General features: G+C 38.6%; 104 protein-coding genes and 1 tRNA gene (1 of these 105 only partly in view). 76 read left to right on the top strand and 29 right to left on the bottom strand.

Going from position 1 to position 115343, the window contains the following annotated elements:
* From AC07VK_RS20475 to pepE, 36 genes are all read left to right on the top strand, one after another.
* A protein-coding gene (locus AC07VK_RS20475) for a glycosyltransferase family 4 protein (RefSeq protein WP_492962935.1) crosses the window boundary here: on the top strand, positions 1-275 show its 3' end. The gene continues 913 nt to the left of window position 1, outside the view; the window shows 275 of its 1188 coding nt (coding positions 914-1188); the start codon falls outside the window, past its left edge; the stop codon is at positions 273-275.
* On the top strand, positions 268-1122 hold the full coding sequence (locus AC07VK_RS20470) for an ABC transporter permease (protein ID WP_492955474.1): 855 nt from the start codon (positions 268-270) through the stop codon (positions 1120-1122). The genes AC07VK_RS20475 and AC07VK_RS20470 overlap by 8 nt, the downstream gene beginning before the upstream one ends.
* 113 nt (positions 1123-1235) lie before the next feature.
* Positions 1236-1544 (top strand): four helix bundle protein, encoded by a 309-nt coding sequence (locus tag AC07VK_RS20465; protein WP_492955475.1) that lies wholly within the window; start codon positions 1236-1238, stop codon positions 1542-1544.
* Between the two features lie 102 nt (positions 1545-1646).
* A complete protein-coding gene (locus tag AC07VK_RS20460) occupies positions 1647-2888 on the top strand; it encodes an ABC transporter ATP-binding protein (RefSeq protein ID WP_492955476.1) in 1242 nt (413 codons plus the stop codon).
* Between the two features lie 8 nt (positions 2889-2896).
* Positions 2897-4657 carry a TIGR04325 family methyltransferase gene (locus tag AC07VK_RS20455; protein WP_492962937.1) on the top strand — a complete coding sequence of 587 codons (1761 nt, stop codon included), beginning with the start codon at positions 2897-2899 and terminating at the stop codon, positions 4655-4657.
* The gene (locus tag AC07VK_RS20450) at positions 4645-5472 is read left to right on the top strand and encodes a class I SAM-dependent methyltransferase (protein ID WP_492955478.1); all 828 of its coding nucleotides are present in this window, start codon (positions 4645-4647) and stop codon (positions 5470-5472) included. Before AC07VK_RS20455 ends, AC07VK_RS20450 begins: the two co-directional genes overlap by 13 nt.
* Entirely contained in the window at positions 5469-6512 is a 1044-nt protein-coding gene (locus tag AC07VK_RS20445) for a hypothetical protein (protein ID WP_492955479.1), read from the top strand. The genes AC07VK_RS20450 and AC07VK_RS20445 overlap by 4 nt, the downstream gene beginning before the upstream one ends.
* Positions 6496-6861: a sugar 3,4-ketoisomerase gene (locus tag AC07VK_RS20440; protein ID WP_492955480.1), complete on the top strand. Its 366-nt coding sequence runs from the start codon at positions 6496-6498 to the stop codon at positions 6859-6861. The genes AC07VK_RS20445 and AC07VK_RS20440 overlap by 17 nt, the downstream gene beginning before the upstream one ends.
* Positions 6858-7955, top strand: coding sequence for a DegT/DnrJ/EryC1/StrS family aminotransferase (locus AC07VK_RS20435; RefSeq protein WP_492962939.1), 1098 nt, complete (start codon positions 6858-6860; stop codon positions 7953-7955). The genes AC07VK_RS20440 and AC07VK_RS20435 overlap by 4 nt, the downstream gene beginning before the upstream one ends.
* 1 nt (position 7956) lies before the next feature.
* Positions 7957-8715, top strand: a complete 759-nt coding sequence (locus AC07VK_RS20430) for an FkbM family methyltransferase (protein WP_492962941.1) — start codon at positions 7957-7959, stop codon at positions 8713-8715.
* A gap of 31 nt (positions 8716-8746) precedes the next feature.
* Positions 8747-9625, top strand: coding sequence for an alpha-1,2-fucosyltransferase (locus tag AC07VK_RS20425; RefSeq protein WP_492962943.1), 879 nt, complete (start codon positions 8747-8749; stop codon positions 9623-9625).
* Between the two features lie 28 nt (positions 9626-9653).
* The gene (locus AC07VK_RS20420; protein ID WP_492962945.1) at positions 9654-10562 is read left to right on the top strand and encodes a hypothetical protein; all 909 of its coding nucleotides are present in this window, start codon (positions 9654-9656) and stop codon (positions 10560-10562) included.
* Between the two features lie 29 nt (positions 10563-10591).
* Entirely contained in the window at positions 10592-11581 is a 990-nt protein-coding gene (locus AC07VK_RS20415; protein ID WP_492955485.1) for a glycosyltransferase, read from the top strand.
* The gene (locus tag AC07VK_RS20410; protein ID WP_492962947.1) at positions 11574-12455 is read left to right on the top strand and encodes a glycosyltransferase family A protein; all 882 of its coding nucleotides are present in this window, start codon (positions 11574-11576) and stop codon (positions 12453-12455) included. The genes AC07VK_RS20415 and AC07VK_RS20410 overlap by 8 nt, the downstream gene beginning before the upstream one ends.
* Complete coding sequence (locus AC07VK_RS20405) at positions 12455-13132, top strand: class I SAM-dependent methyltransferase (protein WP_492962949.1); 678 nt, start codon at positions 12455-12457, stop codon at positions 13130-13132. The genes AC07VK_RS20410 and AC07VK_RS20405 overlap by 1 nt, the downstream gene beginning before the upstream one ends.
* Positions 13119-13871 carry a glycosyltransferase family 2 protein gene (locus AC07VK_RS20400; RefSeq protein ID WP_492962953.1) on the top strand — a complete coding sequence of 251 codons (753 nt, stop codon included), beginning with the start codon at positions 13119-13121 and terminating at the stop codon, positions 13869-13871. The genes AC07VK_RS20405 and AC07VK_RS20400 overlap by 14 nt, the downstream gene beginning before the upstream one ends.
* Positions 13855-14910: a glycosyltransferase family 10 domain-containing protein gene (locus AC07VK_RS20395; protein WP_492962954.1), complete on the top strand. Its 1056-nt coding sequence runs from the start codon at positions 13855-13857 to the stop codon at positions 14908-14910. The genes AC07VK_RS20400 and AC07VK_RS20395 overlap by 17 nt, the downstream gene beginning before the upstream one ends.
* Positions 14900-15868 (top strand): glycosyltransferase family 2 protein, encoded by a 969-nt coding sequence (locus tag AC07VK_RS20390; RefSeq protein ID WP_492955490.1) that lies wholly within the window; start codon positions 14900-14902, stop codon positions 15866-15868. Before AC07VK_RS20395 ends, AC07VK_RS20390 begins: the two co-directional genes overlap by 11 nt.
* Positions 15829-17034, top strand: a complete 1206-nt coding sequence (locus AC07VK_RS20385; protein ID WP_494939820.1) for a glycosyltransferase family protein — start codon at positions 15829-15831, stop codon at positions 17032-17034. Before AC07VK_RS20390 ends, AC07VK_RS20385 begins: the two co-directional genes overlap by 40 nt.
* Positions 17031-17981, top strand: coding sequence for an acyltransferase family protein (locus AC07VK_RS20380; RefSeq protein ID WP_492955492.1), 951 nt, complete (start codon positions 17031-17033; stop codon positions 17979-17981). The genes AC07VK_RS20385 and AC07VK_RS20380 overlap by 4 nt, the downstream gene beginning before the upstream one ends.
* On the top strand, positions 17982-19028 hold the full coding sequence (locus tag AC07VK_RS20375; RefSeq protein WP_492955493.1) for an acyltransferase family protein: 1047 nt from the start codon (positions 17982-17984) through the stop codon (positions 19026-19028).
* A 31-nt stretch (positions 19029-19059) separates the two neighbouring features.
* Complete coding sequence (locus AC07VK_RS20370) at positions 19060-19941, top strand: glycosyltransferase (protein ID WP_494939819.1); 882 nt, start codon at positions 19060-19062, stop codon at positions 19939-19941.
* A 5-nt stretch (positions 19942-19946) separates the two neighbouring features.
* A complete protein-coding gene (locus tag AC07VK_RS20365; RefSeq protein ID WP_492962960.1) occupies positions 19947-20804 on the top strand; it encodes an FkbM family methyltransferase in 858 nt (285 codons plus the stop codon).
* Positions 20805-20808: 4 nt separating this feature from the next.
* A complete protein-coding gene (locus tag AC07VK_RS20360) occupies positions 20809-21825 on the top strand; it encodes a glycosyltransferase (protein ID WP_492962962.1) in 1017 nt (338 codons plus the stop codon).
* On the top strand, positions 21822-22760 hold the full coding sequence (locus tag AC07VK_RS20355) for a hypothetical protein (RefSeq protein ID WP_492962964.1): 939 nt from the start codon (positions 21822-21824) through the stop codon (positions 22758-22760). The genes AC07VK_RS20360 and AC07VK_RS20355 overlap by 4 nt, the downstream gene beginning before the upstream one ends.
* 4 nt (positions 22761-22764) lie before the next feature.
* A complete protein-coding gene (locus tag AC07VK_RS20350) occupies positions 22765-23991 on the top strand; it encodes a glycosyltransferase family protein (RefSeq protein WP_492962966.1) in 1227 nt (408 codons plus the stop codon).
* 50 nt (positions 23992-24041) lie between these two features.
* Positions 24042-25265, top strand: coding sequence for a glycosyltransferase (locus AC07VK_RS20345; RefSeq protein ID WP_492962968.1), 1224 nt, complete (start codon positions 24042-24044; stop codon positions 25263-25265).
* Positions 25266-26084 (top strand): FkbM family methyltransferase, encoded by an 819-nt coding sequence (locus AC07VK_RS20340; RefSeq protein ID WP_492955500.1) that lies wholly within the window; start codon positions 25266-25268, stop codon positions 26082-26084.
* Positions 26077-27231: a glycosyltransferase family 4 protein gene (locus tag AC07VK_RS20335; RefSeq protein WP_492962970.1), complete on the top strand. Its 1155-nt coding sequence runs from the start codon at positions 26077-26079 to the stop codon at positions 27229-27231. The genes AC07VK_RS20340 and AC07VK_RS20335 overlap by 8 nt, the downstream gene beginning before the upstream one ends.
* Positions 27221-28630 (top strand): exosortase Y-associated Wzy-like protein, encoded by a 1410-nt coding sequence (locus AC07VK_RS20330; RefSeq protein WP_492955502.1) that lies wholly within the window; start codon positions 27221-27223, stop codon positions 28628-28630. Before AC07VK_RS20335 ends, AC07VK_RS20330 begins: the two co-directional genes overlap by 11 nt.
* Positions 28631-28643: 13 nt before the next feature.
* Positions 28644-29945 carry an XrtY-associated glycosyltransferase XYAG1 gene (locus AC07VK_RS20325; protein WP_492962972.1) on the top strand — a complete coding sequence of 434 codons (1302 nt, stop codon included), beginning with the start codon at positions 28644-28646 and terminating at the stop codon, positions 29943-29945.
* The gene (locus AC07VK_RS20320) at positions 29929-30783 is read left to right on the top strand and encodes a glycosyltransferase family 2 protein (protein WP_492962974.1); all 855 of its coding nucleotides are present in this window, start codon (positions 29929-29931) and stop codon (positions 30781-30783) included. Before AC07VK_RS20325 ends, AC07VK_RS20320 begins: the two co-directional genes overlap by 17 nt.
* Before the next feature lie 21 nt (positions 30784-30804).
* Positions 30805-31386 (top strand): exosortase Y, encoded by a 582-nt coding sequence (gene xrtY / locus AC07VK_RS20315; RefSeq protein ID WP_492955505.1) that lies wholly within the window; start codon positions 30805-30807, stop codon positions 31384-31386.
* Between the two features lie 25 nt (positions 31387-31411).
* A complete protein-coding gene (locus AC07VK_RS20310; protein WP_492962976.1) occupies positions 31412-31966 on the top strand; it encodes a WcaF family extracellular polysaccharide biosynthesis acetyltransferase in 555 nt (184 codons plus the stop codon).
* Between the two features lie 197 nt (positions 31967-32163).
* Positions 32164-32559 (top strand): hypothetical protein, encoded by a 396-nt coding sequence (locus AC07VK_RS20305; protein ID WP_492962978.1) that lies wholly within the window; start codon positions 32164-32166, stop codon positions 32557-32559.
* Between the two features lie 174 nt (positions 32560-32733).
* Positions 32734-33429, top strand: coding sequence for a dipeptidase PepE (gene pepE, locus AC07VK_RS20300; protein ID WP_492962980.1), 696 nt, complete (start codon positions 32734-32736; stop codon positions 33427-33429).
* 140 nt (positions 33430-33569) lie between these two features.
* Here the strand turns inward: pepE and AC07VK_RS20295 are convergent, their stop codons facing one another.
* Positions 33570-34841, bottom strand: a complete 1272-nt coding sequence (locus tag AC07VK_RS20295; protein ID WP_492955509.1) for an MFS transporter — start codon at positions 34839-34841, stop codon at positions 33570-33572.
* A 240-nt stretch (positions 34842-35081) separates the two neighbouring features.
* Between AC07VK_RS20295 and AC07VK_RS20290 the strand changes: the two genes are divergently transcribed.
* The 3 genes from AC07VK_RS20290 (at position 35082) to AC07VK_RS20280 (ending at position 39556) form a co-directional block, all read left to right on the top strand.
* Positions 35082-35831, top strand: coding sequence for a hypothetical protein (locus AC07VK_RS20290; RefSeq protein WP_492955510.1), 750 nt, complete (start codon positions 35082-35084; stop codon positions 35829-35831).
* Between the two features lie 521 nt (positions 35832-36352).
* A complete protein-coding gene (locus AC07VK_RS20285) occupies positions 36353-36952 on the top strand; it encodes a GIN domain-containing protein (RefSeq protein WP_492955511.1) in 600 nt (199 codons plus the stop codon).
* A 330-nt stretch (positions 36953-37282) separates the two neighbouring features.
* Entirely contained in the window at positions 37283-39556 is a 2274-nt protein-coding gene (locus tag AC07VK_RS20280) for a GH92 family glycosyl hydrolase (RefSeq protein ID WP_492962982.1), read from the top strand.
* An 88-nt stretch (positions 39557-39644) separates the two neighbouring features.
* On the opposite strand, the gene AC07VK_RS20275 is transcribed toward AC07VK_RS20280, so the two are convergent.
* A complete protein-coding gene (locus tag AC07VK_RS20275; RefSeq protein ID WP_492962984.1) occupies positions 39645-39935 on the bottom strand; it encodes a hypothetical protein in 291 nt (96 codons plus the stop codon).
* Between the two features lie 283 nt (positions 39936-40218).
* On the opposite strand from AC07VK_RS20275, the gene AC07VK_RS20270 reads away from it, so the two are divergent.
* Entirely contained in the window at positions 40219-40728 is a 510-nt protein-coding gene (locus tag AC07VK_RS20270; protein WP_492962985.1) for a PRC-barrel domain-containing protein, read from the top strand.
* A 239-nt stretch (positions 40729-40967) separates the two neighbouring features.
* Here the strand turns inward: AC07VK_RS20270 and AC07VK_RS20265 are convergent, their stop codons facing one another.
* Positions 40968-41636, bottom strand: coding sequence for a hypothetical protein (locus AC07VK_RS20265; RefSeq protein ID WP_492962987.1), 669 nt, complete (start codon positions 41634-41636; stop codon positions 40968-40970).
* 169 nt (positions 41637-41805) lie between these two features.
* On the opposite strand from AC07VK_RS20265, the gene AC07VK_RS20260 reads away from it, so the two are divergent.
* Entirely contained in the window at positions 41806-42258 is a 453-nt protein-coding gene (locus AC07VK_RS20260; protein ID WP_492962989.1) for a hypothetical protein, read from the top strand.
* A 95-nt stretch (positions 42259-42353) separates the two neighbouring features.
* Here AC07VK_RS20260 and AC07VK_RS20255 read toward each other — a convergent pair whose 3' ends face one another.
* Positions 42354-43133: a hypothetical protein gene (locus AC07VK_RS20255; RefSeq protein ID WP_492962991.1), complete on the bottom strand. Its 780-nt coding sequence runs from the start codon at positions 43131-43133 to the stop codon at positions 42354-42356.
* 394 nt (positions 43134-43527) lie between these two features.
* Between AC07VK_RS20255 and AC07VK_RS20250 the strand changes: the two genes are divergently transcribed.
* Both AC07VK_RS20250 and AC07VK_RS20245 read left to right on the top strand, forming a co-directional pair.
* The gene (locus AC07VK_RS20250; RefSeq protein ID WP_492962993.1) at positions 43528-45888 is read left to right on the top strand and encodes a mechanosensitive ion channel family protein; all 2361 of its coding nucleotides are present in this window, start codon (positions 43528-43530) and stop codon (positions 45886-45888) included.
* Between the two features lie 11 nt (positions 45889-45899).
* Positions 45900-46715: an MOSC domain-containing protein gene (locus tag AC07VK_RS20245; RefSeq protein WP_492962995.1), complete on the top strand. Its 816-nt coding sequence runs from the start codon at positions 45900-45902 to the stop codon at positions 46713-46715.
* Positions 46716-46812: 97 nt separating this feature from the next.
* Here the strand turns inward: AC07VK_RS20245 and AC07VK_RS20240 are convergent, their stop codons facing one another.
* The 8 genes from AC07VK_RS20240 to AC07VK_RS20205 all read right to left on the bottom strand — a co-directional run bounded on the left by AC07VK_RS20240 (position 46813) and on the right by AC07VK_RS20205 (position 59573).
* Positions 46813-47364, bottom strand: coding sequence for a GNAT family N-acetyltransferase (locus AC07VK_RS20240; protein WP_492962997.1), 552 nt, complete (start codon positions 47362-47364; stop codon positions 46813-46815).
* A gap of 631 nt (positions 47365-47995) precedes the next feature.
* Complete coding sequence (locus AC07VK_RS20235; protein ID WP_492962999.1) at positions 47996-49849, bottom strand: glycoside hydrolase family 2 protein; 1854 nt, start codon at positions 49847-49849, stop codon at positions 47996-47998.
* A gap of 337 nt (positions 49850-50186) precedes the next feature.
* Positions 50187-51266, bottom strand: coding sequence for a glycoside hydrolase 5 family protein (locus AC07VK_RS20230; protein ID WP_492963001.1), 1080 nt, complete (start codon positions 51264-51266; stop codon positions 50187-50189).
* A gap of 14 nt (positions 51267-51280) precedes the next feature.
* Positions 51281-52321: a glycoside hydrolase family 43 protein gene (locus AC07VK_RS20225; protein ID WP_492963003.1), complete on the bottom strand. Its 1041-nt coding sequence runs from the start codon at positions 52319-52321 to the stop codon at positions 51281-51283.
* A gap of 124 nt (positions 52322-52445) precedes the next feature.
* Positions 52446-53423 carry a glycoside hydrolase family 43 protein gene (locus AC07VK_RS20220; RefSeq protein WP_492963005.1) on the bottom strand — a complete coding sequence of 326 codons (978 nt, stop codon included), beginning with the start codon at positions 53421-53423 and terminating at the stop codon, positions 52446-52448.
* A gap of 308 nt (positions 53424-53731) precedes the next feature.
* Positions 53732-54433, bottom strand: coding sequence for a DUF3823 domain-containing protein (locus tag AC07VK_RS20215; RefSeq protein WP_492955525.1), 702 nt, complete (start codon positions 54431-54433; stop codon positions 53732-53734).
* Between the two features lie 12 nt (positions 54434-54445).
* Positions 54446-56350 (bottom strand): RagB/SusD family nutrient uptake outer membrane protein, encoded by a 1905-nt coding sequence (locus AC07VK_RS20210; protein ID WP_492963007.1) that lies wholly within the window; start codon positions 56348-56350, stop codon positions 54446-54448.
* A 19-nt stretch (positions 56351-56369) separates the two neighbouring features.
* On the bottom strand, positions 56370-59573 hold the full coding sequence (locus AC07VK_RS20205) for a SusC/RagA family TonB-linked outer membrane protein (RefSeq protein WP_492963009.1): 3204 nt from the start codon (positions 59571-59573) through the stop codon (positions 56370-56372).
* 715 nt (positions 59574-60288) lie between these two features.
* On the opposite strand from AC07VK_RS20205, the gene AC07VK_RS20200 reads away from it, so the two are divergent.
* The 4 genes from AC07VK_RS20200 to AC07VK_RS20185 all read left to right on the top strand — a co-directional run bounded on the left by AC07VK_RS20200 (position 60289) and on the right by AC07VK_RS20185 (position 65319).
* Positions 60289-63459 (top strand): ligand-binding sensor domain-containing protein, encoded by a 3171-nt coding sequence (locus AC07VK_RS20200; RefSeq protein ID WP_492963011.1) that lies wholly within the window; start codon positions 60289-60291, stop codon positions 63457-63459.
* Positions 63444-64268 (top strand): response regulator transcription factor, encoded by an 825-nt coding sequence (locus AC07VK_RS20195; protein WP_492963013.1) that lies wholly within the window; start codon positions 63444-63446, stop codon positions 64266-64268. The genes AC07VK_RS20200 and AC07VK_RS20195 overlap by 16 nt, the downstream gene beginning before the upstream one ends.
* A 350-nt stretch (positions 64269-64618) precedes the next feature.
* The gene (locus tag AC07VK_RS20190) at positions 64619-65059 is read left to right on the top strand and encodes a DoxX family protein (RefSeq protein ID WP_492954487.1); all 441 of its coding nucleotides are present in this window, start codon (positions 64619-64621) and stop codon (positions 65057-65059) included.
* 172 nt (positions 65060-65231) lie between these two features.
* Positions 65232-65319, top strand: a tRNA-Ser gene (locus AC07VK_RS20185).
* A 545-nt stretch (positions 65320-65864) separates the two neighbouring features.
* Here AC07VK_RS20185 and AC07VK_RS20180 read toward each other — a convergent pair.
* Positions 65865-66524: a hypothetical protein gene (locus AC07VK_RS20180; RefSeq protein WP_492963016.1), complete on the bottom strand. Its 660-nt coding sequence runs from the start codon at positions 66522-66524 to the stop codon at positions 65865-65867.
* 740 nt (positions 66525-67264) lie between these two features.
* On the opposite strand from AC07VK_RS20180, the gene AC07VK_RS20175 reads away from it, so the two are divergent.
* From AC07VK_RS20175 to AC07VK_RS20155, 5 genes are all read left to right on the top strand, one after another.
* Complete coding sequence (locus AC07VK_RS20175; protein ID WP_492963018.1) at positions 67265-67393, top strand: hypothetical protein; 129 nt, start codon at positions 67265-67267, stop codon at positions 67391-67393.
* An 875-nt stretch (positions 67394-68268) separates the two neighbouring features.
* Positions 68269-68565 carry a hypothetical protein gene (locus AC07VK_RS20170; RefSeq protein WP_492963020.1) on the top strand — a complete coding sequence of 99 codons (297 nt, stop codon included), beginning with the start codon at positions 68269-68271 and terminating at the stop codon, positions 68563-68565.
* A 150-nt stretch (positions 68566-68715) separates the two neighbouring features.
* Positions 68716-68868: a hypothetical protein gene (locus tag AC07VK_RS20165; protein ID WP_492954484.1), complete on the top strand. Its 153-nt coding sequence runs from the start codon at positions 68716-68718 to the stop codon at positions 68866-68868.
* 13 nt (positions 68869-68881) lie between these two features.
* The gene (locus AC07VK_RS20160) at positions 68882-69082 is read left to right on the top strand and encodes a hypothetical protein (RefSeq protein ID WP_492963022.1); all 201 of its coding nucleotides are present in this window, start codon (positions 68882-68884) and stop codon (positions 69080-69082) included.
* Positions 69066-70037, top strand: a complete 972-nt coding sequence (locus AC07VK_RS20155) for a sterol desaturase family protein (RefSeq protein WP_492963024.1) — start codon at positions 69066-69068, stop codon at positions 70035-70037. Before AC07VK_RS20160 ends, AC07VK_RS20155 begins: the two co-directional genes overlap by 17 nt.
* 229 nt (positions 70038-70266) lie before the next feature.
* Here AC07VK_RS20155 and AC07VK_RS20150 read toward each other — a convergent pair whose 3' ends face one another.
* On the bottom strand, positions 70267-72132 hold the full coding sequence (locus AC07VK_RS20150) for a LuxR C-terminal-related transcriptional regulator (protein ID WP_492963026.1): 1866 nt from the start codon (positions 72130-72132) through the stop codon (positions 70267-70269).
* Positions 72133-72332: 200 nt separating this feature from the next.
* Between AC07VK_RS20150 and AC07VK_RS20145 the strand changes: the two genes are divergently transcribed.
* The 4 genes from AC07VK_RS20145 to AC07VK_RS20130 all read left to right on the top strand — a co-directional run bounded on the left by AC07VK_RS20145 (position 72333) and on the right by AC07VK_RS20130 (position 74461).
* A complete protein-coding gene (locus AC07VK_RS20145; RefSeq protein WP_426327951.1) occupies positions 72333-72665 on the top strand; it encodes a magnetosome magnetite crystal formation protein family in 333 nt (110 codons plus the stop codon).
* 22 nt (positions 72666-72687) lie between these two features.
* Positions 72688-73164: a hypothetical protein gene (locus tag AC07VK_RS20140; RefSeq protein ID WP_492954481.1), complete on the top strand. Its 477-nt coding sequence runs from the start codon at positions 72688-72690 to the stop codon at positions 73162-73164.
* A gap of 88 nt (positions 73165-73252) precedes the next feature.
* Positions 73253-73912, top strand: coding sequence for a suppressor of fused domain protein (locus tag AC07VK_RS20135; RefSeq protein ID WP_492954480.1), 660 nt, complete (start codon positions 73253-73255; stop codon positions 73910-73912).
* A 24-nt stretch (positions 73913-73936) separates the two neighbouring features.
* Positions 73937-74461, top strand: a complete 525-nt coding sequence (locus tag AC07VK_RS20130) for a hypothetical protein (RefSeq protein ID WP_492954479.1) — start codon at positions 73937-73939, stop codon at positions 74459-74461.
* A gap of 41 nt (positions 74462-74502) precedes the next feature.
* Here the strand turns inward: AC07VK_RS20130 and AC07VK_RS20125 are convergent, their stop codons facing one another.
* A complete protein-coding gene (locus AC07VK_RS20125) occupies positions 74503-76347 on the bottom strand; it encodes a helix-turn-helix transcriptional regulator (RefSeq protein WP_492954478.1) in 1845 nt (614 codons plus the stop codon).
* A gap of 230 nt (positions 76348-76577) precedes the next feature.
* Between AC07VK_RS20125 and AC07VK_RS20120 the strand changes: the two genes are divergently transcribed.
* From AC07VK_RS20120 to AC07VK_RS20095, 6 genes are all read left to right on the top strand, one after another.
* Positions 76578-76907 carry a magnetosome magnetite crystal formation protein family gene (locus AC07VK_RS20120; protein WP_492954477.1) on the top strand — a complete coding sequence of 110 codons (330 nt, stop codon included), beginning with the start codon at positions 76578-76580 and terminating at the stop codon, positions 76905-76907.
* A gap of 9 nt (positions 76908-76916) precedes the next feature.
* Complete coding sequence (locus tag AC07VK_RS20115) at positions 76917-77444, top strand: hypothetical protein (RefSeq protein ID WP_492963028.1); 528 nt, start codon at positions 76917-76919, stop codon at positions 77442-77444.
* A 57-nt stretch (positions 77445-77501) separates the two neighbouring features.
* Positions 77502-78491: a hypothetical protein gene (locus AC07VK_RS20110; RefSeq protein ID WP_492963030.1), complete on the top strand. Its 990-nt coding sequence runs from the start codon at positions 77502-77504 to the stop codon at positions 78489-78491.
* 80 nt (positions 78492-78571) lie between these two features.
* Positions 78572-79369, top strand: a complete 798-nt coding sequence (locus AC07VK_RS20105; protein ID WP_492963032.1) for a hypothetical protein — start codon at positions 78572-78574, stop codon at positions 79367-79369.
* A gap of 327 nt (positions 79370-79696) precedes the next feature.
* Positions 79697-81184 carry a PhoX family protein gene (locus tag AC07VK_RS20100; protein WP_492954473.1) on the top strand — a complete coding sequence of 496 codons (1488 nt, stop codon included), beginning with the start codon at positions 79697-79699 and terminating at the stop codon, positions 81182-81184.
* 73 nt (positions 81185-81257) lie between these two features.
* Positions 81258-83051, top strand: coding sequence for a cytochrome-c peroxidase (locus tag AC07VK_RS20095; RefSeq protein ID WP_492963033.1), 1794 nt, complete (start codon positions 81258-81260; stop codon positions 83049-83051).
* A gap of 247 nt (positions 83052-83298) precedes the next feature.
* On the opposite strand, the gene AC07VK_RS20090 is transcribed toward AC07VK_RS20095, so the two are convergent.
* The gene (locus tag AC07VK_RS20090) at positions 83299-83982 is read right to left on the bottom strand and encodes an arylesterase (protein WP_492963035.1); all 684 of its coding nucleotides are present in this window, start codon (positions 83980-83982) and stop codon (positions 83299-83301) included.
* 104 nt (positions 83983-84086) lie between these two features.
* Here AC07VK_RS20090 and AC07VK_RS20085 point away from each other — a divergent pair, with 104 nt between their 5' ends.
* The 3 genes from AC07VK_RS20085 to AC07VK_RS20075 are packed head-to-tail and all read left to right on the top strand — an operon-like array spanning position 84087 to position 87887.
* Positions 84087-84776: an ABC transporter ATP-binding protein gene (locus AC07VK_RS20085; RefSeq protein WP_057934160.1), complete on the top strand. Its 690-nt coding sequence runs from the start codon at positions 84087-84089 to the stop codon at positions 84774-84776.
* Positions 84769-87303, top strand: coding sequence for an ABC transporter permease (locus AC07VK_RS20080; protein ID WP_492963037.1), 2535 nt, complete (start codon positions 84769-84771; stop codon positions 87301-87303). The genes AC07VK_RS20085 and AC07VK_RS20080 overlap by 8 nt, the downstream gene beginning before the upstream one ends.
* Before the next feature lie 47 nt (positions 87304-87350).
* The gene (locus AC07VK_RS20075; protein ID WP_492963039.1) at positions 87351-87887 is read left to right on the top strand and encodes a lipocalin family protein; all 537 of its coding nucleotides are present in this window, start codon (positions 87351-87353) and stop codon (positions 87885-87887) included.
* A 103-nt stretch (positions 87888-87990) separates the two neighbouring features.
* On the opposite strand, the gene hxlA is transcribed toward AC07VK_RS20075, so the two are convergent.
* Together hxlA and hxlB are read right to left on the bottom strand one after the other, a co-directional pair.
* On the bottom strand, positions 87991-88623 hold the full coding sequence (gene hxlA, locus AC07VK_RS20070; protein WP_492963041.1) for a 3-hexulose-6-phosphate synthase: 633 nt from the start codon (positions 88621-88623) through the stop codon (positions 87991-87993).
* A gap of 31 nt (positions 88624-88654) precedes the next feature.
* The gene (gene hxlB, locus AC07VK_RS20065; RefSeq protein WP_493053046.1) at positions 88655-89284 is read right to left on the bottom strand and encodes a 6-phospho-3-hexuloisomerase; all 630 of its coding nucleotides are present in this window, start codon (positions 89282-89284) and stop codon (positions 88655-88657) included.
* A 205-nt stretch (positions 89285-89489) separates the two neighbouring features.
* On the opposite strand from hxlB, the gene AC07VK_RS20060 reads away from it, so the two are divergent.
* The 3 genes from AC07VK_RS20060 (at position 89490) to AC07VK_RS20050 (ending at position 92068) form a co-directional block, all read left to right on the top strand.
* Entirely contained in the window at positions 89490-90353 is an 864-nt protein-coding gene (locus AC07VK_RS20060) for a helix-turn-helix domain-containing protein (protein WP_057934143.1), read from the top strand.
* Positions 90354-90447: 94 nt separating this feature from the next.
* Positions 90448-90630 (top strand): hypothetical protein, encoded by a 183-nt coding sequence (locus AC07VK_RS20055; protein ID WP_057934142.1) that lies wholly within the window; start codon positions 90448-90450, stop codon positions 90628-90630.
* A gap of 148 nt (positions 90631-90778) precedes the next feature.
* On the top strand, positions 90779-92068 hold the full coding sequence (locus tag AC07VK_RS20050; RefSeq protein ID WP_492963045.1) for a gluconate:H+ symporter: 1290 nt from the start codon (positions 90779-90781) through the stop codon (positions 92066-92068).
* 407 nt (positions 92069-92475) lie between these two features.
* Here AC07VK_RS20050 and AC07VK_RS20045 read toward each other — a convergent pair whose 3' ends face one another.
* Genes AC07VK_RS20045 through AC07VK_RS20035 form a run of 3 tightly spaced genes read right to left on the bottom strand, consistent with a single transcriptional unit; the run spans position 92476 to position 97290 of the window.
* Positions 92476-94923, bottom strand: coding sequence for an outer membrane beta-barrel protein (locus tag AC07VK_RS20045; protein WP_492963047.1), 2448 nt, complete (start codon positions 94921-94923; stop codon positions 92476-92478).
* Between the two features lie 28 nt (positions 94924-94951).
* Complete coding sequence (locus AC07VK_RS20040; protein WP_492963049.1) at positions 94952-96871, bottom strand: M56 family metallopeptidase; 1920 nt, start codon at positions 96869-96871, stop codon at positions 94952-94954.
* Positions 96872-96900: 29 nt separating this feature from the next.
* Positions 96901-97290: a BlaI/MecI/CopY family transcriptional regulator gene (locus tag AC07VK_RS20035; RefSeq protein ID WP_029275844.1), complete on the bottom strand. Its 390-nt coding sequence runs from the start codon at positions 97288-97290 to the stop codon at positions 96901-96903.
* A 343-nt stretch (positions 97291-97633) separates the two neighbouring features.
* Here AC07VK_RS20035 and AC07VK_RS20030 point away from each other — a divergent pair, with 343 nt between their 5' ends.
* The 7 genes from AC07VK_RS20030 to AC07VK_RS20000 all read left to right on the top strand — a co-directional run bounded on the left by AC07VK_RS20030 (position 97634) and on the right by AC07VK_RS20000 (position 103400).
* On the top strand, positions 97634-98308 hold the full coding sequence (locus AC07VK_RS20030; RefSeq protein WP_492963051.1) for a hypothetical protein: 675 nt from the start codon (positions 97634-97636) through the stop codon (positions 98306-98308).
* 451 nt (positions 98309-98759) lie between these two features.
* A complete protein-coding gene (locus tag AC07VK_RS20025) occupies positions 98760-99824 on the top strand; it encodes a response regulator (RefSeq protein WP_492954462.1) in 1065 nt (354 codons plus the stop codon).
* A gap of 431 nt (positions 99825-100255) precedes the next feature.
* Positions 100256-100882 carry a cyclic nucleotide-binding domain-containing protein gene (locus AC07VK_RS20020; protein WP_492963053.1) on the top strand — a complete coding sequence of 209 codons (627 nt, stop codon included), beginning with the start codon at positions 100256-100258 and terminating at the stop codon, positions 100880-100882.
* 255 nt (positions 100883-101137) lie between these two features.
* Entirely contained in the window at positions 101138-101788 is a 651-nt protein-coding gene (locus AC07VK_RS20015) for a FadR/GntR family transcriptional regulator (protein WP_492954460.1), read from the top strand.
* A gap of 10 nt (positions 101789-101798) precedes the next feature.
* Positions 101799-102632: a sulfite exporter TauE/SafE family protein gene (locus AC07VK_RS20010; protein ID WP_492963055.1), complete on the top strand. Its 834-nt coding sequence runs from the start codon at positions 101799-101801 to the stop codon at positions 102630-102632.
* Between the two features lie 11 nt (positions 102633-102643).
* Positions 102644-103045 carry a DUF1634 domain-containing protein gene (locus tag AC07VK_RS20005; protein ID WP_492963057.1) on the top strand — a complete coding sequence of 134 codons (402 nt, stop codon included), beginning with the start codon at positions 102644-102646 and terminating at the stop codon, positions 103043-103045.
* A 184-nt stretch (positions 103046-103229) separates the two neighbouring features.
* Positions 103230-103400 carry a hypothetical protein gene (locus AC07VK_RS20000; RefSeq protein WP_492963059.1) on the top strand — a complete coding sequence of 57 codons (171 nt, stop codon included), beginning with the start codon at positions 103230-103232 and terminating at the stop codon, positions 103398-103400.
* A gap of 76 nt (positions 103401-103476) precedes the next feature.
* Here the strand turns inward: AC07VK_RS20000 and AC07VK_RS19995 are convergent, their stop codons facing one another.
* Positions 103477-104406, bottom strand: a complete 930-nt coding sequence (locus tag AC07VK_RS19995; RefSeq protein WP_493053049.1) for an NAD(P)-dependent oxidoreductase — start codon at positions 104404-104406, stop codon at positions 103477-103479.
* Between the two features lie 94 nt (positions 104407-104500).
* On the opposite strand from AC07VK_RS19995, the gene AC07VK_RS19990 reads away from it, so the two are divergent.
* On the top strand, positions 104501-105604 hold the full coding sequence (locus AC07VK_RS19990; protein ID WP_492963061.1) for a DNA alkylation repair protein: 1104 nt from the start codon (positions 104501-104503) through the stop codon (positions 105602-105604).
* Here the strand turns inward: AC07VK_RS19990 and AC07VK_RS19985 are convergent.
* The 7 genes from AC07VK_RS19985 to AC07VK_RS19955 form a co-directional block, all read right to left on the bottom strand.
* Positions 105593-106051, bottom strand: a complete 459-nt coding sequence (locus AC07VK_RS19985; RefSeq protein WP_492954457.1) for an NUDIX hydrolase — start codon at positions 106049-106051, stop codon at positions 105593-105595. The genes AC07VK_RS19990 and AC07VK_RS19985 overlap by 12 nt on opposite strands.
* Positions 106052-106298: 247 nt before the next feature.
* Positions 106299-106490: a hypothetical protein gene (locus AC07VK_RS19980; RefSeq protein WP_205056786.1), complete on the bottom strand. Its 192-nt coding sequence runs from the start codon at positions 106488-106490 to the stop codon at positions 106299-106301.
* A 71-nt stretch (positions 106491-106561) separates the two neighbouring features.
* Positions 106562-108646: a glycoside hydrolase domain-containing protein gene (locus tag AC07VK_RS19975; protein WP_492963063.1), complete on the bottom strand. Its 2085-nt coding sequence runs from the start codon at positions 108644-108646 to the stop codon at positions 106562-106564.
* 649 nt (positions 108647-109295) lie between these two features.
* On the bottom strand, positions 109296-109814 hold the full coding sequence (locus AC07VK_RS19970) for a DUF2911 domain-containing protein (RefSeq protein ID WP_426327918.1): 519 nt from the start codon (positions 109812-109814) through the stop codon (positions 109296-109298).
* Between the two features lie 148 nt (positions 109815-109962).
* Positions 109963-110586, bottom strand: a complete 624-nt coding sequence (locus tag AC07VK_RS19965; RefSeq protein ID WP_492954454.1) for a class I SAM-dependent methyltransferase — start codon at positions 110584-110586, stop codon at positions 109963-109965.
* Between the two features lie 90 nt (positions 110587-110676).
* Entirely contained in the window at positions 110677-112371 is a 1695-nt protein-coding gene (locus AC07VK_RS19960; RefSeq protein WP_492963066.1) for a sodium:solute symporter family protein, read from the bottom strand.
* Positions 112372-112471: 100 nt separating this feature from the next.
* The gene (locus AC07VK_RS19955; RefSeq protein WP_492963068.1) at positions 112472-114940 is read right to left on the bottom strand and encodes a PIG-L family deacetylase; all 2469 of its coding nucleotides are present in this window, start codon (positions 114938-114940) and stop codon (positions 112472-112474) included.
* Positions 114941-115343 lie beyond the last annotated feature (403 nt).

Below are 115343 nucleotides of genomic sequence, written 5' to 3'. Positions count from 1 at the left end.
AAGATGGCAGTGTAGATGCGCTTCAAAACGGGGCGCTTGGTGTATTGGTTGATCCTGATGATCGGCAAGAAATGCTAAGCAGTATCTACAATTTATTAAGGCATGCTCAAACCGAGGGTGAGAAAAAAAATCTTCAAGAAAAATGCATGGAGGCGTTTGGATATACACACTATCTTCAGTCGGTAAAGAGCTTAATTTTAAATGGCTCAATTAATCATACAGAATCTAATAAGGATCAAAACATGCAGATAAATAAACTTAATAGCTATGGTTAAGGAAGAAGAGCAATGGACCATTGAGGCAAAATCATCCCTATTCGACCTAAAACTGCATGAAGTTTGGGCCTATCGGGATTTGTTGGTACTATTGGTTAGGAGAGATTTTGTTTCATTCTATAAACAAACCATTTTAGGGCCGCTCTGGTTTTTTATTCAACCCCTGTTTACCACCATCATCTTTACCTTTATTTTTGGCAACCTTGCAGGCATATCAACTGATGGTTTACCAAAACCCCTATTTTACATGGCTGGCATTACCGCATGGAATTATTTTGCAGATTGTTTAACCAAAACATCATCTGTGTTTAGAGATAATGCAGGGATTTTTGGCAAAGTGTATTTTCCACGGTTAATTATGCCATTAAGTATAGTGGTGAGCAATCTGGTTCGTTTTGGCGTGCAAATGCTCTTATTTCTAATTTTAATGGCCTATTATTATTTTTTAGGTGCTAATTTTAGTGTCAGTTGGGCAATTGGCTTATTCCCTTTTATTGTACTGTTAATGGCTTTATTGGGCTTGGGTACGGGAATGATTATCTCTGCCATGACTACCAAATACAGAGATTTGGCTTTCCTGATCAGCTTTGGCGTGCAGTTGCTGATGTACGCCACAACGGTAATTTATCCCTTATCCGAAGCAATTAAAAAATATCCGGAATATGCTTGGATTATTAAATACAACCCAATGACGCCAATTATCGAAACCTTCAGATACGGTTTTTTAGGCGAAGGAAGTTTTAGCTGGTTTAGTTTGGGTTATGCTGCCGTAGTTACCGCAATGCTATTGCTGGTAGGCACATTTATTTTTAATAAGGTAGAACGGAATTTTGTAGATACGGTGTAAGAAGATAGAAGTTTGGGTTTAGTATGCAACGTTTACGGATTAAAGTTGAGTTTTAACAAAACTTCTATATTCATAGCAATAATCCCTTGTTTATTTCATTTATAAAAAAGGATATGCATACTTACTCGTTTAAAAAATTAGAAGTCTGGCAACTATCCAGATCATTTAGAAAAGACATTTATCAACTAATACTAAAGTTCCCAAAGGAAGAAACCTTTGGCTTAACGAGCCAGATTAAAAGATCGGTTAGTAGTATTGGGGCATGCTTAGCCGAAGGATCAGGAAAAATCACAGTGAAAGACAAAGCGCATTATACCAATATGGCTTATACCACTACACTCGAAACACTAAATTACCTAATTGCAGCAATGGATTTTGATTATATATCCAATGAAGGTATTTATTGTGTCGATCTAAAATAGTAAACATAAAGATTAAGCTGACCGGACTTAGAAATTCGCAGATCAATGCAAAAACTTGAGAAATATAAGTTTCACCATATTAACCTCTAAACACTAACTTCCTTGTCAAATATCGCTATAAAAGTAGAAGATTTAAGTAAAGCATATCAACTGGGTCAGATTGGCACTGGTACAATTAGCCGTGATCTGGAGCGCTGGTATGCACGCATCCGCGGTAAAGAAGATCCATTTTTGCGGATCGGGGAAAGTAATGACCAAAATACCAAAAGTGAAAGCGATGTTGTATGGAGCTTAAAAGATATTAATTTCGAAATTGAACAAGGTGATGCTGTAGGTATTATTGGTAGAAATGGGGCCGGCAAAAGCACGTTGCTCAAAATATTGAGTAAAGTAACCGCTCCTACTACCGGTAAAATATCGGGCAAAGGAAGAATAGCAAGTCTGCTTGAAGTTGGAACAGGTTTCCATCCGGAACTTAGTGGTCGTGAAAATATATTTCTCAATGGCGCTATTTTAGGCATGCGTAAAAAAGAAATTCAACGTAAGCTAGAAGAGATTGTAGATTTTGCAGGTATAGAACGTTATTTAGATACACCAGTAAAAAGATACAGCTCTGGCATGTATGTTCGCTTGGCCTTTGCCGTTGCCGCACATTTAGAAAGTGAAATATTAATCGTAGATGAAGTACTTGCTGTTGGTGACGCAGAATTTCAAAAGAAGTGTTTAGGCAAAATGGGAGAAGTGAGCAAGGGTGAAGGAAGAACGGTATTGTTTGTAAGCCATAATATGCATGCTATCCTTGAATTATGTACTAAGGGAATTGTACTCGAAAAAGGTGTAATGGCCAATGTTTCTGTTATAAACAAGGCTGTAGAATATTATCAGAAAAATCAGGTCCAATATTTAAGCAGTTTATGGGTCAGGAAGGAAAAACCTTATAATCCTTCTTTTTCAAGAATAGAAATTGAACTGGAAGGTGAACAACCAAACCTAACCTTACACATTAAATTTACCATTGATAGCCAAATAGATTTCCCACCGGCATTTGTAAACTTCAGCATTAAAAATAGTCTTGGAGCCATCATTTTACATGCATACCCATCTTTAGAGCAATTTATTTTTTACGGCGGTCAACCGAAAACATACCAATGCCAGATGCAACTAAGCAACTTAATTCCCGATCAGTACGGTCTGGAGGCTTGGCTAGGCGCTGGCGAACATGAGGTATTTGATTGGGTATCTAACGAATTGGGATTTGAAATATTTGAGGCGCCAATGATCAATAGAACAATTCCGTTCTATCCCCAGCATGGATCTATTGTTGCACCATCGTTTTTAAAATAATTAACTTTATGTCGCTGGCCCCAATCATATTATTTGTTTATAACCGTGTATTAAACACCGAACGTTTGCTCGATTCTTTGATGGCAAACCAGCTTGCTAAACACTCAATTTTATATATTTATTGCGACGGTGCCAAGAAAAATGCTGATTCAACCGAGATTAAGAAGATTAACGCTGTAAGAGAATTTGTAAAAAGTAAAAATTGGTGTAAAGAAACCCATGTCGTAGAAGCTGAAACGAATCTGGGTTGCGCACCCTCAATCATTAAAGGCGTAACTGAAGTAATCAATAAACACGGTAAAATTATCGTTTTAGAAGACGACTTAATCATTTCATCATTCTTTTTAGATTTCATGAATGATGCTTTAAATCTATATGAGAATCATCCAAAAGTTTCATCAATCGGGGCATGTAATTTTTTTGCCAATGGTGCTAAATATCCAAAATCATTCTTTTTACCATATCCAGATTGTTTAGGTTGGGCTACCTGGGGTTATAGATGGAGTGCCTATGAATATAATGGGCAAAAATTATTGGATGAACTAAAAAGCAAAAAACTGATAAAAAAATTCAACAGTAACGGTGCTTTTGATATGGAGGGATTATTAATCGCACAAATAAATAATGCGGTTTCTGCATGGGATGTTCAATGGACAGCAACTTGTGTGTTAAATGATTGGTTAACGCTGTATCCAAACGAATCTATCTCCCAACACCTCTATTTAAATGATGCAACCCATTCTACCTTTAATGTATTACCTCCGCTATTGCAAAATAAAATAGACTTGATAAAACAGGAGGTAAAAATAGATCCTCAGGTTTTAAAAGCAATGAGGTTGGGGTATAGTGGTAAAGGTGATTTTTATGGCAATAAATTGCCAGTAAAAATAAATAGGGCATATTTTGTTAAGCTTTATAAGCATTACCAAAACGACTTTAAAAAATCTACCCGAAAAATACTCAAACAAGTTGTTCCTAAGCATTTAGTTAAAATGATTAGGAAACTTAAAAAAACTACCGAATTTGCATGGTTTACACCCTACCCGAGCTGGGAAGAAGCAAAAAAAGCATCAACAGGATATGATGCACAAAATATTTTAGAAAAATGCAAAAATGCGCTCTTAAAGGTCCGTAATGGCGAAGCAGTATACGAACGGGATTCTGTTATTTTTGACGAAATTCAATACAGTTGGGGGCTTTTGGCAGGTTTACAAAAAGCTGCACTTGCCAATAACAATGAGCTTTGCATCATTGATTTTGGTGGCTCTTTAGGATCAACCTATTATCAGAACAAAAAATTCCTTCAAGATGTAAAAAAGATAACCTGGTGCATTGTTGAACAACCTCATTTTGTTGAAGCGGGAAAACATTTTTTTGAAAATGAAGATTTAAAATTTTATTCAAACATAGAAGATTGCTTAAAAGAACAAAAACCCAATGTTTTAATATTAAGTAGTGTTTTACAATACCTGGAAAACCCTTACGAATGGGTTGATAAATTTATTTCTTATCAAATACCTTTCATTATTTTCGATCGCACAGCCATCGTTATAGATCACGAAGATATGATCTGTCTTCAACAGGTACCAGCAGAAATTCATGAAGCAAGCTATCCCTGCTGGTTCTTTAATAAAGAAAAATTATTGGCACACTTCGAAAAAACATATGATTTTTTGGGTGCTTTCGACAATGGTTTCATGCCACCATCAATGCTTGAAAATAAAAAATTAATTTGGGAAGGATTTATACTTAAAAAATGGCATATCTAAATCTAGGATGCGGAAATCATTTTTCGCCCGACGAAATATGGACCAATCTGGACTTTATCAGTACGGATAAACATGTGATTCCGCATAATTTACTAAAAGGAATTCCAATGCCAGATGAATCATTTGAGGTTGTTTACCATTCTCATGTCCTTGAACACTTCACCAGGCCTGATGGTTTTAAATTTCTAGCCGAATGTTACCGGGTTTTAGCGCCAAATGGTATTATCAGAATTGCGGTTCCCGATCTGGAGCAAATTGCAAGAAACTACCTTAAATTTTTGGATAGCGGGCTGCAAGATGAGCAAAATGAACAAACCAGGGCCAACTACGAATGGATGTTATTGGAGATGTACGATCAAACCGTTAGAAATTACGGTGGCGGCAACATGGCTAATTATCTCTTTCAGGATGAGATCATAAATGAAACATTTGTTTTCCAACGCATTGGCGAAGAGGGGAAAGCTTTAAGAAATTACGTTGTTAACGGTGTAACTACAGCATCACCAAAAAAAAGAAGATCACTGATCGATTTGGGAAAAGCAGTGGTACGAAGATTAAATCCATTCAAAATGAAAGCCCAGGATCAAACAGCACTACAAATTGGCCGTTTCAGATTAGGAGGCGAAATACACCAATGGATGTACGACCGCTATTCTTTAAGTCATTTACTTAAAACTTTAGGATTCTCAAATGTAACCGTAACCAACGCCTTTACCAGCAATATTCCCAATTGGGTAGGTTATGAACTGGATGGGAAAGACGGTGAAGTTCGAAAACCGGATTCTTTATTTATTGAAGCTATTAAAAAACCATGAACTTTGCCACTCTTTTCGATATCAATTACTTAAGTAGGGGCTTATGTTTAATTGATTCGTTAACCCGGGTTTTGAAGCAGGACTATCAGCTTTACATTTTAGCATTAGATGAAGAAACCGCAAGCTATTTTTACAACCAAAATAACCCTCAGCTTGTTGTTATTTCATTGCCTGAAATAGAAAAAAAATATCCCGATTTATTAATCGCTAAAAACAACAGGAATAAGGTCGAATACTATTTTACTTTAAGCCCAGTTTTACCATTTTATATATTAGAAACCTATCCAGATTGCGAAAGAATAACAACACTTGATGCTGATATTTACTTTTTTTCTAATCCATCGGTAATTTTAACCCACTTTCAAAAAGACGACATACTCATCACACCGCACGATTTTTCTTCTAACCTTCTATTTTTAGAAAACTATGGCCGGTACAATGTTAGTTTCCAGTCTTTTCCAAACACAACAGATGCCAAAATCTTGCTCCAAGATTGGATGAAAAAGTGTTTAACATGGTGTAAAGATGTTCTTGATCCTGTTACCGGTTATTTTGCCGACCAGAAATATTTGGACAGATGGAAAATAGATTTTAAAAACGTTTGCGATATTGATTTAAAAACCGCTGGAAGAGCACCCTGGAATATAAACGAAACCCCTTTACACTTAAAACAAGGAAAATTATTGGTAAATGGCCAGCCCCTAATTTATTATCATTTTCATCATTTAAGGATATATGATCATTTTATTGCGCACGGTATTAATTTATACGGGCCGGCAAAAGTTAACAGGGAAGTTAGAAAGCTTTATCGCACTTATATTTTAGACCTGAAAAAGAACAGCAAATTTATTAAAACCGTGAGCGACAATCAAGTTATCCGGTACAATTCCCCTACCCAATCCAGCTCCCTGCTTTCTACTATGTGGCAAAGAGAATTGGGTGCAATATATATCCTTCAAATGGTGATCTTTTTTAACCTAACTTATATCAAGCGGGTTTACAGATATCTTTTAAAAAAGAAAAATGGCTTATTTAATTGATTTAAAAACATTTACCGATGAGCGGGGAAACCTCACTGTAATTGAAAAAAATATACCTTTTGATATCAGGCGGATCTTTTATATTTATGGTGTTGATAAATCAATAAGGGGCGGACATCGACATTATAAAACTATACAGGCTGCTATTTGCATCCAAGGAAGTTGCCGGATTTTTAACAACAACGGTAATGTGAGTGAATACTTTACATTAGATGCGCCTGATAAATGCTTAATTATTAAAGAAGAAGATTGGCATAAAATGGATCAGTTTAGCGAAGATGCAATATTGATGGTGCTCGCTTCTGAGTATTTCGACGCATCTGATTACATTTACGAACCTTATTTATGATTGAATACGAAAACCTTGCATTGGTAAATAAACCTTATCAGGAGAAATTTGCTGCTGTTTTTAATAATTTCTTAAAAAAAGGATGGTATGTACTGGGCGAGCAGGTAAGCCTCTTCGAAGATGAATTTGCCTCCTATTGCGGCAGCAGATACTGTATCGGGCTTGCATCAGGTTTAGACGCGCTTTACCTGTCGTTAATAGCATTAAATCTTCCAAAAAACGCAGAGGTTATTGTACCTTCCAATACCTATATAGCTACGATTTTAAGCATCATTAACGCTGGTTTAAAACCTGTATTGGTAGAGCCCAGAATAGAAACTTACAATATTAACCCCGATTTACTTCCACAATATATTACCAAAAATACCAGAGCACTAATGGTAGTGCATCTGTATGGAAAATCTTGTGAAATGGAAAAGATAATGGAAATTGCCAACCACTATCAAATCCCTGTTATCGAAGATTGTGCACAGGCACACGGAGCGCACATTAACCAAAAAAAAGTGGGTACCTGGGGCAAATTTGGCGCTTTTAGCTTTTACCCAACAAAAAATCTTGGTGCATTGGGAGATGCTGGAGCAATCGTTACGGATGATGAGGAATTGGCTTTAACATTAAAAGCACTCAGGAATTACGGCTCCCACCAAAAATATTATAATGATTATGTTGGTGTTAATAGCAGATTAGATGAACTACAAGCAGCTTTTTTAAGAATTAAACTTAAAGATTTAGATCAATCAAATCAGCATAAAAAAGAACTGGCCAATGCCTACTTCAGTTCCATAAGTAATAAACAATTAACATTGCCGGTAAGGCAGGAAGGTTTTTATGATGTTCACCACATTTTTAACCTACGTCTTAAACAGAGAGACGAGCTGAAGTTATTTTTATTTAAAAATGGGATTAAAACTGAAATTCATTATCCTGTAGCACCGCACCATCAAAAAGGATATCAAAAATTTTTCAAAGGTTTATCGTTTCCTATTTCAGAGTTGATACATCAAACCACCTTAAGTTTACCGATCTCGAATTCGCTAACAAAAGAAAATGTAATTCAAATTTCTGATAAAATAAATGCCTTTAACATCTCTTAGCGTGAAACGGATAATTAAAACGTTCCTAAATAAATTAGGCTACGACTTAATTAATAAAAGGCCATTTATTGCTGGTTCTGCCAGTAAGCCACCACACAGCAGTTTTCGTTCCGTAATGGAAGATTTAATTAGTAGGGGCTTTAGGGCAGATACCATTTTCGATGTAGGTGCTAACAATGCCGAATGGAGTAAAGCCACACAACAGCTTTTTAAACATTCGAAATTTATCTTAATAGAACCGCAGCAAGAAATGGAAAAATACTTAAAAGATTTCTGTACTGAAAATGAAGGATCAAGGTATTTTTTGTGTGGTTGTGGCAGCGAGAATAAAAAGCTTACACTAACCATTTGGGCGGATATGGCAGGAAGCTCTTTCATTCCCTTGCAAGCTGAAGTCTTTGATTATGCCTCAGAAAAAAGGGAAGTTGAGGTTAAAACAATAAATTCATTAATCAATACCCATAAGCTTGATATACCAAATTTGGTAAAGTTAGATGTACAGGGCTTTGAAATTGAAGCACTTAAAGGCGCATCAAACTTGTTTGGAAAAACAGATGTATTTATACTGGAAGTAGCGCTTTTCAAATTTGAAGGTATGCCAATTTTCGACGAAGTGATTGATTTTATGAGTAAAAAAAATTATGTTATTTACGATTTCGCAGGGTTCTCGCGCAGGCCATATGATGGAGCTCTTGCGCAGTGTGATGTTGTTTTCGTTAAAAAGGATGGTTTCTTAAGGCAACATCAGCAATGGCGTTAATAATACTATCGACATATAAAAGTTCAAAAATTTGATAGGCGTTTTATTACAGGGAAGACTCGGAAATCAACTTTTTCAATACGCTTTTGCTTATAGCACGGCCAAAAAACTAAAAACTGAATACTTCATTGATCTTAGTCAAGAAAAATTCTTAATTCCCTCCTATTTCACACTTGAGCCCTCTTTAACCAACTTACTAAGCCGTTATATCTTTAGCATAACCGGTTTTAATAGCATTTTCAGTATTCACCTTAAACGATTTTTTTCAAAAGCATTGAAACCTGTTTCTTTACAGCAAGAAGTACGTTTTGGATTCGATATTTATCCATATAAAGTATTAGAAAATTTAGAAAACGATATTCAATATAATGGTTACTTTCAATCAGAAATTTACTTTCAGGAATATCAACAAGAGATCAGAAAACTGTTTACCATTAGAACAACGGTACAAAAAACATATGAACGAACTTATAAATCTATTTTTAGTGGCAAGAAAATAGCAACATTTCATATCAGGAGAACGGATTATACACAACTCGAGCAATTAAACTTAGGAAAACCAGATCTTTCACTTCCCAGAGATTATTATCATAACATCATTTCTAAACTTGAAAAAGACAACTTACTGTTTGTTTTTATCAGCGATGATCCAAAATTCGTAGCAGAAGAATTTAGTTATGTAAAAAACAAATATATCTCGCAGGCTAATGAAATTACCGATTTTCAACATATGTTAAATGCCGATATATGTGTTATTTCGAACAGTACGTTTAGTTGGTGGGCGGCTTGGTTAAACGCAAACCCCAACAAAATGGTTTATTGCCCGAAATACTTTTTAGGTTTCCACATTCAAAAAACAGTACCTCCAGAAATTTATCCATCAAACTGGACCCTAATGGATGCTGATTAAAGTTATGATAGAAAAGTAAATTTAGATAATGGCAAGCCGATCCGTAATACTAGTTGGTACAAATACTAAGAAATATTTAAACTTTGCTTTAAGTTGCGCAGCCTCCATTCAACTGCATAACCCTGAGCTGCCTATTTTTATTGCAACAAATATTATCCCGCAAAAAAAATATAGAGGCATTCATTTTATTGAGGTAGAAGAGCACATTGCCAAACTATTTATTGAGACCAAACTTTACCTTGATACTTTTTTACAAACCGACGAAACTTTATACATTGATTCGGACATGCTTTGTTTTGGAGATTTGACCCCGATTTTTGATGCTTGTAAAGAAATGGATGTGACCGTGCTCGGAAAACTTCATCCCATTGAGGATTATTGGGGAGATCAGGCTGATTTTGCTAGAAAAGAGTTTGGCATCGACCATTCTATTCTGTTTAACGGTGGTCTGTATTTTCTTAAAAAAACAGAACTAACTACTAAAATCTTTAATAAAGCCAGAAAGATTTCTGAACGTTATGATGAATATGGATTTGGTAGAATCCATAACAATTGGAAAAATGAAGAAGACATGGTTTCAATCGGAATGATTTCCAACCAGCAGCTGCCTATTGATGATGATGGGCAATTTGTAGCCGGTTTCTCTACTGAAAAACCGCCTAAAAAATTTAATGTACTTAAGGGTATTATGACTTTTAATTACAATTCTGCAGCTGCGTTGAAAACAAAAGAACATCCTATCAAACCGATACTCTTTCATTTTGGAGGAGAAAATATGTATTCGCCATTATATATTGCCCAAAATACACTACTCAAATTACACAAGTGGAATATTCCTGTTCAATTGGGAAGTTTAGTTGTAGCACTAGGTGTAAATATGCCGTTCAGCATCATGCGCTATATAAAGCAAAAGTTATCAAAACTTGCAAAAAACTAACATTTGCAATGAAATACCCGGTTAATTAAATGAAAGGAATATCAATCATCGTCTGTTGTTATAACAGTGTTGATAGGCTACAGCAAACCTTAGCACATCTTGCTGGCCAGATAACGGCAAATGTTCAGGGGATAGAGCTCATTATAGTGGATAATAATTCGACTGATAAGACCTTAATCTGTGCCCAAGAAATTTGGGGTAGGTTAAACCAACCATTTGAAGCTTTTTTTTTTCATGAGCCAAATCCCGGACTCACCCATGCAAGAAAAAAAGGTATTGAAAATGCCAAATATGATTACCTGATTTTTTGTGATGATGACAATTGGTTGGATAAAACATACAGTGAAACTGCTTATTCTTATTTTGAATCGGATCCAGAATTAGCCATATTGGGTGGTACCGGATCAGCAGTTTTTGAGCAAGAGAAACCTTACTGGTTTGATCAATTTTATCATGGCTATGCAGTGGGCAAACAAGCACCTCAAACGCAATATTTAAATAGTGTTTATGGAGCAGGCATGGCGCTTAGAAAAAGTGTGATAGTAAGCGATCGATTTACTGCTGTACCACTTATTTTAAACGATAGAAAAGGAGTTAGCTTATCCTCAGGAGGAGATGCTGAAATCTGTTTAAGGGTTAGGTTATTGGGCCATAAAATATTATTTACCGATGAATTAACATTTAAGCATTTTTTAACCCACTCAAGACTCCGTTGGGCATATCTCAAAAAATTACATGATGGTTTTACCGCGGCATATATCCCCCTGCATATTTACGAGCTTGTAATGAACGGTCAAAAAATTGGAAAGTTTTATTGGCTACAACAAAGCTTTTTAAACTTTGGCAGATGGATAAAATACAACATCGTTTATTTTAATAAGATTGTTGGAAATGATGAAGGAAATACAGAAGCAATCAGGCTAAGGGGATGGTACATTCTTGGCGTCGATTTTTTAAGAAATAATTTCAAAACTAACCGGATTTATAAAACCATCCTGTCTATTAAACAAAATGATTAATCTCTCTTATCTCATTTCTACTAAAAACAGACTGCCTTATCTTAAAATTACATTGGCGCATTTGATACAAAATTGTTTACCGGATGAAGAAATTGTAGTTGTTGATGCCCACAGCTCTGACGGTACTGGAGAATACCTTAAAGCGCTATTGAAGGAAGGAAAGATCCATCAGCTCTTAATCGAAGCGGATAAAAACCAAGCACATGGCTGGAATAAGGCAATGATGATGGCAAAGGGAATTTTACTCAAAAAAATTATTGATGATGATGTTTTTTGTTTTGAAGCCATCAGAAAATGTAAAAATCAATTGCTTGCCCATCCCGAAATCGACTTTTGTATTTCAAACGCACTTTCAGTTAATTTATCAAACCCTGCATTAATTGAACCAAGTTCGAGATTTGAACAATTTTCTGCATGGAAAAATGGATCTACAAAATCTTTCAGTTTCAGCGATGTTTACCTCATGATCAGAAAATCAGCATTAGCCTATACCGGTTTGTACAATACTCAATTTGTAATGCTTGATTGGGAGTTCGCACTGCGGATAAGTTATTTAAAATGTAATATCACTTATTATACTGGTTATATGGCAATGGGCGTAGGAACGCCATCCAACATCACATCACTTACATCTAAAGATATCCTAAAAAACGAAGGAAAGATTGGTGCATTTTTATACCAATATGAGGGCGATAGCAATGATATTAGTTTATGGAGTAAAACGAAGATATTTGCAGGTAAGCTGCTAAAAAAAGAAAGCAAAAATGCCAGCTTAAGGATTCAAACTTCTAATTTGGATTTACAGGCCATTTACAACGATTTTTATCAGGTAATTAACCAAAAGGAAATTACGGCAGATGAAACTTTTTATTAATGTACAGTAAAACTGATTATCAAGCTAAGGAAGATAGCTATTTTCAACATGCAAGAGAAGAAATGTTGCAGTTTATACCAAAAGATGCTGCAAACATCTTAGAAGTTGGCTGTGGAGATGGTTCTTTTGGGGCTTATGTTAAAAAAAATATCCCTTGTACCTATTTCGGTATTGAGCCTGACGGAAGGTTTAGTCAATCAGCAACTGAAAGACTAGATCAGTTTGACAATAGCTTGTTTACTGCTGAAAGTAAATTACCACATAACCACTTCGATTGCATTGTATTTAATGATGTGCTGGAGCATTTAGCCGAACCGCAAGCTACATTAATCAATTGTAAGGCTTTTTTAAAGGAAAACGGCGTAATTGTAAGTTCAATACCAAATATAAGGCATGCACCTTATTTATACCGCCTTTTCTATCTTGGCGAATTTCAATATGAAAATTCAGGGATCATGGATAAAACCCATCTTAGGTTTTTCACAAAAAAAAGCATAAAAAAAATGTATCAATCTTTAGGCTTTGAAGTAATACAGCATGTAGGTATTAATGAATCATTATCACCAAAGTTCAAATTTATTGTCAGTATACTGAACCTAATCACGTACAATAAATTTGAAGACACAAAGTTTCAGCAATATGCCACAGTAGCCAGAAAGGTAAATGACAAATATTGACATTATTATTTTAAGCTATGCCAAAAATGAAGCGTTGAAAAACACAACGCTCGAGGCTATAGGATCTTTGCTGGCAAGTGAAGATCCAGATCTTATCAAATTCAATATCATTGTTATCGAATCAAATAAATTACTGGCACCATTTCAATATCCAGAGAGCAAAACAATCTACCCAAACCAAGGGTTTGGTTTCCATAAATATTTAAATATAGGCATCGCATCAACTCAAAACGAATTGATCTGTTTTTGCAACAACGACCTTATTTTTCATAAAGCTTGGGCCACAGCTATTTTAGAAAGTATTAGTGTAGACCCAACAATAAAAAGTTTTGGATTATTTTGTCCAAAATTTCACTCTGAAAAAACTGAAGTAGAAAAAAAACCTATAAATTATGGCTACAAAAATGGAATAATTTTCACCGGATGGTGCTTTCTTGTAAAAAGAGAAATTTTTAAATCGACTGGTTTATTCGACGAACGATTCAAATTTTGGTTCTGCGATGACGACTTTAGGCTCACCCTTCAAAAGCATAAAATCAAAAATGCCCTTATCCGGGATGCCCGGGTAACACATCTAACAAGCGAAACCCTGGCCAACGAAAGTGATTATAAAAAAACCTACCTCAAATATATCAGTTTCGCTTTGTACAAATATAAATGGCAGCATCATAATTTGATGGTTTATCTGTTTGAACGGCTTAAATACAAGTTAAAAATTCTTTATGCAAAGTTTGGCTGAGCCGGTTTTAAAAAAAACAATAAAAGTTAGGCTACAAAATGGCTTGGATTTTGAAACTTTCAAAAAAGAGGTTTTTGACATTGAGAAACTTGATGATCATTTTGATTTTCAGCAATCGGATGAGCCACAATTTATCATTTTCGGCCCATATGGAAATGATATTCCTCAAAAAGGGAATTATACCAGGGTAGGCTATTTTTGCGAAAATATTACACCAGATTTTAGCCATTGTGAGTGGGCTTTTGGTGTTCCGGATGAAAATGAAGTAAAAAACCCTAAATACAAGCGGATTCAATGGCATGGTTTGGCACCCGAATCTTTATTAAAATCGTTAACAGATAATGACATAGATTTAATCCTCCAACAGAAAAATAAATTTTGCAATTTTTTGTATTCTAACCCGGTAGCCTATCGGGAGCAGTTTTACAAACAACTTTCTAAATATAAAAAGATAGATGCTCCGGGCAAATCAATGAACAATATGGCTTCTATTGATGCACTGTACAAAGGGAATATTTGGGAAAGAAAACGTCAATTTCTATCCGAATATAAATTTACAATCGCTTTTGAAAATTATGCTTATCCAGGATACCAAACCGAGAAGCTTTATGATGCCATGCTTTTAAATAGTTTACCTGTTTATTGCGGTGATGAAAACATTAACCAAGTATTCAATCCGAAAAGTTTTATCAATGTTGGCGACTTTATTGAACCCCAGAAAGGGAAATTGGTTTCGATGCTTGAGCGTTCTTCGCAGCAAAGTTTTGTTGATATCAGGCCGCAATTTTTTAAAAGTCCTATCCATCGCCTAACAAGGAAGGTGAAAGCAATTGGAAGAGAACTGAAAATGAAATTACAATATAACAATCTCGATTTTTCAGATCTGATTGATCGGATCATTGAAATTGATAATAACCAGGAGCTCTATATTGAATATTTAAAACAACCTTGTTTCCATAATAATACCATACCAACCAACACATTGAACCGAGACAGGTGGATTCAAATTTTTAATAGCCATCAAGCTGATGAAATCTGATTTAGTTTCGGTAATTATCCCTGTGTATAATGGTGCATCCTATCTATCAGCATGTATTGAATCGGTATTGGCTCAATCTCATCAAAACCTCGAGATTATTATTGTTGATGATGGTTCATCTGATGATTCATTAAAAGTGGCCATGAAATTTGAAAATGAACGCATACATATCATTTCGCAAAACCGGAAAGGAGCCTCCTCAGCCAGAAATTCAGGGCTCTCGATTTCTAAAGGAAATTTTATCCAGTTCTTAGATGCAGATGACCTTCTTGGTGAACATAAATTGAAAAATCAGCTCCAGGTACTACTAGAAAAACCAGGCTATATTGCCAATTGCAGCACCATACATTTTTATGATTCAGACAATATTGCTAACCTTCGACCAAGTGCTTACGAAGACAATTTTTACGAGAGCACTACTGAAAAAGATGAATTTTTAATTAAACTTTGGGGTGGCTATTCAGCATTCGGTTCGATGGTTGCTACCCATGCCTGGTTAATTCCAAAATCACTTATTGCCGTTGCAGGTGGATGGAATACAACATTGACGACTGATGATGATGGAGAGTTTTTTGCAAGAATAATATTAAACTGTAAAGGGATTATTTATTGCCCTGATATTTTTGTTTATTATCGCAAACAATATCTTCCTTCCCTATCAAGATTAGATTCTGAAGAAAAATTGCGTAGCTTATTATTATCAGCAACACTAAAAACAGATCATTTATTAAGCGTGAACTCATCTGAGGCCGCAAAATTGGCCACTTATAAAATAATTTTAGATATTGTAGTAAATAGCTATCAAAAATATCCCGATATCTATAAAACAGCTTTACAGGCCTTACCTACAGTAAAAAACAATAAATATGTGCCTAGCATAGGTGGCCCGGTTATTCAAAAAATTGCCAGGTATCTGGGGTGGAAAACCGCATTGAATTTGCAAAAGTTTTTCAGATAAAAGCAACCGTGAAGATTTTCCTTTCTTTTTTACAATCAAAACATCAGCATCCCATATCAGCGTATAGTTTTTGGGAATATTATCTCAAAAATGGTCTGACCGAGGGAGCACACGAATGGGTTGAATGTGAGGATGTAGATTGGGCCAGGGGGCTTGTACCACAGTCTGAGGAAGAATTAAGCAAGTGGAAATCCACCAGCTGGGAAAAAACACTTCATAAAATAAAACTCACTAAACCAGCTATATTCTTAAGTTATTTATATCCACAGCAAATAGATGAGCAAGCCATTTCGGAGATTAAAAAACTAGGGGTTTATTGCGTAAATTTCTTTTGCGACCATGTAAGGGAGTTTAGTGCGGTCCCCGCAATTTTTGGCATATTCGATCTTAATTGGGTACCTGAGCATGCCGCTATTGCCATGTATAAGAAAGCTGGTTTCGATTATATTTATTTACCCATGCCCATGTGGGTAGCTCCTAGCCACAGAAACATTACAACTACTGAAACGGGACAACTTTCGTTTATTGGCTCATATGATGTACAACGGTTATTACTCTTAGAGGAATTAACACAAACTAACTTTCCATTTGAAGTATATGGATCAGGCTGGTTGCCAAATGAAGAAAAGCCAGTGAATCAACCGCTTCATTATCCGGTAGCTCAAAAGCTACTCTTCCAATACAGTTTCTTAACCAGATATGGCTTAAAAGCGTATATACGAAAATTGCAGCAAAGAAATTTCAAACCTTCCAGCAGCAATAACCTTAAAAGCCATCTTAATGGCAAAATAAATTTTGAAAATTATGTCCGCATTACGCAAGATAGTATGATTACGCTGGGGATAAACCGCTACCCTAGTTTTAATTTCCCCTTACGGCACCCAAATACTTATTCGAGGTTAAGAGATATCGAGGCACCAATGCTTGGCGCATGTTACTTAACAGAATTTACCGCTGGATTGGAAGAGCTTTATGATGTTGGAAAAGACATTTTGGTTTATAAAAACACCAGCGAATTAATAGAAAAAGCAAATTGGTTAAAAGAAGATGTGAATATGCGTTTTCAACTCAGAAAAAATGCTCAACAGGTAGCCCTTAACGAGCATTCCATTCCAAATGCTATAGCCAAAATTATACAGCGTCAAAGAAAAACAATAATCCCTTGAGATTAAAAAACATCGATATACTCAGAGGGATTGCAGCCATTTCTGTTACCTATTTCCATCTTTCAGGAAGTTCCGGTTTATCAGCACAAACAGCAAACACAGGAAAATGGGGTTATTTAGGCGTAGAAATTTTTTTCGTAATCAGCGGCTTTATCCTGCCATATAGTATGCATAAGCGGAAATATCAAATTGAAAGCTTTTTTAAATTTATTTTAAAAAGGATCATCCGGATCGACCCTGCTTATTTTGTTACCATCATCGTTTCTATTTTGTTAACGATTGCGGCAAAACAACCCATTCCAAATTGGGCAACCATACTATCTCATTTGGGTTATTTAAATTACATATTGGGTTATGAAGCTGCATCCCCAGTATTTTGGACTTTAGCCATCGAATTTCAATTTTATTTATTATTAGCCTTATGTTTTAGTGTTATCGCTAATCCATCCAATGTATGGCCATTCCTATTTATCGGTATTATTTTGGCATTATCATTTGTTTCGTCGCCACATTTTTTGCCAGCATGGTTTAGCCTGTTTGCCATGGGTATACTTTTATTTAGAAAGGTGGTTTTGAATATAGATTCAACTGTATATTGGCCGGCAACAATTACTTTGTTAATTTTTACATGTTACAACAATGGTATTCTAGAGGCTCTTGTAGCATTGCTTACGGTGCTTTTTATTTTATATATTAAAATTAATACCAATACTTACAGCAGTAAGCTCATGCTTTGGTTTGGAACCATCAGTTATTCGCTTTACCTTATTCATTGGCACTTAGGGCGGGTTGGTGTAGCCATTTTTCGGCATGTTCCGGTTTTAGGCCACTCAGAGTATTTAAGGCTGGCTGCAGGAATGGTTACAGCAGTTTTTGCCGCTTGGATTTTATATTTATTAGTTGAAAAACCATCGCATAAACTGAGCAGTAAAATTAAATACAGCTAAATGTTAGTTAAAAGCCAAGAGAGAATAGCGAATATTGAGTTGTTGAGAGGTATTGCCTCAATTGGGGTATGTCTTGTTCATTTACAAATGTTTAGTGGCTATACCCAATTTCCTGTTATTGATAAACTAATAAATGGAGGCCAATTAGGGGTTTATGTTTTCTTTATAGTATCAGGCTTCGTACTTCCCTATTCACTTTACAAGAATAACTACCGGTTAAAGGACTTTTTTACCTTTTTGTTTAAAAGAAACCTACGCATAGATCCTCCATATTTTATTGTGCTGATACTAAGCATCTTTATTTTACAGTTAGAAAACTTCAGTATTAAAAACTTTATATTCAACCTGTTTTATCTTGTTCCTTTTGTAAAAGGTGCTTATTGGTATGATACACTTTTTTGGACCTTGGGCATAGAAATGCAATTTTATATTCTACTAGGGCTATTGTTTCCTTTGTTTAAACAAATCTCACCGTTAATTACCTTGGTTATATTGGTAATATTATTCCATTTTATTATCTACATCAAATTTGGTGATGGCAGAAGCTTCATAATTGAAAATTTAACTTTTTTTATTGTTGGTGCCATCATGTTTATGGTGTATAAACGCTTGGTTAATTTTACACTAGGCATCACAATTTTATTTGTATTGTGTATTGAATGGTCATTTTTGGTCGCAATACGATATACCTTAATTTCAATCCCAACAGTAGCGTCGGTTTTACTTTTTAAACCGTTTAAGCAAAAAATCGGGCTCTTTTTGGGTCAAATTTCTTACTCGCTTTATCTTACGCATATCCTTGTTGCAGGTTTAACAATTAATCCATTAATGGCACTTGGCATTTCGCCGTTTGTCTGCTTTATTATTCAAATCTCACTATCTATACTTGTTGCAAAACTATACTATCAATTTATAGAAAGATACTTCATCAGGTGTTCAAAAAAAATCCCTTACCATCGTGATAAAAAATCGAATTTTGGTTTATTTCAAAAAAGAACCTTTAAAAGATCGTTTTTTCTTTGGAGACCGTTTTTTAAAAAAGATTAGAAACTATATTCTACCTCGGAAAACGGGAAGCTTGGAATTGGTCTTTCTCAACTTGTGTAAAGGTTTTGAAAAATTAAACATTGGGTATAAAAAAAATTTACCTTTTCACAAAATTAAACCAACTGATTATATTGTAGTTTTGGGCACTGGCAAAGAAGTGTTTAAAGGTTACCAACAACCAAATAAAATAATTGCAGGTATTGGCTTAATGACACATCCTGCGCAATGGCCTACCCTTTTTAACGATTATCCGGTTGTTGCTTATTTACAGCACTCTACCTGGACTTCGAAACTCTATAATCGTTATTTTGGCAATAACAGTTGCAAAATTTGGCCTGTTGGCATCGATACCGATTTTTGGAAACCAAAACCAAACGTTACTAAAAGCCATTTGCTCATTTATGTTAAATTTCTTTGGGATAGGGAGCAGAATACAGAAAATCTGCTTCATCCAATTTTGGCATATTTAGCCGCACATCAAATAAACTATCAGGTGATTACCTATGGCAGCTATCAGCTTAAGGATTATAAAGAACTACTTGCTGAAAGCGTTGGAATGATCTTTCTGTGCGAACATGAGAGCCAAGGAATAGCATATCAAGAGGCCATGTGTATGAATGTTCCAATTTTTGCCTGGGATATGGGAAAATGGCTTGACCCCAACCGATTAGAATGGGGTGAAAAAGAGGTTGTAGAAGCCTCATCAGTACCATATTTCGATAGTTTGTGTGGCGACAAATTTCAAAACCTGAGCGAATTCGAAAATAACTTTGAATCATTTTATGCTAAGGCATTGAATAACGAATATCATCCACGAAATTACGTGATTGAAAATTTAAGTCTTGAAAAAAGTACCAGCAGAATGCTTGATATTATTCACGAAGTTTATCATTATAATTTATCCAATATTTAGCTTGAATGAGTAAAACCCTAAGAAAAATTGCGTTTAAAATTAGGCATGCCCCACTTTTGGAGAAATACAATTGGTTTTGGGATTTTCTTAGAAAGCCTTATCACCAATTTTTAAATTTACTTCACTATACAAATGGTGTTAAGTTCGAAATCAACAGGCAAATAACAATCAATTTACCGCCTGCTTACACCTCTACCCAATGGCAAGATTATGAACCCGAGCATACCACCTTTCTCATCAATTGGGTTAAATCAAATCCAAAAGCACTCATACTGGATTTAGGTTGCTCTACAGGTTATTTTTCTGCCATTTGCCTTTTTGCTTCAGAACAGGCAACCGTTATCGCATTTGATTCAGATCTGCAAAGTTTACAATCAACCAAAAATATGGCTCAATTTGCCAAAGGAAACAGATTAAACTTAATATATGGTTTCGTTTCGGCAGAATCGACAACAGGATTTGATGTCCAAACGGCTATTCACGATACAAATACTTTACTTGCTTCGGCAAAACTTAGTGGTAAACCCGGAACAACAAAATACATCAATTTAGATCACACTCACGATAAAGAAATCCCAACCAATAGCATAGATACTCTTTTTAAAGAGGAAGAAATTACACAAACCGTACTGATTAAGTGTGATGTAGAAGGCGCAGAATTTTATGTACTTACCGGGGCCAAAGAATTTATATTGAAACATCAGCCCAACTTACTTTTGAGCGTCCATCCAGATATTCTTCCCGTTTTTAATCATTCGGTTAAAATGATCAAAGATTTTTTATTTTCATTAGCTTATAGCTATGAGATAATTGCCATCGATCATGAAGAGCATTGGTTTTGTAAACCGAGACAAAAAGAATAGTGATATGAGGATATTACTGATTATGGATCCTGGAATACCTGTACCTCCCCCACTTTATGGCGGACATGAACGTTTGGTGCATATGTTTGCAGAAGAATATGCAAAAAAAGGGCATACAGTAAGCCTGCTTGCCGGACCAAACTCCAATATATCCGGAAATACATATAGCTTCGGAAAAAATGACCTGAATCGTTCTAAATGGCAAAAATTTAAAGAACTTCTTCAAGCCTGGATTTTCCTCTACCAGAAACGGAATGATTTTGATGCGATTCATAATTTCGGTCGGTTAGCCTATCTCATTCCAATAATCAACAAAAAGGTAAAAAAAATAATGACTTATGGCCGACCAGTTTCCCAAAAAGGTATCAGTGCAATAACACGGCTACCGCATCAAAATTTAACTTTTACGGCTTGTAGCAATTATTGTGTGTCAACAGGAAATATTACAGGTTACTGGAAAACCGTTTATAATGCGATAGATTTTAAAAAGTACAACTTACAAGAAAAGGTAAAAGCTTATGCTCCGCTTATGTTTTTAGGAAGAATGGATAAAGTTAAAGGCTTACATACGGCCATTAATATTTGCCTCTCTACCGGTAACCAGTTATATATAGGTGGGAATATTCCAACCACTCCTGATAATTATTTATACTACAAAGAGTTTATTGAGCCAAAATTTGATGGTAAACAGATTATTTACCTCGGTCCTTTAAACGATGATGAAAAAAACCACTACCTGGGGAAGTCAAAGGCGCTTCTTTTTCCAATTGAATGGGATGAGCCTTTTGGGATGGTTATGGTTGAAGCCATGGCCTGTGGAACCCCGGTAATTGCCTTTAACAGAGGCTCCGTTCCTGAAATTGTAGCCGATGGCATAAATGGCTTCGTGGTTAATAATAAGGAGGAAATGATAAGCGCAATAGAAAAAGTTGAGTCGATAAAGCGAAAATCCTGTAGAATTTACGCAGAAGAAAGATTTAATACGCAAATAATAGCCGAAAGATACTTGTCACTGATATGATCAAAAAGATATATAAAAAGATTGTTTACGAATTAAGGTTTGACAATCCTCAATATTACCATAGAATTTCGGAAAAAGTTTTAAAAACATATTACCAAAAGAAACTTAAAAGTTTGCTTCAGCGGTTAAACCCTATTGAGTTACAAACAAAACCAACCGAACTTACAGTTTGCATGTTATCAGGGCACCGGCATTTTTTAGAATCAGTTGCAGCCATTTATAGCTTCAGTGCCTGGGAAAGAAATTTTAACCTGCATTATCATGAGGATGGTACTTTAACAGCCAATGAAATTGAATATTTACAACAGAAATTTAAAGGCATCAAAATATTCAAAAAAATAGAACAAAATGATAAGATTGATCAATTCCTCTTGAAGAACAATCTCGTAAAATCAGCAGAACTAAGAAAAAAATATGTATTTGCATTGAGGTTATTTGATGCTGTTATTGATAACCAATCGCCATTTTTACTTCAATTCGATTCTGACGTTCTATTCTTTAAAAAACCCGAAGAAATTTTAGATATTATAGAGAAAAAAGATGTTAAAGGCTGTTTTAACAAAGATATTGTTGATGCATACTCCTTTTCACCAGAAACGCTTAACAAGTACGTTAAAAGTCCTATGCTAAAAATGTTTAACTGTGGCTTATTTCTCCATCAATTTGAAAAATTGCCTTTTTTTAATTTCATAGAAGAAATTCTTACAGCCGAGACCGAATCATTGCAATCATGGCACATTGAACAAACCTTATTTGCAATGTACGCCACTAATGAAGGTGGTTATAAACAATTGCCTATTGCTTACGATCTTGCCAAAAAGGAACGCAATAAGGGAAATTCAATTACCAGCGAGCATTACGTACATAGTACTGGATATGATTTTCATAAAGATTTTATTTACAAAATCTATCCAACAATTAAGGAGAAGTTTTAGCTAAATGATTGTCTTAATTAGTTCAGGTCAACCCACGCTAAATCCCAGATTGGTAAAAGAAGCTGATGCGCTTACAGATGCCGGTTTTGAAGTAACTGTAGTTTATCAATTTTGGAATGATTGGGGAACTGAATACGATAACCGATTGCTTCCAACCAAGAAATGGAAAAGTATAAGAGTGGGCGGCAGCCCGAAAACGCAAAAATACGATTATTGGAAAACACGGTTCATACAAAAAATTGCTATTTTTCTTGCTACCACAATGGGTTTTAAAAATGGTATTGCCGAACGCGCAATTGGACGGTGCACCTATAACCTGGCCAGAAAAGCGATGACCATCCCGGCCAACTTGTACCTTGCACACAACTTGGCCGCTCTTCCTGCGGCCTATCTTGCCGCAAAAAAAAACAAGGCTAAATGCGGTTTTGATGCCGAAGATTTTCATCGCAACGAGGTAAGCAACAATGAAAAAAGCCATGATGTGCGGTTAAAAACATTTATAGAAGATAAATACCTGCCACAACTGGATTATTTTACTACAGCCAGTCCTTTAATCGGCAAAGCTTATCATCAAATTTACCAGAGGTTAAATCCAACTACAATTCTAAACGTTTTTCCGAAACAAAATTTAGAACAAAGAAACAGCTTAACCGATAAAATTAATTTATTTTGGTTTTCACAAACAATTGGACAGAACAGAGGCCTTGAGACTGTTATTGCTGCGCTTGGTTTGTTAAAGAATGTCGATATTGAGCTCCATTTATTGGGGGCGCACGATGAAAAAATGATAACCTTATTTAAAGCGCTTGCTAGTAAAAACAATTTCACCCCTGATAAGATCATTTTTTATCCTCCAATTGCTCCTGATGATATTTATAAATTTTCAGATCAGTTTGATATCGGTTTGGCAACAGAAACTAACCAACCTAAAAACCGTGATATTTGTTTAACCAATAAAATATTCACCTACATCCAATCTAGCTTAGCTATTATTGCATCAGATACAACTGCACAAACGAAACTTTTAAAAGCATTCCCCGATATGGGTTTAGTTTATGAGAAAAATAATCCTGAATCTTTAGCGGATGTTTTAAAAACGTATGCCGAAAATAGAACACTATTAACCGAGCATCGAAAACAAGCGCGAAAATATGCTGATGAGGCGCTAAATTGGGAGATTGAAGGACAAAAATTTTTAACTACCGTTCAACAGCTATTTAAACTCAATTGAAACGCCTACTCATTATATCTCCATACTTTCCGCCTGCTAATACAGCTGATATGCATCGCATTAGAATGAGTTTATCTTATTTTAAAAAATTTGATTGGGAACCAGAAGTTGTTGTTGTTCAAGAAAGCTATCTTGATGTGGTTCAAGATCCGTTATTATTACAATCTCTTCCTGCTGAAGTTAAAATTCATAAAATAAAAGCACTTGATAAAAAATGGACAAGCAAGTTTGGTTTGGGTAGCGTAGCCTTGCGTGCTATGTGGTTTTATAAAAATGAAGTGAATAAATTATTACAAAAAAATAAGTTTGATCTGATCTATTTTTCAACTACCGAATTTCCCCTATGCATTTTAGGCCCTTACTGGAAAAAAAAGTTCGGTGTACCTTATATAATAGACATGCAAGACCCATGGCATACCGATTATTACAAGAATTTGCCCAAAATAGAGCAGCCTAAAAAATACTGGTTTTCATACCGGCTAAATAAATACTTAGAGCCCATTGCAATGAAAAAAGCCGATGGGCTAATCAGTGTATCAAGAAGTTATATTGATACACTTAAAGAACGGTATCCACAGCTAAAAGAAAAACCCAGTGCCGTTATTACCTTCGGCGCATTTGATATTGATTTTGAAATTGCCAAAAAAAACGACAAAGCACTCACTTTAGTTTTCGATACGAAAAAAAACCGTATTAATTTAATTTACATAGGAAGAGGTGGAAATGATATGAAACCTGCATTAAAAACTTTAATAGAAGCTTTTAAAAAGGGGTTAGCGGCAGAACCTCAACTGTTTTGCAATATACAGATGCATTTTATAGGCACTAGCTATGCACCAAAAGGTAAAGGTGTGCCAACAATTATTCCGGAAGCCAAAGTAGCAGATATTGATACTTACCTTACTGAATACACCGATAGAATAGGTTTCTATCAAAGCATTAAAAATCTACAAAATGCAGATGGTTTAATTATAATAGGATCAAACCAGGCAGCATATAATGCCTCAAAATTATATCCTTATATATTGGCGAAAAAGCCATTGCTTGCTGTTTTACATCAAGATAGTAATGCGGCTAAAATGATAAAAGATTGTACTGCAGGCCATTTAATTAATATTGAAGAACCAGCAGACAAGGCTTTTGAAACAATGTTATCTTACCTCCAAAGCGTTTATAAACAAATTCCGCCCACAACAAACTGGCAACAATTTGAACATTATACGGCATATTACATGACCAAAAGACAGGTAGAATTATTTAACAAGGTGGTTTAAATGATGCAGAAAGTTTATAAGTTTATATTACACAGACCACTTTTTAAAGGTCAGGACCGATTGTTCAATTATTTATTTACCCATAACAAGCTTGATAAGCGGCCCATTATTGTAAAACCTATAGAAGGCGATTTCAAGATCTGCTGTGATCCTTCTACTTGGATAGGCGCTAAAGTTATTTACACTGGTAATTACGAAGCTGCTATTAAAAAAATCTTTAAATCAGTTATTAAAAAGGGAGATCGCATTTTGGATATTGGTGCAAACATCGGTTTTCATACACTCTATTTTGCAGAATTAACCGGTACCAGTGGAAATGTAATCGCTTTTGAACCTGTACCACATAATTACAGTGCTTTAAATTTCAACATTGGCCTAAATAATTTTAAGCACATTACTGCTAAAAATATTGCATTGAGCAATAAAAACGAGCTGATTTTAATCGCTGCTGATGTAAGCAGCCCAAATCCAGGAGCTTATAATTTATTTGATAAAAATGGAGATATATCAGTTAATTGTTTTGTAGGCGACGAAATTATCAACAATGACCGTGTTGATTTTATTAAAATTGATGTAGAAGGTTATGAGAGTTTCGTAATTGATGGCCTATTACAAACCATCAAAAACAACAAACCAAAAATTATATTTGAATACGACAAACATTATCATCAAAAAACCGGCCGATCAGAAGATTATATTTTCGTTTTGTTAGCTTCATTGGGCTATCATTTTCAGTACATTTATAACGATGGCCTTCAAGCCATCAGTAATTTCCAAAAGATGGTATCGGGTAATATTCTAGCACTTCCAAATGGGTAAAAAACTGGCCATCATTACTACCCATCCGATTCAATATTATGCGCCTGTGTTTCAGCTTTTAGCAAAGCAACTACAACTTAAGGTTTTTTATACATGGGGTGAAGATTCACTTAATAAATTCGACAAAGGCTTTGGCCGGGAGATTGAATGGGATTTACCACTGTTAAAAGGATATGAATATTCATTTCTAAAAAATACAGCAAGCAATAAGGGCACGCATCGCTTTAAAGGAATTGTTAATCCAACTTTAAATAAGGAAATTAAAGATTATAACCCCGATGCCATTTTAATTTATGGTTGGGCCTGGCATAGCCATTTAAAAGCTATGCGTTTTTTTAAAGGCAAAATCCCGGTTTATTTCAGGGGCGATTCCACACTATTAAACAATCAACAAAAATTAAAAGCCTTTTTTAGGAGTGTTTTTCTTAGATGGGCCTATCGCAATATTGATGTGGCCTTTTGTGTAGGCACTGCCAACCAAGCATATTTTGAAAAGTATGGTTTAGAGAAATCACAATTGATTGTAGCCCCACATGCCATAGATAATAAAAGGTTTGCTGCAATCCAAAATGAGGAAGCAGAAAAACTAAGAATCGAACTGGGCATTAAAAATGATGAAATTTTAATCCTTTTTGCCGGCAAACTGGAGCCTGTAAAAAACCCGCTATTATTGCTTGATGCATTTAAATCAATAAAAAAAGTTAATATACATTTGTTGTTTGTTGGAAATGGGATTTTAGAAGAAAACCTAAAATCTGAATCTAAAGATTTAAAAAATGTTCACTTTATCAACTTCCAAAATCAAACCCAAATGCCTGCAATTTATCAGGCCTGCAATCTATTTTGTTTACCATCCATCAGTGAAACCTGGGGCTTAGCTGTAAATGAGGCTATGGCTGCTGCAAAAGCCATCTTGATTTCTACACAGGTTGGTTGTGCCAATGATTTAGTAAACCCATCAATTAATGGTCAAATATTTGAATCAGGTAATGTGGATGATCTTGTACGTAAGCTAACCGAACTTACAAATAGTAAAGAAAAACTGACTCAAATGGGGATAGTATCACAACAAATTATTCAAGGTTGGTCGTTCGAAAACCAGGTTAAAGTAATGGTAGATACTTTTTATAAGAACCATGCAAAATAACAACCCTACCAAACTCACCTTAACCTTATACTTCCCGGTTCTGGTATCATATTTATTAATCAATAGTCCGATTATATCGTATTTTGTGGCCTGGTTTGGCTCATTATTTATCTTTTATACCACTATATTATCTCCCGCCGCTATTATTAATCGCGATTTACCCATCCATAAACAAATTATGAGGCCAATTTTTCTTACCCAGCTCATTTTTGCAGGCTTTATGTGTACCACCTCCATATTTTATTTTATGGATCATTTGGGCTATCGCTACCTTACTGAAATCAATTACGGTGCCCAGTTTAAAGAAAACGAACAAACTGTACTTATTGCCAGCTGCCAGCGGATGAGTTTACTCGCCCATGCAGCTTTGGTTACAGGAATGCTAATTGTTCAGAAACATAAAATTAAACTTAAAAGTACCCAAGCTTTCGATGATGATTTTTTGATCTGGCTCAGTATTATAGTCTTCGGATTAGGCTCTATTTGCCAATTTTTTCCGGGACTTAACCAGATTGCCCTTCCACTTACGCTTATAGGAATATCCTGCGCAGCAGTATTATTTGTTAAAGGATTTATTAAAAAAAACTTTAATTATTTAGCCATTGGAGCCACAATCTTTACCATTAACTTTATCCATGCATCACTTTCTGGCTTTAAGGAACCCATTATTACCAATGTTATCATATTGGCCTGCGTATTTTTTCCTTATTTTAAAAAGTTGATACTCTATCTGGCCATCCCCGTTACTTACGTATTACTGTATTTCTTGCCTACCTATAACAACACTGTCAGACAAAGCTGGGGAGGAGAGGTAAGTGCTGAAGAGGCACAAAACCAAGCTTTTGAAACCTTTAACTCAGATAATGTAGAAGAAATTGAAGATACAAACTGGGGGTTTCTCACCAGAAGGCTAAGTGAGATCGAAATGTTTACCCAGTTTGCAGATTTTGTACCTAGTCATCATCCTTATTACGGTTGGGAAATTGTTGAAGATTCTTTTGAAGGCCTTGTTCCAAGGATTTTTTGGTCTGGCAAACCCAATATGGAAACTGTTTCTATGCAGCGGGTTTATGATGCAGGTGTTGCCAATAAAATGTCAACGGTTTCTGCCAAAACACGGCCAGTAGTTGATGCTTATCTGAGTTGGGGTATTGTTGGAGTATTTCTTTTCATGCTGCTTTATGGGATATTGGTGCAACATCTTTCTGATAAGTCTGAACAAATATTTGGAGGTTACGAGCTAGGCTGTGTAATTATGTTCAATAGCATCTTTCAGGGGCTTTGGCGGGGAAATAACTTCGAATTTATGTTCAACAATATATTTTGGGGATACGTAATTATGTGGGTTCTGTTTTATTTACTCAGAACCTTAAAAGTACTAAAACCAACATTTGATTAACATTATCTAACCTTTGAAAATCATTCATATTACTGCATCTTACAAACCTGCCTACATATATGGTGGGCCTATACAAAGTGTAGGTAAGTTGTGCGAAGTCCTGTCAGTTGATAAGCGGTTGGCGGTTGACGGTAATAATGCCACTGTACATGAACTGGAGGTATTGACTACTACAGCAAATGGCAAAAATGAGTTAGATGTTATAACTGGTGTACCTGTTTTAGTTGATGCCGTGCCTGTTACCTATTTTAAACGCTGGACAAAAGATCACAGTCATTTTTCGCCTGGGTTGTTGTGGATGTTGAGAAAAAAGATCCTTCGCTACACTCAGAATGACAAACTAAATATAGCCAATCAAAACCTAAAAAAACCACCCCGTCTTACAGACACCCCTCCAAAGGAGGGGAATGTTTTACACATCCATGCCTGGTGGAATTTAGTTTCGGTATTAAGCTGTTTAGTGGCCAAATGGTATAAAATACCCGTTGTTTTGTCTCCTAGAGGAATGCTCACCTCCTATACATTCGGTAACCGGAATTCTCTTTCAAAAAGGATCATCCACAAATTAATGGGTGAAACTTTATTAAAATATTGCCATATCCACGCCACCAGTGAACAGGAAAAAAGAGATATTTTAACAATAGTGCAACCTAAAAGTATTAAGGTAATCGCCAATCTGGTTAGTTTAGGTGCTGAGGTTACAAGTAGTGGGTATCAAGTAGCGGGTAGCAAGTATCAAGAACCTCTAATTTTTAACATTATTTTTCTTTCGCGTATTGAAGAGAAGAAAGGACTTGAATTGCTTTTTGAAGCTTTAACACTTGTTAATATTCCATGGCAGTTAACCATAGGTGGTACAGGGAAGGAAGATTATGTACAAAGTTTAAAAGACAAGGCCGAAAAGCTAAAATTTACCAAACGAATGAATTGGCTTGGACAGGTAAATAATGAAGAGAAGTTTAACCTAATGGCCGAGCATGATCTAACAGTCCTCACCTCTTACAACGAAAATTTCGCTAATGTGGTGGTTGAAAGTTTAAGTATGGGCACCCCTGTATTGATCAGCAAATTTGTTGGTCTTGCCGATTATGTGGCTGACAAAAACCTGGGGTGGATTACCGGGTTGAAAGTTGAACAGATAAAGGCTGGCATCGTTGCAGCTTATCAGGATATTGAAAAAAGAAAAAAAATCAGGACCACTGCTCCATTGCAAATCAATGCTGATTTTAATGATGACATTTTGGCTAAACAATACGTTGAATTTTACAAAGAAATTCTAGCTACCCATAATAACTTAAATGAATCAAAATTTTAGTTTTATCATATTAACCTTTAATGAAGAAATTCATTTGCCCAGGCTGTTAGAATCTATTAAGAAGCTTAATGCCAGCACATTTATTTTGGATAGCGGGAGTACCGATAAGACATTGGAAATTGCTAATATTTATGGTGCAACGGTAAAACAAAATCCTTTTATAAACCATCCGAAACAATGGGATTTTGCCTTAAAGCACTTTGAGGTAGAAACGCCCTGGATAATTGGCCTCGATGCCGATCAAATCGTTACACCGGAGCTGTTTGAAATGCTGTCCAACTTTAAAGATCAAGACCACCGCGATGTTAATGGCATTTACTTTAACCGTAAAAACTTCTTTCAAGGAAACTGGATCAGATTTGGCACCTACTACCCTTTTTATCTTTTAAAGATGTTCAGGACAGGGATCGGGTTTTCTGATCTCAATGAGAACATGGATCACCGGTTTATTGTGCCGGGCAAGACCAAAATCTGGAAGAAAGGCTGGATTTTGGAAGAAAACCTAAAAGAGAATGATATTGCTTTTTGGAAAGCCAAACATGAACGCTATAGTGATCTGGTGGCGCAAGAAGAGGTAGAAAGGATGTTAAAGTTGCGCGCACAAAGTTTAAAGCCTAACTTACTGGGCAGTCCTGACGAAAAGCGGGCATGGTTAAAACAATTGTGGTGGAAACTTCCACTTGGATTTCGTCCCTATCTTTACTTTGGCTACCGGATGTTTTTTAAACTAGGTATATTTGAGGGCTCCACGGGTATTAAATTCCATTACCTTCAAGGCTTCTGGTTTAGAAAACTGGTAGATAAAAAAATTAAAGTAATTCAAAAAAACAGAAGTTAAATTTATAAATGCCGACAACATATGACCTCAGAAGAAGCAAAAAAGGAAGCGAATAAAAAGGCCATCAAATTTGTGGTTGCCTTGTTTATATTATACATCCTGTTTAGCCAGGGCAATCTGTTTATGAATAGTGTGATGACACCTGGTTCCAGATTTTATAATGCCTATATTGCCGATCACTTTGATTATATTCAAGGTTTAAAAACGGCATTAATTGTACCCGCCGTATGGATTATTAAGGCTTTTGGCTTTTATGCCATTCATAATGAAATGGATGTCATGGTAGTAGCCGGGCCTTATCTGCGTGTTAATTATTCCTGCCTTGGCCTAGGTGTAATGAGTTTTTTGGCCGCTTTTGTACTGGCATTCCCCGCGTCCTGGAAATCGACTTTTAAAATGCTGGTGATCGGTTTTATTGCCATCTACGTTCTGAATGTATTGCGTATTGCGGGTTTGGGTGTATTACTTGGATTCTTTAAATCGCAGCGGAACAATTTTACCTATCACCACGAAGTTTTTAATATCATTGTATACATCTGCATTTTTGCCATGTTATACATTTGGATCAGGAAAAGCACAAAATTAGCTAAAGCTAAAGGCTAATGCCAACAACAATAAATAAGAAATTTTGCTAAAAACGCAGTTACATAAGAAATTTGATACCGGCAATTTTAAGGTTGGTGCCCCCATCCTAAAGCAGCTTTTGTGGTACTTTACGGATGTTGTCTTTTTTAAGAGCCGTTTGATGCCAGTCAGCTCGGTACTAGTTACTTTCTTACGGTTATTCGGTAGCAGGATTGGTAAAGAAGTTCGCATAAAACCAGGCATTCACATTAAATATCCATGGAAACTGGAAATTGGCGATTATAGCTGGCTCGCTGATTGTTATATAGACAATTTGGATCGGGTAAAAATTGGAAAAAACTGCTGTATTTCACAACAGGCTGTGCTCATTACCGGAAATCATAATTATAGCAGCACAAATTTTGACCTAATGACTGCCCCCATTGTGCTGGAAGATGGAGCGTGGATTGGTGCTGCAGCAACAGTTGGTCCTGGTGTAACCCTGCATAGTCATGCGGTGTTAACAATGGGAAGTGTGGCGAACAAAAACTTATTGCCTTACAGCATTTACCAGGGCAATCCAGCGGTAAAGGTTAGAGACCGTGTAATGAAGGCGTAATACAAATTCAGTCTAAAATATAAAACGGATTGCCAAACAGCAATCCGTTTTTTTTGAATAACGATTTCCCTATTTATTGACAAATATCAATGGCTTAAGATTTCTTAACAATCAAAAATTACCTTATTTCAAAAATTATCAAGACATTTGCATCGTCTGTCGTCTTAAACCTATTTAAGTTGGTAAATTTTAAATTAATGAAGAATAGGTATTCCTTATCTTCTAATCTTATTTTAATTACTTTTTTAATCGGGATAGTAAATCTGTTTTTTTACGATTATAAGAGTACACAGGAACTGGTTATTTTTATATCAATTCTGATCACGCGTTATCTGCTTTTTATCTTGATCAAACGCAGGTTCGGGTGGAGCAAGTACTTATTGGTGCTCATTATTATAAGAAGTGTATACCGCCTATGTATTGTAATGGGTGATGCAGATATTCATCCGGTGACCAAGATAAACCTCTCTTTACAGGCGGTCATTTCCATACTGGCCTTTGCAATCCTATTTCTTGTTCCAAAGCTAAAAGAGTGGACAAATGAGCGAAGAAAATATCATTCTGCAGCCAGTGTGTCTAACGCCCAGCCTTAGTTTTTATCTGAAAGGCATAAAGAAAACATGCTTAAAGGAAAAACTGACTTTCACTTCTGAAAAAACCTTCAGTTTTGCTGTTTCTCATTAACTAGAAAATGGCCGATTTTTCTACTGGCTCTGCACAACAATTATTTCAACGAAAAACGGTATAATTGCCGAAAGCAAAATAAGATGAATGTTATCCTGGCCTCTACTTCTACGCTGTTTGGCGGTAATTATCTGGAATACCTAAAAGATGAGCTCATCAAGCTCTTTGCCGGAATAGATGAAATTATATTTATCCCTTATGCAAGGCCAGGAGGCATTTCGCATGAAGAATATACTGCCAAAGCCCGCGATTTTTTCTCACAGCTAAATATCAGCGTTAAAGGCCTGCACGAATTTAACAATCCCATTGAGGCGATCCACGCAGCCCAAGGATTTTTTACCGGGGGAGGCAATACTTTTCTGCTGGTAAAAACACTTCATGAGCTCGGACTGATGAAGCATCTAAGTGATAACATCAAACTTGGCAAAGCTTATTTGGGCTGTAGTGCCGGAAGCAATATTGCTGGCATAAATATGAAAACCACCAATGATATGCCTATTGTGTATCCGCCCTCTTTTGATTGCATGGAACTGGTTCCTTTTAACCTTAATCCCCATTACCTCGACCCAAATCCGGAGTTGAAGCATAATGGAGAAACAAGGGAAACCAGGATCATGGAGTTTTTAACGCAGAATAACATAAAGGTTATAGGGCTGCGCGAGGGCAACTGGATCAGGATAATAGGCGATGAAATCACTACACAGGGAAGCGAAAACACAAGGATTTTTGAAGCAGGCAAAGCCCCATATGAGCTCCCGACAGGCAGTTCTTTGTTATGATTAATTTATTGAAGCCAATGCAGCAATCAAAAAATAAATCATAAATATCTACAAGTTATGATGGATTTAGCATCATAAACCTGTAGATATTACTCTTCTCATGTATTTGGTGAATAATGTACTAAGTGATTATCTTTTAGTTACAAAGCTACAGACCTGCTCTTTTTTCGAGAACGCAGGTAGATAACCAATCCGCCGAAAGCCACAATCAATATGATAGGGATAATCAGTGTGGCCTGCAGAATTTCAGGACCCGCCAGGTTTTTGGCATTGGCAAGCGCCTGCGCTGATGCTGAATTTTCAGGAGCTTTTAAATAAGCGCTTAACGAGGCACCAGCAGGTAAATGTTTAACAATCAGGTTATCGTAAAAGCTCCCCATAAACATCGTATAAATAGAAACAGCAAACATCCCCGCACCCCCCATCAGGTTTAGGCCTAGTGCTCCTGATTTAGGGACATTTTCGGCCACAAAACCGATCATGGTTGGCCAGAAATAACAAACACCTATGCCGAAAATGATTGCAGCGAAGAAAATAGAATTTCCGGTAAAAGTGCTCAGCATGTAAAGTCCGGCGGCAGCAAATATTGCAGATAAGAGCAGTACACCCTGAGGGGCAAGGCGGTGAACCACAGGTTCGGCAAAACCGCGGCCGATTACCATAATCCCAGTAGTAAGCGTGAGCAATAAAATGGCATTATCCGTTACGTTTTTCAACAGTAAACCTATCCATTGACCGGTAAATAACTCGGTAATGGCTGTACCGAACATACAGATGAACATAAAGATAAACAATGGAGAAAGTACGGCTTTATACATATCCGAGCTGGAGTAACCAGATGATACCCTTTCGGTAACCGGAAAATCTAACTTTGAAAACAGGTATCCGTAAATTAAAGTAGGAATAATCATCATGGCCACCTGCACCTTCCAGCCCAGTCCGAGCTGAACAAACAAGGTAACCAGCAAGGTGCCGATCACAATTCCTCCTGGAAACCATAGGTGAAAATGATTTAAGCGGGTGGTTTTATTTTCGGGGTATAAAGCGGCTACCAATGGGTTACATGCGGCCTCTACGGTACCGTTGGCAATCCCGATTAACAGGGTAGATAAAAACAGGCTCCAGTAGCCCTGAGCAAAAATGGTAAGCACAATTCCGGCCAGATGGAAGATAAAGGCCATTACCAGCAAACGTTTCATGCCGATCATATCGACTACAAACCCTCCGACCACAATAGCCAGCGGAAATCCCCAGAAAGCAGCTGCCGTAATTGTGCCCAATTGTGTAGTACTTAATTGAAAATCGATCCCGAGCTGGTTCATGATTCCCGCGCGGATGCCGAAGGAAAGCGAAGTAACCAATAACGCCAGGCAACTTGCCCAGAATAGTTTGGTGTTTTGAATGTTAAGCATATGTTAGGTTTATATTGGTTTTATTTTTTTGGAAGAAAAAAAGGTTTCTTCTCTAAATTTAGAAATATTTTTGTGATAAATAGTTGTTCTTTCTTCACTAGTGCAATCTGACATATTCGAGCAGCTATGCCTATTGTAGGTAATTGATTAATATGGATCGTATGCTGAACGATAAATTTGATTTTCTCCGTTTCATTCTATAAATTGAGTCGGAATCTTATCCAAGCTCCATTAACCGTTATGAAAAGATATTTTTTTATTCTCTTTTTAGCAATCTCTTTTTCTGTACAGGCACAGTCTAATGCTGCCAATTACAAGTACATCATTGTGCCCGAGAAATTTAGTTTTCTCAAACAGGTTAATCAATATGGTTTAAATACCCTTACCAAGACTTTTTTTGAGGAGAAGGGCTTTACGGTTTATTTTGATAATTCGGAAATACCAGAAGAAATTGCAACCGATAGATGTAAGGCCCTGGTAGTAGAATTGCAGGAAAACAATAGTATGTTCGTTACCAACCTTACCCTTTTACTTAAAGATTGTAAGGGTGCTGTAGTGATAAAAAGCAAGGCAGGTAAAAGCAGAGAGAAAGAATACGAGACTTCTTACAATTTGGCATTGAAAGACGCATTTACATCTTTTAACGATTTTAAATATGTTGCAGGCAGCCCAACTGCAGTTACCAATCCAACACCTGCCCCGGCAAATGTAGCGGCTAAAGCAATGCCTGAACCGGTTAATCAACCAATCGCCGCCAAAACAGAACAACAAGAGGGGCTATTGTATGCACAGCCCATAAGCAATGGCTACCAACTGATTGATGCAACGCCTAAAATTGTAATGACCTTACTAAAAACCTCAGTAGAGGATTGTTATATTTCGAACAATGGCAACGCAAACGGTATAGTTTTAAAAAAGAATGGAACCTGGTTTTTCGAGTACTACAAAAACAATGTTCTTGTTTCTGAAAAACTATCGATTAAATTTTAGCCATTATAGCGAAACCCAACGGGCAGAATATTAAACCATCTGCCCATTTAAACCCAGGTTCTGCGCTTGGGTAATATTGATCTCCCACATCGATTATTGACCTATACCAATTATTTTTCAGGCAGGTAAGTAATTCTGCCAGTCTATCCGTGTAGCTTATTTCAGGCTCCTAACTCATTAACCGGCCCTAATTTTTCTTTCATTTTTTTTAAACCGAACGGTCGTTCTCATGACCTCAATTTACTGGAACTTATCGCATAAGATTAACAGGCCTTAAAGCAAATGTTCAGCTATTGTTAATTCTAAGCCAACAAGATTATGGTCGTACATAGAATTAAGCGATAGGTATGAAAGTATTCGTAAAAATGAACTCTTTTTCGCCCGATTTTTAAACCCGTTCGTCGAGAATAAAGCTGTGTTGGTATAATTGAGGGTTTTCTGCTGCAACGTTTCGGCCTTGGTGGTGTCTTATCTACAAAAACAATCATAAAATATTAATTAAAAATATAAACAACAGCATTATGAAAACCTCAATCAAAACCCTAACAAAATCAGTATTAGCAGCTATCGTGTTAACTTCTGCTATTTTCTCAACAAGTGTAATGGCAGACGAGAAACAGCCAATCAAAATGTCGGCACCTAAAAACATTAACCAGGTTATTGTAAGTGGAAATGTAGAAATTACGTTGATACAAGGAGAAAAAGAAAGTGTAAGCTATAATGACGACAACACCGGTAAAGTAAAAGTAATCCAGGATGGACATGCACTAAAAATCAGTTCGGCAGATGGAAATACGGCGAAGATTACCGTTTATGTAAACAATATTTTCAGGGTACAGGCTTCAGAAAATGCCGTAGTAAAAACAGCGGGCAAATTGGATGCTAAATACCTACAGTTATTCTTAAAAGGAAATGCAGTTGCAGAAATCGATTCAGATACAGAAAGTTTATATACTGTAATTGAAGGCCGTGCAGATTTAAAATTAAGCGGCGCTACCGGAGAGCATATCTTAGTAATGGGAAGCACACCAAAATTGAATCTAGACAGATTTGCAGCAATGAAAACACAAATGAGCTCACCAGTAACCGGTACAGAACAAACTGCTTCATTAGCAAAATAATAAATAGAAATTTAACAATCGAAGAGCGATGAAATCTATTCATCGCTCTTTTTTGTTGACACACCACTCACATTTAGGCCGTAACCTAATTTTTTGGCATCAGGCATTGTAATTTTACGCTAGTAAAATACAACATGCTCATAAGAAAAGACTTTTTCTGCTGTTGATTTTTTGATAAACTGATCCTTTCCATTAGATTTGATAAATCGTTTTACTATTTAAGTAAGTTAAAAAAAATACATCATTAATGATACAGTCGGCAATTCATCAGCGGGCTGAATATCGTTTTTGAAAGTGCTATGTTTATCACATCTAATCGAAATCCATTATATGAAAAAATATACATATTCTTTATTGAACGCAATATTTTTGTTAATAGTTTGCATCAATTTTGGGCATGCACAAGCTAAAAAACAACCCGTAGACTATCTTAATCCATACATTGGTAACATTAGCCATTTACTTGTACCCACTTATCCTACTGTTCATTTACCTAATAGCTTATTGCGGGTTTATCCGGAGCGTGATAATTTTACCAGTAATACTATAGATGGTTTGCCTGTTGTGGTTACCAGCCATCGGGGAAGCTCAGCCTTTAATTTGAGCCCTTTTCAGGGCGACCTCAAAAATGTGGGTAACGTAATTTCTTATGGCTACGACAATGAGGTGATTAAGCCTTATTATTATGAGGTTGACCTGGATGATTTTGGGATAAATGTACAATTTGCGCCATCGCACCAATCGGGGATATATGCACTCAATTTTTCGCAGACAGATGTTCCGGCTTATCTGGTTTTAAACACCAGGAATGGGGAGCTAAAGGTGAGCCAGAATGTGGTAAGTGGCTTTCAGAAACTAAGCAATAATACCAAGGTTTACCTCTATTTCGAAACTGATTTAACACCCGTTGAATCAGGCAGGCATCAAGAAGCTAAAATTGATTCTAGGGAACAGTCTGCTTCCGGCCGTGATGCTCATCTTATTTTAAAATTTCCTGCTCAAACCAAGCAGATTAAGGCACGCTATGGCATATCATTTATCAGTGAAGAACAGGCAAAACACAATCTCCGTCGAGAAATCAAGGATTATAACCTGAACCAGGTGGCGCAGACAGGAAAGAATATCTGGAATGCCACGCTTGGAAAGATCATGGTAACAGGCACTGATGAAACAGCCAAAACCATATTTTACACTTCCCTTTATCGCACTTACGAAAGAATGATCAGCTTATCTGAAGATGGAAGGTATTTTAGTGCCTTCGACGGAAAAGTGCACAATGACAATGGCATGCCATTTTTTACTGACGACTGGATTTGGGATACCTACCGGGCAACACATCCACTCCGTGTGATTATTGAGCCAAAAATGGAAAGCGATATGATTAATTCTTATCTGCGGATGGCACAACAGATGAAAGACCATTGGATGCCAACTTTTCCGGAGGTAACTGGTGATAGCCGGAGGATGAACAGCAATCATGGCGTGGCCACAGTAATTGATGCTTATAACAAGGGTTTAAGAAATTTTAATCTTGAGGAAGCTTATCAGTATTGTAAAGCAGCCATTACCGAAAAAACCCTGGCCCCGTGGTCTTCAAAAAAAGCAGGTGTTTTAGATCAGTTTTTTAAAGATAATGGCTATTTCCCTGCTTTACCTGAAGGCGAAAAAGAAACTGCAGCAGAAGTTCATGGTTTTGAAAAACGTCAACCGATAGCCGTTACCCTCGGTACGGTATATGATGAATGGTGCCTGGGCAATATTGCTCAGCAATTGGGTAAAATCGACGAAGCCAAATACTTTTTAGATAAAAGTAGCAGCTACCATACGGTGTTTAATCCGGACACCCGATTTTTTCATCCGAAAGATGCGGAAGGTAAATTTATTAAACCGCTGGATTACCGCTTTTCGGGCGGACTTGGTGCCAGAGAAACTTACGACGAAAACAATGGTTGGCTTTACCGATGGGATGTGTTGCACAACCTGGGCGATTTGGTAAATATGATTGGCGGCAAACAGGCTTTTGTTGATGAACTGGAGAAAATGTATAATACACCGCTTGGGAAAAGCAGATTTGATTTTTATTCGCAGTTGCCTGATCATACAGGTAATGTTGGACAGTTTTCCATGGGCAATGAACCTGCTATGCATATTCCTTATTTGTACAATTATGCGGGACAGCCCTGGCGCACGCAAAAAAGAGTAAGGAGTTTATTAAGTCAGTGGTTCCGTAACGATTTAATGGGCATTCCTGGCGATGAAGATGGCGGTGGCCTTACTTCTTTTGTAGTATTTTCGCAGATGGGTTTTTACCCGATAAGCCCAGGCTTGCCCATGTATGTAATTGGCAGCCCCACGTTTGCCAACGTAAAACTTGATCTGGGAAATGGCAAAAAGTTTGAGCTGAACTGCCTAAACTATTCTCCTGAAAATAAATACATTCAATCGGCTAAACTGAACGGGCAAGTATGGAATAAATCGTGGTTTGCTCACGAGGATTTAATGAAAGGTGGCAAATTGGAGCTGGTAATGGGCAAACGTCCGAATAAATTATGGGCGGCGGATGAAGCATCACTTCCACCTTCTTTTAAAATGCCTGCTAAATAAAAAGGACTGAAGATGTTGGGAGATTAATATTGTTTCAGGTATTATCTCCCCAGCATACTGGTGCTAAATGATAGGTAATTTATATCCATCATGATAAAAAACGCTGTACCAATTCTTCCCATTCCTGATCTAATGATAATTGGGGCCTTTTCTCTCCGGCTTTAGCATACCAATAATCGGCATTCCAAATATCGCCTTCTTTGCGGTGCAGGTAGGCGTGGATACGGGCAGAGGCAACATCGCCTAAATGGTCTACCTGGTTATGGGCCCTATGCCAATCTCCTTTTGCATCGTACCAAAGTGCGCGCAATTGAACTGACATGCTATTATCAGGCCTATCTTCTTTTAATGACATTCTAAATTCAGCTATATTCTTCATTAACTTCTGATTCTATTTTAACGATTATACAAAATAATCATAAAACAGCATGCTCGCCGCCTGATAAAAAAATATTTCGATTAATATTTTTGTTGCTTCCCACATCTTTTAATGTCAACACAAAACACTAGATCACAAATATTTACCGTTAATTACCTCCTTTACGTTATTTTTTTTGCCGCCAAATCCTTGCATACTGGCGTCTTAGCATAAAAACCATCTCCTGAAAAACTTGTTATAAACATGGGCATCGTTATTAATGCCCCCTTTAAAAAAAGTAATTATGGATTCAGGAACTATTGTATACAGCAATTTAGAAGAGCTCTCAAAAAGTAGTTATCAATTAACAGACGGCGAAGCAAACATTAAAGGTTGGCCAGTAAGAAATGAAGCTGGCGATTCGGTTGGAAAAGTGCGCGACCTCCTATTTGATCCCGAGCAAAATGCAATACGCTATGTTATTGTGGAGCTTGTAGATATGGGCGGAGATTTGGAGGAAAAGGTTGTGCTGATACCCATCGGGCTCGCAAATTTAGGCGAAGATAAAAAAGAAGTTATTTTACCCGATATCCACCAAGATCAGTTCAGGGCAATGCCGAGATATATTATTGGTGAGGTTACCCCTGAATTGGAGAACCAGATCCGCAGCGTAATTGGAAGTCCGGCGGCGTTACGGATGGAAGATGAAATTGTAGAGATTGACCGTGCAAACTTTTATCGTCACCATCATTTCGATAAGAATGGTTTTCCAGCGCACAATCCCCGCAATCAGGATTCCGACCCTTTAATTTAATGGATACGTTAAATTTGTAAATGATGCACATGCATCGCTAGTATAATTTATATTCAAAAAAACAAGGTTGTATCATAGAGGCGATTTCAACTTTATGATACGTCCTCGTTTTATTTTTAAACTGATCCACTAAACTCCCTTGTGCCAAAAGCATTTTGAGGTAATCATGAAATTGCAGTGAAACGCTGCTGGGAAACGACCATTTATGATGCTTGTTTTATAATTTCAGCATACTCGAATCAATTAAATATTTGCCCCTCCCGATAATCGTGGTTTATACTCTCCAGCTTACCTGCCTTGAAATGAAGGGTTACTGTTGAAGATCCGCTGATGTTTGCACTTACAAAATTTGAAAAGCCAAACTGCCAGTCATCATGATTATTCATATCCGGATCGTACGGTTTGTTTAATGGCTTATCGGAAAGTACAAATCCATAAGCTGCATAGGCTGGTAACTGATGAATTTTGATCAGCTTTGCTGTTAAACCTGAAACAGGGTCATCAACTTTTATTGCGGTATCATCAGTCACATTTTCGGGCCATTTGCTTACTGGTGTGCTGAGGCCGCCGCCCGTGGCAATCTGCTGTACTTTATCTCCGCTAAAAAACAGCACTACACGGTCTAAAGTCCCGGTATTGTTATAAATAGTGAGCGCATAATAATAAGGAAGAAGCTGGCCGAGGCTTTCTGGCGAACGGTAAGGCTTGTGGCCAAAAATTGCCACATGCTGAAAGTCGAGGCTTGGTCCTGCCTTTTGCAGTTGGGTGTATACTTCAGCATGTGAACTGCCAATCTTTATTCCCCATTTTTCTCCCTTTGTTATCTTTTCAGAATAATTTCCCTGTTTTTCCTTTTTACATCCGGCGATACAAAATAATACCAGTAAAATTGGCAAGATTTTTTTCATTAATGCTTAGTGTTAATTCAAGGTATAAACGTGTACATAGCATTACTTGCTACAAGCCGAGGTAAATAAATTTAAATGTGCCAATTCAATTACAGATAGCCGGGTTCGCGTATATTAGATTTGTGAATTCGTTTTGGTTTATCTAACTTCAATCATCTAAAGGCCAGGTATGAAACGTATTTTATTGCTTTTATGTATCATCATCAATATATCGGGTTGCAAAAAAGACACCGATAATGGTACGAATGAAACCCTGAATGGCAAATGGTCAACAGGTGGGTATGACATCGAGCTTTATAATTCTTCGGGAGTCAAAGTTAGCCATTCCGTGGCAGATGCCATAAAATCGTACTGGACATTTGACAATAAACAGGTAAAAGTTTCTACTGATGTTAATACATCGGTAAAATTTTCGGATTATATCCTGAGACGAAATGCAGATACCCGTATCCTCACTTTTAGCAATCCTAATTTTGCCCCACAGACCACTTGGAGCATTGTAGCGCAGACTGATCAGTACATGCGGATTAGTGCTGAGGTAAATGATAAACAATGGCTTATTTATGGAACTAACCAAACTGCGGCAAGGGCTGTGATGAGTATTTACCTCACAAAGGAATAAAACTAATTATCCTCTGTTTAAATTTAAACGAAGGGCTTATATTTCAAGCTAATGGCTTTTAAAAACAAGGCTCCTTGCATGGCGATGTTTTGCCATTATTCTGAGAAAACCGTTGTCGGGTCAATCTCTTTAAAAAGATAAGGCGGGTGTTGTGGCAAAGTACCATGGCTAACTGCAGCAGGCATATCCTCTTTCATGGTATTAATATCTTCAACCGTTAACTTTCGGTTTAAAATATCATAGCTTGCCCTGGTTTGCTGGCCTGCACCCGCGTTATACGTTTCCATATAAGTAAAAACAAGTTTGTTGTCTATAAAACGGTACCTGGTTTCGCGGTTACCTACCGGACCGCTGCCGTAAGTTGATATAATTAAATTTCTTTTTTGATCTATGCTGATGTCTTCACTGTCATATTGCTGGTAATCGCCATTAATATAGGCAGCGCCAATGGCCAGCCAGGAGCTGGCGTATAAACGATACCCACCTTCCGGCTGCTTCAACAAAACTAAGGTAGGGCGTAAATCTGTACTGTCTTTCTTATTCTGGAGCACTAAAACTACATCTTCCAGTTCGTCATTATTTAAAAGGCCTTTGGTATCCATTGCAATTTTATATAATCCGGGAACAAAATCGTCAACAGTGTTTCCGCTTGGTGGAAATTCGATCTGCGTTGCTTCCTTCGGGCTTTCAGTTTTAGGTTTAGATGTTACTGCTTGTGTATCGGATATAGCCTCAACAACAAGATCAGCGTTGCTGATTGCCTCATGCTGAGGTTTCATACCCGCTCCAAACCAATGCAGTTTATACATCAACGCAATGGCTAACAATATGATGCACGCTAACACCCCAAGGATAATTTTATTCTGTTTCTTCATCGATTGTTTGTGGTTAATCTCCTGCAGGTTTTATTTATTTTTCAGGACGGAATCAAAATCTTTCACAATCTGCCGTGTGGCCTGTGCAGTTACCGTAATAGAAAAGCCTGATAAAATAAAGCAAAACTGTATTTTGTTAAAAATTATTCACAATAGCTCATTTTTATGCTTTTAAACTTGAAAATAGCAAATGCTGAATTGAAATTATTTAATTTTTATCGAACAACAGTATAAATTTTCATTAAATTCATTCTGGCATTAATGCGCTCGCATTTATTAAGGTTCATTGTAAATGAAATAGCCAAAACCACCGGCTGTAAAATCAATTCTAATCCTTATTTTTGGCAACATATATCCTTAAAAAAGGATATTTCCCAATACTTCTTTAAATCTAATGATAACAATAAATAATTTCCCTATACTATTCCGAAATCTATTACTCCTGCTTTTTACCGTTATTATTATGGGTAATGCATTTGCACAAAAGGACAGGTCATCAGATAAGGGCCAGGATGTATCTATTCTGTCCGATTCTGCAACATTAACCAAAGGCGATTATCTCGCACACCTGGAAAAAGTATTCGAAACCGTTAATAAAGTTCCGGTTACCGTTGGCTCATTTAAAAAACTTAAGCCAATAGAAGCACATTTAACCCAGGATGAAGCTGCACTGGCACTCCTTAAAAGCCGGTTAACGCAAAACGACAGATCCCCTAACCTGCAAAACCTGCAGATGGATCAAACCCTGCTGGAAGAATTACAGAGCAATAATAAAGATTGTTTATCAGACCTTGATGAATATGAAAAGGAATTACGGGCTTTAAAAACCGAAATTCTTAACCTGCGCAAAGATACCGTATTGATTAAATTGTTTACGGTACCTGCCATACAAGCAATGTTTAAAGATCAGTTTGCAGAATTAAAGAAGAAACGTATAGTGATGGATAGTTTACTGAAAACGACTACCTTATCCATTAACAACCTGCAGGCCAGAACATCTTCTAACCTGATCAATATTAAAGAGTTAATGTACCTTACCGATAGTCAGCTCGATGCGGTAAGCATTAAGGCCTTTGGCAAAGAGCGCCGTTATTTATGGGAATCGGTAAACAAACGGGCCAATAAAAGCATGGGCTTCCGTAGGTTTATTAAAGGGGAACAAGAAATATCAGGCTATTATTTCGTGTATACCAGGAGTAGCCGGTTGTTATTACTTTTTACCTGTACCATATTCTTCCTTTGGGTATTCTTCAATTTTAGAAGCGTAAAACAGCGGGGCCGTTTAGAAACCCTTGATGGTTTTTCACTGGTCAGTCCGCAGCCCTATTTACTTACTTTTATCATGCTCTTTGCATTGGCCCCAATATTCGATCTGAGGGCACCCGCACTATACATCGAAGCAGTTGAGCTTATTCTGGCCATTTTGCTCACTGTATTTTTCCGCAAAAAGCTAGGCTCAAAGTTATTTTATTATTGGTGCATATTTGTTGTACTTCTTCTCGCTCCGGTTTTTTTACGCCTTTTGGGTATGCCACCAAGATACCAGCGCTGGCTGCTGCTGTTCTTAACCACCAGCTCCGTTGCTTATGGCATTATGGTATGGAAAATGCTCGACGAGAAAACCAAAAGATACAGAATGATCCTCACCACGGGTTTTATATATGTTGGCTTTGCCATCATTGCCACCTTTTGTAATCTATTTGGCCGCTTTACCCTTACGCAGATTTTTTACTCTACCGGGGTAAGCTCACTTTTAAATGCCATATCATTAACCATCCTGGCTAAAGTACTGGTAGAGGCCTTTTTGTTACAGATGAAAAGCAGCAGGATCCGTAAAGGATTTCCAGAGTATTTTGATTGGCAGCCTGTAATTACCGGACTTAAAAGGTTAACCGGCATTGGTGCTACCCTAATCTGGTTTGTAATATTTACCACCAACCTGAATATTTTTAATGGATTATACCAGTCGGTAATGGAAATCCTCACCGAAAAAAGAATCATAGGCAACTTCTCTTTTACCTTTGGAGGCATTGTATTGTTTCTGGGCATTATCTGGGTGGCCAACTTTTTGCAGAAATACATTGCCTATTTCTTTGGCGATACAGGCGATGACAGTTTTGACGATAATAAAGGAGAGCGTTCGAAGTTACTCGTAACCCGTTTGGTGTTATTAATTGGGGGCTTTTTAATCGCGGTTGCAGCCTCCGGACTTCCAATTGATAAAATAACGGTTATTCTTGGTGCATTGGGTGTTGGAATTGGGTTGGGCTTACAGAATATTGTAAGCAATTTTGTATCGGGAATTATCCTTATTTTTGATAAAACCATCCGAATAGGCGACATTGTGGAGCTGAGTAACAAAAAAGGAAGGGTAAAGGAAATCGGCGTACGCTCCAGTACCTTACTTAGCGACGAAGGCGCAGAAATTATTATCCCCAACGGTTCTATTTTATCGAACAATATCATCAACTGGACACTGAGTAACAACCAGATGCGGGTAGATATTTCTTTATTGATTGCAAAACCCTTTAATTCTACCGAAGTGGTAAACCTGATCAGAGAAATTATTGTAGAGAACAGCAATGTTTTTATCAGCAAAGAACCTATTATTATGATCAGTCCGGTGAGTAAGCTCAACAGTACCATCAATATTTATTTCTGGTGCAAGGATATATCGAAAGCCGATTTGACCAGAAGCATGATCAATGCACAGATATTTGAGGCATTTGAGCAGAAGAACATCGAAATTTTATAGTTGCAGATAATATGAGCAAATTTATCCTTTCCGAAATCAATATTTATCCCATCAAATCACTGGGAGGCATAAATCTTCAGGAAGCGCAGCTTGAAGAAAAAGGCCTGCAATACGATAGAAGATGGATGCTTGTTGATGAGGAAGGTATATTTATTACCCAACGGAAACATTTCGAACTGGCACTGCTTCAGGTGAATATTGGCGATGGTAAATTAACCATTTCACATAAAACATTACCCAAGCAAAACATATCCTTTTCTTTGGATGAAGATACGGGAGAAGAGCTATCTGTTGTAATCTGGAACGATACTGCCACCGCAATTGAAGTAAATAAAAAGGTAAGCGATTGGTTTTCTGACTTCCTGAAGTTTAAGGTGAGGCTGGTAAAAATGCCTTTAACTGAAAAAAGATTGGTAGATCGGGATTATGCTACAAATGATGAAATAGTGAGTTTTGCCGATGGTTATCCCTGCCTGCTTATCGGCCAATCGTCGCTTGATGGACTTAATGAAAAGCTTGCCGATCCGATCCGAATGGACCGTTTCCGCCCAAATTTTGTTTTTACCGGCGGAGCGCCCCATGCTGAGGACAATTTTAAAAATTTTTACATCGGGGAGGTTTTATTTGCAGCTGTAAAACCATGTGCCAGGTGTGTGCTCATTACTATTGATCAGCAAACTGGCGAAAAAGGGCAGGAACCATTAAGAACATTGGCCAGCTACCGTACGGTAGGTAAAAAAATCATGTTCGGACAGAACCTGCTTCACCAGCAATTGGGGATTATCCGTGTTGGCGATGAGGTAAAGGTTGTAGACTGGAAAGACTAATACTAACCTCTTATCGCATAAGTTTTTTAATCGGTAAACATGAGTGGAACTATTATTTTTAAAATATTGATGGCTATTGTTATTGGCGATTTTCCTTTTATTGTTTTGGATAACCAGTAAGGATAAATGTGAGCATGCCCGGAACATTTACATGCGTATTTTGATGATCGCTTGAAGCAATTTTAAAGCCCATTTTTTCAAGTAGTTTTACAGAAGGCGGGTTGTCGCTGGATGGGTAAGCAACAATGGTTTTAATGCCCATTACCTCAAATGCATATTGAAGTATACGCGTAACAATCTCTACCATTATGCCCTTACCCTGAAACTCCGGGAGCAACTCATATCCCAATTCTACAGTCTCATTCCGGAGATCAAAATTCCAGAGGCAGGCTGCTCCAATCATAGCATTATCGCCTTTATAAGAAGCAACCCAGTAGATAGATTCATCACTATTGATCAGATGATCAATTTTATTGATGTATGCGATGGCTTCATTAATATGCACAAAAGGAGCCTTGCCTGTTAAAGCAGCCACTTCAACATCCGAACGCAATTGATAAATTACCGGAGCATCTTCCAGTGAAAGCCTGCGAAGGATCAGCCTGTCGGTTTCTAGTATTGGGAAAGTGGAAAAATCGAGTGGTTTCATCTGGTTAACTTAAGTAAGAATTGCTGCGATCAATATTATTATCTAGTGGAAGATAACGATTTTTTCATGTGAATGAAAGTTTCTCGATCAGTACAAGGCGAATATAACCAATTACCACTTATAGGTACTTGCTGGCGGGCAGCATCGGCCCCGACTCACCGAAAAAAGCCCAAACGCAGCCTTTGGCTTTACCTTTTAGGTAACCAGGAGGTAAAGAAAAGGTAAGCCAGGGGTTAACCTGGGGTTAACTTGGTATAAAGAAAGGGTAAACAACAGGTAATAAAGGGGTAAACAAATATTAGCATATTTCCTTGCCCAACACAAAGCACCCTTTCAGTTGCGGACAAATAAAAAAACTCATTTACAATAATAAAATCATTGAAGTTGTAGCATAAAAATGGAATTGTCATCCTGAGAGGTTAGTTTTAGAAAAACAAAGGAGGGGTGATAACAGGCCCGCAGAATCGTCATTTCGACCGCAGTGGAGAAATCTTTGAAGTATGTTAAAGATTTCCCCATTTCGCTGCGCTTCAGTCGAAATGACGACTGATTTTCTAAAATTTAGTGATTTACAGATACAATTGCAGCGCGCCTTATTATGCTGAGCATACAAAAAGCGATAAATGATAAGTTATTGCTTTACCGGCACATTTATCTGGTAAAGCTTATCGTGCAAAGCTTTCATCTGTGCTTCAGAAAATTTGATGTCTTTTCTGTCGTAGGTCATCAAGCCATTGGTTTCTACCTCTACATCGGTAGTTTGGGTATACACTCCGGCAGAAAGCCCTAATGGTATTAATTCTGCTAAACGTTTCGTAAACTGGGCGTATTTATTAAAAAGATCGGTTTTGTTTTTAAAACTCTGATACCCCCAGTTGTTTTTCTGTTGCCACACGTGGCCATCAATAGGCAGGCCAAGCCCACCAAACTCACCCAGCACAAGGGCATACTCTTTTCCAAAATAATCAGGACTCGGCATAGCCGGGTGTGGGTAATTGTGCAGGTCGATAATATCGCCTACCGGATAGAAATTACCTCCACTGGCTGTATTCACCAGTCTTGAAGGATCTTTCTCTTTTGTCCATTTGGCAATTTCTACTGTTTTAAACTGGCCCCAGGCCTCGTTAAAAGGTGTCCATACCACAATAGAAGGTACATTGTAAAGTGCATCGATAATGGCATTCCACTCTTTTTTATAATATCCTTCAGATTCGGCACTTCTGTTTTGGTCTGATCCATGGTCTAAAACACCAGGTCGGTTCTCCCAGCCGTTACCAAGGTCGCCGCTTGGCATATCCTGCCAAACCAGCATACCTGCTTTATCGCAGTAGTAGTACCAACGTGCAGGCTCTACCTTAATGTGCTTTCTGATCATATTAAAACCCATTTCTTTGGTTTTATCTACATCGAACTTTAAAGCGGCATCTGTTGGTGCGGTGTAAAGTCCATCTGGCCACCAACCCTGATCTAAGGGACCATACTGGAAAACAAATTCATTATTTAACAGCATACGCTGAATACCGTTCTGATCTTTTCCGATTGAGGTTTTACGCATGGCAAAATAACTTTTCACCTCATCAACCTTTTTATTTTTAGCGATCAGCTCCACTTTCAGGTTGTATAAAAATGGATTTTTGGTATTCCAAAGTTTAGGATCCGCAATTTTTAAACTGATTGCGCCCGTGCCATCAGCGGTCTGCTCAGCCACTTTGGTCGTACCATCCCATGCCGAAACCTTAACCAGATCGCCTGTGCCAGCGCCAGTTAAAAACGGGGTAACCGATACGGTTTGCTGATCGATATCGGCCGTTACTTTAATGTGATCGATATGTACTTTATTTACTGCCTCAATCCACACCGTTTGCCAGATACCGGTTACCGGGGTATACCAGATGCCTTCCGGTTTTTTTACCTGTTTTCCCCTTGGTTGAGGGCCTTCATCTGTCGGGTCCCAAACTTCTACTGTTAAAGTCTGGTTTCCACTCTTGTTTAAAAACGGTGTAATATTAAAACTGAAAGGATCGAAACCGCCTTCATGTTTACCTACCGCTTTACCGTTGATGCTTACAGTACTTCTCCAGTCAACCGCACCGAAATGCAGCAAAATTTCTTTGCCTTTCATGTTTGCAGGCACAGTAAAGCTGGTTTTGTACCAGAGCAAACTATCTTTACCTACTGTTTTGCCAACACCCGAAAGCGAAGATTCTACCGCGAAAGGCACAAGAATTTTACCCTGGTTAATTGCAGGTTGTTGCGATTTTGCAGAAATGGCATAATCCCAAAGCCCGTTCAGGTTTTTCCAGTTGCTGGTCCGCTCAAACTGTGGCCGCGGATATTCTGGCAATACATTTTTAGGATTAAAGTCCTGCGCCCATGGTGAAGAGATTTTCCCTTTTACCATCGACCACGATTTGTCCTGCTGCTGCGCAGAAAGGGAAAGCGAAAGTCCCAGCAGCGAGATAAGGATGGATACTTTTTTGTTCATTGGTTTAAATTTGTGTGTTAAGGTTTGGGTTTGGCAATGTTTTTAATTTAGCAAAGAATAGTTTCATCCTGAAGGCCTATTTGTTTCATAAAAGTCAATATGAATGACATTTTTTGAATTGATAGGCTGCGAGGAGTCGTCATTCCCAACCCGATTGGGAATCTTAATGCAATAAGCCTTAAGATCCCCGCCTACGCGGGAATGACGAACCCTTTAGTGAAACCTGTCAATGGTAACCTGTAGAAGGACCTTTTTTTCAAATAATGGTCTTCGACTCCGCTCAGACTGACAATAATTTTTATGAATCTCTTCTTCGGATCTTCCTACTGACAATAATTTATTTGTTATTGAGTTTTTTAATCAGGTTAACTTCATCCAGGCGGTATGGGGTACCATCAGGCTGAAAGATTTCGTGAAACCACTCAATCGGATCAGATCCATCGGCAAGTGGGGTATCCCAGGCATATTTGGTATTGGTTTTACCCGCAGCAAAACCCCAGTTAATGGCGCCTACATTTTCGTTCTTTAGCATGGGCAAAATATTAGCGAATCGGCTGTTGCGCGATCGGGCCATATATTCGGTGCAGATTAGCGGCCGGCCGCTGGCTTTTAACAGATCGATGGTTCTTTGGTGCCAATCTGGTGCCTCGTAGTTATGATAGGTTACAATATCTGAATTGGCCAGCTGTATTTCGTTAAGCTTTTCGAAACCCCAGCTCCATAATCCGATAGAAATGGGCTGATCGGGATTAACCGACCTTGCCCAGCTAATGGTTTTGGTTAACAAAGGGATGGTGGCTTCTAACTTCCCGCTATTTCCGGGTTCATTGTATAAATCCCAAAGTAAAATTCTTTTATCATGTGCAAAATGAGTAAGTACATCTTTCACATATTTTTCGAGTTCAGGGAAATTGGCTTCTTCTTTAAAAGCCGGATCGCCGGGATCTTGCAACCAGCCCGAATTGTGAACACCCGTTTTAGGTTCGGGCTGCTTACCAATGGCCGAAGTTTTATTCCAGCAATCGTCGAAAAAAACAAACATTGGTTTAATGCCATGTTTTTGGGTAATAGTCAAAAATTGATCCATTCTCTTTTTAAAACCTTCAGGATCCTGACTCCAGGCTTTACTGAACAGGAATACACGCAGTGTATTAAAGCCGATTCCTTCAGCCCAGCCCAGTTCTTTATCGATCAGATCGGGAGAAAAAGTATCGGCCTGCCACATTTCCAACTGGTTAATGGCATTGGAAGGAATGTAGTTGGCACCTGTTAACCATTTATGTTCTTTGTACCAGGCATTGGCTTTTTCAATCGACCAAACCTTTGCAGGTTCAGTGCTTTTTTTAGTTTTTTGCGCAAACCCCAGGCTGATGTTAAAGCTCAAGACAGCAAGTAGCGCGTAGTTTTTTAAATTCATATCGGTATATCTGATTATTTTTTATTGTGGTTTGATGGTGATGTTAAGTTCAACCCTGCTTTTACCGGGGTTCCAAAATTTGGTGTCCCATCGCTATTCCAGCTAAACTTTTGGGCCCGGGGCGAGCGGAAACCTCCGCAGCCCTGGCCCGGTTTATCATTGGCGTGATATAGGATCCAATCTTCTTTTCCATCTGGCGATTTAAAAAATGAGTTATGGCCCGGGGCATAAACGCCGTCTTTTGGCGATTGCTGAAAAACTGGTTGATCGGATTTTGTCCAGGAGGCAGGGTCGAGCAGATTGCTCTTGGCCGAAGCTGAGAGCATACCCAAAGCATAAAAATCTGTCCAACAGCCACTGGCCGAATAAATGATAAACATTTTATCACCATGAGGCAAAAACTGTGGTCCTTCGTTTACATCCACGTGCGCTCCTCCACCAAGGTCTCCGATTTTTTCCCAGCTAAATTTGGGCGTAGAAATCTTCACCCGCTTCCCATCTACTGTCCAGGGGTTTTTAAGTTTGGCAATGAAAATTTCCTGCTTACCGTTTTCATCTCCCTCCCATCCAGACCAGATCATATACAACTGGCCTTTAAAATCGATCACATCGCCATCAATGGCCCATTTATCAGTCGGATCGGTAATTTTGCCTTTAAACACCCACTCACCTTTCATCGGATCGGCCGAAGTATTTTCTAAAACGTACATGCGGTGGTTTTCGTTTCTCCCATCATCTGCTGCAAAATAAGCGTACCATTTGCCCCTCAAAAACATCACTTCGGGCGCCCAGATTTCTTTACTATACATAGTTCCTGCTGGTGCTTTCCATATGGTTTTCCGCTCCGCATCTTTTAAGCCATCCAGGGTTTTGGTTTTCCAGAGATCTACACGGTTTCCGGTTGTATGGGTATAATAGTAATATCCGTCTTTGTAATAACTATAAGGATCAGCTCCCGACGGCAATAAAGGATTGGTAAAGGTTTGTGCATATAAACCTGCTACAGGTAACAGGCACAATGCGACAAACAGATATCTTATTTTCAAAGCATTCATTTTAATTCTTCACGTCTTTTATGTTTTTTGATCAACGATTAGTTAATCTTTAAAAAAAGCGATTTATTTTCTTAAACCGGCCTATTTTTATCTCAATATTTCTACAAATGCAATCAATTAATCTTTAGAACGTTTTTGCTGCACTTTGCATTAAAAACCGAAAGCTTTCGGGATCGATCTGCATTCGAAAGTGCCCATTTTTATCTTTTATAAAGGCCGCTTTGATTATAGCTGTAGCTCTTGGCGATACTTTACGATTGGAATGATGGGTATGGAAAACATATTGTAATGCGCCGTTTTTATCCATAAAGAAATCGCCATGCCCGGTACCGTTTATTTTCAATACCTTTTTACTGATAATCGGGTTGCCCTGATACTTTATCCATGGTCCGGTAGCTGAGGTTGAGGTAGCATAACCCACTGCATAATCAGGATTTCTGAAATCATTAGCCGAATAAAAAAGATAGTAAAGATTTTCCTTTTTGATTACCGTTGGTCCTTCAGTTACCGGCCAATCGGTTTTCGCTGTATTTTCCCAGGGTGCTGTTCCCGATAAACAAAATTTTGTTGTTTCGGGTATTACATCAGACAAATCATCTTTCAGTTGTGCTACAAAAATCCTGTTGCCATGATCGAGCTTTACATGGAAGAGGTAGTTGTTTCCATCTGTATCGGTAAATACAAAAGGGTCGATCTGCTTGCCTATGCCTGAAATTGCTTTTATTTCTTCCTGAACAAAAGGCCCTGCGGGGCTATTACTACGCGCAATGGCAATCTGCTCATCGGCAGTATAGGCCATAAAATAGGTTTTACCTCTTTTAAATACCTGCGGCGCCCAAAAACCCTTGTTTCCAAAGGTATCGCCCTTTTTCAATGCAAATCCTTTATTTTTTCCAGTGGGTTTAGTCCAGTTTTTAAGGTCGCTGGAAGCATAAACCAGAAAACCTTCATCGCCACTGGTGCCATATAAATAATAGACACCGCCATCTAAAAAAATCGTTGGATCGGCCAGGTAAATGGTATCGTTTAATTGCTTAGCAAATGCGTTTTTACCAATAGAAAATACGAAGAAGCATAAAAAAAAGGCGAAAATATATTTCATTTAATCATGATTTACTAAGGGTAAGGTAATGATAATTAGGATATTCAAAGCATAACATGTCATCCTAAGGTATCGTCATTGCGAGAAGGCTTTTTCAGCCGACGAAGCAATCTTTATAGCAGAATCACTAGCATGAAAGATTGCTTCGTCGTTCCTCCTCGCAATGACGACCTTTCTATAGGAATCTGTCATTGTAGCTTGTCGAAGGACCTGCTTAATATATGATTAAAGCGTTTCGACAAGCTCTCCGTAGGAGTCCTTTGGACAACGTGACAAATTCTATTTTGATTTAAAATACCTTCCTTTTTTTAAAAACTTATTTTAGTAACAGGCGTAAAAATCAGGTCATCTACTCCTGCAATTTTAACCCCTATCCTGGCAAAAACATAATTTTGTGTTGGTACAATTGTGGGGATACTTACACTCATATTTAAGTTATTAAGGTCGGCAAGCGCTGCACCTCTAAGTTCTTGTACCCCGATATTATTGCCACCATCTACAAACTGTGTTTTGTTGATATAGAGCGATACACTTTCTATGTCCTTTGCATTGGCATCAGTGATAATTTTTTCCAGTTTGCAGAATCCGTTCACTTTTCCAGATGCAGCGGTTAAACTGGCATTACGGATCATGTAGTAAGGCATTACCTCAATATCCATCACTTTGTTACCGCTAATGTTTATCGCGATGGTATCTTGTTTACCGGCTGCATTCTTTTTCCACAAAAACGGACCCTGGTTTGGGGAGAAAACCAGTTTATAGTTCCCATCAAATAACTTAGCCGAGTAATTACCGTCCTGATTAACATTTACGTTTAATGCGGAGTAGTTGCCAAAGCCAGATTGCCAAAGTTCGAAATTTACCTGGCCATACTGCACACTGATTGCTTCGCCCTTATATACGATCCGTCCTGTAAAATCGGCTGCGGGTGCCTCGTAATTATCTTTTTTACAAGAGGAGAACAACACGGCTATAACTGCCCCTATGATGAAATAAAATCTATTTTTCATGTCTGTATCTGATTATTGATTAGGGTTTCTGATAATTTTCGGGTTGCCATTAAGTACATCCTGCCCGATTGAAGAGTAGTAATTACCGATACGGAAGCGGTGCGCTGCAGTTACACGGCTAGGTTTAATCACTTTAAAGATATACTTCAGGTGATTGGCATTACCTGGGTTGTAATATTTATAGGGCCACAAACCAAACACCTGGGTGCTGGTACGTATTGCGCTACCGATATTGCTGGCATTGGTAAAATCAGCAACCGACATATTGTTGCCGTTCCATACTTTATCGGCCAGTCTCCAACGTTTCATATCCCAAAGCTGATGTCCTTCAAAGGCAAATTCTACTTTACGTTCATGTACGATACGGTCGAAAGTAATATCGGCCGGACTTAGTGCTGTGGTTAACCCCGCGCGGTCTCTTACTGGTTTAATATAATTGGCTGCAGTAGCTGCATCGCCCAATTCAAAAGCGGCTTCGGCAGCATTTAACAATACTTCGGCATAACGGTAACGGATCCACCATACCTCACTTCGGGTACCAATCTGGCCTGAACCTGTAGCAGGATCTAAATATTTACGCACATAAAAACCAGATTGTGCACTGAATTCAAGTCCATCAACAGGACCATCACCACCCACTACCTGCACCGAACCTGGGTTACCGGGAAGTACATTGCTTTTACTCTGCGCAAAATTATCGCCCGTTACAATTGTACCATTGGCTAATTGATAACCCGCCCATATATCAACCGTTTTACCTTTAAACTGTGTTCCGGGAAGAATTACAGTACCGGCTAAACGCGCATCGCGGCCAGCAAAAATATCGGTGATATTGGTATAATAAACCGGGTTCCCACTGCCATCAACCGAAGCTAAAGAGGCATAGGTATTATCCAGTTTTTCGAAAGACTGCACCAGATTTAATGAGGGGTTTAACCTTCCTCCCTGTGCTTCTTCGGCAGAAGAGCGTGGCTGGTTATCGATGGTAAAACCATGTACTTTATTGGTTTTCAATTTAAAATCTTTAGCAAATATTACCTCCGGATTGCTGCCTTTATCGGTAAAAAGGGCTGCAAAATTATCAGACAGGTTTGGGTTCTTTTTGTAAAGTGAATATTTACCGCCATCGATAATTTCTTTTGCCGCATTTAAGGCTTTGGTAAAATAACCATTAGCCATTGCAGCAGGAATGCCAACCTCTCCACCCGGAAGGGTTAATTGGGCATTGCTATATTTTGCAATAGAACCTGCATAAAGTGCCGCTCTCGATTCCATGGCCAGGGCTGCAGCTTTTGTAGCCCTGCTCTGTATGGTTGCATTATCCGGAAGTATGGTTTTAACGGCTTCCAGTTCAGCAATCACAAAATCGTAAATTTCAGATTCCTTTGCCCTTGGGTATTGCAGGTAACTTGGATCTCCGCTATAATCATAAGTCAGGGGAATAGTAATCAAAGGCACACCGCCCATTCTTTTTACCATTTCGAAATAAACACCAGCCCTGATAAAACGCGCCTCAGCTAAAAAACGGTCACGATCTTCAGCCTTCAAAGCAGTAGCTTCCTGCCCACGTTTAATAAACAGATTCAGATCGTTTACCAGCCTGTAAACGCCCATATCCCAGTATCTCCACGCGTCGTATCCGTATTCTAAATTCTGGTGGCGACCATAATCGCCGCCTGCTGAGGCAAAACCCTCATCAAAATCGGCAAATAACCACCATGATTCGATACGTTGAAAATCAGGGAAACGATCGTATAGATCGCCAACCACAGTAAGCACCAGGTTAGGGTCTTTCCACACGGCGTCGATCGGCAGCGTACTGGTAGGCTGTTTATCCAAAAATTCGGAATCTTTTTTACACGACTGCGCAAAACTTAAACATGCAATGGCAGCAAATGCGTATATATATTTTTTCATTTGATTAGTCTTTTTCATGTTACAGCGTTAGTTTAAGGCCTATATTAAAGAACTTGTTCTGTGGATACTGCAATCCATTATCGTCTGCAATCTCAGGATCTACACCATAATCTTTTAGGTTATCGATAGAGAACAGGTTATACCCGTTTACATATACCCTTGCATTCTGGATCTTGATTTTTTCTGCCCATCTTTTTGGAATGGTGTATCCGATTTCGAGTGTACGGGCACGCAGATAACGTACGTTGTGCAACCAGAAAGTCGAGTTTCTGGTATTGTTACTATGATCGCGATCATTAAAACGTATTGCAGGATATTTACCAGCTACCCATGGACTGTTAAGGTCGTAAAGATTAGTACGTTGCCAACTGTCATCAGCAAAATTCTGCAGCAAAGCACCTCCGTTCTGGAATGCCCAACGCTGCTCCCAGTTCTGGTTCCATGAATACATGGCACCACCAGAAAAATCGGCCGTAAAATCGAAGTTTTTATAAGAGCCACCGATGGTGAAACCAAAGCCAATGTTAGGCTGCCCGGCAGTGGTATAACCAATAGGTCTTTCATCTAAACCATCAATAATCCCATCACCGTTCTGATCCTTGTAAATTAAATCGCCAGGCAATAAAGAGCGGTTTCCTTTTCCATCGATATTCACTTTGTAATTATTAATTTCATCGATACTCTGAAACTGACCGGTTACTTCATAACCCCAAAAAATGTCGGCATATCTATCGGTACCATTACTTCTGTAATTCTCCCACGAGTTGCCAAAACGTGGTTTATATCTTTCTAAAAGTTTTTTTCTGCTAATGGAAATGTTTCCGCCAACATTGTAGTTAAACTCGCCGATTTTATCTCTGTAGTTTAAAGAGAATTCACCTCCAAACTGTGCATCGCTCTCCAGGTTTTCAACATTTAAAGGATATCCCAGTTCAATCGGAACAATCACGTCGTTTTTAATGGCGGGTAAACCTGAACGTTTTCTATAAAAATAATCTGCTGTTCCCGAGAGTTTGCTTCCGAACATCGTAAAATCCAGACCGATATCGGTAATTTTGCTTTTAAACCAGCTCAGGTTATTGATAATCGGCCCCTTATCTCTTGAAGTAGTAATGTTTTTTCCATCCAATATCACGCTGCCCTGATTGTAGTTATAACCCGGGATATAGGCAAAAGGATCGATCCCCACATCATCATCCCCTAATACGCCATAAGAAGCACGAAGTTTCAAATCGTTTAAGATGTTGCTTTCGCCTAGAAGCGATTTCATAAATTTCTCTTGTGTAATCCTCCATCCAATTGATGCAGAAGGGAAATAACCTACACGCCTATCGGGTGCAAATTTCCAAGAGGCATCTCTACGACCGGAAAGCTCCAGGTAATATTTATTGTCGTAGTTGTAATTTAACCTACCTACATAACCGATACGGGCCTGTTCTTCCTGTATATCAGCAAAATCCTGCCCATCCATATCGGCAAACTGCAGCACAGGTAAAATATTAGTTTGTGGTACAGCGTGTTGAAAGGTATAAGTTCTAAAACGGTCTAAACGCTCGGCTACAAAAACGCCACCTACGGTGTGTTTACCAAAAGTGCGGTTATAATTGGCCTGAAGCTGATAGGTATTGGTGTATACTTTTTCGTTCCTACGTTCTCTGTACGGGTTTGAACTGCCTACTTTTTGTTCGTAAATGCCCGTTTCCGGATGGTAGGTATATACATTATAGGTATATTCATGTCCATTAATTACGTTATCGGCAATGTAATAAGAATATAAACCTTTTATTTCCAAACCTTTAATGGGCGTTTCGTAAGAGGCTGATAAATTGGTCTGTAAAACCCTCCAGTCTGATTTCCAATAACCGCTTAAGGCTTTACTCTGAACAGCGAACTGCTCGGTATTGTGCCCGATATCGTTCGGGTAATTCGGATTGCCATTGGCATAAGCCTGCTCAGTAGGTCTGTTCCTCAACAAGGCAAAACGGGCCGCCCAGTAATCATCTCCTCCGGGTACACCTGGCTGATCGCGGCTTTCGATACGGCCATTGATGAGCATCCCCACTTTAAAACGGTCGGTTATTTTAGCTTCGATATTACTCTGAATATTGGTCCGGTTAAATTCGAATTCCCTTGCCGTTCCATATACACCCTTCTGATCTAAACGGGTAGCAGAAAAGTAATAGTTTACCCGGTCACTTCCGCCCGAAGCACTTAGGTTTACTGAAGTTTGCGGAGCGTTTGGTGCAATAATAATATCTTTCCAGTTTTGACTCTGATAGCCATACTCTGTACCCGCTTTCCATTTATCCAGTTCGGCCTGGGTAATACTGGTTGATCCGTTCTGGTTCATTTCTGCAGTAGCCTGTCCCACTTTCCACTGGTAAGCATTGGTCGTTTCCGGAAAACGTACCCAGTTCTGCCAGCCCGTGTAAGCATCAACACTAAAAGTATTGCGGGTACTGTTTTTCCCCCTTTTGGTGGTTACCAAAATTACACCGTTTGATGCCCTGCTACCATAAATAGCAGCCGACGCATCTTTAAGCACACTGATACTTTCGATATCGTTAGGTGAAATGTTATTGAACTGGCCAGCATCCTGTTGAATACCATCGATAACATAAAGCGGGTTACCCATGTTACGGATCTGGATATTGGCGCTCGCACCAGGTCTTCCGTCAGGCATCCTGAAAGATACACCTGGCAGCTTTCCGGCCAAGCCTGTACTTACCGTAGAACCGCCGTGCACTTTTTCGAGGTCTTTGCTACTGATTGATGAAATGGCGCCCGTAATGGCTTCCTTTTTCTGTGTGTTGTAGCCCACCACAATAACTTCAGACAGGTCGTTATTAGAAGGCTTAAGGCTAATATTGATTTGTGTACGACCAGCCAATGCAACTTCCTGATTGGCGTATCCCACATAAATAAAGATCAGGGTAGCATTTTTATCGCTTACCTGAATTTTGAATTTTCCATTACCATCTGTAGTTACTCCTGTATTGGTACCCTTAACTTTAATACTGGCACCAACTACCGTTTCGCCCTTTTCATCAGTTACTGTTCCGGTAACAGCTGTTTGCTCCTGGGCACTGAGCTGAAAGGAAAGTAAGATTAAGGTGATGGAAGTAAAAATAGCGGAGAGGACTTCACGTTTCAAAAACATTTTTTGAAGCGGATACCAATCCAGGCAGACAAAGCCACCATAAGAGAATAAACTTCTTTTCATATTAGGTTAGGGATTTGGTTAGTTAAAGAGCTAAATGGATTTAGTTCTATTTAATTCTTATCCAAAGATTCGGTTTTTAGCTTTTCAGAGGGATACGCATTTGTATCAATCTTTCTTCATTTTGTCTCGATTTGTAATTGAGAAGTTAGTTTTGCCACGGAGGCACAGAAAAACGGAAAATGCCACTCAATGCGTCATCCTGAGTTCAGCTCAGGATCTTAAGCAACAGTTTTTTGGAAATGAGAGGCTGGCACATTTCGGTTAGGAAAGCCCTGCTATCTCTTCAAGTCCTCACTCATGCTTCGCTCCGGGCTTTACGTTCTATCAGGTTTATTTAACAAAGGCCTGTAGCGCTATTGAAATCAGCCTCGCCGATTTTTTGCGTTAGGGATTGTAAGGGTTCAGTACCGATCCTTCATCGGTACCGGAGCGAAGCGCAGCCCTGAAAAGCCTGACCTTTGCGCAGCTTAGGTAACGCCCGGATTAGTTTGCAATTGGCAGTTAACAGTTTTATAAAGAAGAATAATACGCAGATTAGCCTGCTATTGGCAGTTGAGAGTTTTCAGGCCTATAAAATTTGAGTTTCTTAAATCTTTAGGGCTTTCCCAAATAAAAATGGAATCTGTCTCAATCTTTCTACGTATCCGCTCAAATTCAATTTAGCCTGAAAGCAAAGCATTTCTTTAATATATTTGATGCAGCTGACCAAGATATCTTGAAAAAACTCTTCATCCTTTTATGTCTTTTGTTTTCGGTGCACCTGCTGTGGGCACAACCTTATTATTTCAGGCATTATCAGGTAGAAAACGGACTTTCTAACAATACCGCCTTTTGTAGTGTGCAGGATGGAAACGGTTTTATGTGGTTTGGCACAAAAGATGGCTTAAACCGCTTTGATGGCTATTCTTTTAAAACCTATCGCCACGACCCAGACCAGGCCGGCAGTTTAGGCAACGATTTAATCTATGCACTTCACCACGATCGGGAGCAAACACTTTGGGTAGGCACCAACAGCGGCGTGTACCAATACAATCCGGCTAACGAGCGCTTCAGCATCATCAAAGAAACCAAAGGGATGCGGATTATAGATCTGGCCAGCGATCTGCATGGAAATTTATGGATCTTATCTTCATTCAAAATATACCTTTATCAAAAGCGCACTAAGACGGTACGGGCTTTTACGCATAGTGCACCTTTCGACGCCTCCCTGGTAACGGTTTTAAAAGATGGCAGTGTATGGATCAGTACCGGAAGGGGGACCCTCGAAAAATACAATCCCAAAGCGAATAATTTTCAGCGTTTTAATATCAATGGTAAAAATGCCAAAACCGAATATGGCTGGGTATCCAGAATTGCAGAAACCGAAAGTGGGAATTTACTGGTAGGCACCACCAATCAAGGTGTCAAACTTTTCAACCCTGTTACTTTAGCATCGAAAAATATACTCCGGTTAAACGACGACCAAACACCAATTTTTGTTCGGGATATCAAAAAAACAGGCCCTCATGAGTTTTGGATTGCCACCGAATCGGGCATTTACATTTACAATGATGAAAATGGAGCGATTATCCACATTAAAAAACAGTACAATAACGATTATTCTTTAAGCGATAATGCCGTTTACACCATTTGCCTTGACCGCGAAGGAGGCGTTTGGACAGGCACCTATTTTGGCGGTGTAAATTACTATTCGAGCCATACTTCACTCTTTACCAAATACTTTCCGCAAAAAGGCACTAATTCGATCAGTGGGAGCGATGTAAGGGAAATTACGAGGGATGGCAACGGAAATTTCTGGATCGGTACGGAAGATGCCGGCCTGAATAAACTCGATATAAAAACAGGAATATTTAAACACTTCTTACCCGATGGAAAACCTGGAAGCATCGCCTATTCCAATATCCACGGTTTATTGGTTGATGGCGACAAACTCTGGGTTGGCACTTTCGAACATGGATTGGATGTTTTAGACCTGAAAACAGAAAAAGTAATTAAACATTACCAGGCAGGTGTTGGAAATGCCTTACGCACCAACTTTATTGTTACTTTCTGTAAAACACGGTCTGGTGAAATTTTAGTTGGAACCATTAATGGAATTTACCGTTATAACCGCAAGCGCGATGATTTTGAACCTATTGCCGGTCTCCCCTTTATTTTTTACGATTCGGTTATTGAAGACAGTAAGGGCAATATGTGGGCGGGCAGTTTTAATGATGGTTTATTTCAGTTTAACCTATCTAAACCTGGATATGTGAACTACCGAAATAGCCCTGGGGATGCGAACAGTTTAAGCCATAATACCGTAAATAGTATTTTTGAAGACAGTAAACAACACATTTGGGTAACCACAGATGGTGGCGGACTTTGCAGATTTGATCAGCAAACACATCAGTTTAAGCGTTATGGAATAAAAAATGGTTTTCCCAGCAATTACCTGTTCCGGATTGAAGAAGATGCTGTAAACAAGTTTTGGATTAGCAGTACCAGGGGGCTTATCCATTTTGACCCCAACACAGGCCTTAACAAAACCTATACTAAAGCCAACGGATTGCTTACCGATCAGTTCAACTACAGTTCTGCCTATCAGGATGAGGATGGCCGAACCTATTTTGGGAGCGTAAAAGGGCTGGTCAGCTTCAACCCCGCAAACTTAAAGGCAACAGCTTACCAAACGCCTGTATTTTTAACCGGGTTTCAGATCAACAGTTCAGAAATCGGTGCAAATGGGACAGATTCTGTTTCTAACAGATCGATCGTTTATGCCGATACCATCGAACTGAACTATAACCAATCTTCTTTTAGTATCGATTTTGCGGCATTAAGTTATCTCTCGCCCGAAATGACAGAGTATGCCTATAAAATGACAGGGCTTTATAAAAACTGGGAATATTTAAAAACCAACAGGAAAGTTTATTTTACCAAACTTGCCCCCGGGAATTATATTTTTGAAGTGAAAGCATTGGTTGAAGGAAGTAGTACCTGGAGTACCAAAAATGCCAAATTACTGATCAAAATCCGTCCTCCTTTTTACCTCAGCCCTATCGCCTATCTGCTTTATCTGATCGTCGCAGGAGGAATTATTTTCTTCCTGATACGGAGATACCACCGAAAAATTGCGTTAAAAAACAGCAGAAGAATGGAAGTTTTTGAACATGAAAAACAAAAAGAAGTGTATCAGGCGAAAATCGAATTCTTTACCAATGTTGCCCACGAAATCAGGACACCGCTCACACTGATTATCGGCCCGATGGAGAAACTGATTAAACAGGCCGATGCCATACCTGCAATAGAAAAGAATTTACGGATTATGGGACGGAACACGGATAGGTTGCTCAAATTGACCAATCAGTTACTGGATTTCAGAAAAACCGAAACCAGCGAATTTTCGCTAAACTTCGTAAAGGCCGATATTTCAGAAATCCTCAAAGATGTATTTCTTCAGTTTCAACCCGCTGCAGAACAACAGGACATGAAGTATAACCTGCATTTACCTGAGAAAAAACTCTATGCTTATATCGACGTTGAGGCTTTTTACAAAATGATCAGCAATTTGGTAGACAATGCCATTAAATATGGAAAAACCATGGTACAGATCAATTTATCATTGCAGGAAGGCGATAAGTTTGCGGTGAGGGTAAAAAACGACGGACATAACATCCCCATTGAAATTAAAGACAAGATATTTGAACCTTTTTTTAGGGGCAAAGAAACCGAAATAAAGGCAGGAACGGGAATAGGTTTATCGATTTCGAAATCGCTTGCTCAACTACATAGCGGAGAGCTTTATTTAGATTTTAATGATCGTGATTTTAATATATTTGTATTGGAACTGCCTATCCATCAACTTATAGAATTTAACCTGAACGGAAAATGGAAGAAATTGTAGGCAAGCTGACCATAAAAGATGCTGAGGATATGGAAAGATCTGTCGTGTTACTGGTTGATGATAATGAAGATATTCTTGATTTCATTTCAGATGATCTGGAAGAAAAATACCACGTACTACAGGCCAGAAACGGTATAGAAGCATTAGCAATATTACAGCGTGAAATTGTTCAGCTCATCATAAGCGATGTAATGATGCCGGAAATGGACGGTTTCGAATTTTGTGCGAAAGTAAAATCTACCTTAGAATTCAGCCATATCCCCGTTATCCTCCTTACTGCAAAAAATTCATTGCAATCTAAAATTGAAGGTTTAGAACTGGGTGCCGATGCCTATGTAGAAAAGCCCTTTTCTCCGGAATTTTTACAGGTACAGATTTCGAGCCTGATTAAAAACAGGAACAAGATCAAGGAATATTTCGCGAGCTCTCCCCTGCTCCACCTTAAAAGTATTGCTTATTCAAAGGCAGACGAGCTGTTTTTAGAAAAATTACAGGATACCATTAACAAGAACATCAGCAATCAGGAGCTGGATGTGGAGCATCTGGCAGAAAAGATGAATATGAGCCGGCCAACCTTATACCGGAAAATTAAATCCATTTCAAACCTTAGTCCAAACGAACTGATTAATTTGGCAAGGCTAAAAAAAGCTGCCGAGCTTTTAAATGAAGGGGTATTAAAAATTTACGAAATCTCAGAAATGGTTGGTTATAGTTCTCAATCTCACTTTGGAAGAAACTTTGCCAAACAGTTCGGCATGTCGCCCACTGATTACGTAAACAATAAAATAGCGGAGAAGAAGAAAGGCTAATTTTAAAGGGCTACCAAGGATTGAAGCGTATATAAACTAAGATAAATCGTCATTTCGAGCGGAGTGCAGCGTAGCCGAGAAATCTACGTATATAGATCTCTCTCCCGAAAGTTCGGGACTGCGCTTCAGTCGAGATGACGACTCTTTTTATTGAAGTCTAATGGTATCGGAGTCGAAAGATATTAACGTACATTTCCGGCCATTCAATTGCGTGTAGATAATTAGTAAATTAAGCACATCAAGAATTGAAGCGTGTTATTTTCCATCTCAAAATCAAACAATTAGCTAGCTATTGTTATTTTCTTTATTTTTCCGTAAATTGTTATAACCAAAATATAGAAGTTATGAACATGCTTAAGAAAATCCAAAGCTGGGGCGATCACCATCACCCAAAATGGTTAGACTATTTTAGAATCTTATTAGGCCTTATTTTAATTTGGAAGGGTATTGATTTTTACATCAATATGCAAGCCTTTAGTAATTTAATGAGGGGCGCTTTCTTAGGCACAGCTGTGAGCATTAGCTTACTGGCGCACCTGATTATTATGTTACACCTAATTGGAGGCTTAGCCATTACCCTGGGCACACATACCCGTGTATTCTGCCTGGTTAATTTACCAATACTGATCGGGGCGGTATTCTTTGTGAATATTTCTGGTGGTATTTTTAAACCCTATTCAGAATTTTGGTTTTCGGTCTCCGTATTAATCGGACTGGTTTGTTTTGCAATTGAGGGAAATGGTATTTTATCGGTAGACCGGGAAAAAATTTACCCTAAACAGGCGCTTTAGTTTAAACCTAAAGCCCAAAATTGTAGCTAAAATGGCCATTATTGGCCGTTTATTTGTTTTTTTAGAAGTTTTTATGCGAGCTAACTAAATGATTAGCAACGCTTAAAATATTTATGCAAATATTTGAATGAAAATCATTTGCAGATTTGCGCCAAGTTCGTACTTTTGCAGCGGAGAGCTGGCAGAGTGGTCGAATGCGGCAGTCTTGAAAACTGTTGACTGTAACAGGTCCGGGGGTTCGAATCCCTCGCTCTCCGCCAAAAATTAAAGCCTGAAATCTTCTGATTTCAGGCTTTTTTCATTTCGGCCCCATCTAGCGCAAGTCTTAGCGCCCATTGCCTTAGCAAAAGCCTGACTTGGGCTTTCGTTAATCAATGCATTAACCTTCAAAAAAATCCCAGCTAATTAATGCGCAAGTCACCCAACCAGCTGCCTCCCTACTGAAACTTGCGCTATTAAGGGGCTAATAAAGCGCAAGCATTTTTCGAGCAACCGATAACTCCAATCCTTTGTTTTGAGTTCCGGAATCATTTCTAGAAATATCCTATCATAATAAACAAGCTCGATTGTTGGAGTGTTGACATTTATCTCAGCACTGATCCTGAATCTGTTACTCTATCGGCATTAATCAATTCAACGGCGTGCTGTTCCCTTAAGTCCTAACGTAGTATGTGCTACATCTGTTCGTGCTCTTTTTCACTGAAAGCGCTTTACAATCCATCGATCAAATTCCCATTAATATCTTGCTTTGTGTGCAGTGAAGATGAATAGCCATACTTTTATTTAAATTCGTTGACAAACCATATTAGTTGTCTTTTTTAGTGCTATCGATTATAAGTAACTCATCCCAGGGCACTTTTATGAAATTGTAATAAGCAGCACCTATCTCCATGTGGTCTAAGAAAGAAAACTCCCAGCAAAGTCGGCGAAATTGTTCATTGTATTCAAAACTTACTTCAAACTTGTGAAGGTTGTATCTGCGTTCTTTTGCCTCCTTGAATGCGAATTCTTTTATTGCTTTGCGTGCTAGGAACATTTTTCTGCTACCCGCTCCTTCTCTTGGCCAATTGAGTTGCAGAATTTGTCCATAATCATCCAGGTGAAGTGTGATGTTGTAACGTTGGATTCCAATAGGGGTATCCTTTAAGTAAAAGTTAAGTTCGTATTTAGGAACAACCCAGTGCCTTTTATGGGGATCGCCATCCTCGAGGTATTTTAGTACATCAACAATCTGGGCATTGATAAAATGGAGAGAATCTTTGAATTCCCAAAAAGAGTCCTTCATTATCGTTTCAACCTGCTTTTGTATATTAGGCGGCAATTTATCTAGAGAAGAGACTGTCGTAGAGGCTTCCTGATAAGTGTAGGCCAAAACTGTATCCTCCTTAACGATCATTCTCTTTTGAGCATTTGCCGAAATGTGGAAGGAAAATAATAAAAGGAAAATTGTAGTGGAGCGCATCATAGGCTAAATATAGCAAATTGATTTAGCAGGGAGAAACCCTTAAAATTTGGACAAAATCAATGTGTTTGAAATTCACAAAAATTTACTCTTTTCCTCCATCTAGCGCAAATCTTAGCGCCCACTACCTCAAAAGCCTCACTTGGGCTTTCATTAAATCAACACATTAATCTCTAAAAAAATCTCAGCTAGTTAAATATAATGAATGCACAAGTCATCCACCCAGCTGCCCTCCCCACTAAGACTTGCGCTAGTAAGGGGGTGGTCGAATGCGGCAGTCTTGAAAACTGTTGACTGTAACAGGTCCGGGGGTTCGAATCCCTCGCTCTCCGCCAAAAATTAAAGCCTGAAATCTTCTGATTTCAGGCTTTTTTCTTTTATGAAAACTGTCACTCCTCTGAGGGTGGAATAAGTTCCCATTATTAGTTTGCTAACATTTCGAAAGGATTTACTCCCCAACCAATGCAAATCGTAGTAAATATGTTGATGGCCTTGCACTGTTTGAACTTTTTTTGATTGAAAAGTTTTTGTGTTCCTATAACATGATTTTAGCATATTCTTTAGGATTTAATGTTAATGAAGAATATTCCAGGAGGCTTGATCGTGCGATTCCGTGCCCAAAGTTCATTCAGTTATGTAAATTGAATCATTAAACAGTTATTGGACGTAAGATAAATTTTGTAAGTCATAAATTAAATGCCTTTACTCAATCGCCAAACCGGCAGGCCGTAATCTATTCTGCTTTGCATGCAAACATCCAGGATCAGTTTAACCAGGCCGGAGTAGAAATTATGTCGCCACATTATAAAGCGCTCAGAGATGGAAATGCCACCACCCATTACAGCAGACTATTATCAGGCACCAGTATTTAGGACAGAAATATCAATCAAAATAACCTCACCCCACTACCGGAGAAATAAAACTTTAAGTTCCTCCAGGTATAGCGAAATATATTATCGCAATAAAAAAGCCCTAATTATCTGGGCTTTTTTTGTTTATAGTGTGTCCAGAGCCCTCCTCGCTTCCCAAAAGCAGACCTGTAACTTTGTTCGTAAAAATTAAAAATCAATAAAAAAGAAGAAGAAAAACAATTATTGGGATCGATATCGGCGTATCGGCATTTTTTTTGCAGCAAGACAAGTATGAAAAGGAATGATATAATCAGTGCGCTCTTAGGTATGTTGATTATGGCCATCACTTATTGGCTACTGTTTTACAGGCTCTCCTCTCCTAAAGAGCGTAAAGAAATTAGAATATCCTCCTCAACACCACGATTAAAAAACTTAGAATAAGCTCTCCTTACTGATCTTTATTTGGTGAAGCCTTAAATTTTATTTTAGGAATGAATGGCTTTTTTCATAAAAACTATAAATTCTATAGTTTTTATAGTCTTTATGAAAATTTTATATATATTTGTCAAAATGATGTTAATTATATTAACGACAAATTAAAAAGTACAATGCACCATTTACAATATGTTTCCATGCGAATGTGCCTTTCCTGTTGTTGCTGATACAGCAGCGCTCATCACCCCCATTTTTCTTTATTAAATAATTACTGGCCTAAGGCTAACTGCAGAAGTGTAGCTTTTTAAACAGCGTACAAAATGAGATAGTGTCTATCATAAAAAACAAACCCGACAGGGAAGCCCTGCCGGATATTATTCGATAACCATTGTAACGCCAATCACTTCTGGTTATCAAGTTTTACTAACAATTCAAATCATTAAATAAAACTGCATAAATATATGGAAAAACCTATCCATAGAAAAAAAATAGCCGCCAGGCTGATGGTATTTCTTGCAATTGCCATCTTTACCAAAAATGCAAGCGCACAGCAAAGTACCCCAATCATTAGCTCAACGATAATAGGATCAGTAAAAGATTCGATAACGAAACAGCCTATCGGCAATGTGGTTTTGGCCATAAAAGGAACTACACATGCCGTAACCCGCGCAGCCGATGGAAGCTTTGCGTTCCGCACCGGACAAAAATTCCCTTCAAAGAATTTATCCAGGAAGGCTATCGCTGGTTCGATCTGGTAAGACAGGGCGGTAATATTTATGTAGATGTGCTCAAAAAAATCTCCGAAAAATCGGCTGTTTCCTATCCCTCAAACCGAAAGAGAACTTAATACGCTACTCATCCAAAATCCCGGATGTAATTAATTATTAATTTAAAAAAGAAAGAAAAAAATGACAGTATCAGACTTTAGCATCTTAGGAAAAAAGATATTGGTGGGCATTATTGTAACGCTGATCCCCTTTATCATCATTTTTGGTGGCCTTTACCTTACCCAACGATTACTTGGCAACAAGCCAGCACCACAAACCATTAACAAAAACTAAAATTCTATGAACCATGAAAATCGAAGAAAAAACCCGACAGAAAATCATTAGAAATGCGGTATTAAGCCTCTTTATCTATGTATTGCCCATTGTGTTAATGTTCGTTACATTTTACATTACCGGCGATAGGCCCTGGTTAAAACAACAGCATAAAGCTGAAAAAACTAAGTCTGTAAACCCTAAAAATTCATCAAGCAATGGAACCAGTAATTAATTTTATCAAAAACATAATCGAAAACCTGAATGGTTTCGGTTTTCCCTTTTTAGTATTCTTTATTGGCGTACTTGAATTTTCTTTTGGCCTATATAAAGGTAAGTGGCCAAAAAACGAACGTTTTGTTGATATTGCCTGCTTTACCCTGCCCAGGTTGGTAATCAGGCCAATTGTGGCCTACTATGGTTTAAAATTTTTACCAGCCGTACTGCCTGGCTTAAAGAATACCTTTGAGTGGGTTCCTTTTTTTTGGGGCTGCATCATTATTGCCATTGCCGATGATCTTACCCAGTATTGGTACCACAGGCTGCACCATGAAATTCCGTGGTTATGGCGTTTTCACCGTACTCACCACTCTGCATCGTACATGGGTATGGCCATGGCCAGCAGACAGAATGCCATTTATACCCTCTTTTTTTCACAAACCTACTTAACCACAGCCCTGGTCTATTTAGGACTTGGCCTACCAGCCATTGTGGTGAGGGGAATTAAAGGTACCATTACCACCCTGGCCCACTCGAGTATTCCGTGGGATAAACCTTTTTACAAATACAAAATACTGCACCCACTGGCCTGGGTATTAGAAAGAACGATTTCTACGCCTGCTACCCACCATGCGCACCATGCGGCTACAACAGATGATGGCGTGGGTTACTATAAGGGCAACTTCGGCAATATGTTTTTCTTATGGGATATTATTTTTGGCACCGCTTTAATTACCCGCAAATACCCTAAGGCTTATGGCATTTCGCATTACGAAGGCGACCAATGGTATGCACAATTGTTATGGCCTATTTTCAAGTCGAAAGTTGCCGGGAGTGAGCTGGCTAAAAACGGCCCTATGGTGAGAATAGATGAACTTATACCTGCTAATCATACAGAAAAGAGAGATGAAGATACTTTTGAAGAAGAAGAATTTTATTACCGGCCTAAACCCACATTGGTAAAGAATTAATTTTAAAGATCGGGGATTTTTAATCACAGATGCACACAGATAAACACGGAATTTCTAAATCTGTGTGCATTCTTTTATCTCCTGAAAATCGGAACATCTGTGGTTAAATTATATTTACCTGTACCAGGGCCTTAAATATAACATTGCACATATTGCTGTAAGGATTATTTACATACCATATATTTCCGATTCTTCACCGCCCGAAACAGCTATATTGCCTCAAGTACTATTAATGACCTAAATGCTGAAGAAACAGATTAAGATCGTCATCTTTTCCCAAGCCCAGTTTTTGTTTAATCCGGTAGCGGCTCATGCGCACGCTCTTAGGTTCGATGCCCAAACGGATGGAAACCTCCTTATTGGTCAAACCCATCAACATATAAGAACAATATTTTAAATCGAGCCGGGTAAGTGTATGGTTTGCTTTCTCTTGCAGGCGTTCAAAAAAAGCAGGATTGGCGTCAAAAAAATCTATTTTATATTCTTCAAACTGTTCATCCATCTTTTTCTGTTGATTCACAATCCGTTTAATCTGTTCATCAAGCGAAAGATGGCTCTCACTGTTTACCTTGCCCGAAATGAGTTCCAGCAGCTCATTTTTTTCTTCAATCTGCAAATTACCGGCTAATACCTCTTTTTCCAGGCGTTCCTGCCGTTCTTTAAGTAAAGCTTGCTCGGCCTTTAGCTGCAAAGCTTCGGCTTCTTTTAATTGTGCTTTTAGTTCTGCAGCATCCTTTTGCTGGTCAATCAACTCCTGTTTCCTGACCGAGGCTTTGAGTTTATAGTTGTAGGAGATTAACAGGAAAAGTAAGGCTACTATCCCGGTAAGCCCCGAAATGATGTAGAAAACATTTAATTTTTTCGTGTAGGCACTTTGTTGATGGAGATATGCGATTTCCTGTTCTTTTTTTTCAGACTGATATTGTGCCTCGATCCTGACGGTGTTATTTATTTTCTCTTCGTCGAAAGCTTTTTTATAATTCGCAACGTATGCTTTTAGATAATTTAGCGCTGCTGCCTTATCTCCTTTTTTCTCAGCAATATTGGAGAGGCCCTGAAATATTCTGGACTTTGTGAGCGGCATTTTAACCACTCCATCTTCTGTTTTGCCCAAACCAGTTAATAATATTTTCTCAGCCTGATCATAATTACCATCCCGCAGGTAATATTCACTTTTTAACCCGTAACAATTTAATAAAATCTCCTGTAAATTCGTTTTTGTGGCAATTTCAATCGCCTCATCCACATATTTTTCTGCGCTATCGCGATAGGTTGCCGGAAAGTACTGAAAATAGGTATTGGCAGTATTTAGCGCTACTGCGGCAGTATTGCTATATACAAGCAAACGTCCTTCTTGTTTTTTAGAGAGCCATAGCGATTTTTTGTAAACCTTTAAAGTCGAATCCAGCAGATTACGTTTTGTGGTATCCAGCTTAAAGCGGTCAAAAAAGGTTTGTCCGATGGTAAAATAAGCGTTATTCAACAAATCCACCTGCTGGCTTCTTACTGCCGTTGAATAACACAGATCGGCATATTTTTGTTGTTTGGATGGGTTGTTACCATATCCATAAAAGCTGGCCAGGTAATGATATATGGTACTCTCATATTCGTAAGCATTTTCTCCTTTAAAAAAATCGAGTGCTTTAAAGAGTTTGGTGATAGATTTATCATTCTCATCATTAATAAGGTCTAGCCAGCCATTTCTAAACCATACAAAACCTAAGGTAACCCTATCTTTTGTTTTCTTTGCATAGTACATGGCACTATCAAGGCTTTGATAGGCGTTTTTCATGTCTTTTTTCCAAACATATAAATGTACCAGCGTGGCATAGGTCATCGCTTTACTTTTCCCATCCTTTAATCCCGCACTAACCCGAAGGGCCTGATCGGCCAATTGGAAAGATAGTGGAAGATTTTTTTCAAAATTAGCCTTAGCGAGCTTGCACAATATATTTACACGCAGCTCTTTGGTAGTACCCTTTTGTGCAAGTAAATGGTTTAACGAATCGAGATAGATTTTTTGGCCCTCTGCACTTTTAAAAAAAAGGAAAAGACAGATAAAGAGGCTTAATAAAGTTTTCAGTGGTAGCTGCATATTCAAAAATAGAAAAGAAACACTTTTATAAAAGCAGAAGTACAACAAATAAGTGGAATATAGCGGTTTAAACGGCCTTTGTAGTCTCCTTGTAGACGCTATTTTAAAAAAAGGTAGTCGCTGTGTAGCCCGCCTTTTCTTGGCTGATGGTTTAAACGCCCATAACTTTGAGTTATTCAATTCACCAAAAATTTAATCACATGAAACAGAAAACAATGGCTATTGTGGCCTACATTACACTAATCGGTTGGATTATTTCTTACCTGGAGTTTAAAAAATCAGCAGAAAAAAGTAAACTGGTTAATTATCACCTTGGGCAATCGCTCGGACTGATCATCACGTCTATTCTTTTAAGCATTCTGAGCAGTGTTATTTTAGCGATTATTCCATCTTTAGGCGCTATTTTTTATCTCATCTTATTAATTCCATTTGTACTGTTATTGCTTGGCATTATAGCAGCCAACAACGAACTGGAAAAACCTGTTCCACTCATTGGAAAAATATTCGAAGGAAAATTCAATTTTGCTTCTTAACATCAACTTAATAACGTCCCTTATGAAAACTAAATGGTATAACAAAACCCTAATCCTCTTATTATTGTTATGCAGTTTTAATGCAATTGCACAAAATGAGGCGCAGGCGGAAATTGAATTAAAATTAACGGATAAGGCCACCAATACCAGCTATAGCTACAAGCTTTATGGCGCTAATTATTCATTAAACAATCCTTTTTATAGCCAGGATGAAAGCAAATTGATTAATAATGGCAATTGCAGCATTAGTATAGAACTCGGTCAGAACCCTGACGAATTTTTACTTAAATGGGTGGCAGGGCAGCTTAAAAATACATCGGGCGTGATTACGATGGTAACCGTTAGCGACATAAAAAACCCACGTAAAATGACATTTACAGATGCGCAGCCTGCGGCTTCGTCTGAAAGCTTTTATATTACCAGCGGTAACACCGCTCCACAGATGAGCTTTTACGTAAAAACGCTGGCTATTGACGGCACTACGATATTTTCCCAATAAAGCAGCAGCCAACAGCAGAAAAACGTGTTATGAGAATAAATGGCAAAATCTTTGAAAAGCAAATACATCATTTAAAATGTAAAAAATTATGATGAACCCCGAAATTTATAAACAACAGTTTACCACAGAAGATACACCTGGATGGCAGGCGATAGATGATCAATTGGAGAAGATATATGGCAGTATGGAAGCACGCCATTACCCACCATTGTGCGGAATCCATTATGCAGCCGGTGGTACTGACCCGATAGATGGCGCCAGCATTTATGATAGCAGCCACCAAACCTTTCATCGGCACATGATCAGTTATGGTATGAGTGAACTGTATTATAACGAAGAAAAAGCTGGCGGAGAATTTAGCAAATGGGGTTTTGAATTTACGTTTAGACTGGTCCCATTCAAAGATGATGAGCATGATCCCATTTGGGCCATAAACGTAATGAATAACCTGGCCAGGTATGTATTCTCGAGCGGAAAATGGTTTGAAGAAAATCACTTTATCCCAGCCAACGGTCCCATAAAACTAAATACTGACACTGAAATAACGGGATTTGTTTTTGCCTTAGATCCCGAACTGGGGAAAATAGACACCCCTCACGGCGAAGTAAGCTTTTTACAGTTGGTGGGCATTACCAATGCAGAAGTAGAAGATTTGAAAAAAAGCCCTACAATAGGTGCTGTACAAGAACTGATCGAAAAACTGAAGAAGGACAATCCACTTTTAATTACAGATCTAAATCGAAAATAATTTAAAAATCCTGCGTAAACCGTTATGTTACAAAGAAACATCCTTTTAGTGCTTATTTTGGTCATGTCTTCTTGCCAGTCTAAAAAAGCAGTTCATTTAAAAACAGTTCTGGAGCAAAAGGAAAGGGGCGTTTTCAATATCATGCTGGGCAAAAACGGCCCTAATGAGCGGAAACTGAAGTGCCTGATTGTTGGCGATTTTAAATGTGCCCAGCAGGCAATAACCGACGAGGAACAGGCATTGGATAAAATCATCAGTGAAATAAATGCACTGGAAACAGGAGATATTAAATATGGCAACGAACTAAAAGCGGCAACAAGCAACTATTATAAGGCTGTTAAAGAATCCGAAATTTTTGACCGCTTAGTTATTGCCCAGCAACAGATCAGTCAAAACAAAACTAATACTGAAAAAATACGGGATGCTGCAATACACCAACAAGGGCAATTATCAAGGGAGAAGCTGGAAATGAGCAAAATAATCAGTAAAAAAGAGCAGGTATTGGCCGAAGTACAAAAACAGTTCAATTTGCTTAACCATTTGCACTAACCTGTTTTTCGCCCTAATAAACACTTAGAAAACCACAAGCTTTAAGTCATTTTCTGCAAAAATAAATTCAAATCCTCTTCTTTGTCAAGCCCCAGTTTTTGTTTAACACGGTAGCGGCTCATGCGCACACTTTTGGCTTCGATATGCATCAGCTGGGCAATTTTTTTGGTATCCATTTTTAAATGGAGGTAAGCACAGAGTTTTAAGTCAAGCGAGGTGAGTTTTTGTTGTGCCCTTTGATTTAGCAGAGAGAAAAATTCTGGATGTACCTGTTGGATCTGAAATTTTGCTTCCTCAAAATCGTTATCCAAAAGCAGCTCTTCATTCCAGATTTTGTTAATATTCAGTTGATGGTTGTCATTAAATTTTTCTTTGATCTGAAAAAGCATCTCTTTTTTATGCTCCAATTGTAATTGGCTGGCCATTACTTCTTTCTGTAACTGCTGTTGTTGACTTTCCAATAATTGCTGCTCCGCTTTTAACCTTGCCTGCTCTTCTTTTTCGAGTTTCATCTGCAATTCAGCATCCTGTTTTTCCAAATGCAACTGTTTTTCGCGCTGTAATGAATATCTTAACCTAAAATGGTAAGACCGGAACATAAATATTAGTCCCAACAGCGAAGCAATGACAATACCAATGTAGAGGTACTTTTGCTGCTGCGCATATTTTTCGCTCTGTTTTAACAGCCTCACCTCATTGTTTTTTTTTTCAGCTTCATACTGTACTTCTAGTTTTTGAGCATTTAAAGCCTGCCTCTGATCAAAAAGTTTACTATTGTATGCTGTTGCTTTTTTCTGAAACTCAAGTGCCTTTCCGTAATTGCCATTTTGCTCATAAAAGCTGGACAATGCCGTTACAATATTAATCAACGTGTAGTAATATGGCGCTTGCTGGTCTTTCATGATACTATAAGCCTCCTGTAAATACCCTTCAGTCATGGCCGTATTTTTATCTCTTTTGGCATATTCGCTCAAAATACCCAAGCTGCTCGCCCTAACCTCTTCCCCATTCAGCACTCCTCTCATTACCTCGTTGGCCATGCTTGCATACCGAATGGCATTTGCTTTCGCAGCCTGGTCCGTATCAGGAAAGTATTTCAAATAATAATCTGCACTATTGATGCAAGCCATAGCGTATGTTTTTCTGGCAACGTATTGGGGGTACTGTTTATAAAGATCTTGTACTTTATTTAAGTAGTAAATAATGCTATCCCGCTGTAATTCGCTCTTGGTTGCTACAAAATTGTAATCAGCAGCTACCGACAGGGCAATATAACAGTTGCTTAACAGGTTGTAATCAGTTGTTTTTAGTGCATTTTCAGTGGCCTTTTGGGCATATTTATTTACATTTTTTACATTGTCCCACCTCGTATTCAGTGCATATAACTGGTAATATATTTTAGCAGTAAGATAAGGATCGTATTTTTTCTCCAACATTTTAAGCCCCATCTGGCAATACTTAGTTACCAATTCATTATTGTCTATAGCATTGTAAAATAAAGCTTGCGCGTAATACGCATAAGCCAGGGCAATGGGCTGTTGTGCCTTTTGCCCAATAGATAAAGTGGTATAGCCCGTTTTTTTCAACAAAGCAAACTGCTTCGTATTTGCATAAACATTAACCAGCATGGCATATGCTTTTGTGGCTTCGGTAAAGTTCTTGAGTTTTATGGCCAAACTTACACTTTGTTGCGCCTTTGCAATTGCGGCTGCATAGTTTGCATTAATCCTATATCTTTCTGCCAATTGCGTAAGCAGGGCTGGTTTATCCCGCTCACTTAAATTATCGAGCGCTGTACTATCTAATAAGCTTTGCGCCTGGGCCGTGTAACCACCTATAACGATCCAAATCAAGAGTAATATGTTTTTAAAACCCAGATACTTCATATCGTAAAATTAGCATAAAGATTGGAGCTTGGGTAAAATTGTAGACAAAAGCCAAAAAAAACAAAAAAACATAAAACACTAATTAACAACAACTTAAAAATACTTGTAGATGCATTGTAGACGTTTTTAAAAAATACAGTAGATGTTTTGTAGGCGGAGAAATCTTTCAAACGGCCAGGTTTAATCTCAACTTTGACCTAAATAATTTTTCAATCTAAAAATCAGACATCATGAACAACAAAACCCTTTCAATCATTTCCTACATCACCATTATCGGATGGCTTGTAGCTTATTTCAGTGGAAAAGACAAAGCTGATGCTTTGCTTAAATACCACTTAAGGCAGTCGCTTGGATTGGCTATTGTGAATATTATTTTTAGCGTGGTTCTTACTATCATTGCCAGTATGGTACCCAGTTTATCATTTTTAGGCTTAATTGGATATGTATTTATCGTCTTGTGGATTATGGGTATTATCAATGCGGCCAATGGTGCATTAAAACCTGTTCCGCTTATCGGTAAATGGTTCGAAGACAAATCTTCATTTGTTGGTAAATACTAAAAGAAGTTTATGCGCCTCAACATCAAAAATGTCATGCTAATGGTGATGGTCTCGACCATCACCGCATGCAACCTTACGGTTAATACCCCTGAAGAATATTTTGACCAGGCAGCCTTAAATGCGAATGATATATCGCGTTTTGGCACTTACTATTTTGAAGGCTATCAAGAATACCTTAAAAACGTATCTGGTCCCGGCAAAGTTACCGGTTGCGAAGAATACCTGAAAAATTCGATTGCCAGGGCCGAAAAGAATTTGGAGAAAGTAAAAAAACTGCAGCCAACTCCAGAAACAAAACCCATGCTGGATGCTTCACTAATACTGCATAACTACGTTTTAACGAGTTACAAGGAGAAACATCTCAAAATAGCCAAAATGATAGACAAACATGAGCCCGAGGAAAACATTAACAGGGCCTTAACTGAACTAGATACCAAACCCTATGACGCATTTATCGAGAAATACAATAAGCTGTGGAAACTTGCAGACAAATACGCGAAGGACAATAACATTGCAGTAGAAAAGATGCCTTTTTAATAGTTACTTATCTAGTTACTCAATAATTCAGTCAATCAATACCTCAACCAGATAACCATGAGACAAGGACTTTCGATATTCTGGATACTTTACATGTTGTTTTTTGCCATTCCCTTCCCGATGTTGTTATATTACAACATTAAGAGCGACAACATGCCGAACCTGATGGAAAGAGATCCATGGTTATCATTAAGTTTGGTAGCAGTTTCTTTATTATTGTGGATTATTCTCTTAATAGGCTATTACCACAAATGGGTAATCCGCATTTTTTCGATAAAGCGCAATATAGAAAAACTCAAAAATACTGGTGAGCCGCGCGAGGCTAAAATTATAGCGGCTGCAAAAGTATCAAAACCTAATGCCGCTTATGATGCCTATGAACTCACACTTCAGTTTAAAAACTTGTCAGGTAGTGAAATCAGGCAAAAAACCACGATAAATGATTCAAAACCTTACGAACGCCGCTATGAGGTTGGTAAAACCGTGGGCATACTGTTGGATAAGGAGGCAAACAAAGTCCCTTATCTCATTTTCGCCAGTACAGAAGTGAGCATAAACAAAACCATAGTAGCGTTGGTTAACTTGGGTTGGCTCGCTTTTACCTGTATCGTTGCCGGCTATTTTGTTTATTCCTATTCCTCAGAAAGCGAAGGCATGGGCTGGCGTTTTATGAGCATAGGCCATCCGTTATTGGTTTGCCCTGCATCACTTCTTTTTTACCGGATTTTAGGCGCCATTATCCACAGCAAATTTTTGGGTAAGCCAAATGAATTGTTCCTGATCAAATTTAAAGGTATGCAGACAACCGCCAGGTTGATTAAGGTCAGCCAGACCGGAACCTTTATTAACGAACAGCCAATGATTAATTTTGAACTGGAATTTACAGATCAATACCATCATAAACACTGGGCGAATATTAAAAAGGTTGTTAACCTGCTCGATCTGGATATAACTAAGCTGGAATATGTATCGATTTTTTACCTTAAGGAAAATCCGGAGAAAATTGCTTTCGAAAAAGACCTGAAAGAAATTAAAGGAGAATTCTGATGATGAGCTTAAATAATATTTCCTGGCTTATCATATTGTCTTGCCTCTTGTGTTTGAGCTGCAAACAGGTCACAAAAAGTGTGGATGAAACCTTTCATCCAAACGATTCATTAGTTAAAAAATACAATAAAGAAAACCGTATCGGATCAAAAGGCGAATATACCGGAACCACTGAAACAACAACTTCTACACATCATCAGGAGAAATTTATAATGATAAACGGCGATACGGTTAAAACGCCAGAACTTCAGGACAAGGCAAAAGAACTTTTTCATGATCTGGAACGATTAAAACAAAAGCAAACACCAGCAGGTAGCAAGGAAATCCAAAAAAGGGTAAATGAATTTTTAAAGGATATGAACCTGCCTCAGCCAGGGGCAAAAAACAACAATACAGAAAAACCAGTAGCAAAAGCCAGGAAAGAGATGTTAAGTGCTTCACAATTAGCACAGGCAGAAGAGAAACTAAGGCAGTTGCCACAATACCGTGATAGAGAGATTGTGCTATATGAATCTGTGCACTTTTATGAAGATGGTTCCATTAAACTGGCCTTACAGCATCCCGAAAATCCTAAATATGTAGATGCATACCAATACAAAGATGGTTATTGGTCTAAGCCAAAACCTGTACAGGCCAGGAATATTGAGCGCAGGACCTTTCCTTTAAGTAAAATAAATTTTGCAGCTGCACAAAAAGTCATGCAGATTTATAACGATAAAGCCGCTCAGGTTGAAGGTGCAAAACCCACCTCGATGGCCTATATATCTATTTGGGATGATGGCATGCGTTGGTTCCCATCAACCATTAACGGCAGCCGCGAGCGTTATGACCTTCAGTTTAACAATGATGGAACGCTTAAAAGCTTCAGGCGGGAATGATATATATCAAGGTCGTCACCCTAAATTTATTTCAGGGTCCTCATTACAATAAAAGATGCTGAAACAAGTTCAGCAGGACGAAATCTCGAATCTACTTAATCAAATTCATTGCTTTCTTAATCCCGATCATTGTTGCGTAGTACTCTTTCGGACTTTAACTTACTTAAAATCGGGTATAATTCCCCGCCCTTTTATTTATTAGATCCCTTGTTAATTTGTTGATCAAAAGAACAATTCTAAATAGCATAAGGCAGTTTAGCTTAACATATACTTTAATTTCCGGAAACATAGCCCATGTAATTTTGCCTCAAACGGAAAACAAAAATTATGAACAAAACATTATTAAAGCAAAAGGCATTAGCCCTTGCTGTTGCCGCATTCGTTACTTCGGCAGTTGTGATCAGTGCCTGTAAAAAGAATAATGAGCCAGAAACTCCTGAAACCACTCCAGTTGCGCTTAAAGATTATTCGGTAAACCCTTCATTGGTAAAAACCATGCCCGGTTTCGAAAGCCTGAATATTACCACACTGATCAGCTCAGACGATGTACTGCCAGAATCACCAAATTTTATATTTGGCGCACAACCTGATGGAGCAGGAATTATCAAAAATCCAGCCGGTGAAGGTTTCATCATGATTAATAACCATGAAATTCTTCAATCTGTATCGAGAGTATACTTAGATAAAAATTTCAAACCTGTAAAAGGAGAATATATTGTAGATTCTGATGGCGGTATGACCCGTTTATGTTCTGCTACGTTGGTAACACCAGAAGAACATGGCTTTGCTAAACCAGTTTTCTTAACTGCCGGAGAAAGCGGTGCAGAATCGATGATCCATGCCATCGACCCACTTGCTGCAGCAGATAAAAAGAACAAACAGAGAACTGTTAGTGCATTGGGCAGATGGAGCGCTGAAAATGCAGTGCCGCTCCCTAAAGCATCATATGCTGGCAAAACCGTTATACTGATCGGTGAAGATGAAACCGATGGACAATTGGCCATGTACGTGTCTAACACTCAGGGCGACCTGGAAAACGGAAAGTTATATGTGATGAAACGCAGCAATAACGATCCGATAGAAACCAATATGGACAAAGGACAAAGCTATGATGTGGAATTTGTAGAGCTTGACAATGTAAAAAGCAGTACAGGTGCACAGTTACAGCAACAAACAATCGATAAAAAAGCTTTAATGTTAGCCCGCGTAGAAGATATCGATTACAGAAAAGGCAGCGCAGCAAACGGACGGGAAGTATATTTTACTGCAACTGGTGTTAGCCAGGGCGATAAACTTACACCGGTAAGTGGAAAAACCATGTGGGGCCGTGTATATAAACTGGTATTAGATGCAAGCAATCCACTAAAAGGTAAGTTAGAAGTTGCTGTTGACGGAAATGACAACCCTGGAAAGAGTATTGTAAATCCAGATAACCTTTGTGTAACCGAAAACTATGTATACATCCAGGAAGATGGAGATTCGTTCTACAAAAACAACGACCATGATGGAACCATCTGGCAATTTGCAATGGCTTCAAAATCGTTAAAACCGATGTTACAAATGAACCACCGCAGAACAGATGCGACCTTTAACGCTAAATACAACCCATCAAACAGTGTACAATTAAGTAGCTGGGAATATGGCGCGATGTACGATATCTCTGCGCTGACTGGTATTCCTGATACATTCATCGTTAATTTACACCCGCACACCTGGACAAGCGATAAATACAAAAATGCTGATGGTGGTACAACAAGATTGGTAAATAATAACGAAGGCGGACAAGTCGTAATCGTTCGCGGCGTTTCTAAATAACCTATTTTATTTCTTTATCCCTTTCGGCAAACGCCGGAAGGGATTTCTATTTTATTTCAACTCCAACCTCAGCATGTCTAGCCTTAAAAAAATTGTTTTTTTCATTGTACTGATTACCCTTACTACCCTATTATCCATTTTCTGCAAAACGGAAAACAGATCAAATGCAGAATTGGTAAGAGCAGATTTTGATAAACAGCTTATTGAATTTCAAAGTATTGTTGACCAAAAATTATCGATAGCCGTTCAAAACAGGGATGAAAAAGCAATTAAACAATCTTTTCTACAGGCGAGAATAAAGTACAAACAGCTGGAGTATTACATCGAATATTTTTTCCCTTCAACTTCTGTGCTGCTTAATGGTGCGCCGATTGATGAAATTGAACTGGGCGAAAATCTCATTGAAAATCCAACAGGCTTTCAGGTAATGGAAGAAATTATCTATGAAGCCCCAACAACAGAAAACAGAAAGGAATTAGAGAATGAGGTAAAAAAAATGCAACTCAACCTGCAACGTGTTAGCCGCTTTAATGAACAGTACCAGATTACCGATGCGCAATTATTTGATGCTATCCGTTTAGAAATTTTCAGGATTACCAGTTTAGGCATAACTGGTTTTGATACGCCAAATACCTTACAATCGATACCCGAAACGGCTTCGGCACTACAAGGAATAGCAAACGTACTGGCAAAGTATGAAAACGGCGCACCAGATAAATTGATCCCTTCAGCGATAAGCTACCTGGATAAAAATACCGATTTTGATCATTTCGATCGTTTAACTTTTATTACTGAATATCTTGATCCGATCAGCAAACACATCAATTTACTTCGTTTAGAAAAAAAAATACCAACTGCCGCCAGCGGCAGCGCGCTTCGCGAAGATGCAACAAGTATGTTCCAAGCAAACGCTTTTAACATAAACAAATTTGTAGGCAACAGTACCTTATTTATCAACGATGATAAAATTGCACTTGGAAAAATTCTATTCAATGATGCAGTACTTTCTAATGGAAATAACCGGAGTTGCGCCAGCTGCCATCAACAATCACTCGCCTTTACGGATGGTTTGACCAAAGCAGCAGGAATATCAAAAGGACAATCGCTACTGAGAAATACTCCAACTTTAACTTATGCTGGTTTACAGCGCGGATTCTTTTATGATTTAAAAGCAGGAACCCTGGAAGATCAGGCGCTTGATGTGGTTCATCATAAACAGGAAATGAATGGTTCACTAATACAGGCTGCAACGAGAATCAATTCATCAAAAAATTATCTAACCTTATTTCAAAAAGCATATCAAAATAAAACTACGAAAGCCGATCCATGGAAAATCCAGCATGCATTGGCTTCTTATATCCGTTCGTTATCTCCGTTTAACTCCCGATTTGACCGCTACATGCAGGGAGATAAAAAACAGTTAAATCAAGAAGAAAAAGAAGGTTTTAATCTTTTTATGGGAAAAGCAAAGTGTGGAAGCTGTCATTTCGCACCCTTATTTAATGGTACACAAGCACCTCTCTTTATTAAAAGTGAAGCAGAAGTTTTAGGCGTACCTGCTACTACAGATACCTTAAAGCCTAAAATAGATCCTGACCTGGGCCGATATGCCCTTTATGCCTACCCGCAATATAAACATGCATTTAAAACTTCAACCCTAAGAAACATCACCAAAACAGGCCCATATATGCACAATGGTGTTTATAAAACCTTAGCGCAGGTGATGGATTTTTATAATCAAGGTGGTGGCGCAGGCATGGGGATCAATATTGAAAACCAGACTTTATCTGCCGATAAGTTAAACTTAAGCAAACTGGAAATCAAACAGATTATTGCATTTTTAGGCACATTGGAAGATATTCAATAAATCGTATATTTCCGCGTCATCCTGAGTTCATCTCAGGATCTTATAGACTGACAGATCCTGATTCCGAATATTCGGGACAGTATAAAAATACCTGGTTTGGGAGATCGTCATTCCGATCGCAGTGTTCCAAAGGAACTCCTTCGGAGGAGAAATCTTAACCTTTCGGGAACATCGTTCAAAGATCTCTCCACTCCGCGTTGCTTCGGTCGAGATGAAGATTTTTTCTATCGGAATCTGTCTGTTTAAACTACAACAAATCCTTCAGCACTACCCAAACGTTTTCGGCAAGGATCTTATCGCCTTCGGCAGTTGGGTGTATGCCATCGGCCTGGTTTAATTTCGGAACACCACCTACCTTATCCAATAAAAACGGGATCAGGGCCATTTGGTTTTTCTTTGCCAGATCAGGAAACATGTTTTTAAAGTCGGTGGCATATTTTGCACCCATATTTGGTGGAACCTGCATACCAGCCAATACCATTTTAGCATCTGGGTATTTAGCTTTTACCCGATCAATAATTGCCTGAAGGTTTTTAATCGTTTGCGATACAGGCAACCCACGCAGTCCATCATTAGCGCCAAGTTCGAGCACAAAAATATCCACACGCTGTTTAAGCAACCAATCAATGCGCCCTTTTCCGCCAGCAGAAGTTTCGCCACTTAAACCACCATTAATTACTTTGTAAGGCATTTGTAAAGAATCGATCCGATTTTGGATCAATGCCGGGTAAGCTTCCGTAGGGTCGAGCCCATAACCTGCGGTTAAACTAGTGCCAAAAAAGAGGATATTCTTTTGCTCAGAGGGCACGGTAGCCGTTTTTTGGTCAGTCGAATCTAAAGTTTTATCGGTATTGCTTTTATTTTCGCGGTTTCCGCAGCTTAGTAGTACAAGGCTCAAAACAAATAGCCCCATTAATCGTTTTCGTAACATATCTAAGTAATCTATATCTAATTATCGTTTAAACCATTACCTTAACAGGCAGCGCCCGGTTATGTTTGGCCACAATCTATACGCAAACCCTAAAAATTCAGCTATTGGAAAGCATATTGAACATCCGAAATGTAAGCAAAATTTACCAAAGTGCCGGACGGGAACTCACCGTTTTGGATAACATTAATTTTTCGATAACAGCTGGCTCAACTGTGGCCATAACAGGTCCTTCAGGAAGCGGAAAAACAACCTTACTTGGTTTATGTGCCGGATTGGACAGGGCCAGTAGCGGAACGGTTGAACTGAATGGTATTGCCTTAGAGAAACTAAATGAAGATGAAAGGGCAGCGATCAGAAATCAATATGTGGGTTTCATTTTTCAGAACTTCCAACTGTTGCCCACTTTAACGGCACTCGAAAATGTAATGGTACCTTTAGAATTGAGAGGAGCAAAAAACATCCGTGCGCATGCACTGGAACTGCTGGATAAAGTTGGCCTTGCCGACCGCTCCCATCACTATCCTGTACAATTATCAGGTGGTGAGCAACAGCGCGTTTCGCTGGCACGGGCATTTTCAAACCAACCAGCTATTCTTTTTGCAGATGAACCTACCGGAAACCTTGATGCAGAAACCAGTGAAAAAGTGATCAAATTGCTTTTTGATTTAAACAAAGATGCGGGAACCACACTGATTATCGTAACACACGATCTTGAATTGGCTGCCAGAACAGCAAGGAGCATTAAAATTAAAGGCGGCGTAATCATTTCAGACGAAAATCCTACTTATGCCTAATAGCCTCCCAAAACAATCTATTAAGTTTTCGTGGCTGTTTAAAATGGCCTGGCGCGATAGCAGAAAAAACCGTGCACGTTTATTGCTCTTTATCTCATCCATCGTTTTGGGCATTGCAGCCCTCGTTGCGGTTTATTCGTTTAAAGATAACCTGCAAAAGGATATTGATGCACAGGCAAAAGAACTTACAGGAGCCGATCTGGTTTTAGATAGCCGGAAAGGTGTAAGCAAAGCGATGCAAAAAATGCTCGATACACTTGGCGATGAACGATCGCAGGAGAAAACCTTTGCTTCGATGATCTATTTCCAGAAAGGCGGAGGTAGCCGTTTGGTACAAATGAAAGCACTAGAGGGAAATTATCCATATTATGGTACCATTGAAACCATTCCGCTAACAGCAGCAAAATACTTTCAATCGGGAAGAAATGCCTTGGTAGATCAAACCCTGATGCTGCAGTTTAATGCAAAAGTTGGCGATTCGGTAAAAATCGGCGATCTCAATTTCAACATACTGGGCACTTTAACCAAAGCCCCGGGCCAAACCGGTATTGGTGCAAGTATTGCCCCTACGGTTTATATTCCACTAAAAACCCTCGATAAAACAAATCTGATTAAAACCGGAAGCCGGATCAACAATAAATTTTATTTCAGGTACAATGATCCATCCAAGATAGATGAATGGGTAAAAAAGCAGGACAGTAAATTAGAAAAAGAAGGTTTCGATGCCGATACGGTTGAATCGAGAAAAGAACAAACCGGAAGATCTTTTAAAGATGTAAACCGTTTTCTGGCTTTATCTGGTTTTATCGCTTTGCTACTAGGTTGTGTTGGTGTAGGTAGCGCTATCCATGTGTATATCCAGGAAAAGTTAAGCGCCATTGCTACCCTGAGGTGTTTAGGGTTAAAATCGCGTCATGCCTTTTTAATTTACCTTATCCAGGTCTTTTTTATTGGCTTAATTGCCGCTGTTTTAGGCGCAGCCTTAGGCACAGGTATACAATTTTTACTTCCACTGGTATTAAAAGATTTTTTACCTGTGGAGATCACCATGCAGGTTTCGTGGCCCGCTGTTGGTCAGGGGCTGTTACTTGGTCTGATCATCTCGATCCTCTTCGCCCTTCCTTCGCTACTATCCGTTAGAAGAATTTCGCCGTTAAATGCCATCCGGATATCTTTCGAAAAAGCAACTGGAAAAAGAGATCTGCTAACCTGGCTGGTATACCTGCTTATGGCGGTCTTTATTACGGCTTTTACGCACTTGCAGATGAAAACGTGGATACAAACCCTGGCTTTTACCGCAAGTATTGCCATCGCTTTTGTGCTGTTGATCATACTGTCTAAACTGTTGATGTTCCTGGTGAGAAAACTCTTGCCCAATTCATCCAGTTATTTATGGCGACAGGGTTTTGCTAACCTTTACCGGCCAAATAACCAAACCCTGATGCTTACCGTTTCTATAGGTTTATCAACTGCATTTATCTGTACCCTATTTTTTGTTCAGGGGATATTAATGAGTCGCGTTACGCTTTCATCAGGCGCTAACCAGCCCAATATGGTGATGTTCGATATCCAAAATACGCAAAAAGAAGGATTGGACAGTTTAACCAAAGCGTTCAAATTGCCGCTAATGAACCAGGTACCAGTAATTACCATGCGCATTGAAGAAATTAACGGGAAGAAAGCCAGTGCCGATACCAATAACAGAAGGGCTTATCGCAACGAAATCAGGGCTACCTATCAGGATACTTTAACCGCAGCAGAGAAAATCACGGCAGGCAAATGGACCGGAAAAATAAAACCCAATGAAACCGTTTATATTTCGTTAGATCAGCGTTATGCCCAGCAGATCCATGTGGAATTGAATGATAAAATCCTTTTTAATGTGCAGGGTATGATGATCCCAACAGTTGTTGGCAGTTTGAGGGAAGTAAACTGGAGCAGGATGCAGACCAATTTCAGAGTTGTTTTTCCAACAGGGGTATTAGAAGAAGCACCACAGTTTCATGTATTGATGACCAGGATACCATCGGGAGAAGTTTCAGCCCGTTTCCAGGGAGAAGTGGTCCAAAAATTTCCAAATGTTTCGGTCATCGATTTAGATCTGGTATTAAAACTCTTAGATGAGCTGTTAAGCAAGATCGGTTTTGTGATTCAGTTTATGGCCGGTTTTAGTATGGTAACGGGTTGGATTGTTTTAATATCTTCAGTATTAACCAGTAAAAACCAGCGGATAAAAGAAAGTATTTTATTACGGACCATGGGTGCAAGTAGAAAGCAGATTGTAGCCATAAACGCCATTGAATATTTCTTTTTAGGAGCATTTGCAGCAGGCGCCGGATTAATTTTAGCCATCAGTGGAAGCTGGGCATTGGCTAAATTTACTTTCGATGCAACCTTTATGCCTCCATTTATACCAACATTATTACTGTTTGGCTCAATTGTATTACTTGTGGTAATTACGGGTGTACTAAGCACAAGAAGCATTCTTAACCAACCACCGTTAAAGATTTTAAGAACGGAGAGTTAAGCAAACTAGATGATAACAACTTTGTTCCTTTTTAAAGAATTTGAAATATGAATAAAAGATACCCCATATTGTTTCTGGCTTTAGGCGTTGGTGTTATAGCGATCAATCTAATTTCTTGTGTGTCTATTCCGAAGGGAGCCACTGCTGTTAGGCCATTTAAAAAAGACAAATACCTGGGAAAGTGGTATGAGATTGCCCGAATGGATTTTAAGTTCGAAAAAGATCTTAATAATGTAACTGCCACCTACTCGCTTAAAGATGATGGTAGTATCAAGGTAGATAACCGCGGCTACAATTATGTTAAAAAAGAATGGAAACAGAGTATCGGTAAAGCAAAGTTTGTGAAAGAAAGCGACGAAGCGAGATTAAAAGTTTCTTTTTTTGGTCCCTTTTATGCAGGCTATAACGTAATCGAGATCGACACAGATTATCAATATGCTTTGATAGCTGGCAACAACCTAAAATATCTCTGGATTTTATCCAGAAACAAAATCATCCCGGAAAACATTAAACAGCAATATTTAAAAAAGGCACAAAGCTTAGGTTATGATACTGCTGCTTTGGTTTGGACCAAACAGGATTAATAGCCATTTTATTCGTGCTATTGACTCACCAATATCACCAGAAGTAAAATATAATCTGTTAGCATAAACCAAGGGCCTATGCTAACAGATTATCCACTAATAACTATGCAGCATCAATTGCTTCGCGAAGCGCTTTTGCCGCAGCAGCAGGATCTTCAGCACCATAAATTGCAGCACCTGCAACGGCAACTATAGCACCTGCCTGTATAACTGCGGTAACGTTATCAATATTTACCCCACCAGCAATAGAAACCGGAACACCAGCTTTTGCAGCCTCATCAATAAGCACTTGAATAGAATAACCTGCCGTCCATTGCTCATCTAAACCTGCGTGTAGTTCTACAAATTCAACACCTAATGCAGTAACCTCTTGTGCTCTTTTAACACGGTCAGGATAACCAATGGTATCTACGACTACTCCTTTTCCATGTGCTTTTGCCGCTTTAACAGCACCAATAATCGTTGCATTTCCTGCAGCACCCATTACGGTAACCAAATCAGCTCCTGCTTTAAATGCGATATCAGCTTCTAATTCGCCCGCGTCTGCAGTTTTTAAATCTGCAAAAACCAGTTTATCAGGATGTGCAGCTTTCATTGCCGTAATTACTGTAGAACCCATATTCTTGATCAGCGGAGTGCCCAATTCAATAATATCTACGTATGGAGCTACTTTTGCTGCCAATGCTAAGGCTTCTTCAGTTGTTAATAAATCTATTGCTACTTGTAATTTTGCCATGATTCTATTTTATTTATATTATAATTAATTGTTATTCAAGATTGGCGTGTCTATTCCATAATGTTTCTGCAGCTTGTCCGCTCAGTTTCCAAAGCGATTGAAAAACTGCATCGTTAAGTAAAAGCAAAAACTGCTCGAACAGGCTTCCTGCATACTGGGTAGATATTTTTGCACTGTGGTCTTCTTTTTCTGCTGCCGGTACCAGTACCACATGGCTGGCCAGTTTTGCCAGTAACGATCCGGCATTCGTAGTAATGGCTACAACTTCCGCACCTACCGCTTTTGATTTTTCTGCTGCCCTTACAATTGATCCGGTTGATCCTGAACCCGAGGCAGCAATTAATAAATCGCCGGCTTCAATTGCCGGACTTGTGGTATCACCAACATAATAAACAGTAAGTCCAAGATGCATTAAACGCATTGCTGCCGATTGCATGGCAAAACCAGAGCGGCCTGCAGCAGTAATAAAAATCCGTTTTGCCTGCTGAATGTGATATACAAAAGGGATCAACTGGTCTAATTCCATCTGTCTGGCCAATCGGGTATTCTCCTCAATAATCTTATCCAGGTTCATTTGCAGATCCCAGGCCAGCTGCTGGTTATCAAGGCTATCTATCGCTAACTGGCTATCTGTATTTTCTACTGGTGCTTTTAAATCCATTTTACACGCGCTGTTTATTTGCCCAAAGGTATGACGGCTCTTTACAAGCATGGTTATACATTTAGCCACTTATATGGGACAATCAGGAAACATATCGCTGCAAAAGTCATCCATTAGCCATATTAAAAGCACTGTTTCCGAATAGTCCACCAGAATTATCCGTTAATCCAACCGATAAAAAATTAAGTGTTTAACTTTAACCATCATGAGTTTATTACCCGAAGCAACACATCTGGAAAAATCCATTATCTATATCCGCGATCTGAGCAATTGCCCGCCTAGCTATCTTAATGATCCGGGCAGAAAAGAGTTCTTCGAAATCGTTTGGTTAAAAAATGAAGAACCCTTACACGCGCTGCAAGCATCAGAATTCGACAGTAAAGGAGACTGGATTTACCTCATCCCACCCTACCGTGTGCACCAGCTTAACAAAGCCGGTAAAAACGGTGTATTAATCTCTTTTAAAAGATCTGTTCTCGAAGGGGAAGAAAAAGAATTCCTCCTCGATCTGTTTAAGATCTTTAATGTTCAGGGCGAATTTTCCTGTTTAAGGCTAAATCAGGAAACCGCTGCTGAGCTCAGCAATATTTACAAATTAATTGAGGATGAATACCAGAAAGCAGGCAATACTTTTATTATTACCAAGGCGCTGCTAAAAGTATTTCTATTAAAACTGATCCAGGTAAAAGAACACGAATTTACCAGCCATGATGTACAGCAAAAAAGAGTTTACGAATTTTTGATGTTACTCGAAAGCAATTACCAGCAGGTTAGGAATACCGATTTCTATGCCGGTAAAATAGGCATCAGTTCCAAAAGGTTAAATCAGATTTTAAAAGAAAAACTAAACAAAACAGGAATGCAGATCATCCACGACCGCATCATCCTGGAGGCCAAAAGGAAAATCATCCATAGTGCGCATACCATCAAAGAAATTGCATACGAACTGGGATTTTCAGACCGACCTTATTTTAGCCGTTTCTTTAAAAAACAGACGGGCCAAACGCCCGAAGAATTTCAAAAAGAGGCAAGAAACCACATCGAATCAAAATTTAATACACTGGTCTAAATAATTATAGCTTCTGAATTTGATTTTAATTAGGCAGTTCCTGTTTAAGTTTTTCTTTTATGCAGCTTTTGGCAAATTATAATACTTTTACATCATGATCAGATTAAACAGTGATACACCAAGCGATATTCTTCAGGATGTGAAAATCGGCGATATGGTAACCGATACCTTTAGCAAAACCGGCCTCGTTGAAAATATAGAAATTAGTGATGATGGCCTGTACCGGGTTTATGAGTTTCATCTTGTTACCGGCAGAACCATTACCGTTAAAAAGTAAAAAGCGCTAAAAGTGAAAATTAACCACTACCTGTCCCGATTTTCGGGAGATAAAAAGGATAGGCACAGATAATTATTAAAATCAGTGTTTATCTGTGTGCATCTGTGGTAAAAGCTACATTTAATCACATTACCTAAACCCTAACCAAATGTCATTATTTATTCTACTCTTCGGCATCCTGTTGCTTTTCGTACTGATCTTGAAAAAGATCAACCCAATGATTGCCCTAATTGCTGTGGCGATTATTACAGGTCTTTTATTGGGCATGCCTGCCACAAAAGTAATGACCTCTATCAGCAATGGTATAGGTAGCACGCTGGGCAGCATGGTAATGGTTTTGGCACTCGGTGCGATGATGGGCAAATTAATTGAAGATAGCGGATCGGCAAAAAAGATTGTTTTCATATTGATCGGCGCTTTTGGCAAAAAGAACATCCAATGGGCCGTGCTGTTAACCGGTTTATTGGTGGGGATTCCCTTATTTTACAATGCAGGTTTCGTGGTGTTAATCCCCTTGGTTTTTGCCATTTCTGCCACAACAGGATTATCAAAATTGTATATTGGCATCCCAATGGCTACAGCCCTTTCGGTAACACATGGTTTTTTACCACCCCATCCTGGTCCGGTTGCTTTGGCTGGCATATTCCATGCCGATATTGGTAAAACATTAATTTATGGTTTAACTTTAAGTGTACCAATTGCGGTTATTGCCGGAATCTATTTTCCACGATTGATTCTCAAACGCGATCAATCGGTAACTGTTCAGCACTTCAGTATCAACGAAGAAGAAAACCTTCCTTCTGCTTCAAGGAGTTTCATTACTGCATTGCTGCCGGTATTTTTAATTATCGCGGGAACCATTGGAAGTAGTTTTAAATTCGATTATATCGGCAAACCGCTGTTTATATTTTTAGCCGATCCTACCGCGGCCCTATTAATTTCGGTTATTATTGCTTTAGCGGTTCAGAAAACTTCCATTACAAAAGCAATGGAATCGTGTGCCGAAGGTGTTAAAAGTATTGCAATGATTATCCTCATTATTGCAGCAGGCGGTGCCTTTAAACAGATTTTGATTGATAGTGGTGTGGGCGAAACTGTAAAACAGCTTACTGGTGACCTAAATTTATCGCCATTATTACTCGCATGGTTAATCACCGCATCGCTTAGGGTAACCCTGGGATCAGCAACAGTGGCCGCACTAACCGCTTCGGGTATGGTATTGCCGTTAATTGGCCCGGGAACTCCGCCAGAGTTAATGGTTTTATCGGTCGGCGCGGGGAGTTTAATGTTTTCTCATGTAAACGATACAGGTTTCTGGATGTTTAAAGAATACTTTAACCTTAGCCTTAAAGAAACTTTTAGCACCTGGACCATGATGGAAAGCCTGGTTTCTGTTTTAGGGCTTATTGGGGTGCTGGTGTTGAATCAGTTTGGATAGGAAAATGAGTTGTCAACTTTTAATAGCCATGTCGCTGGTAAGTTGACAACTCTTATCAAGAGCCTATAGATCCTCCATTATATTCCGCTCCCAATTAGGTAAAGACCAATTGGTAAGATTTTTTTGAAAAGCAATTACAGCAGCTTTAGATGAAAAAGCCCCGCTCTCCGTTCTTTTAGATGAAGAATCGAAACCACTTCGATCGGGTTTAGGGGCCTAAATAGTACTGCTATCCTGAGTAAAATAAACCCGACCGACAGCGTTATCCTGATTCCTGCTATCAGGATTAAGCAAAGGGCGGGACTAGCGGAACCTAAGCACCACAGGCACTGCTTTCCAAAAAAATAGTCAACGCTACAGATCCCTCCATTTCGCTGCGCTTTCATTCGGGATGACGAATTGTTCCATTAGTTCTTCACCCTGTTCTTTTCTGCATCGGCACCAGAAGACTCGTGTTTAGCCGGCGAAGAAAAAGCTTTACCAAAACGGTAACTATAACTCACTACAACCGATCTCGAATCCTGACGGTTAACCCAGTTTGCTTCTGTATTTGCCAGATTATTGATTATACCATTATAAATACGGGTTCTGAAAATATCGTTAGCGGTTAACTTCAACGTACTTTTTGCTGAAAGTTTTTTCTGCACCGCTGCACCGAACTCATGTACTTCACCCAATAAAAATTGCACATTAGATAGTTTACTCTGGTAACGCATATTTACCTCTGCATTCCAGGTCGGACTGATTTTGAACTGCAAATTCGGATTCGCCCTTAAATAACTTCCATTAGTAACCAAAAAACCTGTATAGAAATCTGTTTTTGAAATTATTTTTGCATACTCAACATAAGCATTCAGTTTAACCCATTCGGTGAGGTCGATATCTGCATTTACCGAAACATTGGCCACTCTTGTTTTGCCCACATTTGCTGGTCTGCTGTAATAGGTGCCATTTAAAATTTCGATGGTTTCGTTCACCTCATCCCGCCCCCAGCTGTAGCCAAATGTTGTGGTAATCTTATTTTTATAAGTATGAGAAAGTTCGATACTTTGTGTAAAAGAAGGCTTTAAAAAAGGATTGCCAACATAATAAGTAAACTTATCCAAAGGAGAAAAGAATGGATTAAGATCTTGATAATAAGGACGATCAATCCTTCTTCCATAATTCAGTCCCAGTTGATTGTTCCCTGCAGTATCGAGTTTGTAGGAGAAATAAAGCGTTGGAAATAAACTGTTATAGGTTCTTTTAAAACTCGAATCGGGTTTGATCAGATTGCCCAACTGATGCCCGTTAGAAACCGTGTTTTCGTACCTCAAGCCGGCCTGAAGCGAAAACCGCTTCCCTTCCCTGCTCATATTCAGGTAAACCGCATTGATATTCTCCTCATATAAAAAGTGATTGCTCTTTTCATAATCGGCACTGGTTTTCCCGTTTGCGGTATTAAAGTAATCGGCAATATTATCCGTTTTGGTATAAGCGGTTTTAACTCCTGCATCCAGCTTCCACTTATTTTCCAATGGATGCGAATAATCCATTTTAGCAGTATAAATATCAATATTTGAAGGTAGGTTACCTGTTAAAATATCCTGATATTTTAAGGATCCGCCAGGCAGATAACTGAAGTTGTAATAAGTCTGGTCGGTTTGATTTCGATAAAGCAGATAATCCGCATCGAAGGTCAATTCCCGACCTGCCTGCTTAAATTTGTGCCTGTAATTTAAATTTACACCTGCATTCTGATATTTGATCTGATCGATATTTTCAGCCCTTATTACCGAATCTAACTGCATTGAAGCATTAGACAGATTACTGGTATTGTTGTTTACCTGTTTCGAAATCCGGTTCATTCCGGTAAGTACCACTCCCCAGGTAGTTTTCTCAGAAGCATAATAATCAAGTCCGGTTTTTAAATTAAAAGTATTGCCGTGCCTGCGGAAATAAGAATTCTGATTAAAGTAGGATTTGGCACTACCATCAGCATTTTTATATTTCCGGTTGAGATCAAGATCGGTAAAACTATTGTTAAGGTTGTAGCTCAGGTTACCAAAAACATTAATCTTATCCTTGCGGTAATTAAAGTTGAAACTGTTGTTCGAGCGACTTAATTTGCCTTGATTTAAACTCAGATTAATCCCTCCATTAAACCCAGCGGTTTTGGTTTTCTTGGTTTTGATATTAATTACGCCTCCATTTCCTGCAGCATCGTATTTGGCAGGTGGATTGGTCATCAGTTCAATCTGATCAAGCGAAGAGGAAGGCAACGAACGCAGGTAATTATCCAGGTCGGCGCCCGATAAATAGGTTGGTTTATCATCGATGAAAATAGCCACTCCACTTTTACCTTTGAGCGAGATTACCCCATTCTGATCTACATTTACCCCTGGCGATTTACTCAGCACATCCAAGGCAGTTGTGCCTGCATTCGAGATCAAGGCATCAACATTGACAACAGTACGGTCTATTTTCCGCTCTACGAAAGCCTTTTGCCCCGAAATATTTACCTCTTTCAAATTGGTCGCTCTAGCAGTGATCTTAATATCTGATAGTTCAATAACGGCATGGCTGGCTGATAGCACCAACGTATCGGTTTGATATATTGGCGATCCGACTACCGATATTTTAATCAGGTATTTTCCAAAGCTGAGCTTATCGAAACTAAACAGTCCATCCTTTTCGGTGAAAGTTGTTTTAACCAACGCCGAATCTTTAAGCAGTGCAGCAGTGGCAAATTCTATATTTTTTCCATCGGCATCCAATACACGACCATAAATTCTGGATGGAGGAGTTTGGGCTTGAGCAAAGGTAAGGGCAATATTCATCCATATGGCTAAAAAAGCCATGAGCTTAAATTTCATGATGTGAATTGGATTAGCGCTTTAGAACTTAGTTTTTGTTGTTTTCTATCAGGAAATTATACATCAGCGAATGATTTTCGTTCTTCAAAAACCTTTGCTTGTATTTCTTCTGCACATCAGCATTTTGCTTTACGCCATTTACAATTAAATCGTCTTTATTGAGCTTGTACGATAATTTATTGGTGCTGTTAATAATGCCGTCTTTTATCAATTCCTGATTGATTTCGTTGGTATAATCGTGACCATCTCCGTTGGTTACGGTTTTCGAGGTAACCGTACGCTGCACACCTGTTCGGGTACTTGTTTTTGGGTTATATACAGGTGGCGTTGGGGGTGTAGGTGGAGCTGATGGAATACTTGGAGTTGGCGGAACTGGAGGTACCGATGGTACAGCATACGCTGCACGGGGTGCCCTTGGTGCTCTAGGTGGGCGCGGCGGACGTGGTGCTCTTGGTACACGTGGACCATCGCCACCTTTATTCTCTTGAACCCATTTAGCGTCTTCCTTTGCCCATTTATCAACTTCCTTTGTCCATTTGAGATCTTCCTTGGCCCATTTGGCGTGTTCCTTTGCTAATTTAGCATCTTCTTTAGCAAGTTTCTCATCCGCTATTCTCAGTTTTTCGTCGGCAATTCTGGCTTTAGCATCTTCTCTCCGCATTCGCTCATCCGCTATTGCCTTTCCAGCATCGTCTTTTCTGGCCTGCTGATCAGCAATTCTTGCCTTTACATCTTCTGCTGTTTCGCTGCTTTTGCGTTTTTCGTTTAACTGTTTCAATTGACGATCCATTTTCGAATTGATTTCCTTTTCCAATTGATCGGCAGATTTCCCTTCAACAGGTTTAGCTTTTTTTGCTGTATCCTGTAAAACTTGTATTGAAGTAGATATTTTTTTTCTGGTAACCGTTTTTGCATTGCCCACGCTTTTAAAGGCGGCACTGCAAACCACAACCGATACCAGGGCGATGGTTAATATTGTCTTTTCCATTTTGTTTAAAGTTGAATTGGTGTTGAATAACATCCTGCTTGCTCTATGCAGCAGGCTACCATTCTTACCCGTTATCGCCATGGCATAAGCAGGTGCACGCTGCTTAAACTCCTGACAGAATATGAGGGCCTGAACGTAGTTTTTGCGATCGCTTACACAGGTAATGGCCAAATCATCACAGCAATGTTCGCGTTCTGTTTTTATTAATTGTGATACCCAAAGTACCGCTGGGTTAAAGAAGAAAACGATTTCGATAAAACTTTGTAATAGGTTTACCAGGTAATCTTTGCGTTTAATGTGCGCCAGTTCGTGAGAAAGAATCGCCTCAACTTCTGCATTTGACAGGCCGGTAAGCAAACCTAACGGAATCAGAATTAAGGGTTTAAAATGCCCCACAACCATTGGCACCTGTGCAATACCCGATTGCATAATTTTAACCGATTGACTTAAACCTAATTTTTTGGCCAGCATAGCTAACTTTTCATCCCACTGTTTACCTGCAGCATAGGTTTTATGTTTACGCAAATGGTATACACCATTTAAACCTACCATTAACTGAATACTTTTTCCGCATATAATTAAAAACCAGATCAGTACAATCTGATAAGCGTATGCATTCCATAGCGAAAGAATTTTGTTCAGTCCCGAATACATATCATGCTGAACGTTTGCTATTACAGGCTGATCGGTAGTCCCGCTGGGAAGATTAATGACGACCGTAGTACCAACAGGCTTTTGCAGTTCTTTGTAAAAGGTGAAGAATATGGCCACAACAAACAACGCTAAACATATGGTAAGCATATTATAGCGCAGTGCAGCGCTCGCTTTTCGGGCACTAAACATAACCAAGCCAGCAAGCAAGGCCAATATTACCCCAAGCCATAGCGAGTGGAACAGCGTAGCACCAAGGGCATGAAGCCAGTTTTCGGGCAAAAGGTTAATTAACTTAAATTCCATCATTGTGGTTCTTTAGAATCTGATATTATTAATTATTCCATGCTATCCAATAGCCGCTTAATCTCTTCTATTTCCTGTTTAGAGGTTTTTTCGTTACCCAGAAGCTGCATCATTAACTGTGAAGCAGATCCTTTATATAAGGTATTTACAAAACGGTCTAACAACTGCACTTTGGTTTTCTCTTCAGCCTCAACAGGAATATAAATGTGTTTCATTTGGCTTTCATCACGTTTTAATATTCCTTTTTCGGTTAAGATCTGCATCTGCTTTAAAGTTGAGGTATAATTCACCTCCCGTTGTTCGTTCAATTTATCGTTTACAAACCGAACTGTAGATGGCCCGAATTCCCATAATACCTGAAGAATTTCTAATTCAGCTTTGGTAGGTTCGGGCAGATTATTCTCAGTTTGATTACTTTTCATAACCTAAAGGTACGATACTTTTCGTACGATACAAATATTATGTTTATTTTTTTCAAAAAAATAATTAAAACATTGATTTTCAATAAATTAAAAATTATCTATTATTTAAAGTCTAGCCAGGTAGGCATTGAATCTTTAGCATCAGGCCATTTTTATTAATCCAACCTGATCAATAAAGTATAAGTAACTCAGAAATAGAAGGTGCTTTGACAACAATCACTAATCACATTAATTCTTATCAATGGAAATAAGTTAATGCTTAAGCAAATTTGGGAATCAAAATCTATCCTATGTCGCATTTTTTTGTTTTATGGTTACATTTTATCGCTTATAAAAAATTAAGATGACAGATAAAATAAATTCCATTTATATTCTGTTTATTAAATATTTGATATTAACAGTGATTTACCTCGTGTTGTTGGCCATCTTTGGTGAATATTATTTTTTTATCAGGTTTAATATCGAAATCTTAAACCTTGATGGCCTTACCGACATCTTATTATCACAAAGAGGGCTTTCGTATTGGGAAAAATGTGCTTTTTTAATCTTTCTACCTTTTATCATTACCACAGGTTTTATCATTCACTACTGGATCTACGATATAAGCAACCAGCTATTTACCAGAAATTTCGCCTTTCTGATCGGCGTATTACCATTTACATTTTTACCGTTCCTCATCAGCTTTCAGGATACCAAGCTCTTAATGGTATTGCTCGGTATCACCCTTTTTCTTCTATTGTTGTTATGGATTATTCTTTTCCACGTTAGGATGTTTCAGTTCAGCTACCTGTCATTTCATTTGTTCATCACTAGCTGCCTGATCACAACCTTTGTTGTACTTGGAAGGATCGATCTGGAAGCACAGAATTGTTTAAGCAATAAAAAAAACACAAATATCCTTAAAAACTTAAACTCCCAATCGGTAGATAACAGTATTATTTTTATTGGCAATACAACATCTTTTGAGTTTTATTACTCGCCTACTCAACAAAGAAGTATTATCCTCCCTAAAAACTAAAAAACGGTTATTTGAACTAATTTTGAGCATTCACCAGACTTTTTAATTAGTTGTTTTTACCATATTGATCACAATCAAACATGTATTTGACAATTATCAAGCCTTTTATCCGTCATATTAACGATTTTTATTTGATATTTGTCCGTTAATCCCTATAAAAACCTTTAATAAATGCCTTTTCTAAAAATGCTTGTTAAAAAACTGTATCATTTTTTTAACAAAGCCTTCAGTATTATCTTCACTTCCGTCAAGATAGTTTTTCCACCCGGCGGCTGAAGTTTTTTGCTACCCCTTATTATTTCCAATTGTCTATCTTCTTTTCTCGCAGACCATAATTTAGTCTATCGAAAAGCTTTAAATAACGTAACAACAAGGTCCGGAAATCAGGTTTAACGCCTGTTTTGCCAATCTAAAGGAAACTATTGCCTTCAGGATTAAACATAAAATTTAAATGGAGGGATCTAAAATCTTGATTATACTTGAGGATTTCGATCTAAGGATAAAAATCACCGAAATACTAACAATCGGGAAATACAATGTAAAATCAACAAATAGCGGTAAGCAAGCAATCGACATTATCAGAAAAAGTCCGGTAGATGTAATTATTTCGGAGGTAAATGTAGCTGAAATGGACGGAATTGGGGTATTGCGTGTTGTTAATAAATTTATGGAAACTGCGGGCATCAGTTTTATTATGGTATTGAACAATCAGGATTATGACCTTGCCCGCAGAGTGATGGAATTGGGCGCAGATGGCTACCTCATGACTCCTTTTGATGATGGCGAGCTGCTTAATCATGTAGAGGTAAGGCTCAGAAAAAAAAGGCTTCAACATGAATTATTTTTAAAACGGCATACTCAATTAAAGAATATTCATAAAAGCGGCGATGAATTATCCTGGTTAAGATCAAGATTTGAAGATTATTTGCCCAGATCTTTTAAAAAAAACCAGGTTCTTTATTATAGGGGAGAGAGACGATCGCTCGGATTGCATTACATTTTATCCGGAAAGATAAAAACCTATGTAGCCGATTCTGCCGGCAACATATTTATCACTGGCATTTATGGCCCGCATGAATATTTCGGACTTCAGGGCGCACTATTAGGTACTGAAAATAAGGAAATTGCAGAAGCCATCGATAGTGTTGAAATACTGACCATCCCTTATACCGATCTCCAGAATTTAATTACAGACTACCCAGACATGTTCAGCTTTTTTGCTAAAGCGCTTGCCAATGGCTTGAACAACCGTGATGAAAAGTTACTGAATATCGCCTATTACTCTGTAAGGAAGAGGATAGCAAAAGCAATTATTGAACTGACTAAACTAAACCACGAGTCTGCAGAGAATAATAGATTTATGCTTCCCAGATATGATCTGGCATCCTTGATAGGCATTGCAACCGAAACCCTGAGCAGGGTGCTCGGAGATTTCACCAAAGAGGGTTTAATTGAAAAAGACGGGAATAATATTATCGTACTGAATATGAATGCGCTGAAAACAATGAAAAATTAGCATAAGCTTATCTGGAATATCCAGCTGAAAACTTATCATTCTACTCACAGTGCTACCTAGTTTTAGCGATAAGTAAGATCAAGATAAATCTTGATCAAAATCAGAGGAAAATTAATTTTTAATACAGAATTTAGTTGTAGCCGATCTTAAGTGGGGTTAGCACAATACCAAAAAGCGATCGCCGCACAAGAAAATACTAAATCGATTTAGATGGTGTGAAGGCAATTAAAAAGCTAATGCTTCGGGTGGACAGATAGTTTCTAACTGATTATCCTCCCAACAACGCGCTGCAGTGCCATTGAAACCTGATAAGAAACCTACCCTATTAATTTGGGCATGAATCTGAGCTTTGGGCATGATCAGTTTGTAAATGCAATTTACTTAATAAAAAAACAAATCAATATGTTAACCTCAAAACTTAATTAATCAACATGGAAGTAAACTACATCAAATATTTTTTAAAGGTATTTCTTCCATTGTTAGATCGGAAGAAAGATAGAGCAGCTATTCGTTTTATGTACAGACATACGTCCTTTCTCAGTATTCGCAAAGGAGAAACGCTTTTTAAGCCAAACAGCTCAGCTGCCAACGGTAAGATTATACTTGTAGCAGATGGCCTGGTTAATGGCTATTTGGTAAATGAAGAGACAGAGCAGGCCAATATATGGTTGGGCACAAAAGGTAGTGTGTATATCCGGAATGGTTTTAAACAAACAGACGGGAACTTCAATCTTTTTGCCATAAAGGATACTATCGTTTTTTTGATAGACCAAACTGAGCTGGAGGAAGGCTGCGCGTGGTACCCTGTTCTTGATTCATTATTTAATGTTTATTTTCTCCAAACTGCCATAGCTGATGTAAACAATAGAAACATCTTATTTAGACTGCAGAATACCGAAAACAGAATATCGTTATTTAAACGTATTTACCCTGGACTATTTGACCAAATCCCCACTGACCTGCTTCTTTCCTATCTTGATATTGATTTAAGCTTAACACCTAAGCAAAACTTGCAAATAAATAGTATATATAGCAAGGATGTACTTACTAATTTCTAAGATCACGTATTAAAAAGAGCAATTTCACTGTTAGGCAATCGCAAAAATGCTGTTGAATAATGCAGGATATAAACCGCATCCATTCAACAGCTGGCCTAATTAAATACAACCTATTTCTTGACCTTATCGATCTGAAACTTGGCCAGAAAGTAAGTACCAGATTAACCCTATTTCAAAATAAAATGATGCTGATCATACACAAAACATACGATGTTTAAATAAAACATCGTATGTTTGTGCTGTAGATTCAAAACTATGAAGCAGGAGAACAAGCTTTTCGAGCAGATAGCAGTTAAAATCCGTCAGGATATTAAAGAAGAAAAATTTAAAGTGGGCGAAAAAATTCCATCAGAGCCCGCACTCATGGAGTTATATGGCGTTGGCCGCTCTACCATTAGGGAAGCAATAAAATCGCTAACCTTATCAGGAATCCTCACCGTTCAGCAAGGTTCTGGAACAAAAGTTAATGCCGCCCCTGCCGAGCCCATCGAGCAGCGTTTACGCAGTTCCGATTTTGAAGAAATTAATCAGGTTAGGGCATTGCTGGAACAGGAAATTGTACGTTTAGCTACGCAAAACAGAAGCGATTCTGATTTAAAAGCCATTGGCGAAGCACTTGAAAGACGAAAACTGGCCATCAAAAACGAGTCGAGAACAGCATGTGCCAATGCCGATATCGAATTTCACCTGGCCATTGCACTGGCATCCGGAAACCGTGTATTAAGTGACCTTTATGAAAGCTTTACCGTAATTATCCGCGATTTTTTTGCCAAACGTGCACCTTCTGGTATTGCCCATTTTGCGATGAGCCATCATTTGCACCAGTCATTATTTGATGCCATAAATAACAGGAATGCTGATGCTGCCAGCGAAATCATCGCAACTATATTGAACAACAATCATTAAATATAAAATCATGTCAATTTTAACTTTTACCCTGATCTTAATACTCGGGGCATACCTTGCAGGCCTTGTAGGCTCGTTAACCGGACTCGGTGGCGGGGTAGTCGTAATTCCTTTGCTTACACTCGTTTTCCATGTCGATATCCGTTATGCCATAGGTGCGGCGCTTCTGGCTTCCATCGCCAATTCATCGGGTGCGGCAAGTGCTTATATTAAAGAAGGCATTACCAACATCAGGCTGGGTATGTTTTTAGAAATAGCCACCACCGTTGGCGCTGTAATAGGCGCGTTAATTGCGATATATACACCAACTAATACCATTGCCATTCTTTTTGGTACTGTACTTCTATTTTCTGCAGCAATGACCTTGAGAAAAAAGAACCAGGAAGCCTTAACCGAAGGCAGCAGGTTATCTGCAATACTGAAACTTAATAGCAGTTACCCCACCCAAACAGGAACGGTTGAATATAAACTCAAAAACGTTGGGGCAGGCTTTTCGATTATGACGGTAGCAGGTGTGATGTCGGGTTTGCTGGGTATCGGCTCTGGTGCTTTAAAAGTACTGGCCATGGATACCGCAATGAAAATTCCATTTAAAGTAAGTACAACCACCAGTAATTTTATGATTGGGGTTACCGCAGCAGCTAGTGCTGTAGTTTATCTGCAGCGCGGATATATGGATCCAGGAATTGCATTCCCGGTAGTACTTGGTGTATTGGGTGGAGCATTTACAGGTGCAAAATTACTGACCAAGATTAATCCTTCAACCTTAAGGATTATTTTCTGTATTGCCATCACCTTCGTTGCACTCGAAATGATCTACAATGGTTACCATCACAAATTTTAAGTTAAAAACAAATGAAAAATATCATCTCAACACATCTTATACAAGACCGCGATGTCGAAAAAATCGTGGGCAAACTATTGAGGTTTGGTGTAATCACGGCTAGCCTGGTTGTTTTATTGGGCGGCATACTTTTCTTGGTACAAAGTGGAGCGCAAGGCCGACCTGATTACCACATCTTTAAAGGCGAAGAAAACGACTTCATCACTTTCGACGGCATTTTTATGGGGCTTTTTACTTTTAAACCAATGGCTATTATCCAGTTTGGAGTATTGCTTTTAATCATCACCCCAATTATGCGCATTGTATTCTCGCTGTTTGCTTTTATACTAGAAAAGGATAAACTTTATGTCGTAATTACCTTAATTGTACTGGCAATTATTCTAGGCAGCACTTTTGGCGGATTAAAAATATAGCGATTCTTCTAATTTATACGATATACATGAAACTTTTGTATTCTTGATAAAAGTATACGCTATACATGAAACTTATAAAAAGACCATATATATAAACCGGGTTATTCCCTTTATCAATAAACAAGTAATTAAAGTACTTACTGGTCAAAGGCGCGTGGGCAAAAGCTAAGTAATGCTTCAGTTGATGGAAAATATCGAAGCCACAGATAGCAATGCTAATATTGTATATGTCAATATGGAGGTAGATGATTTTTCACACGATGTCATATTCGGGCAAAACAAAGATGGTATAATGCAAAAAAACCTGTTAGAATTTTATCTGAACAATGCGATAACCAATAAATATTTAGATTAAATTATTCAAATACAATAACCATAGGAAAAGCCAAAATCTCCTATGGTTATCAACTTTAGTATTAAAAAGGATCGCTTTATCCTTTAAGCTGTTTAACTACTGCAATAATATCTTCTTCTCCGTATTTTGGGGCTGCCGCTTCGAAAGTATTCAGTGCTGTTTTAGCCAATGGCGATGAAATACCCTCTTCTTTTGCCAGGTTCAAATCCTTTACAATATGTTTAAGTGCAAAAGCAGCTTCATAATGATCCGCGATAATAGCATCACCTTTAATTTTGGTAAAAATATTGCCAATGGCTGCATTATTGATCAATTCTAACAAATCCTCTGTTTTAATCCCTTGTTCATTGGCAAACAAAACGGTTTCGGCCAAGCCCTGAGCATATAAGGCCAAAAGCGAATTGATGGCCAGTTTTGCGCTGTTGCCTGCGCCATTACCACCAACAAGTTTGGCAAGTTTGCCCATTTTTTCTAGAATCGGTTTTACCTGATTAAAAGCAGCTTCTTCACCACCAACCATAATAACCAACTGACCGGTTTCTGCCTGTTTTACACTTCCTGAAACTGGTGCATCTAAATAAAGGTTGCCTTTTGCTTTACACAGCGTTGCCATTTCTTTTGAAATTGAAGGAGAAACCGTGCTCATATTGATAATGATCTTACCGGAAGTTTCTCCACTAAAAAGACCTTCTTCTCCCTTAAAAACCTGTTCTATTGCAGTATCATCAGAAACCATAATAATTACCACATCAGTAGCTACAATTAGCGCTTTAGGTGTTTCAGCGATAGATGCACCCATTTCTTTCAGCGAAGCTTCTTTGTCCTTGCTCCTGTTGTAAACCGTAACGGTATAATCTGCTTTTATCAATTGCTCTGCCATCGGGACACCCATATTCCCTAGCCCGATCCAACCTATTTTTGTTGTATTCATTTTCTTATTTTTATGATAAGCAAATGTGCCAAAGAAAAAGCTGAAATTCTTAAACGCAGGTAAAAATGATACGATTAAATAATTATTTAAGTTAGCAGCACAAAAAATACTAATATTTTTAGTAAGTTAGCTGCATTAAAATAAAAACCACTCTGTAATTACCAACAATATGGCCAGCCCGCTTAAAGATTTATATTCTCCAGCCTTTTACGATAGATTAGCCCATGCATTAACGGTTACCGTTCCTGGTTTCGATAAAGAAAAATTTATTAAAAAGATTTTTACGCACGAATTTGAATCAAAAGAATTAAAAGAGCGGATGAAACATACCTCGAAGGTATTACACGATTTTTTACCAGAAGATTATCCTCAAACGATAGCACTAATTAAAAAAACAATTACACAGTTAAGGATTCAAGGTATTGGAGAAGATGGCCTGGCCTATATGTTCTTGCCTGACTACATTGAAACTTATGGCATAGATGATTTTGAAGGCTCCGTTGAAGCACTCGAATTTGTTACACAGTTTGTAAGCTGCGAATTCGCGGTTCGTCCTTTCATTTTAAAATACGAAAATGAGATGATTTTAAAGATGCAGCAATGGTCGCTGCACGAAAGCCATAAAGTGAGAAGGCTCGCCAGTGAAGGCAGCAGGCCACGATTACCCTGGGCCATGGGTATCCCCTTTCTGAAAAAAGACCCTACATCCATTTTACCCATACTGGAAAATCTTAAAACAGATCCATCAGAATACGTAAGGCGGAGCGTTGCCAATAGCTTAAATGATATTGCAAAAGATCATCCTGAGGTTGTGTTAAATATGGCTAGAAACTGGTCGGGTTTGGGTACCGAAACAGATGCAATTATTAAACATGGCAGCCGTACCTTACTCAAACAAGGCCATGCCGATATACTTAAACACTATGGCTTAGATGATACAGGGATCTTATTAAAAGATTTTAAAATCTTAACGCCCCAGATCAAAATTGGCGAAAGTCTGGAGTTTTCGTTTTCTATTCTCAATGAAAATCCGATTGAACAAAAAGTGAGATTGGAATACGCCATTTACTACAAAAAACAAAATGGACAGAACACCAAAAAAGTGTATAAGATTTCGGAGCGGATTTATCCTGCAGGTGCAGCAGTAAACATTATCCGCAAGCAAAAATTCGTGTTGATTACTACACGTAAATTTCATCTGGGCGATCATCAGATTTCGATGATCATTAACGGTGCCGAGAAGGAAATTTCACACTTTGAATTAACGGCTTAATTTTAATTTTAACTCATCAAGCAAAGCGAACTGCTTTTCGTTGATGTATTTAGCTGCATCGGCGTAAACGAACCATGCTGCTTTATCTATTTCGGCAAAACTTTGCTTTTTACCCGATCGTGGCGGCCATTCTATTTCGAAAGTATTGCTAACAATTGTTGAAGGATCAAGATCTCCTTCTAATGCCCAGCATAGCACTTTTTTACCTCCCTTTTGTACAACAGGAGTCAATTCAATAAAATTTCCGGTTAAGCTTTGGCCAGTTTCTTCTTTAAATTCGCGAATGGCAGCCTTTAACGGCTCTTCACCTTCATTCAATTCCCCTTTGGGTACTGTCCAAAAACCGAGATCTTTTTTGGCAAAGAACGGTCCGCCCGGGTGAACCAGAAAAAATTCCACCTGCTGATCTTTTCTTCTGAAGAGCAATATTCCGGCACTTTGTTTCATAAGGGCGTAAGGTATGCATTGTATTCGAAGAAAATGCTATCTCGTAAATATGGTTGTCATCCTGAACCTGTTGAAGGACTAGATTAAATAGCTTTGGCAGAGCGTTTCGACAAGCTCAACGTGACAATGCCAATAGAATTTAACTTTTTGATCCAGCCTCTTCTTATCAAAACAAAAGCAGCCAAGGTTTTTAAATCCTGGCTGCTTTATATAAATCTGGTATGATAAGATTTTATTGGAGGCGTTTTTACAACAACCCGTACAACCCGTGAGCGTAATTCCTTAAAGAGGATGATACTGTCTTCATCTTATCGGGAGACGGGCCTTTTACTTTGTACGCTTCTGGATGAAGTTCTAAAGGTTGTTCGTTAACTTGTTCTAATGTGCTTCTATTGCTTAATGTAGCATGCTGTTCTTCGCTTAATTTTAAAGGTGCCATGATCTTGAAATTTATACTAGAACAACAGGATTATCTGAAATTAGTTTGCAGTTTTTTGTAATTTTTTAAAATTATTTTCCAAGACTCGAAATCCAGTTTTCGGTATCCGAAATTTTAACTGGCACGGCCGAAGCAACGATTTTCAGCACCCCTCCTGCATTGATATCCTCTTGCGTGATAAAATTCTTTTTGAAAGGCTTTCCATTAAGAAAAACGGCTTTGATGTATTTGTTTTTCAGACTAAAATTTTCAGTTTCGATGGTAAAAGTTTTTCCTCTCGGCAGGTTATAACTTAGCGATGGAAATAGAGGTACATTTAAATAATAAATCGGCCACCCTACACAGGCAGGGGAAAAACCACTTGCCGCAAACACATACCAGGCACTCATCGCACCGGCATCATCGTCCATCGTACGTAAATAGGCATGTGGCTGGTTTCTGTAAATTTTACCGATATAACTACCGATTCCGCGGCTGTTATCGTTAAAATAATTTTGGATTACCGTATCAGCCGCCAATTGATGCATCCAATACTGCGATTTATAACCAGATTTGGTAACATTATACATCAATGGTACCTGCAGATCTGGCTCATTGGCATGGTTGTATAAATCACGTGCAAAAAATTCGTCGAGTTTTGCCAGATAAGATTCCTCTCCCCCGTCCAGTTCAATTAATCCTTTAAAATCATAAGGCACAAACCATCGATATTGCCAGATGGTACCCTGATATAAACCACGGGCCTGCATGCGGTCGACATCATTTTTGGTCATATCTTTAAAATCTTTATTCCAATATTTCTTGTATTCAAGTGCTTTATTGAGATAAAAATCAGATTTTTCTTTATTCTTTAAAATTTTGAAGATTTCTGCCAATGCCCAGTTGTCGTAACTCGATTCTAAAGCTTTATCCGGAGATTTATAATCCAGCCCATCTACCTCTTTCACTAGCGAATCGGCAATTTTACTAAAATCTACCGGATACCCCTTGCGGTAGGAATCAAGCAAAACCACTATGGCATGTTCAGAACGCACGGTATTTGATGGCTCATTTTGCCCGGCATAATCTTTCTTGCCGGAGTTATACAGATCAGCGATAGAACTCACCATTCCGGCATACCTATCTTGTTCAATTAGCGAAAGCAAAGGTAACTGCGTACGGTAATTGTCCCAAATGGCCCAGCCATTGTAACGGATTTCTTTATCTTTCTGAATTTCGCCTTTTGTATTGCGATATGTTCCATCAGTTTCTGAAATTACATAAGGCGATTGCATCGTACGGTATAAAAGTGAGTAGAATAGCTTTGCACTTTCCAAATCGCCATTTACGGCAATTTTAGAAAGATTTGTATTCCAATCCGCTTTGCTTTGTTCTTTTACGGTACCGAATGGATTTTTATTGATAGAAGCTTTTGCGGCTTCGATACTTACCGAAGAAAGTGCAATGTTGATTCCCACTGAAGTTAATTCTCCTTTGAGCATGGCAATCAGTTTATGATCGTCTATTACTTTCCACGATACATTATCGCCGATTTCCATGTAATAAAACAGCTTGTATTTACCCACGCCACAAGTTGTTTTCGAGGTAATCCATCCATTTATGGTATTGCCGTTTACCTCGTGCGATTCGGCTACAAAAGCACCATTAAAAGCATAACCCAAATCGAGGTAAAAACCCTTGGCCCCTTTCGGAAATTGGTAGGCATGTTTCCCGGCTTTGCCCAATACGGTAAAACTGGCCTTAATTTTATTTTCAAAACCCACTTCATAGTAACCCGGACTTGCTTTTTCAGCAACCTTGATCAGTTCTGACTTTGCCGGATCGTTACCTAAAAATGGTTTGATGAAAATATTACCACCTGAACCCTGACAGCCTACTCCTTCGAAACGGTTGTGGGTAAAGCCTTCAAATTTCTTGGCGAGGTATTCGTAGCCAGTATGTGTTTTAGGATAAGTTTGGGGGCCAATGCTCAACATGCTAAAAGGAGCCGATGCTGCTGGCGACATCTGCCCATGATCTGCAGAAGATCCTAAAAAAACGTTCACCTGATCTACAGGCTTTGCAGTTTTAATGGAAAAATGTTGCTTTTTCTGCTGTGCTAAAACGTTTAATGAAAGAAGCGGCAATAAGGCCAATAATTTAATGGAAAACTTCATTATAGGGTGCTTGTTTGTAATTTGGCCTAAAATAACATTTTAACATGAAGTAGAGATTATGTTTTAGGTTCTTTACAAAAGGGGAGAAAACGCTTTAACAAAATATGTTTTTTTTAATTTTGAAGCGCAAGCCCTGTGCAGAATAAGAAGTGCCTTCCCGTTTTTCGCTTTTACGCTTCGCTGCCTCGTTGCTGCAGGGTAACGCTCCAACCGGGGCTAGGTGGCCACAATAGCATTTCATTTGTTGGGTTGCAGGGTGCACAAACCCTTGGTTCTAAACCCGACAGCAGCGGCAGCCTCCGATTAAGCACCGGTTTATGTTATATTTTGGTTGCTTGCTTGTTTCACAGGGCTTCTATTGGAGCTATAGCGAATGGCGGGACTGATAGCCCCTAAGCACCACAGACCACTCATTTCCTAATTCTAATAACTATTAAGCATTTTTTGCTTGTATACCTAAAGCTGTCTATTGGTCTGTGCGGACACAGGCCTAGGAATAAAAATGGAGGGACTGAAAGCCTCTAAGAATTACTGCACAGCCATTTTCCCTAAAAAACCAATAAGTTACTAAAATTTGGTTCTAAAAACAGAAGCAAAAAAAAGCCGCCCTAATGTAAAACATGGGCGGCTCTAAAATAATTTTATCTAATTATTTAATGTTAACCGGAACAGAAATTTTATCCCATTCTAAAGCGAATCCGCTTTTGGTAATTTTATAAACCAAACGTTCTTGTGTAGCTTTTAAGGCTTTGGTTTTAACATCAACACGCAAAGCATCTTTAGCTTCTTCGTATTTGTAAGCACCCCACTGTTTTGGTTCTTTGTTAAAAATAGCTGTCCAGGTTCCACTTTCTTTAGGGATTAAAAAGAAACTGTATTTTCCAGCTGCCAAAGGTTTACCTTCAACCACGATATCTTTATCGGTTTCGAAAGTAGTAGCCTCGTTTGCACCTGCACGCCATACTTTATCGAAGGCTTCTAAACCGCCCCAGATTTTACGTCCTTTAACTGCAGGGCTGCTGTAGTTGATGGTAATGGTTGCACCTTTAACTTTTCCCGTTGCTGTAGCCGCAGGACTTGGTTTAGGCTGAGCATCTTGTGCCATTGCGCTTACAGAAATGGTAATTGCCGTAAATAGCAACGCGATTGATTTAATCATCGTTTTCATAGTATTATATTTATCTGTTTTTGTTGTTTTTGATTTTACGAATTTATGGCTTTAGGTTGATAAAAACTATAATCCCAGTGTCTAAAAAAATTGTGCAAAAACTTTACTGTTTTTTAAATTCATTTTCTCAGTTATAGGCTAAATTGCTTTATTTCCTTCTTCCAACAAATCTGATCACCGAGCCCTGCCCGTTATGAAACAAACCTTCATTCAGTTCAATTTCTTTTTCTTCCAGCACTAGAATCTCATAATTTTCGAAATCAGCGCTTATTTCTTCGATCGAAAATAGCATGTCGATTTCTTTTGGTCCACCAACTTTTTCGTTTTTGGCAAGATAATGAAGGTGCTTCTTGCTAAAAGCTTCGAAAATAAGCAAACCGCCTTTGCGTAAATAATTGCTTAGTGTTTTGTGGTAAGTAGATTTAATTGCTGATGGAAAGTGTGCATAAATCAAGGCAATGGCATCAAACTGCTCAGCTTTATAGTCCAGTTCCTGAAGCTCGCCGACTTGATAATCAATATTAACATTATTGTTTTCTGCGAGTTGGAGTGCTTTGTTCTTTCCTTCAATACTAATATCAAAGGCCGAAACCTTCCAGCCGAGTTTAGCTGCAAAAACAGCATTCCGGCCTTCTCCTTCTGCCGGAAAAAGTATGGTTCCGGTCTCGAGCTGCATCAACTGCTCTTTTAAATAGTTGTTTGGTTGTTCGCCATAAGCAAACTCATCGGTACTGTATCGGTCATTCCACCTATCAACCCAAGCTTCGTTCATATTTAGCGTTATCTATTTGTCGGAAATAAAGGTATTAAATTTTAGGTTTGCACTTGGGAAGCGAATATCTGTTGCACGTAAAAATTAAGTTTATTTGTCGACTATGGTTTTTGGATTAGAAAACAAGAGGCCAATTACCGAAAACATAATTACTGCTGCTGCACCGATTACATTGAGCCAAAGGAATGAAACAATATCGAACTCATATACAGCCACAACGGTAATTTCGGATAAGATGGCCGCAATAAATACGATTGGTCCGTTTATCTTTTTAAAATAAAATGCCACTAAGAAAATACCCAAAATTGGCCCATAGAAAAGCGAGCCCAGCACGTTAACGGCTTCGATTAGCGAGCCCATCTGTGTAGCAAACATGGCAACAGCTATTGAAAAAATACCCCAGGCCAAAGTGTGCAAACGGCTATATTTTAATTCAGTTTCGTCGTCTACTTCTTTTTTACCAAAAATGAGGTGTACATCTTTTAACGAACATGCAGCCAGCGAATTCAGCGCTGCAGAAATAGACCCCCAACTGGCCAAAAAGATGACCGCGAAAAGCAGGCCGATCATTCCAACGGGAAGGGTATTCTTTACAAAATATAAAAAGATATAATTGGTATCGGTTTTCTCTGCGTTATAATTCGATTTGTTGATTGCTTCTTCTACCCTGCCGTGCAGTTCTTTTACCTGCTTTTGGGTCGATTTAAAATTCTCTATCGAAGAATTTAAAGAGGGTAATTGCTTTTCCTTTTCTACCAGGATATTTTTTGATTGCTGGTTAAACTGCTGCGCTAAAGCATTGTGTTCTTTCTCGAAAGCGGCCGCCTGCTGTGGCTGTGTTTCTTTTAAATACTGGTACGAACGCTCATTGAAATAAATCGGTGCTGGCTTTAACGAGAAGAAAGCAAACAATAATGCACCGATTAACAGGATAGCGAACTGCATCGGGATTTTAACCAATCCATTCAACAGTAATCCCATTTTAGCATTGGTATTGTCTTTCGCAGTAATGTATCTTCCCACCTGGCTCTGATCTGTGCCGAAGTAAGAAAGTGCAAGGAAAAAGCCTCCGATTAAACCGCTCCAGATATTGTATTTATCCTTCCAATCGAATTCGGTGGTAATTACATTTAATTTACCCGATTTCCCGGCCAGGTAAAGTGCATCCTTAAATCCGATTCCATTAGGCATATTTTGCACCAAAATATATCCCGCAAAGGCCATTGTCCCTAAAATGATCAAAAACTGTAGTTTCTGTGTGTGTGCAATTGCTTTTGCGCCACCAACATAAGTATAAATCAATAGCATCCCGCCGGTAAGGATATTGGTTAAATAAATATTCCAGTTTAAAACGCTCGAGAGGATAATACTTGGTGCGTAAATGCTGATCCCTGTCGATAATCCCCGCGAAAACAGAAACAGCAACGAAGTTAAAACCCTTGTTTTTTTATCGAAACGGTTTTCCAAATATTCGTAGGCTGTATATACATTCAACCGTTGAAAAATCGGGATGAAAGTAATGCAAATAACAATCATGGCTAACGGCAGACCAAAATAATATTGTACGAAACGCATGCCATCGGTATAAGCCTGCCCAGGTGCTGATAAAAAAGTAATGGCACTGGCCTGCGTAGCCATAATACCCAGTAGCACAATATACCAGGGCATTTTATTATCGGCCTTTAAATAAGAAGCATTGCTTTTTTGCCCACGACCAATAAAAACACCATAGGTTACCACAGCAAGCAAAGTAAATATCAGAACTGCCCAATCGATATTACTCATGCCCAGAATTTAGTAAACAGGTAATAAAATATAAGCTGAAATACCAGCGCCAAAGCGAGTAAAATATACCAGGTATTCCAGTTTTTGAATTGGTTTTTCATCACTTCCCAGCTGATAAAAAGTTAAAGAACAACCTAGCTGCACCAACATTTCCGGCAGGCAATTGCCTGAAAAAGGCTAAAGGTGTATAAATAAAATTCCCTTTACCGTATTTGGCATAAAGTGTCGACCCCTGAAGCGGCTCTTCATCGGTATCGTGCATCTCAAAAAGCGGTTCGTATTTGGTATCCCATTTATCAGGAAAATAAGCACCGCGCTCCTGCACCCAGCCCTTAAAATCTTCAGTGGTAATTTTATTCGGATAGTTTAACAGTTTATGTTCAGATTTTAAAAATTTAACTTCTGCATTTTCTTCAGTTACCCTCTTGCCACTGATGCTAAACGGATAAACACCAAAATCCTGTAGCGCCATATCTTGCGTGGTATTGTACTGCATCACAATGGTTCCACCGTTTTCTACGTAACCACGCAAGGCAGTTTGCCAGTTTTTAATTCTTTTTTCGGTATTGATTACCCTTACTCCTGTTACTATTGCATCGTAACTTGCCAGTTTTGCTGAGTTTAGGATATCAGCTTCTGTTAGTACATCAACCTGCAAACCTGCCTGTCTTAAAAATTCGGGAATCAGATCCCCAGCCCCTTCAATATATCCAACCTTTTTCGCCAGCACTTTTACATCGCCTTTAATCAACCAGGTTGTGGCCGGAACAAAATACTGTAGGGTTGGCAAATGAGGGTACTGAATTAATACTTGTCCTTTTGAATATTCATTCGCTTCTGATGAAAAAACCGCTTCTAATTTATTCTGGCTGGTTTTAATTTTCGCTAAATCTTCAACCGGGAGAAGGAAATTCATCGTATTGATGGTATTCTCTGCCAGATTAATCCCTTGGAAGGTTTTTACTACCTGGTTGCCGATCTTGAAACTCACCTTACCATAATTGATGTTCTTATTGGCCTTTAAGCGAAGGCCAACATTTAAAGCTTCTTTTTCTTTAGCGAAATAAACAGGCTCGCTAAAACTTAAATCGAGTGCAGGGATGATCCGGAGGGCTTCTACAACATCACCTTTAACAGGATCTAATTTTTTATAAGATAAGGGCAATCTGATTTTAAATTTTTCCGATTCTATTTTCAGTGACAACAGCACATTCACTGGCGATTGCATTTCCGGAAGTCCGATTAAAGTATCATTAGCTACGCTGAATGTTGCCGCATCTTTTGCAGGCTTAGCTAACCAATAAGGTTCAGTAAGCGCCGCGTCTGCCGGAATCTGGATTTTACGTTCAATGGTAATCAACGAGTCGTTAGCGAGCGCTCTATTTAAATTATCTGTCTGGTTTAACCAATTCACACTTTCAATGGTAACAGGGGTAGCCGATCTTGAAATTAAGTTTAAACGGAAATTATAACTATTACCGGCAATTGCTTCAGGTTGATTGGTTACCACCTCGCCCATAAAACCTACGCTGCTTAAAATGATGTTATCGATAGCCGCAAGTTTATCTTTTCTCAGGGCTGCATCTTGCAATTCAGCAATTCTCTTTCTCAGCATCAACAGTCCGTGCAGGCTCTTATCAGGCTGGTTATAATTGAAAGATAATAGTGTAATATCAATCAGTTCATCAATATCGCCTATGCCTTTGTCTGACCAGTTAAGGCTTAAACCATCGAACAAAGTTCTTTTAGCAGGATCGCCTAAAACATGGGTAAAATAATCAGAACGTACCCCAGCCACCGACTGTGTTCCTGCTCCCTGGCTTTTGTGTAAACTTCGGCTTAATCCTGCCAATTCACCATAACCCATTCCCAATTGTGCGTCGTATTGCCCAACAGTTGCCTTTAACTGGTTTTCGGCTGTGGTATTTACCGAACCGAACCTAAAGGTATTCCATAACAACCTTTTTGGCTGCCAAACAGAAACATATTTAAGCTGGTTTGGAAACATATTTTTATCAGCAGCAGCCTTAAACGCTTTCTCCGCCACAACAGCCGAAGCTGCATGTTGTCCATGCCCAGCAGCAGCAGTAGGTGGAAAACGGCAGATAATCACGTCAGGTCTAAATTTTCTGATCACCCAAACCACATCGGCGGTAATGCTATCGGCATCCCACTGTTTAAAAGTATCGTTGGTGTTTTTAGAGAAGCCGAAATCGATTGCCCTGGTGAAAAATTGTTGCGCACCGTCTAATCTGCGGGCTTCCAAAAGTTCATGTGTTCTGATCAGGCCTAAGGCCGCCCCTTGTTCGGTGCCCAAAAGGTTTTGCCCGCCGTCTCCCCTGGTAAGCGACAAATAAGCCGTTTCTACATTTTGATCGTTAATTAACCAAGATAATAAGCCAGTATTCTCATCATCGGGGTGAGCAGCCAGATATAAAACTTTCGGAAGATGTTTTAACGTTTTTATCTCCCTGTAAATTTCTGAAGATTTGGCTGGGCGTACTTGTTGGGCAGCACAAAAAACAGCCGGAAAGCAAAATATGAATATTGCGGTTAGTCTCTTAAACATAAAATTTGTTTTGCAAAAACCAAATATGCTCAAAAAGCTTTTACTTTAATGCTTCGGAAACGAAAAAGGTACAAAATAAGTCCGGAGTCGGGAGTCCAGAGTCTGAAGTCTAACCCTTGGTCTGTGTCCTCACGGACCACTCCTTTCTTTTGCAATATTTATCTTTTCGTTCTGTGGGGACACAGACCGAGGAAGAAGAGTCCAGGGTCGAGAGTCCAAAGCTTAAAGGCTAAAGCCCTTTATTTTATCCACCTCATCATCTTTCGATATTTTTATCCCCAACCCGTGGTCTGTGTCCCCACAGACCACTCCTTTCCTTTTGCAACATTTATCTTTTCGTTCTGTGGGGACACAGACCGAGGAAGAAGAGTCCAGGGTCGAGAGTCCAAAGCTTAAAGGCTAA

The organism is Pedobacter sp. GW821-FHT01D05 (assembly GCF_059422505.1).
Note: the sequence above shows the minus strand (reverse complement) of the source record. Positions and strands in the feature narration are given on the sequence as shown.

Coding starts and splice junctions, on each gene's coding strand:
- AC07VK_RS20470 (WP_492955474.1), top strand. CDS start 268: ATGGTTAAGGAAGAAGAGCAATGGACCATTGAGGCAAAATCATCCCTA.
- AC07VK_RS20465 (WP_492955475.1), top strand. CDS start 1,236: ATGCATACTTACTCGTTTAAAAAATTAGAAGTCTGGCAACTATCCAGA.
- AC07VK_RS20455 (WP_492962937.1), top strand. CDS start 2,897: ATGTCGCTGGCCCCAATCATATTATTTGTTTATAACCGTGTATTAAAC.
- AC07VK_RS20450 (WP_492955478.1), top strand. CDS start 4,645: ATGGCATATCTAAATCTAGGATGCGGAAATCATTTTTCGCCCGACGAA.
- AC07VK_RS20445 (WP_492955479.1), top strand. CDS start 5,469: ATGAACTTTGCCACTCTTTTCGATATCAATTACTTAAGTAGGGGCTTA.
- AC07VK_RS20440 (WP_492955480.1), top strand. CDS start 6,496: ATGGCTTATTTAATTGATTTAAAAACATTTACCGATGAGCGGGGAAAC.
- AC07VK_RS20435 (WP_492962939.1), top strand. CDS start 6,858: ATGATTGAATACGAAAACCTTGCATTGGTAAATAAACCTTATCAGGAG.
- AC07VK_RS20420 (WP_492962945.1), top strand. CDS start 9,654: ATGGCAAGCCGATCCGTAATACTAGTTGGTACAAATACTAAGAAATAT.
- AC07VK_RS20415 (WP_492955485.1), top strand. CDS start 10,592: ATGAAAGGAATATCAATCATCGTCTGTTGTTATAACAGTGTTGATAGG.
- AC07VK_RS20410 (WP_492962947.1), top strand. CDS start 11,574: ATGATTAATCTCTCTTATCTCATTTCTACTAAAAACAGACTGCCTTAT.
- AC07VK_RS20405 (WP_492962949.1), top strand. CDS start 12,455: ATGTACAGTAAAACTGATTATCAAGCTAAGGAAGATAGCTATTTTCAA.
- AC07VK_RS20400 (WP_492962953.1), top strand. CDS start 13,119: ATGACAAATATTGACATTATTATTTTAAGCTATGCCAAAAATGAAGCG.
- AC07VK_RS20395 (WP_492962954.1), top strand. CDS start 13,855: ATGCAAAGTTTGGCTGAGCCGGTTTTAAAAAAAACAATAAAAGTTAGG.
- AC07VK_RS20390 (WP_492955490.1), top strand. CDS start 14,900: ATGAAATCTGATTTAGTTTCGGTAATTATCCCTGTGTATAATGGTGCA.
- AC07VK_RS20375 (WP_492955493.1), top strand. CDS start 17,982: ATGTTAGTTAAAAGCCAAGAGAGAATAGCGAATATTGAGTTGTTGAGA.
- AC07VK_RS20365 (WP_492962960.1), top strand. CDS start 19,947: ATGAGTAAAACCCTAAGAAAAATTGCGTTTAAAATTAGGCATGCCCCA.
- AC07VK_RS20360 (WP_492962962.1), top strand. CDS start 20,809: ATGAGGATATTACTGATTATGGATCCTGGAATACCTGTACCTCCCCCA.
- AC07VK_RS20355 (WP_492962964.1), top strand. CDS start 21,822: ATGATCAAAAAGATATATAAAAAGATTGTTTACGAATTAAGGTTTGAC.
- AC07VK_RS20350 (WP_492962966.1), top strand. CDS start 22,765: ATGATTGTCTTAATTAGTTCAGGTCAACCCACGCTAAATCCCAGATTG.
- AC07VK_RS20345 (WP_492962968.1), top strand. CDS start 24,042: ATGCATCGCATTAGAATGAGTTTATCTTATTTTAAAAAATTTGATTGG.
- AC07VK_RS20340 (WP_492955500.1), top strand. CDS start 25,266: ATGATGCAGAAAGTTTATAAGTTTATATTACACAGACCACTTTTTAAA.
- AC07VK_RS20335 (WP_492962970.1), top strand. CDS start 26,077: ATGGGTAAAAAACTGGCCATCATTACTACCCATCCGATTCAATATTAT.
- AC07VK_RS20330 (WP_492955502.1), top strand. CDS start 27,221: ATGCAAAATAACAACCCTACCAAACTCACCTTAACCTTATACTTCCCG.
- AC07VK_RS20320 (WP_492962974.1), top strand. CDS start 29,929: ATGAATCAAAATTTTAGTTTTATCATATTAACCTTTAATGAAGAAATT.
- xrtY (WP_492955505.1), top strand. CDS start 30,805: ATGACCTCAGAAGAAGCAAAAAAGGAAGCGAATAAAAAGGCCATCAAA.
- AC07VK_RS20305 (WP_492962978.1), top strand. CDS start 32,164: ATGAAGAATAGGTATTCCTTATCTTCTAATCTTATTTTAATTACTTTT.
- pepE (WP_492962980.1), top strand. CDS start 32,734: ATGAATGTTATCCTGGCCTCTACTTCTACGCTGTTTGGCGGTAATTAT.
- AC07VK_RS20295 (WP_492955509.1), bottom strand. CDS start 34,841: ATGCTTAACATTCAAAACACCAAACTATTCTGGGCAAGTTGCCTGGCG.
- AC07VK_RS20290 (WP_492955510.1), top strand. CDS start 35,082: ATGAAAAGATATTTTTTTATTCTCTTTTTAGCAATCTCTTTTTCTGTA.
- AC07VK_RS20285 (WP_492955511.1), top strand. CDS start 36,353: ATGAAAACCTCAATCAAAACCCTAACAAAATCAGTATTAGCAGCTATC.
- AC07VK_RS20280 (WP_492962982.1), top strand. CDS start 37,283: ATGAAAAAATATACATATTCTTTATTGAACGCAATATTTTTGTTAATA.
- AC07VK_RS20275 (WP_492962984.1), bottom strand. CDS start 39,935: ATGAAGAATATAGCTGAATTTAGAATGTCATTAAAAGAAGATAGGCCT.
- AC07VK_RS20270 (WP_492962985.1), top strand. CDS start 40,219: ATGGATTCAGGAACTATTGTATACAGCAATTTAGAAGAGCTCTCAAAA.
- AC07VK_RS20265 (WP_492962987.1), bottom strand. CDS start 41,636: ATGAAAAAAATCTTGCCAATTTTACTGGTATTATTTTGTATCGCCGGA.
- AC07VK_RS20260 (WP_492962989.1), top strand. CDS start 41,806: ATGAAACGTATTTTATTGCTTTTATGTATCATCATCAATATATCGGGT.
- AC07VK_RS20255 (WP_492962991.1), bottom strand. CDS start 43,133: ATGAAGAAACAGAATAAAATTATCCTTGGGGTGTTAGCGTGCATCATA.
- AC07VK_RS20250 (WP_492962993.1), top strand. CDS start 43,528: ATGATAACAATAAATAATTTCCCTATACTATTCCGAAATCTATTACTC.
- AC07VK_RS20245 (WP_492962995.1), top strand. CDS start 45,900: ATGAGCAAATTTATCCTTTCCGAAATCAATATTTATCCCATCAAATCA.
- AC07VK_RS20240 (WP_492962997.1), bottom strand. CDS start 47,364: ATGAAACCACTCGATTTTTCCACTTTCCCAATACTAGAAACCGACAGG.
- AC07VK_RS20235 (WP_492962999.1), bottom strand. CDS start 49,849: ATGAACAAAAAAGTATCCATCCTTATCTCGCTGCTGGGACTTTCGCTT.
- AC07VK_RS20230 (WP_492963001.1), bottom strand. CDS start 51,266: ATGAATTTAAAAAACTACGCGCTACTTGCTGTCTTGAGCTTTAACATC.
- AC07VK_RS20225 (WP_492963003.1), bottom strand. CDS start 52,321: ATGAATGCTTTGAAAATAAGATATCTGTTTGTCGCATTGTGCCTGTTA.
- AC07VK_RS20220 (WP_492963005.1), bottom strand. CDS start 53,423: ATGAAATATATTTTCGCCTTTTTTTTATGCTTCTTCGTATTTTCTATT.
- AC07VK_RS20215 (WP_492955525.1), bottom strand. CDS start 54,433: ATGAAAAATAGATTTTATTTCATCATAGGGGCAGTTATAGCCGTGTTG.
- AC07VK_RS20210 (WP_492963007.1), bottom strand. CDS start 56,350: ATGAAAAAATATATATACGCATTTGCTGCCATTGCATGTTTAAGTTTT.
- AC07VK_RS20205 (WP_492963009.1), bottom strand. CDS start 59,573: ATGAAAAGAAGTTTATTCTCTTATGGTGGCTTTGTCTGCCTGGATTGG.
- AC07VK_RS20195 (WP_492963013.1), top strand. CDS start 63,444: ATGGAAGAAATTGTAGGCAAGCTGACCATAAAAGATGCTGAGGATATG.
- AC07VK_RS20190 (WP_492954487.1), top strand. CDS start 64,619: ATGCTTAAGAAAATCCAAAGCTGGGGCGATCACCATCACCCAAAATGG.
- AC07VK_RS20180 (WP_492963016.1), bottom strand. CDS start 66,524: ATGATGCGCTCCACTACAATTTTCCTTTTATTATTTTCCTTCCACATT.
- AC07VK_RS20170 (WP_492963020.1), top strand. CDS start 68,269: ATGGAAAAACCTATCCATAGAAAAAAAATAGCCGCCAGGCTGATGGTA.
- AC07VK_RS20165 (WP_492954484.1), top strand. CDS start 68,716: ATGACAGTATCAGACTTTAGCATCTTAGGAAAAAAGATATTGGTGGGC.
- AC07VK_RS20160 (WP_492963022.1), top strand. CDS start 68,882: ATGAAAATCGAAGAAAAAACCCGACAGAAAATCATTAGAAATGCGGTA.
- AC07VK_RS20155 (WP_492963024.1), top strand. CDS start 69,066: ATGGAACCAGTAATTAATTTTATCAAAAACATAATCGAAAACCTGAAT.
- AC07VK_RS20150 (WP_492963026.1), bottom strand. CDS start 72,132: ATGCAGCTACCACTGAAAACTTTATTAAGCCTCTTTATCTGTCTTTTC.
- AC07VK_RS20145 (WP_426327951.1), top strand. CDS start 72,333: ATGAAACAGAAAACAATGGCTATTGTGGCCTACATTACACTAATCGGT.
- AC07VK_RS20140 (WP_492954481.1), top strand. CDS start 72,688: ATGAAAACTAAATGGTATAACAAAACCCTAATCCTCTTATTATTGTTA.
- AC07VK_RS20135 (WP_492954480.1), top strand. CDS start 73,253: ATGATGAACCCCGAAATTTATAAACAACAGTTTACCACAGAAGATACA.
- AC07VK_RS20130 (WP_492954479.1), top strand. CDS start 73,937: ATGTTACAAAGAAACATCCTTTTAGTGCTTATTTTGGTCATGTCTTCT.
- AC07VK_RS20125 (WP_492954478.1), bottom strand. CDS start 76,347: ATGAAGTATCTGGGTTTTAAAAACATATTACTCTTGATTTGGATCGTT.
- AC07VK_RS20120 (WP_492954477.1), top strand. CDS start 76,578: ATGAACAACAAAACCCTTTCAATCATTTCCTACATCACCATTATCGGA.
- AC07VK_RS20115 (WP_492963028.1), top strand. CDS start 76,917: ATGCGCCTCAACATCAAAAATGTCATGCTAATGGTGATGGTCTCGACC.
- AC07VK_RS20110 (WP_492963030.1), top strand. CDS start 77,502: ATGAGACAAGGACTTTCGATATTCTGGATACTTTACATGTTGTTTTTT.
- AC07VK_RS20100 (WP_492954473.1), top strand. CDS start 79,697: ATGAACAAAACATTATTAAAGCAAAAGGCATTAGCCCTTGCTGTTGCC.
- AC07VK_RS20095 (WP_492963033.1), top strand. CDS start 81,258: ATGTCTAGCCTTAAAAAAATTGTTTTTTTCATTGTACTGATTACCCTT.
- AC07VK_RS20090 (WP_492963035.1), bottom strand. CDS start 83,982: ATGTTACGAAAACGATTAATGGGGCTATTTGTTTTGAGCCTTGTACTA.
- AC07VK_RS20080 (WP_492963037.1), top strand. CDS start 84,769: ATGCCTAATAGCCTCCCAAAACAATCTATTAAGTTTTCGTGGCTGTTT.
- AC07VK_RS20075 (WP_492963039.1), top strand. CDS start 87,351: ATGAATAAAAGATACCCCATATTGTTTCTGGCTTTAGGCGTTGGTGTT.
- hxlA (WP_492963041.1), bottom strand. CDS start 88,623: ATGGCAAAATTACAAGTAGCAATAGATTTATTAACAACTGAAGAAGCC.
- hxlB (WP_493053046.1), bottom strand. CDS start 89,284: ATGGATTTAAAAGCACCAGTAGAAAATACAGATAGCCAGTTAGCGATA.
- AC07VK_RS20060 (WP_057934143.1), top strand. CDS start 89,490: ATGAGTTTATTACCCGAAGCAACACATCTGGAAAAATCCATTATCTAT.
- AC07VK_RS20055 (WP_057934142.1), top strand. CDS start 90,448: ATGATCAGATTAAACAGTGATACACCAAGCGATATTCTTCAGGATGTG.
- AC07VK_RS20050 (WP_492963045.1), top strand. CDS start 90,779: ATGTCATTATTTATTCTACTCTTCGGCATCCTGTTGCTTTTCGTACTG.
- AC07VK_RS20045 (WP_492963047.1), bottom strand. CDS start 94,923: ATGAAATTTAAGCTCATGGCTTTTTTAGCCATATGGATGAATATTGCC.
- AC07VK_RS20040 (WP_492963049.1), bottom strand. CDS start 96,871: ATGATGGAATTTAAGTTAATTAACCTTTTGCCCGAAAACTGGCTTCAT.
- AC07VK_RS20035 (WP_029275844.1), bottom strand. CDS start 97,290: ATGAAAAGTAATCAAACTGAGAATAATCTGCCCGAACCTACCAAAGCT.
- AC07VK_RS20030 (WP_492963051.1), top strand. CDS start 97,634: ATGACAGATAAAATAAATTCCATTTATATTCTGTTTATTAAATATTTG.
- AC07VK_RS20025 (WP_492954462.1), top strand. CDS start 98,760: ATGGAGGGATCTAAAATCTTGATTATACTTGAGGATTTCGATCTAAGG.
- AC07VK_RS20020 (WP_492963053.1), top strand. CDS start 100,256: ATGGAAGTAAACTACATCAAATATTTTTTAAAGGTATTTCTTCCATTG.
- AC07VK_RS20015 (WP_492954460.1), top strand. CDS start 101,138: ATGAAGCAGGAGAACAAGCTTTTCGAGCAGATAGCAGTTAAAATCCGT.
- AC07VK_RS20010 (WP_492963055.1), top strand. CDS start 101,799: ATGTCAATTTTAACTTTTACCCTGATCTTAATACTCGGGGCATACCTT.
- AC07VK_RS20005 (WP_492963057.1), top strand. CDS start 102,644: ATGAAAAATATCATCTCAACACATCTTATACAAGACCGCGATGTCGAA.
- AC07VK_RS20000 (WP_492963059.1), top strand. CDS start 103,230: ATGGAAAATATCGAAGCCACAGATAGCAATGCTAATATTGTATATGTC.
- AC07VK_RS19990 (WP_492963061.1), top strand. CDS start 104,501: ATGGCCAGCCCGCTTAAAGATTTATATTCTCCAGCCTTTTACGATAGA.
- AC07VK_RS19985 (WP_492954457.1), bottom strand. CDS start 106,051: ATGAAACAAAGTGCCGGAATATTGCTCTTCAGAAGAAAAGATCAGCAG.
- AC07VK_RS19980 (WP_205056786.1), bottom strand. CDS start 106,490: ATGGCACCTTTAAAATTAAGCGAAGAACAGCATGCTACATTAAGCAAT.
- AC07VK_RS19975 (WP_492963063.1), bottom strand. CDS start 108,646: ATGAAGTTTTCCATTAAATTATTGGCCTTATTGCCGCTTCTTTCATTA.
- AC07VK_RS19970 (WP_426327918.1), bottom strand. CDS start 109,814: ATGAAAACGATGATTAAATCAATCGCGTTGCTATTTACGGCAATTACC.
- AC07VK_RS19965 (WP_492954454.1), bottom strand. CDS start 110,586: ATGAACGAAGCTTGGGTTGATAGGTGGAATGACCGATACAGTACCGAT.
- AC07VK_RS19960 (WP_492963066.1), bottom strand. CDS start 112,371: ATGAGTAATATCGATTGGGCAGTTCTGATATTTACTTTGCTTGCTGTG.
- AC07VK_RS19955 (WP_492963068.1), bottom strand. CDS start 114,940: ATGTTTAAGAGACTAACCGCAATATTCATATTTTGCTTTCCGGCTGTT.